Origin of the sequence: Falsiroseomonas sp., from assembly GCF_051860665.1 — a bacterium.
Lineage (GTDB): Bacteria > Pseudomonadota > Alphaproteobacteria > Acetobacterales > Acetobacteraceae > Falsiroseomonas.
The window spans coordinates 108569-223911 of the sequence record NZ_JBHYDM010000005.1 but is presented as its reverse complement, the minus strand read 5'-3'; the positions used below and the strand labels follow the sequence as shown (position 1 = coordinate 223911).

Genomic DNA, 115343 nt, shown 5'->3' with positions numbered 1-115343 from the left:
GCGGGAGATGACCGTCAGGCCATCCCTTACATGAGTCTTCAACGCCTCGCCGGTCTCGACCTGCTTGCCTGCGACGGTGATATGCATGCGAGCTTCGCTCCTTCCTCCGCTATGGGGAAGGCCGCGCCCGGATGGATTGGCGGCGAAGAAACCGCGCCGCGGATCAGGCCGGGACGGCCTTCTCCCGCTTGCGTTGCACCGATGATGGAATGCGCAACGCCTCGCGGTATTTGGCCACCGTTCTGCGTGCGATGTCCACTCCCTCCTTGCGCAAACGCTCGACGATCGCATCGTCCGAAAGGACATCCTCCATCGTCTCGGCGCCGATCATCTCGCGGATGCGGAAGCGCACCGCCTCGGCCGAATGGCTCTCCCCGCCAAGTGTTCCCGCGATGGCAGTGGTGAAGAAATACTTTAGCTCGAAGGTCCCGCGCGGCGTCGCGATGTATTTGTTGGCGGTGACGCGGCTCACGGTGCTTTCATGCATGGCGACATATTCGGCAACGTCGCGCAGGATCAGCGGCCGCAGATGCGCCACGCCATGGCGGAAGAAGCCGTCCTGCCGGCGCACGATCTCGGCGGCCACCTTCAGGATGGTATTGGCGCGCTGCTCCAGCGATTTCACCAGCCAGGTGGCGGATTGCAGCCGGTCCGCGATGAAGGCCTTGTCGTCGCGGGATTTCGCACCGACCACCGCGCGGGCGTGAAAACCGCGGTTCACGAGCACGCGGGGCAGCGTCTCGGGGTTCAGCTCCACCGCCCAGCCGCCATCGGGCAGCCGCTTCATCAGCACATCCGGCACCACGGCCATGGCCGGCGGCGCGTCGAAGCTGGCACCCGGCTTGGGGTCGAGGCGCTTCACCTCGGCGATCATGTCCGCGAGGTCTTCCGAATCGCACTCGCAGACCCGCATCAGCCCACGCAGGTCGCGCCGCGCCAGCATCTCCAGATTGTCCAGCAGGCGTTCCATGCAGGGGTCCAGCCGGTTGCGGTCGGCCAGTTGCACGGCCAGGCATTCGCGCAGGTCGCGGCAGAACATGCCGACGGGGTCCAGCCGCTGCAGCCGCGCCCGCACCCCGGCCACCTGCGCCACCGGGCAGCCCATGGCATTGGCGATCTGCCAGTCCTCGATGGTCATGCGCCCGGCCGGGTCGACCAGGGCCAGCATCTGCGCCGCGATCAGCCTTTCCTGCGGATCGCCGAAGGTTAGCCGGACCTGTTCGCCCAGATGCTCGCGCAGCGACTTCCGGCCATCCGCCAGGTCCTCGATATCGGAGAGGTTGTCGTCGAAATCGGCGCGCCCACCCCGGCCGCCAGACTCGGAAAAACCGCCGCCGGCGCCATCGCTGTCGTAGACATTGCCCCAATCGGCATCGAGCGGCGCGGCCGAATCGGACGGCATCTCGCCGGAGGTGGCGGCGGCATGGGTATCGGCGGGTTCGGCGGCGGGGGCTTCCGGCGCGCGCTCATCGGCCCGCGTCGCGGGTTCGGGGCGGTCGTCGCGCTCCAGCAGCGGGTTGCGCTCCAGCTCCTCCTCGACGAAGGCGGTGACTTCCACATTGCTGGACTGCAGCAGCTTGATGGCCTGCCGCAGCTGCGGCGTCATCACCAGGGACTGGGACTGCCGCAGGTCCAGGCGCGGTCCGAGTGCCACGACCCTCAGCCCCCGACCCGGCGATGCGCAGCCCTGTTCATGCCGCCAGCCTAGAGCGAAAATCTTTCGCCGAGATAGACACGCCGCACACCCTCATGCGCGACGATGTCGCGCGGGTTGCCCTCCATCAGCACCTGGCCGTCGTGCAGGATGTAGGCGCGGTCGATGATCTCCAGCGTTTCGCGCACATTGTGGTCGGTGATCAGCACGCCGATCCCGCGATCCTTCAGATGCTTGACCAGGTCCCGGATCTCGCCGACCGCGATCGGGTCGATGCCGGCCAGCGGCTCGTCGAGCAGGATATAGCTGGGCTGGGTGGCCAGGGCGCGGGCGATCTCGCAGCGCCGCCGCTCGCCGCCCGAGAGCGCCAGCGCCGGGGCGCGGCGCAGATGGGCGATGCCGAATTCCGCCAGAAGCGAATCCAGCATCTGCTCGCGGCGGTCGCGCACCGGCTCCACCACCTCCAGCGCGGCGCGGATATTGTCCTCGACCGAGAGGCCCCGGAAGATCGAGGCCTCCTGCGGCAGGTAGCCGAGGCCGAGGCGGGCGCGGCGGTACATCGGCAGGCGGGTGACGTCATGGCCATCCATGGTCACCGTGCCCTCATCGGGCTGCACCAGGCCGGTGATCATGTAGAAGGTGGTCGTCTTGCCGGCGCCATTGGGGCCGAGCAGGCCCACCGCCTCCCCCCGCCGCAGGTTGATCGAGACGTTCCGCACCACGGGCCGCTTCTTGTAGCGCTTGCCAAGGCCGGTCGCGACGAGGCCGGCATTCTCGGCGGCCAGGCGAATGGGCGGGGCGGGGCGGGGATCGCCCGGACGGTCCGTGCTGCTCATCGGGCCGGCGGCTGGCTCGGCTGGCGGGCCGGCGGCGGCGCGGGGGTGCGCGGCGCGGGACGCTGGGCCGGGGGGACGTTGGCCTGGCTCGGCTGCTGCTGCCCGGGCACGACCAGGCCCTGCACGCGCGTGCCGGGGGCCGAGATCAGGCGCGAGACGCCGGTCTGCAGGTTCACGATCGCTTCCTGGCCGTTCAACTGGTTCTCCCCACGGGTGATGCGGACGCCGCCGACCAGCCGGGCAAGGCCGGTCTGCGGGCTGTACATGCCGCGCTCGCCGCGCACGACTTCCTCGGCGGAGCGGATCTCGACGCCGCCATAGGCCTCGACGCGTTCGATGCGGCTGCTCTCATTCGCCGCCGGCAGCCCGCCGATGGGCGGGGTCGCGGGGCGGGCGGGCGCCGGGGTGGCGGCGGGCGCCCCCTCGGCCGGCGCATCCAGGAAATAGGCGACCAGCGTATCGGCGGCGATGCGGCGGCCATCGGTGCTGACCACCACGGCGGCGCCGCGCGCCACCGCCATGCGGCGCTGCGGCCAATACTCCAGGCTGTCGCGGGCCGTGATGCGCTGGTCCGGCGTGGTCAGGGATAGGCCGCGGCCGGACAGCACCATCACCGCCTGGTCCATGTCATAGACCGCGCGTTCGCCTTCCGCGCGTTCGGTGGCGGAGGTGACGCGGACGCTGCCCTCGGCCTCCAGCCGCCAGATCTCGCCGCCCGAGAGCGGGCTCTCGCCCGGCTGGGCCGGGGCCGCCTGGGCGCCGCCGCGCGGCCGGTAGCGGGCGATCAGCCGGTCCGCATCCACCGCCACGCCGTCGCGCACCGCGCGGGCCTGGCCACGGGCAATCACCACCTGGTCCTGCTGGCGCCATTCGATGCCGTCATTGGCGGTGATTTCCACCGGCCCGCCCTGGTTCAGGTCCAGGTTCTGCGCCCGCGCCGGCAGCGCCAGCAACAGCAGGGCCAGCGGAAGGGAAAGGCGTCCGATGCGGGTCACTGGCCACCTTCCAGCACGGTGCGGGCCTGGCCCGTGAAGACCACCACCTGGCCACGGTCGAAGAGGCGAAAGCCCTGCGCGGTCAGCGTGCCGAAGGGGCCTTGCGCGGCCACCGGCGCATCGCCGGAGGCGGCGCCGGCCTTCAGGTCGATCGCCGCGCGATCGGTCACGAACTGGCTGCCATCGTCATGATGCACGGTCACCTGGCCGGCGAGGTCGAGCTGGTTGGTCGGGCGATTGAAGCGCCCCTCCCGCGATTCGAGGTAGACCCAGCTGCCGTCGCCCATCAGCAGGTCGGCGCGCGGCGCTTCCAGCACCACCACCTCCTCATTCCCGCCCTGGGTCGCGACGCTTGCGGTGACGGTATAGGGGCGGTTCTGCTCGTCCACGCCCTGGTAGCGCGGATCGACGATGCGCAGCGCATCCGGCGCGGCCTGCAGCACGCGGCGGAAGGCGACACGGCCGCGATCCGCGGCGCTGTCGATCTCGGGCCAGAGGGCGATGGCGGCCAGCAGCGCCACGGCGGCCAGCGGCAGGACGCGCTTGGCAACGCTGACCAGGATCCGGTGCCGCAGCAATTGCCCGGCACTCGGCGCCCGGCGTTCCCGGGAGGGAGCCAGCAGGCGGCGCGCGGGTGCGCTTCTGGCCGCGCCCGATGTGGCGTTGGGCCGAGCGGAGAGGGGCGGCGGCAATCTCACGTGTTTTGTATGAGCCTCGCGGGGCAGGGGGTCAACGCGGAGATGACCTTGCGAGGCCGGCGGGACAAAAAACGTGCCAAGACTGCCGCTCCTGCCCTGCCGCGGTTTACGCGCGGGTCACTTTCCTGGCAGGCCGGTGCAGGTCTTGCCTCGGGCGGGGGTGCCCGGCCGGCCCTTCAATGCGCGAAGATATCCGGGTCTTCGTAGCCCAGCAGGTCCAGGCGGCCCCGCATGGGCAGGAAGTGGTAGCAGGCCTGCGCGATGTCCAGACGCCCCTCGCGTTCCAGCAGCGCCTTCAGCCGGGCCCAGAGGGCATGCAGGTGCAGCACGTCGGAGGCCGCATAGGTCAGCTGCTCCGGCGTCAGCTCCGCCTGCCCCCAGTCGCTGGACTGCTGCTGCTTGGAGAGATCGACGCCCAGCAGGTCGCGGCAGAGGTCCTTCAGCCCGTGCCGGTCCGTATAGGTGCGCACCAGCTTGGAGGCGATCTTGGTGCAGACCACCGGCGCCACCACCACGCCGAGCGCGTTGTAGAGCGCCGCGACATCGAAGCGGGCGAAGTGGAAGATCTTCAGCACTGCGGGATCGGCCAGCAGGCGCTTCAGGTTCGGGCAATCCGCGCCGCGGCCGCCGAGGCGCTCGGGCAGGATCTGCACGCAATGGGCGGTGCCATCGCCCGCGGAAAGCTGCACCAGGCAGAGCCGGTCGCGCCGCGGGTCGAGGCCCATGGTCTCGGTATCGATGGCGACGGAAGAGCCGAAGCTCACATCGTCCGGCAGGTCATGCCGATGCAGTCGGATCACGGCGGCCTTGGTGAAAAGGGTGGAACCCACCGCCGTTGTGACCCCACCATGGTAACCCCGAGGGGAGTGGTGCCCAGGAAAGGACTCGAACCTTCACGACCTTGCGGTCACTGGCACCTGAAGCCAGCGCGTCTACCAATTCCGCCACCTGGGCAAGGGGCGTCTTCCGACGTGCGGCGGGGTTTACGGGCGGCCCCCGGACCCGTCAAGCGGGGGGTGTGCGGAATTCTTTCAGGAAGGCTGCAATGCTGTGGACATCGCTTGGCGCGGGCCGGCGCGGCCCATATGGTCCGGCAGCGCGAGGCCAGCGGATATGGCCCATGGATATGGAGCACGGGTGATGCAGGTGGGGCGGGATCGCAGGGTGGCGACGGTGTTCGGCGGCGCCGGCTTCATCGGACGCTATGTGGTGCAGCGGCTGGCGGCGCAGGGGTATGTGGTGCGGGTGGCGACGCGCGATCCGGCCGGCACGCGCTTCCTGACCACCCAGGGCCGGGTCGGCCAGATCGTGCCGCTGCAGGTCGCAGTCACCGACCACGCCGCGCTGGCCCGCGCCGTGCAGGGCGCGGATGTCGTCATCAACCTGGTGGGCATCCTGCATGAGCGCCGTCCCGGCGACTTCGCGCGGGTGCAGGGGGAGGCGCCGGGGCTGATCGCCCAGGCCGCCACCGCGGCCGGGGTGCGGCGGATGGTGCATGTCTCGGCGATCGGCGCCGATGCGGCCAGCGACAGCCTCTATGCCCGCAGCAAGGCGCAGGGGGAGGCGGGGGTGCGCGCGGCCTTCCCCACGGCCACCATCCTGCGCCCCTCCGTCGTCTTCGGGCCCGAGGACCAGTTCTTCAACCGCTTCGCCGGCATGGCGCAGCTGCTGCCCTTCATGCCGGTGGTCTCCGGCGCCAGCCGCTTCCAGCCGGTCTTCGTGGGCGACGTGGCGGATGCGGTGATGGCGGCGCTGGAACAGGAGGCCGCGCTGGGCACGACCTATGAGCTCGGCGGGCCGCGGGTGATGACGATGCGCGAGGTGCTGCGCTTCATCCTGGAGACCATCCGCCGGCGCCGGCGGATGGTGGAGATGCCGATGGGCTTCATGCGCTTCCAGGCGGGGCTGCTGGAGAAGCTGCCGAATCCGGCATTGACGCGGGACCAGCTGCTGCTGCTGGGCCGGGACAATGTCGCGGCGGCGGGCGTGCCGGGGCTGTCCGCGCTCGGCATCACGCCGAAGACGGTGGAGGCGGTGGTGCCGGCCTATCTGCGCCGCTACCGGGTTGGTGGCGGCCGGCGGGATCTGGCCACGGCCTGAGGCCGCTTCGGACCTAATCCGCGAGGCCCCTCCGAGGCGGGTTTGGGTCTCGGTAAGAAATCGTCGAGTTTAGGACAGTATGGGTGTCCTTTCGGTGCAAAACGGACTCGCATCCGTTGCGCTGCTGATGTAGGAGGCTCTCCCGCGCCGCCGCCGGATGGTCGTGCGCGAGTGAGGAGCCTCGCCGCCATGGCCGATCGGATGCTGCAATTCGTGCGCCTCGACCAGCACCAGCCGGACAAGCGCCCGGCCACGCTGCGTCGCGAGGATTTCGGCGAGATCTACCAGGACTTCGCGCCCGAGGCGGCGAAGGCGCAATCCAGCCGCTGCAGCCAGTGCGGCGTGCCCTTCTGCCAGGTGCATTGCCCGCTCAACAACAACATCCCGGACTGGCTGAAGCTGACCGCGGAAGGCCGGCTGGAGGAGGCCTATGAGGTCTCCTCCGCCACCAACACCTTTCCGGAAATCTGCGGCCGCATCTGCCCGCAGGATCGCCTCTGCGAGGGCAACTGCGTCATCGAGAAGGATTTTGGCAGCGTCACCATCGGGTCGGTGGAGAAGTACATCACCGACACGGCCTGGGAGATGGGCTGGGTGAAGCCGCCGAAGCCGCGGCGGGAGCTGGCGCAATCGGTCGGCATCATCGGCGCCGGCCCCGGCGGCCTGGCGGCGGCCGAGCGGCTGCGCATGCGCGGCTACCAGGTGCATGTCTATGACCGCTACGATCGCGTCGGCGGCCTGATGATCTACGGCATCCCCAACTTCAAGCTGGAGAAGGAGGTGGTGCTGCGCCGCTGGAAGCAGTTCGAGGAAGGCGGCATTCAGTTCCACCTGAACGTCGCGGTCGGCAAGGACATCACGCTCGACGAGCTGCGCGCGAGGCACGACGCCGTGCTGATCGCGACCGGCGTCTACAAGGCGCGCGACATGAAGGCGCCCGGCATCGGCCTGCCCGGCATCGTGCCGGCGCTGGAATATCTGACCGCCTCGAACCGCGCCGGCCTCGGTGAGAATGTGCCAGGCATGGCCAGTGGCGCCATGAACGCCGCCGGCAAGCGCGTGGTCGTCATCGGCGGCGGCGATACGGCGATGGACTGCGTCCGCACCGCGGTGCGCCAGGGCGCCACCTCCGTCACCTGCCTCTATCGCCGTGACAAGGCGAATATGCCGGGCTCGATGCGGGAGGTGTACAACGCCGAGGAGGAGGGCGTGACCTTCGAGTGGCTCGGCGCGCCGGAAGCCTTCCTGGGCGAGGGCAGCGTCACTGCCGTGCGCGCACACCGCATGCATCTTGGTCTGCCGGATGCGACGGGCCGCCAGCAGGTGGAGCCGATTCCGGGCAGCAGCTTCGACCTGCCGGCCGATCTCGTCATCATGGCGCTGGGCTTCGATCCGGAGGACCTGCCCACGGCCTTCAACGAGCCGGGCCTGCCGGTGACGAAGTGGGGCACGCTGAAGGTGGACCATCGCACGATGATGACGGCGCTGCCGGGCGTGTTTGCCGCCGGCGACATCGTGCGCGGCGCCAGCCTGGTGGTCTGGGCGATCCGCGACGGGCGTGACGCGGCCGAGACCATGCACAGCTACATCGAGCAGAAGACCGCGGCGCTGGCCGTGGCGGCGGAGTGACCACCATGGCCGATTACGTCCAGGACTACCGCACCCAGCACGCGCTGCTCTCCTCCGAGGGCCAGATCGACCTGACCGAGCATGACGCCTGCGGCGTCGGCCTCGTCGCCTCGCTGGATGGTCAGGCGCATCGCAAGGTGGTGCAGGCCGGCATCGATGCGCTGAAGGCCGTGTGGCATCGCGGCGCCGTGGATGCGGATGGCAAGACCGGTGACGGCGCCGGCATCCATATCGAGATCCCGCAGGACTTCTTCGCGGAAGTCGTGGAGCGCGGTGGCGACCGCCTGCGCCCGGGCCGCATCGCGGTGGGCATGGTCTTCCTGCCGAAGACCGACCTCGGCGCGCAGGAACGCTGCCGGCAGATCGTCGAGACCGAGATCCTCGCCGCCGGCTACAACATCTATTCCTGGCGCCAGGTGCCGATCGACGTCGCCTGCATCGGCGAGAAGGCCAATGCGACGCGGCCCGAGATCGAGCAGATCCTGATCTGGAATCCGCGCGGCACGGATGAGGACACCTACGAGCGCGACCTCTTCGTGATCCGCCGGCGGATCGAGAAGCAGGCGATCGCGGCGCAGATTCCGGAACTGTACCTCTGCTCGCTCTCCTGCCGGTCCATCGTCTACAAGGGCATGTTCCTGGCCGAAAGCCTGACGGAATTCTACCCCGACCTGCTGGATGCGCGCTTCGTCTCGCGCTTCGCCATCTACCACCAGCGCTATTCGACCAATACCTTCCCGACCTGGCGGCTCGCCCAGCCCTTCCGCATGCTGGCGCATAACGGCGAGATCAACACCGTCCACGGCAATATCAACTGGATGAAGTCGCACGAGACGCGGCTGGCGCATCCGCTGCTCGATCCCTTCATGGACGACATCAAGCCGGTGGTGCAGGCCGGCGGGTCGGATACCGCGACGCTCGACAATGTCTTCGAGCTGCTGGTGCGCGGCGGGCGCGACGCGCCGATGGCCAAGTCCATGCTGATCCCCGAGAGCCTGGGCAGCAACGCCACCATGCCGGCGGCGCATCGGGAGATGTTCCTCTACTGCAATGCGGTGATGGAGCCCTGGGACGGCCCGGCGGCCATTGCCGCGACGGATGGCAAGTGGGTGATCGGCGGGCTGGACCGCAACGGGCTGCGGCCGATGCGCTACAGCGTCACCACGGACGGCATCCTGGTCATCGGCTCCGAGACCGGCATGGTGAAGATCGCGGAGGATCGCATCCTGGCCAAGGGCCGCGTCGGGCCGGGGCAGTGCGTTGGCGTGGAGCTCAGCACGGGGCGCTTCTATGGCGACACGGAGCTGAAGGATGCGCTCTCCGCCCGCGCGCCCTTCGGCGAATGGACCAGCCGCACCACGCGCATCGACGGCATCGTGAAGGCCGGCGCCGATGAGCATGCCGAGCTGACCGGGGAGGCGCTGCGCCGCCGCCAGCTCGCCGTCGGCTATACGCTGGAGGAGCTGGAGACCATCCTGCACCCGATGGTGGAGGAGGCGGCCGAGGCGATCGGCAGCATGGGCGACGACACGCCCATCGCCGTGCTCTCCAGCCAGTATCGCGGCCTGCACCACTATTTCCGACAGAGCTTCAGCCAGGTCACCAACCCGCCGATCGATTCACTCCGCGAGACGCGGGTGATGTCGCTGAAGACCCGCCTCGGCAATCTGGGCAATATCCTCGATGAGGATCCGACCCAGTGCGACATGCTGATGCTGGACAGCCCCGTGCTGTCCAACGCGGAATTCGCCGCCATGCGCGCCTATATGGGCGACACCGCCTGCGTGGTGGACTGCACCTTCCCGGTGGCGGAGGGCGAGGCCGGCCTGCGCCAGGCCATCGAGCGGATCCGCCGCGAGGCGGAGGAAGGCGTGCGCAGCGGCTGCGCGCATGTGATCCTGACCGATGAGGGGCAGGGGCCGGAGCGTGCCGCCATCCCGATGATCCTCGCCGTCGGCGGCGTGCACACGCATCTGGTCAAGAACTCGCTGCGCACCTTCACCAGCCTGAACCTGCGCTGCGCCGAATCCATCGACGTGCACTATATCGCCGTGCTGATCGGCGCCGGCGCGACCACGGTGAACGCCTATCTGGCGCAGGAGAGCATCGCGGACCGGCACCGCCGTGGGCTGTTCGGCGATCTCTCGCTGAAGGATTGCGTCGCGCGCTACAAGAAGGCGGTCGACAAGGGGCTGCTGAAGGTGATGTCCAAGATGGGCATCTCCGTCATCTCCTCCTATCGCGGCGGCATGAATTTCGAGGCCATCGGCCTGTCCCGCGCGCTCGTCGCCGAATTCTTCCCGGGCGTCGCCAGCCGCATCTCCGGCATCGGCCTCTCCGGCATCGCGCGCCGCGTGCTGGCGCTGCATGCCAAGGCCTGGGATGCGGATGCGGTGACGCTGCCGGTCGGCGGTCTCTACAAGCTGCGCAAGCGCGGCGAGAACCACGCCTTCGACGGGTCTTTGATCCACACGCTGCAGAAGGCGGTGGAGACGGACAGCTACCAGACCTTCAAGCGCTACTCGGAAGGCGTGCGCAAGCTGCCGCCCGTGGCGCTGCGCGACCTGCTGGATTTCCGCGCCGAGGGCCGCGCGCCCGTTTCGCTCGAGGAAGTCGAGAGCATCACCGAGATCCGCAAGCGCCTTGTCGCGCCCGGCATCTCGCTCGGTGCCCTGAGCCCGGAGGCGCATGAGACGCTGTCCATTGCCATGAACCGCATCGGCGCACGCTCCGACAGCGGCGAGGGTGGCGAGGACCCGGCGCGGGCGCGGCCGCGGCGCAATGGCGACAATGCGAACTCCGCCATCAAGCAGATCGCCTCGGGCCGCTTCGGCGTCACCGCCGAATACCTGAACAACTGCAAGGAGATCGAGATCAAGGTCGCGCAGGGCGCCAAGCCCGGCGAAGGCGGGCAGCTGCCCGGCTTCAAGGTGACGGAGCTGATCGCCAAGCTGCGGCATTCCACGCCGGGCGTCATGCTGATCAGCCCGCCGCCGCACCACGACATCTACTCGATCGAGGATCTGGCGCAGCTCATCTACGACCTGAAGCAGATCAACCCCGAGGCCACCGTCTGCGTGAAGCTGGTGGCACGCTCCGGCATCGGCACCATCGCGGCGGGCGTCGCCAAGGCGAAGGCGGATGCCATCCTGGTCTCCGGTCATTCCGGTGGCACGGGTGCCTCGCCCGTCTCCTCCATCAAGCATGCCGGCCTGCCCTGGGAGATGGGGCTGTCCGAGACGCATCAGGTGCTGATGCTGAACCGCCTGCGGCATCGCGTGAAGCTGCGCACCGATGGCGGCCTGAAGACGGGGCGGGACGTCGTGATCGCCGCCATGCTGGGTGCCGAGGAATTCGGCATCGGCACGGCGTCGCTCGTCGCCATGGGCTGCATCATGGTGCGCCAGTGCCATTCCAACACCTGCCCCGTCGGCGTCTGCACGCAGGATGATGCCCTGCGCCAGAAGTTTGCCGGCACGCCGGAGAAGGTCATCAACCTGTTCAGCTTCGTGGCGGAGGAGGTGCGGGAAATCCTCGCCGGCCTCGGCTTCCGCAAGCTGACCGATGTGATCGGCCGCACCGACCTGCTGCGCCAGGTCAGCCGCGGCGCGGAGGATCTGGACGACCTCGACCTGAACCCGCTGCTGGTGAAGGCCGATTCCGGCAGCCATGCCGCCTATTGCACGCTGGAAGGCCGCAACGAGGTGCCGGAGACGCTGGACGCCGACATGATCCGCGACGCCGCGGCGCTGTTCGAACGCGGCGAGAAGATGCAGCTCGCCTACAACATCCGGAACACGCATCGCGCCATCGGCACGAAGATCTCCTCCAAGATCGTGCGCAAGTTCGGGATGGAGGGGCTGCAGCGCGGCCATCTGACGGTCCGCCTGCGCGGCTCCGCCGGCCAGTCGCTCGGCGCCTTCGCGGTGCGCGGCCTGAAGCTGGAAGTTTTTGGCGACGCCAATGACTATGTCGGCAAGGGCCTGTCCGGCGGCACCATCGTGGTGCGTCCGGCGCCGTCCTCGGGCCTCGTCTGGCGCGACAATACCATCGTCGGCAATACCTGCCTCTATGGCGCGACGGGCGGTGCGCTGTTTGCCGCGGGCCAGGCGGGCGAACGCTTCGCCGTGCGCAATTCCGGCGCGCTGGCGGTGGTGGAAGGCGTCGGCGCCAATGGCTGCGAATACATGACCGGCGGCACGGTCGTCTGCCTCGGCGCGGTCGGCGACAACTTCGGCGCCGGCTTCACCGGCGGCATGGCCTTCCTCTACGACACCGACGGCGCCTTCGAGCAGCGCGTGAACCCCGAGACGCTGCGCTGGCAACGCCTCGGCGCCTCCGCCCATTGGGACGAGGTGCTGCGCGAACATGTCGCGCGGCATGTGGAGGAGACGGGCAGCCCCTTCGCCGCCCGCCTGCTGAACGACTGGGCGCAGGAACGGCTGAACTTCTGGCACGTCGTGCCGAAGGATTTTGTCCGCTACCTGCCGCAGCCGATGGAGGATGCGCTCTCCGTCGCCGCCGAGTGACCCGGGCGGCGACCCGCCGGGCGCTGCTGGCGCTGGCGCTGCCCGGCTGTGCTTCGGCGCAGCCGGTCGCGGCGCCGGCGGCGGCAGGGGGCCTACAGGCGCGGGCCGCCGCCAAGGGGCTCGCCTTCGGCGCCGCGCTGAGCACGCGGCAGATGGCCGAGCCCGACCTGGTGGCCGCCTTCCGGGAGGAATGCGGCCTGCTCGTCGCCGAGTATGAGATGAAGTGGTCGCAGCTGGAGCCCACGGCCGGCAACCGCGACTATCGCCGCGCGGAACAACTGATGGCCTTCGCGCGCCGCCATCGCATGGCCGTGCGCGGCCACACCCTGGTCTGGCACGAAAGCGAGCCACGCTGGCTCAGCGACCTCTCCGCCCGCGGCACGGCGGCCGCCATGGCGCGGCATGTGGATGAGACGGTGCTGCGCTGGCGCGGCCAGGTCGCCACCTGGGATGTGGTGAATGAGGCGGTGGCGCCGGAGGATGGGCGCGGCGATTTCCTGCGCCGCACCTGGCTGCTGAACCGCATGGGGCCCGATTATATCCCGCAGGCCTTTCACCTCGCCCATGCGGCCGACCCAACCGCGCGCCTCGCCTATAATGACTTCGGCATCGAGCATGCCACGCTCTGGTCCCGCCGCCGGCGGCTCGGCGTGCTCGGCCTGCTGCGGGCGCTGCGCCAGGCCGGCGCGCCGGTGCAGGTGCTCGGCGTGCAGGCGCATCTGCAGGCCGGCCAGCCCTTCGAGGCGGGCGAATGGCGCGCCTTCCTGGCGGAGGTCGTGGCGCTGGGCCTGACCGTCGAGGTGACGGAGCTGGATGTGAATTGCGCCGCCCTGCCGGCCGCCGCCGGCCCGCGCGATGCGGCGGCGGCGGATCTCGTGCGCCGCTTCCTGGATGCGACGCTGGCCGAGCCCGCGGTGCGCAGCGTGGTCACCTGGGGCCTGACCGACCGCCATTCCTGGATCCGCCGCGGCCTGCTGCCGGAACACCGCCGCCGCGACACGGCGCAGCCGCGCCCGCTGCCCTTCGATGACGGCATGCGCCGCAAGCCGATGTGGCAGGCCATCGCCGCCGCGCTCGACGCAGCCCCCCCGCGCGGTTGAGCCCCGGCCTGCGGGTTGGCCCGCCGGGCGGCGCGTGCAATATTCCCCGCCGTCTCAAATATCGGCACGCATGCGGATCCTTTTTCACCTTCCCCTCTCCCCCTTCGCCCGCAAGGTCCGGCTCGCCCTGGCCGAGAAGCGCCTGCCCTTCGACCTGCGCATCGAAAGGGTCTGGGAACGGCGGGAGGAATTCCTCTCGGTGAATCCGGCCGGCACGGTGCCCGTGCTGCAGGAAGCCAACGGCCTGTTCATCGCGGATTCCTATGCCATCTGCGAGTATCTGGACGAGGCCTATCCGGACATGCCGCTGCTCGGCCGCACGCTGGGCGAGCGGGCGGAGGTGCGGCGGCTGGTCGCCTGGTTCGACCAGAAGTTCTACGCCGAGGTCACCCGCAACCTGGTCTTCGAGAAGCAGATGAAGCGGGTGCTTGGCCGCGGCAATCCGGATGCCACGGCGATCCGTGCCGGCTATGCGAATCTGAAGCCGCATCTCGAATATATCGGCTGGCTGGCGGAAACGCGGGCCTGGCTGGCCGGGCCGCAGATGGGCCTGGCGGACCTGGCGGCGGCGGCGCAGCTGTCTTCCCTCGATTACATCGGCGATGTGGACTGGAGCATCTCGGATGCGGCGAAGGACTGGTATGCGCGGGTGAAGTCCCGCCCCAGCTTCCGCCCGCTGCTGGGCGACCGCGTGACCGGCGTGGTGCCGCCGCCGCATTACGACGACCTGGATTTCTGATCGGTCACTTGAGCGGAGTCCGGAACGGTCCGTATATTTAATCGGATCGTGCTTCGGAGGCTGCCATGCGTCGCCTGTCTCTCCTGCCCCTGCTCGCGCTGTGGATGGCGCTGGGGCTGCCTGCGCCGCAGGCGGTGGCGCAGGTGGTGGAAGGGTCCTTCACCCTGGCCGGCAAGGTGATCGCGCTGCCGCCCGGGCCCTGGCGCGTGATCTTCCAGGGCACGGAGACCGGACGGAACCGGGACATGACCACCCCCACTTCCCTGCACCGCGCTGTCCTGGTGCAGGAGGTCGGCGGGCGCGCGGCCGGCGTGGTCCTGGCCAGCGCGGCGACCGAGGTCGGGCAGGTCTGGCCACCGCATGGCATCTGCACCCGCACCGATGCCCTGCGCCGGCAGGTCGAGGCCGCGGTGCGCGGCAACCTGGATTGCCGTGGCTTGGTGAACCAGGGGGCCGGCGCCGGGCCGGGCACGCCGGAATGGGTCCGCAGCCTCTATGCGCTGGGCGAGGATCGCCCCGGCTTCATCCCGCCGCGCTGGATCGTCGGCCATGTGCTGGTCTCGGAGGGCATGCACCTGCTGCAGGTGGACTATCGCTTCGCCCCCGCCAGCTTCGCGACCGGTCAGGCCCGCCATGCCGGCAACTGGTCCGATGGCATGCGCAGCGCCGAGCAGAACGGCTTCCTCGACCGCGTGGATGCCTTCACCCTGGCGGCGCGCGCCGAACTGCGCCGGGGTCTCTACGGCCGCAGCCCGGCCGCGCCGCTGACCTTCTGAGGCGCCTCTCAGCGCCGCGCCGGCCCGGCCTCGTTCAGCGCCAGGTTCTGGGCGGCGAGATCGGCGGCGGCGGAATTCGGCGCCAGGGCGATGGCGCGTTCCCAATCCGCCCGCGCCCCGGCACCATCGCCGCGCAGCTGGCGGATGATGCCGCGCTCCAGCAGCGCCTCCGGGTTCATCGGGTCGATGGCAAGCGCCCGGTCGATGTCGCGGGCGGACAGCTCCACCCGGTCCAGGTGGCGCTGCGCGGCGGCGCGGAAGACCAGCGCCTCCGCCCGGGCCGGGTCCAGCACCAGGGCGCGGTCCAGATCCTCGATCGCCTCCAGGTAGCGGGACAGGCCGCCGAGGGCGACGGCGCGGTCCACCAGCAGGTCCACATCCTCGGGCGAGAGGGTCAGCGCCAGGGTGGCGGCGCCATAGGCGCGGTTGGCCTCCCCGGCCATCAGCCAGGCCTGGGTCGCCTGGGCATAGACGGCGGCGCGGGCCGGGTTGCTGGCCTGGGACCGGCTGGCGAGCGTTTCCAGCCGCTGCGCGGCGGAGGCCGGCTCGCCCAGAGCCAGCAGCGCCAGCGCCTGGCAATGCCGCGCACCCTCGCCGCCGCCGCGCGCATCCCATTCGGTGGCGAAGGCGCGGGCGGCCTCCGGGTCGCTGCGCAGCAGGGCGATGCAGCGTTCGAAATCCGGCCCCTCCGCCAGGCGCGGCGGTTCGGGCGGCGTCGGCAGGCTGTCCTCGGCGGTCTGCGCCGGGGTTGGGGTGAAGGTGACCCAGGCGACCGCGCCCAGCGCCGTGATCGCGGCGGCGGCGAAGGCGCCGAGGAGAACGGTGCGTGTCTGGCGTCGCATGGCGGCTGATCCTACCCATGGCCCCGGCGCGGCGCCAGTTACGGCATCGGGAGGAAGTGTCGGGATGCATATGGTTGTGACGGGGCTCGGCTATTCCGGGGCGGCCATTGCGGCGGAGGCGCGGCAGGCCGGCTTCGCGGTGACCGGCACCGCGCGCGAACCGCGCCCCGGCGCGGCGCCCGAGGGCGTGGCGCTGGTCCGATTCGCGGAGGCCGGGGCGGCGATCGCCGCCGCGACCCATCTGGTGGTGACCGCGGCGCCGGAGGCCGAGGGCTGCCCGGTGCTGGCCGCCCATGCCGAGGCCATCGCCGCGGCGCCCGGGCTGCGCTGGGTGGGCTATCTCTCCACCACCGGCGTCTATGGCGACCGCGGCGGCGCCGAGGTGGATGAGGCGACACCGCCCGCGCCGGGCCAGGCGCGCTCCGCGCTGCGGCTGCGGGCGGAGGAGGCCTGGCGGGCGCTGGCGGCGGCGCGCGGCCTGGCGCTGGACCTGTTCCGGGTGGGCGGCATCTACGGCCCCGGCCGCAGCCCGCTGGAGGATCTGCGGCGCGGCACGGCGCGGCGCGTGGTGAAGCCCGGCCATGCCTTCAGCCGCATCCACCGCGATGACATCGCCCTGGCCGTGGTGACAGCCGCGCGCCAGGGCGCGAAAGGGGTTCGCGTGCTGCACCTGGTGGATGACGAGCCGGCGCCGAATGCGGCGGTGATCGCCGAGGCCGCCCGGCTGCTCGGCCTGCCGCCGCCGCCCGCCATCCCCTTCGAGGAAGCTGCGCGCAGCATGTCGCCCATGGCGCTGTCCTTCTGGGCGGAAAATCGCCGCGTCGCCAATCGCGCGACCAAGGCGGCGCTCGGCCTGGCCTGGCGCTGCCCGACCTATCGGGAGGGGCTGGCGCGGATCCTCGCGGCGGGCTGAGGCGCGGCCTCAGTCCCGGTCCGGCGCGCCCAGCGGGAAGTAGTGGCGGAACGGGCGCCCGCCCTCCACGGCGCGGGCGACGGAGGGATGCGCCAGCAGCCGGGCGCGATAGGCGCGCAGGAGGGGGAAGCGGTCCGCGATTGCCTGCGTCCAGTCGGCGTAGAACAGCGCGGGGGCGGCGGCGCAATCCGCCAGGCTGAAGCTCTCGCCCGCGGCCCAGCGGCGTCCGGCCAGGGTGCCTTCCAGCCAGGCATAGGCGCGGTCCAGCCGCTCGGCGGCGATGGCGCGGCCCGCCTCGGGGTCCATCGGCAGCTTGCCGAGCTTCGCATCCACCGCGACCTGCATGGCATCCATCACATGCAGGTCGAAGAAGCGGTCGAGGAAGCGCACCTCCAAGGCCTGCATCGGATCCGCCGGCAGCAGCCGAGTCGTGCCGGGATGCGCGATCTGCAGGTATTCGATGATGATGCTGGTCTCCACCACCGCCCGGTCGCCATCCAGCAGCAGCGGGAACTTGCGCAGCGGCCAGCGGCGCAGCCATTCCTCCCGATGCGCGGCGGGCTCCTGCGGATCCAGGCTGCGGAAGTCGAATGGCGTCCCCGTCTCCCAGAGCGCGATGAGCACCTTCTGCGTATAGGAGGAGAAGGGGTGGCCGTAGAGCGTCAGGGACATGGGTGGCTTCCTCCTAGGCCAGCAGGGCTTCGAGCGTCTCCGTCAGCAGCCGCAGATCCTCGGGGCGGGACAGGCGGTGGTCGCCATCCTTGATCAGGTGCAGCCGCACATCGCCGCCGGTCAGCGCCTGCACCAGTCGCAGCGCATGCTGCCAGGGCACGTCGGGGTCGGCCATGCCCTGCAGGATGCGGACGGGGCAGGGCAGGTCGAGCGGGCCCGGGAGCACGGACCGGGTGCGGCCATCCTCGATGAGCGCGCGCGTCACCGGCGTGGGCTCGCCGTATTGGCTCGGCAGGTGGATGACGCCGCGCTGCATCACCTCCGCCCGCTGCGCTTCGGAGAAGGCCGGCCACATCAGCGTTTCGGTGAAATCGGGCGCGGGGGCGAGGCCGATGAAGCCGGCCAGGCGCGCCGCGCGCTGCCGCGCCAGCAGCAGCCCGATCCAGCCGCCCATGGAGGAGCCGACCAGCACCTGCGGCCCCGTGGTCAAGGCATCGAAGAGGGCGAGCGCATCGGCGGCCCATTGCCCGATGGTGCCGTCCTCGAACCGGCCTGCCGATGCGCCATGCCCGGAATAGTCCAGCCGCAGGAAGGCACGGCCCGTGGCGGCGCAATGGTCGCGCAGCGCCAGGGCCTTGGACCCCTGCATGTCGCTCCGAAACCCCGGCAGGAAGACCACGCCGGGGCCACGCCCGGGCAGCCGCGCCCAGGCGAGGCGGCCGTCCAGGCGGCCGGTTTCCTCCGTCATGCCGGGAAACCGCGCTTGGCCAGGCTGGCCATCAGCGCGCCGATGCCGAAGCGCCAGGGCGGGCAGGAATCGGTGCGGTCCACCTCATTCTCCAGCGCGCCGAGGCGCGGCGTCGCGATGCGCACCACATCGCCGGGGTGATGCGTGAAGCCCATGCCCGCCGCGCCGCGATCCTTGGAGGGCGAGAAGGGCGTGCCGAGGAACAGCACCGCGCCATCCGGATACTGGTGATGCGCGCCGATCATCTGGCCCACCACCTCCGTCGGGTCGCGGGAGATGGCGCCGATGCGGCCCGTCTCCTCCAGTGCGAAGCCGTCGCGGCCGGTGATGGTCAGGGTGAGTTCGCCCTGGCGGATATCCTCCAGCGTGAAGCCCTCGTCGAAGAGGCGGATCAGCGGGCCGAGCGCGCAGGCCGCGTTGTTGTCCTTGGCGCGGCCGAGCAGCAGCGCGCTGCGCCCCTCCACGTCGCGCAGGTTCACGTCGTTGCCGAGCGTGGCGCCGAGGATCGTGCCGCGCGCATTCACCACCATCACCGCCTCCGGCTCCGGATTCGACCACTGGCTGACCGGATGCACGCCAACCTTGGCGCCGGGGCCGACGGCGGAAAGCACGGGCGCCTTGGTAAAAATCTCCGCATCCGGGCCGATGCCGACTTCCAGGTACTGGCTCCACCATCCCTTGGCGACGAGCGCCGCCTTCACCCGCGCCGCTTCCGGGCTGCCGGGCACCAGGTTCGCCAGGTCGTCGCCGATCATGCCGCGCACCTCGGCGCGGATCGCCTCCGCCTGGCTGGCATCGCCGCGGCAGCGCTCCTCGATCACGCGTTCCAGCATGGAGCGCACATAGGTGACGCCGGCGGCCTTGATGACCTGCAGGTCGATCGGCGCCAGCAGCCAGGGCTTTTGCGGGTCGCGCGCCGCGTGATGCGCATTGGCGAGCGCGGCCGGCAGGTCCAGCGCGGCCTTCACGCCGCGCGCGGCGATGGCGGCGATGGGGTCCTCGCTGTTCAGCCAGGCGCTGGCGGTGCCGAAGGCGGGGGTCATGTCGAAGGCCTGGCCGTGCCGCAGCGCGAAGACGCAGGGGCCCTCCGGCGTCATCAGGCGCAGCGCGAAGCTGCCGGTCTCGAGGTCCTGCGGCAGGGCGGAAGGCTGGGTCATGGCGGGCTGGCTTTCCCTTCTTGGACCGGCCCAGCCTAGAGCAATATCCGTCGATTCAAAGGCTTCTTGAGCGCAGGATGCGCCTGGGCGCTGACCAGCCCAGGCCGCCCGCGACACAGGAGATGCAGGCGAAACCGATTTCCCCCGCGCCCCGCAATCGGGATGAAACGCAAAGCCGCGACATACCGCGCCCCCCGCAAGGGACTGCCGCGGGGTCTGCGCCGGATCTGCCGGCCCGCCCCTGGCGGCGCCAACCCATCCCGAGTGAGTTCGAAGACATGACGATCACCGATCGCTACGGCAATACGCTGTCCACCGCCAACCGGTCCGCCGTGGAGCGGCTCGACCAGGGAGTGGAGGCGATCCTCGGCTTCCGCGCCGATCCGCTGGCGGAGGCCGATGCCGCCATCGCGGCCCAGCCCGACTTCGCCATGGCGCATGCCTTCCGCGCCAATCTGATGGTGATGTCCGGCGAGGCCGCGGCCGCCGCGGAGGGGCTGCGCAGCGTGGCGGCGGGCGAGGCGCTCCGCCATGCGAATGCGCGGGAGCTGGCGCATCTGGCCGCCGCGCGCGCCTGGTGCGAGGGCGACTTGGCGCTGGCCCAGGCCCGCTACGGCGCCCTCAGCGCGGCGCATCCGCGCGACCTCTGCGCGCTGCAGCTGGCGCATGCCGTCGACTTCTTCCTGGGCCATGCCACGGGCCTGCGCGACCGGCCTTCGGAGGCGATGCGCGACTGGCGGGAGGGCGAGGACGGCTTCTCCTGGCTGCTCGGCATGCAGGCCTTCGGGCTGGAGGAATGCGGCGCCTATGACGCGGCGGAGCGCGCAGGCCGCATGGCGCTGGCGCTGAACCGGCGCGATGCCTGGGCCACCCATGCGGTGGCGCATGTGATGGAGATGCAGGGCCGGGAGGCGGAGGGCATGGCCTTCCTGGCCGCAAGCGAGGCGGATTGGAGCGCCGCCGGCCTGCTCGCCGTGCACAACTGGTGGCACCTGGCGCTGTATCACCTGGAGCAGGGCGCGCAGGAGGCGGTGCTGGCGATCTACGACCGCGCCATCGCGCCGCATGCTGGCAGCGTCGCGCTGGAGCTGGTGGATGCCTCCGCCATGCTCTGGCGGCTGATGCTGCGCGGCATCGAGACCGGCGGGCGCTTCGCCGCCGTCTCCGCGGCCTGGGAAAGGACCGGCGGCGCCGGCTTCTCTGCCTTCAACGACCTGCATGCGGTGATGGCGCATCTGGGCGCGGATCGGGCGGAGCCGGCCGGGCAGGTGCTGGACGCGATGCGCCAGGCGGCGGCGGGGCAGGGCACCAATGCGCGGATCACCCGCAGCATCGGCCTGCCGCTGGCCGAGGGCTTCGCCGCGTTTCACCGCGGTGCCCATGCGGCGGCGGTGGCGCGGCTGGCGCCGGTGGCGGGGCTGGCGATCGGCTTCGGCGGGTCCCATGCGCAGCGCGACGTGATCTGGCTGACCCTGCTGGAGGCGGCGCTGCGGGCGGATGAGCGCGGCATGGCGCGCGACCTGGCGGGGCGGCGGCTGGCGGCGAAGCCGGAGAGCCCTTTCGCGCGGGCGCAGATGGCGCGGGTCCAGGCCCGCGCGGCCTGAGCGGAAACAATCAACCATTCGGTTGACAGTCGCCGGGTGACGGGGCATATTCAACTGCATGGTTGAATTCTCCCCGCCCCAGCTCGATACCGTCTTCCACGCCCTCGGCGATGCCACGCGGCGGCGCATGCTGCGCCACCTCGCCGAGGGCGAGCGCACGGTCGGCGACCTGGCGAAACCCTTCGCCATGTCGCTGGCCGCGGCCTCCAAGCACATCAAGGCGCTGGAGGCGGCGGGGCTGATCCACCGCGAGGTGCGCGGCCGCACCCATCTGTGCCGCCTCGCACCCGGGCCGCTGGCCAGCGCGCATCGCTGGCTCGGCTTCTACGAGCGCTTCTGGACCGAGAGGCTGGATGGGCTCGAGCGCCTCCTCCGCGAGGAGGATGCGCGCCGCACCCCCGAAGGAGACAAGCGATGAACGACCTCGCGACCCTCGATGCCTATGGCGTGCTGACCGAGCCCACCACGCTCACCATCCAGCGCCTGCTGCCCGGCCCGATCGAGCGCATCTGGGCCTATCTGACGGAAAGCGAGCTGCGCCGCCGCTGGCTGGCGGCCGGCGAGATGGAGCTGCGGCTCGGTGCCACCACGGAGCTGGTCTGGCGCAACGAGCAGCTGAACGACCCGCCGACGCGCCGCCCCGAAGGCTTTGGCGAGGAGCACCGGATGCAGGTGGAGATCACGGAGCTCGATCCGCCGCATCGGCTCGGCATCAGCTGGGGCGGCACCGGCGGCGTGACCTTCGTGCTGGAGCCGCAGGGCCGCGAGGTGCTGCTGACCGTGATCCATCGCCGGGTGGAGGATCGCGCGACGCTGCTGAATGTCAGCGCCGGCTGGCATGCGCATCTCGACATGCTGGTGGCGGATGCGACGGGCGGGGTGAAGCCGCGCCACTGGGACCATTGGACGCGGCTGCGGGCGGAGTATGACCGGCGCCTGCCGGCCTGACGCCGCGGCTTCACGCGGGGCCGGTTCCGCGTGCAGCATGGCGGCAGCCGAGGGAGCTCCGCCATGCCTGACACCGTCCCCATCATCGACGTGGCCGGGCTGCGCGAGGCGGACTCCAGCGCGCGCCGTGCGGTCGCGGCCGAGCTTGGCGCCGCCTGCCGCGGCGCCGGCTTCTTCCTGGTCACCGGCCATGGCATTCCGGAGGCGGTGACGCAGGGGCTGTTCGGCGCGGCGCGCGCCCTCTTCGCCCTGCCGGATGCGGCCAAGCAGGCCGTCTCCATCCGCCGCTCGCCGCACAATCGCGGCTATGTCGGCCTGTCCGAGGAGCAGCTGGACCCCACGAAACCCGCGGACCGGAAGGAAGCCTTCAATGTTGGCCTGGATCTGGCGCCGGATGACCCGGAGGTGCTGGCCGGGATGCCTTTCCGCGGCGTGAACCTGTGGCCGGAGGGGGCGCCGGAGTTGCGCGCCGCCATCCTGGCGCATTTCGACGCGGCCTGGGCCCTGGGCCGGCTGCTGCATCGCGGCTTCGCGCTGGACCTGGGAACTGCGGAAGATTTCTTCGAGGACAAGCTGGACCGTCCGCTCGCGACGCTGCGGCTGCTGCACTACCCGGCCGGCCAGGCCGGCGATGCGACGCTCGGCGCGGGCGAGCACACCGACTACGGCAATGTCACCGTGCTCGCGACCGATGGCGTGGCGGGGCTGGAGGTGAAGCACCGCAGCGGTGGGTGGGAGGAGGTGCCACAGGTGCCGGGCGCCTTCGTCTGCAATATCGGCGACTGCCTGATGCGCTGGACCAACGACGTCTATGTCTCGACCCCGCATCGGGTCCGGGCGCCGGCCGCGGAGCGCTATTCCGCCGCCTTCTTCCTCGATCCCAATCCGGACACGCTGGTGGCCGTGCTGCCCGGCTGCACCGGGCCCGGAAACCCCGCGCGCTATCCGCCGGTGACCGGCGCCGATTACCTGCGTCAGAAGCTGGACGCGACCTATGCCCACAGGCGCAAGCCCGCTGGCTGATGGACGCCCCGCATCGGCGGGGGTAGGAACGGCGCGCCATGACCCTGCCCCCTGCCGTGCTCCAGGTGCTGCCCGCTCTGGCCTCCGGCGGGGTGGAGCGCGGCACCATCGAAATCGCCGAGGCGATCCGCGATGCGGGGCTGCGCCCGATCGTCGCCTCCGCCGGCGGCGCGCTGGTGGCGGATCTGGCGGCGCTCGGCGTGCCGCATGTGACGCTGCCGCTGGCGACGAAATCGCCGCTCGCCATCTGGCGCAATGCGGCGGCGCTGGCGGCGCTGGCGCGCGGGCAGGGCGTGCGCATCATCCATGCGCGGTCGCGCGCACCCGCCTGGTCCGCGCTGCTGGCGGCACGGCGCACGGGCGCGGCCTTCGTCACCACCTATCACGGCGCCTATAACGAGAACCTGCCCGGCAAGCGCCTGTACAATTCCGTCATGGCCCGCGGCGACCGCGTGATCGCCATCAGCCGCTTCATCGCGGAGCTGATCGAGGCGCGGCACGGCGTGCCCGCCGCCCGCATCCGCCTGATCCCGCGCGGCGTCGATCCGCGCCGCTTCGACCCCGCCGCCGTGCCGGCCGAGGCCATCGCCGCGCAGCGCGCGGCCTGGGGCGCGGCGCCAGGCGAGGCCGTGATCCTGCTGCCGGGGCGGCTGACGCGCTGGAAGGGCCAGGCGGTGCTGGTGCAGGCGCTGGCGCATCTGCCCAGCCATACCCGCGTCGTGCTCGCCGGCGGCGGGCGCGAGGGCTTTCGCGATGAGCTGCTGGCCCTGGCGGCGCGGCTCGGCCTGGGCGACCGCCTGCGCATCGCCGGCCATGTGCCGGAGCTGGCGCTGGCATTGGCCGCCGCCGATATCGTGGTGCATGCCAGCACCGATCCCGAAGCCTTCGGCCGCACCGTCATCGAGGCCCAGGCCATGGCAAGGCCGGTGATCGCCGCCGATCTCGGCGGGCCGCGGGAGACGGTGGAACACGGCGTCACCGGCTGGCGCGTGCCACCCGGCGATCCGGCTGCGCTCGCCGCGCTGCTGGCGCAGGTCCTGGCGATGCCGGAAGCCGCGCGCCAGGCGGTGGGCGACGCCGCGCGGCAATCCGTGCTGCGTCACTACAGCACGGGCGCGATGCAGGCCGCGACCCTCGACGTCTATCGGGAGCTTCTGGGATGACCGAACCCGCCATCCTGGTGATCCGCCTGGGCGCGCTGGGCGATTTCGTGCAGTCCTTCGGCCCCTTCGCCGCGATCCGCGCGCATCACCCCGGCGCGCGCATCGTGCTGCTGACCACGCCGCCCTTCGCGGAGCTGGCCCGGCGCAGCCCCTGGTTCGACGAGGTCTGGTCCGAAGGCCGGCCCGCCTGGCACGACCCCCGCGCCGTGCTCGGCCTGCGCCGGCGGCTGCGCCAGGCGCGCTTCGGACGGGTCTATGACCTGCAGACCTCCGGCCGCTCCTCCCGCTACCGGTGGCTGGTGGGGCTGGGCGTGGAGTGGTCCGGCGTGGCGCGCGGCGCCTCCCACCCGCATGACAATCCGGACCGCAACAGGCTGCACACCATCGAGCGGCAGCGGGAACAGCTGCAGGCGGCCGGCATCACGCGCTTCCCGGCGCCGGATCTCGGCTGGCTGGCGGCCGACCTCTCGGCCTTCGACCTGCCGGAACGCTTTGCCTTGCTGGTGCCGGGCGCCTCGCCGCAGCGGCCGGGCAAGCGGTGGCCGGAGGGGCGCTTCGCCGCCTTCGCGGCCGAGAGCCCCGTGCCCTGCCTGGTGCTGGGTGGCAAGGCGGAGGCGGAGATGGCGGCGCGCATCGTCGCCGCGGTGCCCGGGGCGGTGAACCTCGCCGGCCGCACCGGCTTCGCCGAGATCGCCGCCCTGGCCCGGCGCGCCAGATTCGCGCTGGGCAATGACACGGGGCCGACGCATCTCATCGCCGCCGCCGGCTGCCCGACGCTGGCGCTGTTCGGCGGCGACAGCGACCCGGCGCTCTGTGCCCCGCGCGGCCCCAGCGTGGCGGTGCTGCGGCATGTGCCGCTGGCGGGGCTGGGGTTGGAGGCGGTGCGCGCCGCCCTGGCGGGGCTTTCGGCGCCCGCCTGATCCTCACCCGAGCCCGGACTGGGTCCAGGCGCGCAGGGCCTCGGTCTCCGCCTCGCTCAGCTTCTCGCCCAGCGCGCGCAGCGTATTGACCAGCGTGGCGAAGAGCACCCGGGCCAGGCGGCCCGCGCCTTCCGGCGTCGCCGGCTCGTGCAGCTTGACGTAGCCCCGCATCAGCCAGCGCAGCAGGGCCGTCACCTCCCGCGCCGAGACGCAATGGCCCTGCGCGGCGGCGGCCTCCGCCAGTTCGGCCGCGGCCGTGGCGGGGTCCAGCGGCAGGGCGGCCGAGATGGCATGCAGCAGGAAGCCGAGCTCGGCCGGGCTGAAGGTGGGCAGGTCGTGCGGCAGTCCCTTGGGGTCGCGCGAGCCCCAGAGCAGGTCGCGCAGCAGCTGCGCGACCTGGGCCATGGCAATCTCCGGGCTGAGCGCGGGGGGCGGCGCTTCGGCCGGGGGATCCGCGGCCGGCTCCGGGGCGGGCTGCGCTTCGGCCCTGGCCGTCTCCGGCTCCGCCTCCTCCTCGGGCGCCGAATCGCCCGGCGCCGCGCCGCGCTCCGCATCAAATACCCAGCGCCGGGTGGGCGGGCCGGAGAGGGAAAGGCGGCGGTCGCGCGCCTCCTCGATCAGCGCGCCGAGCGAGCCCGCCCCGGCATAGTCGGTGTTGCGCAGCGCGGGGAAGGCGCGGGGCAGGGCCTGGCCGAGATCGGTCAGGCGCAGGGCGCCGTTCGGGCTGCGCGCCACCGCCTCCCGCACCCAGTCCAGCGCCTGGGCGCGGAGCGTGGCGAGGTCCGGGCGCGGCTCCGCGGCGCGGGGCGGGGCGGGCTGCGGCGTGGGGGGCGCCCCGGGCGGAACCACGGGCGGCACCACGGGCGGCACCATGGGGGGCGCGTGTGCGGAGAATTGCGCGATGGGCAGGTTGCCCATGCCGGCATGGGCGAATTCATCCAGCCCCACCACCATGTCCGCCGCCGCCAGATAGGCGGCCTTGGCGGTATCCTGCGCCAGCACGGTCACCCGCCGGTCATGCGCGCGCAGCCGGGCCAGGGCCGGCAGGAAGTCGCTGTCGCCCGAGAGCAGCACGAATTCGTCGAAATGCGTCCGGTGATCCAGCGCCTCCCGGATATCGAGCGCCATCTTCATATCGGCGCTGTTCTTCAGCCAGGCGATGGGCGGGCAATCCACCACGTCGAAGCCGGCCTGGACGAAGGCGGCGCGGAATTCGGAATAATAGGTGCGGTTGCGCAGGTCCCGCGCGGCCCGGTAGCGGGCCACCGGCCGGCCGAGCTGGAAATCGTGGAATCCGCCCGGGTTCAGGTAGCAGCGGCGCACCAGGGTGCGGCGGGTGGCGGGCCGGCTGCCGTCCTCCCGCCCCTCCAGCCAGGCGAGCCAGGCATCCGGCCGTTCCCCGAAGGCATAGGCCGCCCGCTCGTCCCAGCGCAGCAGAGCCATGAAGACATTGTCGAAATCGACGTAAAGGGCCGCGCGCGGCGGCGGGGCTTGATCGGTCATCGGGGCACCCAGGCAAAAAAACGATGAGTCATGAAGGTCATGCGGCACCAGCCATGCCATGCCGCGCCTTGACGGCGGGGCAACAGGCTGGCCATGGTCCGCGCCCCTTATCGCACAGCCCAGGAGCCTTGTATTCCAATGCCCGCGATCACCCTGCCTGACGGTTCCGTCCGCGATTTCGCCGGGCCCGTCACGGGCACGACGGTCGCGGCCAGCATCGGCCCCGGCCTGGCCAAGGCCGCGCTTGCCATGCAGGTGGACGGGAAGCTGCGCGACCTGTCGGACGAGATCGCGCAGGATGCCAGCCTGCGCTTCATCACCCGCCGCGACCCCGAGGCGCTGGAGATGATCCGGCACGATGCCGCCCATGTGCTGGCGGAGGCGGTGCAGGACCTGTTCCCCGGCACCCAGGTGACCATCGGCCCGACCATCGAGAACGGCTTCTACTACGATTTTTTTCGCAACCAGCCCTTCAGCGTCGAGGACTTTGCCGCGATCGAGGCGCGGATGCGCGAGATCGTCGCCCGCAACGCGGCGTTCCAGCGCAGCGTGGTGTCCCGCGCCGAGGCCACCGCGCTGTTCGAGAAGAAGGGCGAGGCCTTCAAGGTTGAACTCATTCGCGACCTGCCGGAGGGCGTGGAGATCAGCCTCTACAGCCAGGGCGACTGGATCGACCTCTGCCGCGGGCCGCATATGCGCTCCACCGGCGATGTCGGCACCGCCTTCAAGCTGACGAAGGTCGCCGGCGCCTATTGGCGCGGCAAGCCGGAGAACCCGGTGCTGTCGCGCATCTACGGCACCGCCTGGCGCGACCAGAAGGAGCTGGATGCCTATCTCCTCCAGGTCGAGGAGGCCGAGAAGCGCGACCACCGCCGCATCGGCAAGGAAATGGGCCTGTTCCACCTGCAGGAGGAAGCCACCGGCAGCGTCTTCTGGCACCCCAAGGGCTGGAAGCTGTACCGGACGGTCGAGGACTATATGCGCCGCCGCCTGGACCAGGCCGACTACCAGGAGGTGAAGACCCCCCAGCTGGTGGATCGCCGCCTCTGGGAGGAATCGGGGCATTGGGAGAAGTTCCGCCACGCCATGTTCCTCGCCAAGGTCGAGGACAAGGACGAGGCGGACCGCACCTATGCGCTGAAGCCGATGAACTGCCCCTGCCATGTGCAGATCTTCAACCAGGGCGTCCGCAGCTATCGCGAGCTGCCGCTGCGCATGGCCGAATTCGGCGCCTGCCACCGCTTCGAGCCTTCGGGCGCGCTGCACGGCATCATGCGCGTGCGCGCCTTCACCCAGGACGACGCCCATATCTTCTGCGAGGAGCACCAGATCGCGGATGAGACGGTGCGCTTCGTGGCGCTGCTGTCCGGCATCTATCGCGACCTCGGCTTCACCGAGTTCCGCGTCAAATTCTCCGACCGGCCGGCGGTGCGGGCGGGGGATGACGCGACCTGGGACCGCGCGGAAGGCGCGCTGAAGGATGCCTGCGCGATCGCCGGCGTGGAGTATGAGCTGAATCCGGGGGAGGGCGCCTTCTACGGCCCGAAGCTGGAATTCGTCCTGCGCGACGCCATCGGCCGGGACTGGCAATGCGGCACCCTGCAGGTGGACTTCGTGCTGCCGGAGCGGCTGGACGCCGTCTATGCGGCGGAGGACGGCACCCGCAAGCGGCCGGTCATGCTGCACCGGGCGATCCTCGGCTCCTTCGAACGTTTTCTCGGGATCCTGATCGAGCAGCATGCGGGCCGCTTCCCGCTGTGGCTGGCGCCGGTGCAGGTCGTGGTGGCGACCATCGTCTCGGATGCCGATGACTATGCCCGGCAGGCCGCGGCGGCCCTGGCCAAGGCCGGACTGCGGGTGGAACTCGACCTGCGGAACGAGAAGATCAACCGCAAGGTGCCCGACCATATCGCCCAGCGCGTGCCGGTGCTGGCCGTGGTCGGGCGGCGGGAGGCGGAGGAGGGCATGCTGGTGCTGCGCCGCCTGCCGGGGCGGGAGCAGGAGAGCCTGCCGCTTTCGGAGGCAGTCGCCCGCGTGGTGACCGAAGCCACGCCGCCGGACCTCACCGCCGCCGCCGTTTCGGCGCCTATCGCGGCGCAATAATGCCATATTTTGCGGAGTCGCGCGCCAGGGGCGCGCGGCTCCCGCTTGCTTCGGCGGGGTCGCATCGCCATAACAAGCCCGAATTTGCCTTGAACCACGACAGGAGAGCGCTATAGCCCGAGGTCCGATGCCCGCCCAGTTGCCGACGCGCGACGGCCCGCGGGTCAATGAAGACATCCGTGTCCCCCAGGTCCGCCTGATCGATCAGGATGGTGAGATGATCGGGGTGATGTCGGCGCGCGAGGCTTTGCTACGGGCCTATGAGGTCGGACTCGACCTGCTCGAGATCAGCCCCAACGCCGTGCCGCCGGTCTGCAAGATCACGGATTACGGCAAGTACAAGTACGAGCAGCAGAAGAAGGCCAATGAGGCGCGCAAGCGCCAGAAGGTCGTTGAGCTGAAGGAAATCAAGGTCCGTCCGAATATCGACGACCACGATTACGAAGTGAAGATGCGCCAGATGAAGGAATTCATCGGCGAGGGCGACAAGGTGAAGGTCACGCTCCGCTTCCGTGGCCGCGAGATGGCGCACCAGGACCTTGGCTTGAAGGTGCTGGACCGGATCCGGACGGAGCTGGCGGAGGCCACCAAGGTGGAATCCATGCCGCGCCTGGAAAACCGCCAGATGATCATGGTGCTCGCGCCCAAGTAAGGTTGCGGGAATGGCCGGCCGGGGATGCTCCCCGGCCGAGCCCCGAATGCCACCGCGGCTTGACCGCGGGCGGGGCGGGGCGGTAGGAGACGCTTTATCAGGCACCCCCTGATGTCTTGGTCGCCCCGTCCAGAACGGGTCGGCTCCGTCGCTCCGCGAAGACTCGCGCAGCGGCGCGATTTCGTTTGGGGGCGTCGCAAGGGTATGAAGGGGTAGATCCGCCACGATGTTCGAGGCGCTGGGCAACAGGCTGACAGGGGTTTTCGACAAGCTGCGCCGTCGCGGTGCGCTGTCGGATGCCGATGTCGCGGAGGCGCTGCGGGAAGTCCGCGTGGCGCTGCTGGAAGCCGATGTCGCCCTGCCGGTGGTGAAGGACCTGGTGAACCGCGTGCGCGATCGCGCCGTGGGCCAGGAGGTCATCCGCAGCGTCTCCCCCGCCCAGCAGGTTATTAAAATCGTCAACGACGCGCTGGTCGAAGCGCTGGGTGGCGGCGAAGGTGACGACGGCAAGCGCGGCATCGACCTGAACGCGCCGTCCCCGCTGCCGATCCTGATGGTCGGTCTGCAGGGCTCGGGCAAGACCACGACATCAGGAAAAATCGCGCTGCGGCTGCGGACGCGGGATCGCAAGAAGGTCCTGCTCGCCTCGCTCGACGTGCATCGCCCGGCGGCGCAGTTGCAGCTGCAGCAGCTGGCGGATCGCGCCGAGGTCACCTGCCTGCCGATCATCGCCGGCCAGAAGCCGCTGGAGATCGCGGCGCGCGCGCTGGACGTGGCGCGCCGCGAGCTCTTCGACGTCGTCATCCTCGACACTGCCGGTCGCCTGTCCATCGACGCCGAGCTGATGGCCGAAGTCGCGGCGGTGAAGGCCTTCGCAAAGCCGCACGAGACGCTGCTGGTGGTCGATGCCATGACCGGCCAGGACGCGGTGCAGACGGCGCGCGCCTTCAACGAACAGGTGGGCGTCACCGGCATCGTCATGACGCGCGTCGATGGCGATGCGCGCGGTGGCGCGGCGCTGTCCATGCGGGCCGTCACCGGCGCGCCGATCAAGCTGCTCGGCGCCGGCGAGAAGCTGGATGCGCTGGAGGATTTTCACCCCGACCGCATCGCCAACCGCATCCTCGGCATGGGAGACATCGTCTCCCTGGTCGAGCGTGCGGCGGAGACCATCGACCAGGCCGAGGCCGAAAAGCTCGCCCGGAAGATGCAGAAGGGGTCCTTCGACCTCGAGGACTACGCCCAGCAGATCAAGCAGATCGGCAAGATGGGCTCACTCTCCGGCATCCTCGGCATGCTGCCCGGCATCGGCAAGATGAAGGCGCAGATCGAGAACGCGAATCTCGATCAGTCCATGCTGAAGCGCCAGGCCGCGATCATCTCCTCGATGACGGTGAAGGAACGGCGGAAGCCGGAGCTCATCAAGGCCTCGCGCAAGAAGCGCATCGCGGCCGGCTCCGGCACCACGGTTCAGGAAGTCAATCGCCTGCTGAAGCAGTTCGACGACATGTCGGACATGATGAAGCGGATGAACAAGATGGGCCAGAAGGGAATGATGCGCGGCGGTCTCGCCTCGCTCATGCCCGGCCTCGGCAACAAACGACCTTTCTAGGAGCAAGAGTACAGATGGGCCTCAAGATCCGCCTCGCCCGCGCTGGCGCCAAGAAGCGTCCCTACTACCACATCGTGGTGGCCGACAGCCGCAGCCCGCGCGACGGCCGCTTCATCGAGAAGCTGGGCAGCTACAACCCGATGCTGCCGGCCGACCATGCCGATCGCGTGCGCCTCTTCGCCGAGCGCATCGTCTACTGGAAGTCCGTCGGCGCCCTGCCGACCGAGCGCGTGGCGAAGTTCCTGGGCCATGCCGGCCTGGCGCCGATGCCGGTCTATCCGGAGCAGCCGAAGCAGTCCGCGCCGAAGAAGAAGGCGCAGGAGCGCGCCGCCGCCGCCGCCGCCGCGGGCTGAACTGAGGAGCCGGATCGGTGACGCGGGTGCAGCGGGTGATCGTGGGCGAGATCGGCAGGCCGCATGGCGTGCGCGGCCTCGTGCGCCTGCGCGCCTTCACCGCCGACCCGGCCGCCATCGCCAGCTATGGCCCGCTGACCGATGAGGCCGGCACCCGCCGCTTCGCCGTGACGCCGCTGCCGGATGGCATCGCGCGCATCGAGGGCGTGTCGGACCGTGACCAGGCCGCGCGGCTGACGGGTGTGAAGCTCTACGCCGATCGCGACCGCCTGCCGCCTCCCGAGGATCCGGAGGAGTTTTTCCTCTGCGATCTCGAGGGCCTTGCCGCCCATGGTGAGGACGGTTCCGTACTTGGGGTGGTGCGCGCGGTGGAGGATCACGGCGCGGGTCCCTTCCTGGTGGTGGATGGCAAGGCGGGGGAACTGCTGCTGCCCTTCACCAAGGCCGTGGTGCCGGTGGTGGACGTCGCCGCCGGCCGCCTCACCGTCGTGCCGCCGGCCGAGATCGTCGTCGCTCCCCAGCCCGGGGAAGACGCGGCATGACCTGGCAGGCGACCATCCTGACCCTGTTTCCGGAAATGTTTCCGGGGCCGCTCGGCCTGTCCCTGGCGGGCAAGGCGCTGCGCGAGGGGCGCTGGGCGATGGAGGCCATGGATATCCGGGGCTTTGCCACCGATCGGCACCGCAGCGTGGACGACACGCCCTTCGGTGGCGGGGCGGGGATGGTGATGCGGCCGGATGTGCTGGACGCGGCCTGCGAAGCCGCCACCGCCGCCAATCCCGGCGCGCCGCTGGTCTATCTGACGCCGCGTGGGCGTCTGCTGGACCAGGCCCTCGTCCGTGACCTGTCGGCCGGCCCCGGCGTGGTGCTGCTCTGCGGCCGCTACGAGGGGGTGGACCAGCGGGTGATCGAAGCCCGGGGCATGGTCGAGGTCTCCGCCGGGGATTTCGTGCTGTCGGGTGGTGAGCCCGCGGCGCTGCTGCTGCTCGATGCCTGCATCCGGCTGCTGCCGGGCGTGATGGGCGGAGCGGCCAGCGCGGCGGAGGAAAGCCACGGCACGGACGGCCTGCTGGAATATCCGCACTATACCCGCCCCGCCGAATGGCAGGGCCGCCGCGTGCCCGATGTGCTGCTCTCCGGCCACCATGCCGAAGTGGCCCGCTGGCGCCGCGCCGAGGCGGAGGCCGCGACCCGCGCGCGGCGGCCGGACCTCTGGGACCAATTCACCCGCCGCAAGGCGGACCAACCGAACACGGCCAAGGCGGGGCGGCTGGACGGCCACCCGGCCGCCGCCTAGATGCATCAATTGGAAGGAACCACCCGATGAACCTGCTCCAGCAGTTCGAGGCCGCCCAGCAGGCGCGCCTCTCCGAGAACCGCCCGACGCCGGCCTTCGATGCGGGCGATACGCTCCGCGTCATGGTGAAGGTCGTCGAAGGCGAGCGCACCCGCGTGCAGGCCTATGAAGGCGTCTGCATCGCGCGCAGCAACCGCGGCCTGAACAGCAACTTCACGGTGCGCAAGCTGTCCTACGGCGAGGGCGTGGAGCGCATCTTCCCGCTCTACTCCCCGAACGTGGCGGAGATCGTGGTGGTCCGCCGCGGCAAGGTGCGGCGCGCCAAGCTGTATTACCTGCGTGGCCGGACCGGCAAGTCCGCGCGCATCGAGGAGCGGGCGCGCGACAAGCGCGAGACCGCGGCAGCCTGATCCGGCTTCGGCCCCGCCAGTACGGGCGGGGCCAATGGCTGGGGAGGGCAAGAAGGCAAGAGGGGAAAGCGATGGCCAAGCCACGCACGCTGTTCGACAAGATCTGGGATGCGCATGTCGTGGAGACGCTGCCGGATGGCACCGCCGTTCTCTACATCGACAAGCACCTCACCCACGAAGTCACCAGCCCCCAGGCCTTCGAGGGACTTCGCATGGCCGGCCGCAAGGTGCGCCGGCCGGATGCGACCATCGCGGTGGTCGACCACAACATCGCCACCGATGCCTCCCGCTACGGCCGCATCGAGGATCCCGAGAGCCGCCAGCAGGTCGAGACGCTGGAGCGCAACGTCGTCGAATTCGGCGTGCCCTATATTCCGCTGACCGACATCCGCCAGGGCATCGTGCATGTCATCGGGCCGGAGCTGGGCCTGTCCCTGCCGGGCATGACGCTGGTCTGCGGCGACAGCCATACCTCCACCCATGGCGCGCTGGGCGCGCTGGCCTTCGGCATCGGCACGTCGGAGGTGGAGCATGTGATGGCCACCCAGACGCTGCTGCAGAAGCCGGCCAGGAACATGCGGGTGACGGTGAACGGCAAGCTGCCGGCCGGCTGCACGGCCAAGGACATCGTGCTGGCCATCATCGGCAAGATCGGCACCGGCGGCGGCACCGGCCATGTCATCGAATATGCCGGCGAGGCGATCCGCGCGCTGGACATGGCCGGGCGCATGACGCTCTGCAACATGACCATCGAGGCCGGCGCCCGCGCCGGCATGGTGGCGCCGGACCAGGTGACCTTCGACTACGTCAAGGGCCGCCCCTTCGCGCCGAAGGGCGCGGATTTCGACCGCGCCGTCGCCTGGTGGAAGACGCTGCCCTCCGACGAAGGCGCGCATTTCGACAAGGAAGTGGTGCTGGACGCCGCCGAGATCGCGCCGCAGGTTACCTGGGGCACGAACCCCGAGGCGGTGCTGCCGATCACCGGCCAGGTGCCGGACCCGGCGCTGGTCGAGGATGAGGACCGCCGCGCGCAGATGCAGCGCATGCTGCAATACATGGACCTGCAGCCGGGCCAGAAGCTGGAAGGGCTGAAGATCGACGTCGCCTTCATCGGCTCCTGCACCAATTCGCGCATCGAGGATATCCGCGCCGCCGCCGCCATTGCCCGCGGCAAGAAGGTGGCAGAAGGCGTGCGCGCCCTGGTGGTGCCGGGCTCCGGCCTGGTGAAGAAGCAGGCGGAGGATGAGGGGCTCGACATCGTCCTGAAGGAGGCCGGCTTCGAGTGGCGCGAGGCGGGCTGCTCCATGTGCCTCGGCATGAACCCGGACAAGCTGAAGCCGGGCCAGCGCAGCGCCAGCACCTCCAACCGCAACTTCGAGGGCCGCCAGGGCCCGGGCGGGCGCACGCATCTCGTCTCCCCCGCCATGGCGGCGGCGGCGGCGATCCACGGCCAACTGGTCGATGTGCGCAAGCTTGAGGAGGGGGTGTGAGATGAAGGCCTTCACCACGCTGACCGGCATCGCGGCGCCGATGCCCGCCGCCAATATCGACACCGACAAGATCATCCCGGCGCGCTTCCTGAAGACCATCGCCCGCACCGGCCTCGGCAAGTCGCTGTTCGCGAATATGCGCTACAACGAGGACGGGTCGGAGAACCCGGACTTCGTGCTGAACCAGGAGCCCTATCGGCACGCCGAGATCCTGATCGCCTTCGACAATTTCGGCTGCGGCTCGTCGCGCGAACATGCGCCCTGGGCGCTGCTGGATTTCGGCATCCGCTGCGTCATCGCGCCGGATTTCGCCGACATCTTCCACTCCAACAGCTTCAAGAACGGCGTGCTGCCGGTGGCGCTGCCGCGCGAGGTGTGTGAGCAGCTGATGGAGGATGCACGGATGGGCGGCAATGCGCGCCTGACCGTGGATCTGGAGCGCCAGGTGGTGGTGCGGCCGAACGGGGAGGAGATTCCCTTCAAGGTCGATCCCTTCCGCCGCCACCTGCTGCTGAACGGGCTGGACGATATCGGCCAGACGATGCAGCACGCGCCGGCGATCGATGGCTTCGAGGCCAAGCAGCGCGCTTCCCAGCCCTGGTTGTACGCCGAGACCTGAGTGGCTTTGGGGGCCGTCCTGGCCCCCACCCCGACCCTCCCCCGCGAGGCGGGGGAGGGAGAGCTTTCCCCGACAGGACACCCCCATGCCCGCGAACAAGAAACTTCTCATCCTGCCCGGTGACGGCATCGGGCCGGAGGTGATGCGCGAGGTCCGTCGCCTCATCGACTGGATGGACCGCCGCCGCAGCGTCACCTTCGAGATCACCGAGGGCCTGGTCGGTGGCGCCGCGCTGGACGCCACCGGCTCGCCCTGCCCGGATGAGACGGTGGCCGCGGCCGCCGCCGCCGATGCCGTGCTCTTCGGCTCCGTTGGCGGCCCCAAGTGGGACAGCCTGCCCTTCGACAAGCGGCCGGAGCTCGGCATCCTGCGGCTGCGCAAGGACCTGGGCCTCTTCGCCAACCTCCGCCCCGCCGTGGTGCTGGATGCGCTGATCGATGCCTCCGCCCTGCGGCCGGAGCTGGTGCGCGGCCTCGACATCATGATCGTGCGCGAGACCACCGGCGGCATCTATTTCGGTGAGCCGCGCGGCATCCATGTGAACGAGCAGGGCAAGCGCATCGGCATCGACACGGAGATCTATTCCGAGGACGAGATCGCCCGCGTCGCCCGCGTCGCCTTCGACCTGGCCCGCAAGCGCCGCAACAAGGTGACCAGCGTCGAGAAGGCCAATGTCATGCAGTCCGGCCGCCTCTGGCGCGCCGTGGTCGGCGAGGTGGGCAAGGCCGAGTATCCGGACGTCGAGCTGGAACACATGTATGCCGACAACTGCGCCATGCAGCTGGCGAGCCGTCCCAAGCAGTTCGACGTGGTGCTCGGCGGCAATCTCTTCGGCGATGTGCTGTCGGACCTTGCGGCGGCGCTGACGGGCTCGCTCGGCATGCTGCCCTCCGCCACCATCGGCGCGCTGCAGCCGGATGGCCGCCGCAATGCGCTGTATGAGCCCATCCACGGCTCGGCGCCCGATATCGCCGGCAAGGGCATCGCCAATCCCAGCGCCCAGATCCTGTCCTTCGCCATGCTGCTGCGCCTGTCCTTCGGCATGGACGAGGATGCGGCGCTGATCGAGCAGGCGGTGGAGAAGGTGCTCGGCGGCGGGCTGCGCACGGCCGATATCATGGGACCCGGCATGGCCCGCGTGGGCACCACGGTGATGGGCGAGGCCGTGCTGCGGGAGCTTGAAAAACTCTCTGCATGAAATTCCGATAGCGGGGTTGCGCGATCCCAGCTCCCCCGCTATCTAGCGCCTCCCGTGCGGACCCGTAGCTCAATTGGATAGAGCACCAGACTACGGATCTGGGGGTTAGGAGTTCGAATCTCTTCGGGTCCGCCACGGGTTCTTTCACTGCCAGCGCCAGGACTTGCGCTGCTGATGTAGAAAAGGCCGGATCCTTGGATCCGGCCTTTCTGCGTTTCGGGCGGATGGCGTCCCGGCCTGGAAAGGCGGCGCCCCGGGTGGGGGCGCCGTCGGCCGTCAGCTTCCCGCATAGGCGGGGCGGATCATCATCCCGCCATGCCGGTTGGCGATGTGCTGGAACAGCAGCCGGTCCTCCCGCGTCAGCTCCAGCAGCTGCTCGCAGGTCTCGCTGGTCAGGGTCACCTTGCCCTGCCCATCCGTCACATTCTCCCGCCCCGGGGTCTGCGGGTCGAGGCCCAGCCACCGGTGCAGCGTGATGGAGACATCCGGCACCCGGGCCGTGGTGCCGACCAGGGCATAGGACTGCTCCAGCACCGGGATGGCCTCCGCCGCCGTGGTACGGCCGGTCAGCTGACGGCAGGCCTCGGCGGCCAGCTCCTGGCCGGAATCGGCGATGAACTCGGCGAAGCCGCGGTCGCGGAAGATGTCGTGCAGCGGGTGCTCCACCCAGGTAGACATGTAGTTGAAGGCGGAGAGAAGGCGGGAGACGGGGTCGCGCAGCAGCGTCGCGAAACGCGCGCCCGGCGCCGCCACCGCCTGGGCCTCCTCGAAGGTGAAATGGCCGCTCACCATGCTGTAGCGCGCCACCTCCTCCGGCGGCATGACCCGGAAGGCCTCCTGCGCCGCGCTGTCGCCGATGCGCAGCACGCTGCCCTCCGGCAGGCCGCGCTCCAGCGCCGCATGCAGGGCGAAGCCGCCGGTCTTCGGCAGATGGACGAAAATCAGCTGCGGCGGCCGCGCCGGCTGCCCATGGTCGTTCGGCATTGACTCCAAGCACTCCTCCAACCACCCGGCTGGCCAGGCCAGCTTCGATGCGCTGGTGTAGCAGCGTGGACGACCCGGCGGGCAGTCCTCCGCCACGGCTTTCGTGGCGTCCGGCCTGGCCGGATGGTTTTCACGGGGAAGTGATATCGGCCGGCGGGCGGGCGCGGCGGGGGCGGAGGAAGGCGTAGAGCACCAGCAGGAAGCCAGCCAGCCAGACCGAGCCGACGATGGCGCTGCGCCAGGGGCGCAGGCTGGCCAGCCAGGCGCCGGCGGCGGCGAGCGACAGGCCCTCCGGCGGCTGCGCCTCGGGATAGGCGATGCGGAGCTGCGGCGCCGGTCCGCTCGACCAGGCCAGCGCCACGCCCTGGCCATCGAGCAGCGCGATATCGCCGCGGTCCAGGCGTGGCGCCACGGGCGGCAGCAGCGGCGCCGGCCCCACCTGGCGCAGCCAGAGGCCCGGATGGCCGGCCGCCGTGACCAGCTGCGCCGCGATCAGCCGGTTCAGCCCGCCCAGCTCCGCCACCGGTCGGCCCTCCCGGTTCGAGAGCCGGATGCGGCCGGCATCGAAGCGCAGCATCGGGTCGCTGCCCGCCGGCGGCTCGATGGTGGCCGCGACGAAGGGGCCGGTCGGATCGGCGGGGGTGCCCGGCTCGGCCAGTGTCACCCGCAGCGGTGCCGCCGGGGGCACCAGGGCGCGCAGCACCCAGAGCAGGGGGTTCAGCCCCTCCGCCACCAGCACCCGGCCGGGGGCATCCACCAGCACCTCCAGCCCCGCGCCGAAGGCCGCCGGCAGGTCCAGGAAGTCCCGCGGCGGGCCCGCGGGCGCCAGGCGCAGCAGGCTGCTGGGCAGCAGCTGCGCCGGCCCGCTGGCCGAGGCCCGGTTCAGCACGACCGAGAGGCGGTTCTCCGCCAGCAGGGCGCCGGGCGGCACCGGCAGCAGCAGCCGGGCGTTGCCTTCGGCGGAGAGGGTGGCGGCGCCCAGGATCTCGCCATTCAGCAGCACGGTGCCGACGGCGCGCGCCCCGCCCGGATCCGGCGCCGCACGCAGCGCCACCTCCAGCGCCTCCAGCCGCATGCCCGGGGGCAGGTCGCGGGGGGAGAAGGAGAGGTCCCATTCGGCGCGGGTGGCCTCCTGCGGCGCCGTGCTGCCGCGCAGCGCGGCGAAGGGCAATGTGGTGGGGGGCCGGGTGGTGGCCGGGCCCTCCGCGCCGCCGGAGACGGCGCCCATCAGCGCGGCCTCCCGCAGCGGACTGTCGAGCAGCCGGGCCAGGCCTTCGGGCGCCGCGCCGCCCAGGGTCAGCACCGGCAGTCCCTCCAGCATCCGCACCGCCGCGGCCTCGGGCCCCAGCCCGACCAGCACGGTGCCGGTGGTCCAGAGGCGGGTGCCGCCCGGGCCGGGCAGGGCGCGGCCCGGCGGGGCGCTGGCGATCGTCACCTCCCGCCCCGTGGCGGCCAGGGCCAGGCCGATCTGCAGGGCGGCGGCGGCCTCGGATGGGCTGATCGGGCCGGGTCGCAGCAGCACCTGCGTCACCTGCGGCAGCAGGCGGAACAGCGCTGCGACGGAAAGCTCGGCCGGATCGGGCAGCAGCAGGGTCACTTGGCTTTCCGGCCGCAGCGTGGCGCGGGCCGGATCGGCATCGCCCACCAGGCGCAGCGCGATCTGCAGCCTGCCCTCCGGCCGCGCCAGCAGGTCGGCGGGCAGCGGCAGTTCGAGGAGCAGCGGGCCGGGCGCCTCGGTGAAGGCGCGGCTGTCCAGCAGCCGTCCCTCCACGCGCAGCTCCACCGCATGCCGGCCGCCGAAGGGTGCCGCCAGGTCGATGGCCAGCGCCAGCCGGCCGGCGAGCCCCGGCTGGTTGCGCGGCAAGGGCAGGTCCAGGGTGAGGCCCTGCATATCGAAGGACAGGCTGGCCGCGGGGCCGAGTTCCGCCAGGCCGATGCGCCGCTGCAGCGGCGGCCCGCTGCGCGCGGGCTCGGGGGAAGCGAGGCCGGGCAGCGCCGGCTGTGACCCTGCGGGCAGGAGGGGCGCCGGCGGTGGCGGCAGGGGCAGCGGCTCCGCGGCGGCGGGCCGGGGGCGGTTCTGGGCCTGGGCCACGGGCAGGCCGGCCGGCAGCAGGGCCAAGGCGAACAGGGTCGCGGCGGTGCGGCGAAGGAAAGGGCGTTCGGCTCGCACGGGTCCTCGGTCAGTCGATGCGCCGCGGAAGACCGGTCCGGCACCTTGGCACGGTGCCGGGTCGGGGATTCGCGCGGCGGGCCAGATGGTGGGCGGCGGAGTATTCCACCCGCCGGACCGGCGCGGCAAGTGACGGCTCAGTAGCGATCCGGCTCCGCCAGCAGGGGGAAGGCGGAATGCACATGCGGCGGCACGACGGGATCGACGCGCTTCAGCATGCCCGGCTCCACGGCCGCGAAACTGGTGGCGCCGAGCAGGCCGAGGCAGGTCTGCACCTCATCCTCCAGCAGTTCCAGCACGCGCCGAACGCCGTCCTGCCCGGCGGCGGCCAGGCCGTAGCAATAGAGCCGGCCGAGCCCCACCACCTCCGCCCCCAGCGCCACGGCCTTCACCAGATCCGTACCGCGGCTAATGCCGCCATCCATCCAGACCCGGGCGCGGCCGGCCACGGCCTCCACCACCTCCGGCAGCACGGCCAGCGAGCCGCGGCCGTGGTCCAGCTGCCGGCCGCCATGGTTCGAGACATAGACCACCTCGATCCCATGCTCGACCGCCATCGCCGCATCCTCGCCGGTGCCGATGCCCTTCAGGATCAGCGTCACATTGGGATGCTGCGCCCGCACGCGGGCGATATCGGCCCAGGAGAGCGCAGCCTGGTAGTTCATGCCCGAGGAGCGCGCGCGCCAGTGCTTGACGAATCGCTTGGCGATGTCGCGTTCGCGGCGGCTGTAATGGGCGGTGTCGACCGTGATGGCGAAGGCGTCGTAGCCCGCATCCATGGCGCGGCGGATGTGTTCGTCGATGAACTCCGGCCCGCCGCGGACGTAGAGTTGAAAGACCTTGGCGCCGTCCGGATTGGCCTGGGCGGAGCCCTCCAGCCCCGGCTCCGTCACGCTGCTGACGATGATCGGCACGCCGAACTCCGCCGCCGCGCGGCCGGCCGTGGCCGCGCCGCCGGGATCGAAGGAATCGAGCGAGCCGACCGGGGCCAGCGCCACCGGCAGGCGGATCCGGCGCTTCCCCAGGAAATCGCCACTGCTGTCCACCTTGGACACATCGCGCAGCACGCGCGGGCGGAAGGCCCAGGCATCCAGCGACGCGCGATTGCGCAGCAGGGTGGTCTCGGTCTCCGTCGCGCCGACCAGGTAGTCCCAGATATTGGCGTTGAGCCTGAGCTTCGCGGCCTTCACCAGCTCATGCAGCGTCTGGAATTTCTGCTGTCCCTCGGCCGACATTCCACGTTCCCCTTGATCCCTGACGCCATCCTGCAACGGGGATCGGGCGCGGCCTACCCCCGCAGGCCACGCAAGGCCGCAAGGATCGCCTGCGCGCGTGGCAGGGCGGCGAGGCCCGAGACCGGCACCGGCAGCCGCCTGCGCCAGTTCGGGCGTTCGCGGTCGGTGCCGGGCAGGTTCACCGCCTGGGTCTCGCCCGCCAGATCCTCCGCCTGCACCAGCAGCAGGGCGGAGGGGGTGAGGGCGACGAGCGCGTGGATGGCAGCCGCCAGCGCATCGTCCATCGGGCCATCGGCCGCAGCGCCTTCCGGCAGCAGGCCCTGCCCCTCCAGCGCCGCCAGCAGCGCCGCGCGGTCCGCCGCGCGCTCCGCCTGCGCTGCCACCACATCCGGCAGCAGGCCGAGCGACGCGCGCTCCGCGAGATCGGCGCCCTCCCAGAAGCCCTGCAGCGTGGCGAGGTCGTGGGTGGAGACGCAGGCGGCGGCGCGGGCGGGCCAGGTCTCGGGCGGGGTGAAGCGGCTGCCCTGCCGCTCGAACCACAGCACGCGGTAGGAGAGGATATTGGTGGATTGCAGGGCATGGCCGATGCCCTCCGGCACCGTGCCCAGATCCTCCCCCACCACCAGGCACGCGGCCCGCGTGCTCTCCAGCGCCAATTGACCCAGCAGATCCGAAAAAGGCTGGGCGAGGTAGGTGCCCTCGGAGCCCTTCGCACCCTCCGGCACCAGGAACAGGCGCTTCAGCCCCAGCACATGATCCACCCGCAGCGCCGCGGCGTGGCGCATATTGGCGCGGATCAGACGCGCAAAGGGGGCGTGGCCCAGCGCCTCCCCATGCCGCGGATCGGGCGGCGGCAGGCCCCAGACCTGGCCGTCCAGCGCGAAGGGATCGGGCGGCGCGCCCACCGAGAAGCCGGGCAGGAAGCGGCTGTCGCCGGACCAGATCTCGGCGCCATCCGGCGCCGCGCCCACGGCAAGGTCGCGGTATAGCCCGGCGCCCGCGCGACCGGCCTCCGCCAGTTGCGCATCCGCGACCCATTGCTGGAAGGCGGCGAAGCCGATGGCGTCGGCATGTTCGGCGCGGAAGGCGGCGAGGCCGGAATCGGCGCCATGCCGCAGCCCGGCAGGCCAGGCGCGGGAATCGCTGTGGCCGATGCGGTCGGCGATGGCGACGAAGGTGCAGAAGTGTTCGAGCGCCGCGCCGCCCTCCCGCCGGAAGGCCGCGAGGCCCTCCGGCTCGGTCTTCAGGCGGCGCCAGGCGGCGAGCAGCACGGCGCGCTTGGCGGCCCAGACAGCGGCATGGTCCACGGACTCGCCCGCCGCGAGCGCCGCGAAGATCGGCGCCGCCTGCGCCATCTCGGGCAGCGCCCCGACATCCGGCAGCGCCGTGACATCCACAAAGATCGGGTCGAGGAAGCGGCGGTCGGAGGGGTGGTAGGGGCTGGCGCGGCTGCGATCGGTGGGAAATAGGGCATGCGGCGGGCTGATGCCCACCATGGCCGCGCCCTGCTGCTGCGCCATGGCGGCGAATTCCGCCAGCGCGGAGAAATCGCCGATGCCCTGGTCGCGCGCGCCGCGCAGCCCGTAGATCTGCGCCGAGAGGCCGAAGCGGCGGCCGCCGGCGTCGAGGTCGCCCGGCAGGTGGCAGCGCGCCGGCGCCACCGTCAGCAGGCAGGCGCGCTCCGGCGCCGCCTCGTCGCGCAGCAGATGCCGGCCCGGCGGCAGCGGCGGCAGGCTGACCAGCCGCTGCGCCGCGGCGCGACCATTGGGCAGCACCAGGCGCTGCGTCTCCCCGGCCTCGGGCGGCACCGGGATGCGCTGCGTGCTGCCATCCTCCGCCGTCAGCAGCAGCATGCGCGGCCGGTCCGACAGCGGCAGCGCCAGCCGCGCGGGCGTCGCGCCGCGATGGGTGAGGGAGGCGGGCAAGGCGGGCAGGGCGGAGAGGCTCTCCAGGCTGTGCCGGATCGCTGCCGCATTGCCGGCCGGCAGGCCGAGTGCGTCGAGCAGGGCGCGCAGCGTGCTGGGCGGCACCACCACCTCCGGCCCCGAAATCGGATACCAGCTGGTATCGATGCCGGCGGCCTGGGCGAGGCGGGCCAGCGGCGCCGCATCATCGGTCGCGACCGCGGCGCGCGGCGTTTCGGCCAGCAGCAGCGCGGCGCGGGCGGGCAGCGTGGCGGGCAGGGCGGTGGCCTTGGGGTCCGCACTATCGGCCAGCAGGCGCCAGGCCTGGCCGGGGCGCGGCGGGGGAAGGGTGAGGGGCAGCGCCTCCTCCCCCGCATTCAGCGCCAGCAGGCAGCGATCCCCGGCCTTGTACAGCAGCGCGAGCAGCGCCCGCCGCTCCGCGTCCTGCCAATCCGGCTGCTCCAGGGCGGCGCCATCGGGCCGCAGCCAGGCCACATCCGGCAGGCCATCGGCCTGCGCGACGCCGGTCAGCGGCGCCGCATCATGCAGCGCCGGATGCGCCAGGCGGGCTGCGACCAGCCGGGCGGTGAAGGCGCAGAGGTCCTGGTCCATCGCCGTCCAGTTGAACCAGCTCAGCGCATTGTCCTGCGCATAGGCATTGTTGTTGCCGCCCTGGCTGCGCCCGGCCTCGTCGCCCATGCACAGCATGGGCGTGCCGCGCGCCAGCAGCAGCGTGGCCAGCAGCGCGCGCTGGTCGCGCCGGCGGCGGGCGGTGACCGCCGCATCGTCGCTGCGTCCCTCGACGCCGCAGTTCCAGGAGAGGTTGTCGCTGGTCCCGTCCCGGTTCTGCTCGCCATTCGCCTCGTTGCGCTTTTCCGAGTGGCTGACGAGGTCGGCGAGGGTGAAACCGTCATGCGCCGTGACGTAGTTCACGCTGTCCGTCAGCGGGCGGCCGCCAAAGATATCGGCGGAACCGGCGAGGCGGGTGGCCAATGCGCCGACACCGCCCGCATCGCCGCGCCAGAAGCGGCGGATGTCATCGCGGAAGCGGTCGTTCCACTCGCCCCAGCCGGACGGGAAGCGGCCGAGCTGGTAGCCGTCGCGGCCGATGTCCCAGGGCTCCGCGATGATGCGCAGCCGGCGCAGCACCGGGTCCTGCCGCATGGCCTGGATCAGGGGTGCATCGGCATCGAAGCCACCCTCGCGCCGCGCCAGGGTGGTGGCGAGGTCCAGGCGAAAGCCATCGAGGCCGGCCTGTTCCGCCCAATGGCGGAAGGCGTCCATGGCCAGGCGCAGCGGCCAGGGGCGGTCCAGCGCCAGGGTATTGCCGGTGCCGGCATCGTTCGCGTAGCGGCGGCCATCCTCCGGCAGCAGCCGGTGGAAGGCGGCATTGCCCAGCCCCTTCAGCGAGAGGGTGGGGCCGAGCTCGTCGCATTCGCCGGTGTGGTTGAAGACCACGTCCTGAATGACCGCGATGCCGGCCGCCTGCAGCGCCGCGACTGCCGCCCGCACCTCCGCTATGCCGCCCGGCGCCAGGCGCGGATCGGGCGCCAGCAGCGCCACGGGGTTGTAGCCCCAGTAATTGGCCAGGCCGAGCGGCGGCAGGTGGCGTTCGTCGATCCAGGCGGCGGCCGGCAGCAGCTCCACCATGGTCACGCCGAGGCGTCTGAGATGCGCGATGCTGGCTTCGTGGCCAAGGCCGGCGAAGGTGCCGCGCAGCCTTTCGGGGACCGCCGGGTTGGTCTGCGAAAACCCCTTCACATGCAGCTCGTAGATTATCTGCGGGCCGCTGGGCGCGCTGCGCGTCAGTGGCGGCAGCGGCGCGGCCAGGATCGCCTTCGGCAGGAAGGGCGCGCTGTCGGTCTCATCGGGCATCTCGCCCGTGTCGGACAGCGCAGGGTGCAGCGCAAAGGGGCGGTCGAGCTGCGCCGCCCAGGGATCGACCAGCAGTTTTTGCGGGTTGAAGCGATGGCCGCGCTGCGGCTGCCAGGGCCCGGCAACCCGCAGCCCGTAGCGCGTGCCGGTGGCAAGGCCCGCGACATGGCCGTGATGCACATCCCCGCTGCGGCCTGGCAGGCGGATGCGTGCCACCTCCCGGTCCTGCCCATCGAAGATGCAGAGGAAGACGGCGGTGGCATCCGGCGCGGGCCAGGCGAAATTCGCGCCGGTGGCGTCGAGCGTCGCGCCGAGCGGCTCGGCCAGGCCCGGGCTGGCCTCAGCCTGCATGCGTGACCGCGTCCCGATAGAGCGTGGCATAGCGCGCGGCCGAGCGGGTCCAGGAGACATCGCAACGCAGCGCATTGGCCTGCAGCTTGCGGAAGGCCGGCTGGTCGCGCCACAGCGCCGCCATGCGCAGCACGGCGGCCTCCAGCATCTCCCGGTTCACAGGGGAGAAATGCACACCCGTGCCCTGGCCCTCGGCGAGGGCCATTTCATTCGCGTCGATCACGCTGTCCGACAGGCCACCGACATGGGCGACCAGCGGCAGCGCGCCGTAGCGCAGCGCGCAGAGCTGGGCGAGGCCGCAGGGCTCGAAGCGGCTCGGCACCAGCACCACGTCGGAGCCCGCATAGATCTGCCGGGCCAGCGCCTCGTCATAGCCGATCTCGTGCCCGACGCGGCCGGGATTGGACCAGGCGGCGGCGCGGGTCGCCGCCTCCAGCTCCGCATCGCCGGTGCCGAGGATGGCAAGCTGCGCGCCCTGGCTGAGCAGGGTGCCGAGCGCGCCGAGGATGAGGTCCACGCCCTTCTGCCAGGTCAGCCGGCCGACGAAGCCGAACAGCAGCGCCTCCGGATCCTCCTCCAGCCCCAGCCGCCGTTGCAGCGCCGCCTTGTTGGCGGCGCGCGGCGCGACATCCGCGGCGCTGAAATTCGCCGGCAGCAGCTTGTCCCTCGCCGGGTCCCACGAGACTTCGTCGATGCCGTTCAGGATGCCGGAGACGATGCCGGCGCGGCCGCGCAGCAGCCCATCCAGGCCCATGCCCATCTCCGGCGTGCGGATCTCCGCGGCATAGGTGGGGGAGACGGTGGTGATGCGGTCCGCATACCAGAGCCCGGCCTTGAGGAAGCCGGTGGTGCCGAAATACTCCAGCCCCTCCACCGACAGGGCCTGCGGCGGCAGGCCCAGCAGCGGAAACAGCGCCAGCGGGAATTTTCCCTGGAAGGCCAGGTTGTGCACGGTGAAGACGGACGGCACGCGCTTGCCCGCATAGCGCAGATAGGCGGGGGCCAGGCCGGCCTGCCAGTCATGCGCATGCACCAGGTCGAAGCCCAGGTTGCGGATGCCCCCCGTGCCGACCAGCGCGGCCATGGCGCCCAGCGCCGCGAAGCGCACGCCATTATCCGCCCATTCGCCGCCCTGCGGCGAGAGATAGGGGTTGCCGGGACGGGCGAAGAGATGCGGCGCGTCGATGGCGATGATGTCCATCCCCGCCACCTCCCCGCGCTGCAAGCGCGCCGGCCCGCCGAAAAGGTCATCGATGCGCCGCAGCGCCCTGCCGCCGCCCATCGCGGCCATGACGGCGGGATAGCCCGGCAGCAGGGTGGTGACGCGGATGCCCTGCGCCGCCAGCGCCGAAGGCAGCGCGCCCACCACATCCGCCAGCCCGCCGGTCTTCACCAGCGGCACGCATTCGGAGGCGACGGAGAGGACGCGCAGGCTCATGCGGTGAGCTTGTCCAGCATGGCCTGCGTCACCAGGCAGATGCCCTTCTCGGTGCGTCGGAAGCGGCGCGCATCCTCGATCGGATCCTCGCCGATCACCATGCCCTCCGGGATCCGCACGCCGCGATCGACCACCACATTGGTCAGCCGCGCGCCACGCGCCACATCGACATAGGGCAGCAGCACGCCGCCCTCCACCTTGGTGTAGGAATGCAGGTGCACGCCGGTGCAGAGCAGCGAGCGACGCGCGCTGCCGCCGGAGACGATGCAGCCGCCGGAGACGAGGGAGGAGATCGCCTCGCCCCGCCGGCCTTCCGCGTCGTGCACGAACTTGGCCGGCGGCACCACCTCGGCATAGGTCCAGATCGGCCAGTCGCGGTCGAAGAGGTCGAGCTCCGGCACCACATCCGTCAGGTCGATATTCGCTTCCCAATAGGCGTCGATGGTGCCGGCATCGCGCCAATAGGGCGTCGCCTCGGCGGAGGAGCGGACGCAGCTGCGCTCGAAGCGATGCGCCACCGCCTTCCCGTGCTTCACCAGGTAGGGGATGATGTTGTGGCCGAAGTCGCGCTGGCTTTCGGGATCCGCCGCATCGCGCCGCAGCTGGTCGAACAGGAACTTGGTTTCGAAGACGTAGATGCCCATGGAGGCCAGCGCCAGGTCCTCGCGGCCCGGGATGCCGGGCGGGTCCTTCGGCTTCTCCAGGAAGGCCACGATGCGGGCATCGCGGTCCACATGCATCACGCCGAAGGCCGTCGCCTCCATGCGCGGCACGGCGATGCAGCCCACGGTCACGTCCGCGCCGGATTCGACATGCTGCTGCAGCATGTACTCGTAATCCTGCTTGTAGACGTGGTCGCCGGCGAGGATGACCATGTGGCGCGGCGCCAGGTCCTCGATGATGTCGATGTTCTGGTAGACGGCGTCGGCGGTGCCGAGATACCAGTTCTGGCCATCGCCGCGCTGGCTGGCGGGCAGGATGTCGAAGCTCTCGTTCCGCTCCGGCCGCATGAAGTTCCAGCCGCGCTGCAGGTGGCGGATCAGGCTATGCGCCTTGTACTGGGTGGCCACGCCGATGCGGCGGATGCCGGAATTGATGGCATTCGACAGCGCGAAATCGATGATGCGCGACTTGCCGCCGAAGAACACCGCCGGCTTGGCGCGGCGATCGGTCAGCTCCATCAGGCGCGAGCCGCGGCCGCCCGCCAGGACGAAGGCCATGGCGGTGCGGGCCAGTGGCGCGGAGGCCTGGCTACGGCTGGTCGGCATGGTCTTCTCCCTCTCCGTCATCCACACTCTCCGGCATCAGGTAGATGGTGGCCAGAGGCGGCAGCACCACGATGGCGGAAGCGGGCATTCCATGCGCCGGCAGCGCCTCCGCCACCACGCGCCCCAGATTGCCCAGGCCCGAGCCACCGAAGCCAGTGGCATCGGTGTTCAGGACTTCCCGCCACACACCCGCCTGCGGCAGGCCGAAGCGGAGATGAAACCGCGGAACGGGCGTCAGGTTGCACAGCACCGCAACCGGGGGTCCGCCTTCGCCATCCATGCGCAGCCAGCTGAAGGTGGAATGCTCGGCATCATCCGCGTCGATCCAGCGGAAGCCCTCGTAATCCGCATCCCGCGCGTGCAGCGCGGGGATGGTGCGGTAGAGATGGTTGAGCTCGCGCACCAGGGTCTGCACGCCCTGGTGGGGCGGGAATTGCAGCAGCCACCAGTCCAGCTCCCGCGCCTCGGACCATTCGCGCCATTGCGCGAATTCGCCGCCCATGAAGAGCAGCTTCTTGCCCGGATGGCCGTACATGAAGCCGTAATAGGCGCGCAGCGTGGCGAAGCGCTGCCAGTCATCGCCCGGCAGCCGGCCGAGCAGCGATCCCTTGCCATGCACCACCTCGTCATGGCTCAGCGGCAGCACGAATTTTTCCGAGAAGGCGTAGACCATGCCGAAGGTGACCAGGTTGTGGTGCCAGCGGCGATGCAGCGGATCCAGCGCGATGTAGCGCAGCGTGTCGTTCATCCAGCCCATATTCCACTTGAACTGGAAGCCGAGCCCGCCATCCTCCGGCGCATGGGTGACCCCGGGCCAGGAGGTCGCTTCCTCCGCGAAGACCGCGGCCCCAGGCGCCTCCTCCGCCACCAGCGCATTCACCTGGCGCAGGAAGGCGACGGCCTCGTGATTCTCCGTGCCGCCTTCCTCATTCGGGGTCCAGTCGCCGGGGGCACGGCCGTGGTCGAGATGCACCATGGTCGAGACGGCATCGACGCGCAGCCCGTCCGCATGGAATTCCTGCGTCCAGTACAGCGCATTGGAGGCGAGGAAGGCCGCCACCTCGCGCCGGCCGAAATCGAAGGTCGCGGTGCCCCAGCCCTTGTGGAAGCCGCGCTTCGGGTCCGGATGCTCATAGAGCGTATGGCCGTCGAAGCGGATCAGCCCGTGCCTGTCCTGCGGGAAATGCGCCGGCACCCAATCCAGGATCACGCCGAGGCCCTGGGCATGGCAGGCCTGGATGAAGCGCTTGAGCCCCGCGGCATCGCCCATGCGCGCGGTGGGCGCATGCAAGCCGATCGGCTGGTAGCCCCAGCTCTCGTCCAGCGGATGCTCCATCACCGGCATCAGCTCGATATGCGAGAAACCCATCCAGGCGACATAGGGCACCAGGGCGGTGACCAGCTCATCCCAGCTGTAGAAGCGGCCATCCGGATGGCGGCGCCAGGAGGGTGCATGCAGCTCATAGATCGCGATCGGCGCGCGGGCCGAATTCGCCACATCGCGCCGCGCCAGGAAGTCCGCATCGTCCCAGGGAAAATCCGCCTCCGCCTCGACGAGCGAGGCGGTCGCCGGCCGAAGCTGCGCCGCGCGACCGAAGGGGTCCGCCTTCAGCGGCTGGACCTGTCCATCCGCGCCCAGGATCTCGTACTTGTAGGCCGCCCCGGCGCCGAGGCGGGGCACAAAGATCTCCCACAGCCCGCTGTCGAGGCGCTTGCGCATCGGGTGGCGGCGGCCGTCCCAGGCATTGAAATCGCCGACCACGGAAACCCGCTTCGCATTCGGCGCCCAGACGGCGAAGCGCGTGCCCTCCATGCCCTCATGCACCACCAGATGCGCGCCCAGGCGTTCATGCAGGCGGCGATGCGTGCCTTCCACCAGCAGATGGTCGTCGAGCGGGCCCAGCGTCTCGCCGAAGCGATAGGCATCCTCCAGCTCCCAGACCCCGCCGGCATTCTCGGCCCTCAGGCGATAGCCGAAAGGCATCCGGCGTTTCGGCAGCAGATCCTCGAAGATGCCGGCGGCATCGCGCTGCGTGAGCGCGATGGGGGCGCCGCCATCGGCGGGCAGCACGAAAAGCCGCTCCGCATCCGGCACGAAGGCGCGCAGGACCAGCCCCTCCGCCACCTCATGCGGCCCAAGCCAGGCGAAGGGATCGCCATGGCGGGCATTCCGCAGCGCCTCAAGCTCAGCCATTGGCATGCGCCAGGCTTCCATCATGGGCGCTTCACCTTCATCGGTTGTCGGGGCTTCGTTTGATCGGCACGTTCCAGATCTCCTCCGCATATTCCGCGATCGTGCGGTCGGAGGAGAACCAGCCCATATTCGCCGTGTTCAGCACGGCGGATTGCCACCAGGCGGCGGGATTGCGCCAGCGTTCGTCGACGCGGCGCTGCGCATCGAAGTAGCTGTCGAAATCCGCGGTCACCAGGAAGTAGTCGGAGGCGCGCAGCGAGGCGACCAGGTCGCGGTAGCGGGTGGGATCGTCCGGCGAGAAGACGCCGGCCTCGATCTGCTCCAGCGCCTCCTTCAACCGGCGGGAACGCGCGATGGCGGCCGCGCCCTGGATGCCGGCGGCGCGGTGCTTGGCCACCTCCTCGGTGGTCAGGCCGAAGATGAAGATATTCTCGTCGCCGACATGTTCCTTGATCTCCACATTGGCGCCGTCGAGCGTGCCGATGGTGAGCGCGCCGTTCAGCGCCAGCTTCATGTTGCCGGTGCCCGATGCCTCCATCCCCGCGGTGCTGATCTGCTCGGACAGATCGGCGGCGGGGACGATGATCTCGGCGAGCGACACGTTGTAGTTCGGCAGGAACACCACCTTCAGCAGATTGCGCACGGTGGGGTCGCTGTTCACCACGCGCGCCACGTCATGCGCCAGCTTGATGATGAGCTTCGCCCGGTGGTAGCTGCTGGCCGCCTTGCCGGCGAAGATCTTGACCCGCGGCGTCCAGTTCTTGGTCGGCTGGCTGCGGATCTCGTCATACAACGCGACCGCCTCGATGACGTTCAGCAGCTGGCGCTTGTATTCGTGGATGCGCTTGATCTGCACGTCGAACAGCGCGTCGGGGTCCAGCTTCAGCTGGTACTGGTCGCGCACCAGCGCCGCCAGCGCCTGCTTGTTGGCGCGCTTCACGGCGGCGAACTTTTGCTGGAAGCCGCTGTCGGTCGCCAAGGGGCGCAGCCGTTCCAGCGCCTCGGGATTGTCCAGCACCTCCGCGCCGCAGGCCTCCACCAGCAGGCCTGTCAGGCCCGGATTGCACTGCTGCAGCCAGCGGCGGAAGGTGATGCCATTGGTCTTGTTGGTCAGCCGCCCCGGGAAAAGATGGTGGAAGTCGGCGAAGACGGTCTGCTTCAGCAGGTCCGAATGCAAGGCCGAGACGCCATTGACCTTGTGCGAGCCGACCACCGCCAGATGGCCCATGCGCACGCGCCGGCCATGCCCTTCCTCGATCAGCGAGACGGAGGAGAGCAGCCGCCCATCATCCGGATTGCGGCCCCGCACCTCATCCAGGTGGAAGGCGTTGATCAGGTAGATCAGCTGCATGTGGCGCGGCAGGAGCCGCTCCATCAGGGGAACGGGCCAGCTTTCCAGCGCCTCGGGCAGCAGCGTGTGGTTGGTGTAGCTGATCGTGCGGCGCGTGATGTCCCAGGCCTCGTCCCATGCGATGTCATGCAGATCGACCAGGATGCGCAAAAGTTCCGCCACGACGATGGCCGGATGCGTATCGTTCAGCTGGATCGCGACGCGATCGGGCAGCGACCAGATGTCGCCGTAGACGCGCATGTGCCGCCGCACCAGGTCCTGCAGCGCGGCGGAGGAGAAGAAGTATTCCTGCCGCAGCCGCAATTCCTGCCCCGCCGGACTTTCATCCGAGGGGTAGAGCAGCTTCGAGATGCTCTCCGCGCGCACCTTCTCGCTCAACGCGCCGACATGGTCGCCGGAGTTGAAGGCCTCGAGCTTCAGCGCATCCGTCGCGCGCGCCGACCACAGGCGCAGCGTGTTCACATGCGCGCCGCGCCAGCCGACGATCGGCGTGTCATAGGCCACGGCCTGCACCGTCTCGCCCGGCTTCCAGACATGCTTCACCCGGGCCTCGGAGACGGTGACCGCCTCCACCACCCCGCCGAAGCCGATGGTGTGGGAGATTTCGGGACGTGCGAATTCCCAGGGATTGCCGAAGTTCAGCCAGTCCTCAGGGAATTCATGCTGCCAGCCGTCGCGGATGATCTGGCGGAACAGCCCGTGATCGTAGCGGATGCCATAGCCGAAGGCGGGAATGCCGAGGCTGGCCATGCTTTCCATGAAGCAGGCGGCAAGGCGCCCCAGGCCGCCATTGCCCAGTGCCGCATCGGGTTCGGCGATGCGCAGCTTTTCCGGATCCACGCCGAGCGGCTCCAGCGCCTCCCGGATCGCGCCGACCAGGCCCAGGTTGCAGACATTGTCGCGCAGCAGCCGGCCGATCAGGAATTCCAGGCTCAGGTAATAGACCTGCTTCGCGCCGGACTGGTAGGTGGCCCGCGTCAGGTCGATCCAGCGATCGACGATGCGGTCCCGCACCGCCAGCGCCGTGGCGATGAACCAGTCGCGGTCGCGCGCGCCGAGGCGGCTTTTCCCCAGGTCGTAGGTCAGCTTGTGCAGGATCGTCGCGCGCAGCGCCGCGGCATCCTCCGCCGGCGCGCCGGGGGCAGGGTGGTCCAGGCGCGGCGGGTTCGGCGTGTCCATGGGCGTGTGGCTCCTCGGGGCGACGGGCGCAGGCGCGCAGCGCGGCCTCGCGCTGCTTTGCAGCAATTTGTATGGGGTGCCAAATGAAATACAAGCTTGCGAGGCAGGCGGCCGCCGCCGCCGCCAGGCTTCAACCGGCGGCCTGCCGCGCCAGGGCGGCGAGACCCACGAAGGCCGGCGCCGGATGCGTCACCGCCGCCAGCGGAACATCCGCCATCCAGTGCCGCATCGGCGGCTTGGCCTCGAACTGGGCGCGGAAGCGCACGGCATCCAGCCGCGGCAGCAGGCGCGGCAGGATGCCGCCGGCGATGAAGACGCCGCCACGCGCCCCCCAGGCCAGCGCCATGTCCCCCGCATAGCCGGCCAGGAAGGCCAGGAAATGCGCCAGCGCCTCATCCGCCACCGGGCAGGTGCCGGCGGCGGCGACGATGGCTGCGGCATCGCGCTGCGGCGCGGCCACGCCCTGCAGCTCGGCCGCGATGGCATGCAGGTTCACCAGGCCGCGGCCCGAAAGCGCTTCCTCTGCCCCGGCGCGGCCGCAGCGGGCGCGAAGGGCTGCGATCACCGCATCCTCCCGCGCCGTCTCCGCCGCCAGGCCGATATGCCCGCCCTCCGTCGGAACCGCGACCGGGTCGCCCCCGGTCGGCACCAGCCCCGCCGCGCCGAGCCCCGTGCCGGGCCCGACCACCAGCATGGGGGCGGTGGCCACCGCCGTGCCGCCGCCGATCCGGTGCAGATCGCCCTCCGCCAGATGCGGCAGCGAATGGGCGAGTGCCAGAAAATCGTTCACCAGCCACACGCGCTGCATGCCGAATCTTTGCGCAATGGCGGCGCTTTGCAGCGACCAGGGCGCATTGGTCAGCCGCACCGGCTCCGCCAGCACGGGCCCGGCCAGCGCCAGCACGGCGCGGTCCGGTGGCTGGGGCGGCGCAAGGCGCCGCAAAGCCTCCTCCATCGCCGCCTCGGCGGTGGGAAAACCCGCCACCGGCAGGATGACGGGCGCGCCGATGCGCCCGTCCTGCAGCAGCGCGAAGCGGGCATTGGTGCCGCCGATATCCGCCAGCAGCGCCCTCAATAGGTGGCGCGCCCGCCGGAGATGTCGAAGATCGCGCCGGTGGAGAAGGAGCAGTCGGGCGAGGCCAGCCAGCAGATCATGCCGGCGATCTCCTCCACCTCGACGAAGCGCCCCATGGGAATCTTGGACAGCATGAAGGCGATATGGGCCTCCGTCATCTGGTTGAAAATATCGGTCTTGGCCGCCGCGGGCGTCACGCAGTTCACGAGGACGTTCTTCGTCGCCAGCTCCTTCGCCAGCGACTTGGTCAGGCCGATCAGCCCGGCCTTGCTGGCGGAATAGTGCGCGGCATTCGGGTTGCCCTCCTTGCCGGCGACGGAGGCGACATTCACCACGCGCCCCCAGCCATTGGCGACCAGGTGCGGCACCAGCGCCTGGCTGACCAGGAAGGGCGCGGTCAGGTTCACCTCCACCACGCGGCGCCACTGCGCGGGCGGGATTTCCGCCACCGGCATATTGCCGCCGGTGATGCCGGCATTGTTGACCAGGATATCCACCTTGCCGTGGGTCGCCAGCGTCTTCGCCGTCGCCTCGGCCACCGCGAGCTCATCCGCCAGGTCCAGCACCTGGGCGGAGACACTGCCATCGGCGGCCAGCGCGGCGCGGCTTTCCTCCGCCTTGGCGGGGTCCGCATCCCAGATCGAGACGGCGGCGCCGGACTGGATCATGCGCCGCGCCACGGCCAGGCCGATGCCGCGCGCGCCGCCGGTGACGACGGCGACGCGGCCCTGCAGGTCGAGCTTGTTCATGAGATCCGGCTCCTCATCCACGACCGACGAAGGGCATCTTGCTGGCCATGATGGTCATGGTCAGCACATTGGTCTCCAGCGGCCAGGCGGCCATCTGCGCGACGGCGCGGCCGACATGGTCCACCTTCATCAGCGGCTCCGCCTTGATGGACCAGTCGGCCTGCGGCACGCCCTTGGCCATGCGCTCCGCCATCGGGGTCGCGGCATTGCCGATATCGATCTGCCCGACCGCGATATCGAAGCGTCGGCCGTCGAGGTTCATGGACTTGGTGAGGCCGGTGACGGCGTGCTTGGTCGCCGTATAGGGCGCGCTGCCCGGCCGCGGCGCATGGGCGCTGATCGAGCCGTTGTTGATGATGCGCCCGCCCATCGGGTCCTGCTTCGCCATCATGCGGAAGGCCGCATGCGCCACCAGGAACACGCCGTTAAGGTTGACGTTCACCACCTTGAACCACTGTTCCGCCGTCAGCTCCTCGAAGGGCGTGCCGGGCACGTTGTTGCCGGCATTGTTGAACAGCAGGTCCAGCCGGCCGAACTCTTTTGCCAATGTGGCGAAGGCGGCGTCGATCTGGGCGGGGTCGGTGACATCGGCCGGAACCACCAGGGTGCCGCCGCCCTGGCACAGGCCGGCGGTCTCCTCCAGCGCGTCCTTGCGGCGGCCGAGCAGGGCCACGGTCCAGCCTTCCGCCGCCAGCGCGATCGAGGCGGCGCGGCCGACGCCGGAGCCGGCGCCCGTCACCAGTGCATATTTTTGAGCCATTCCCGTTCCCCCAAAGGCCATTGCGGCGGCAGGGTGGAGCGCCCGGCCCCATCCTGTCCACCCAGGCGGCGCCCGGCGCGCATGGGCGGCCTTGCGGCGGTCACCATTCCAATGGGATAGCGAAAGGTGAAAATCCGGCCGGGACAGACCCCACCCCATGAGCATCCACGCCGCGCTCACCCATCGCACCAGCTACCGCTATGACAGGCTGGTCGGCATGTCGCCGCAGCTCATCCGCCTGCGCCCGGCGCCGCATTGCCGCACGCCGATCCTGTCCTATTCGCTGGATATCTCGCCCAAGCCGCATTTCCTGAACTGGGTGCAGGACCCGCAGGGCAATTTCATCGCCCGCGTGGTCTTCCCGGAGCGCGTCCGGGAATTCGTCGTCACGGTGGACCTGCTGGCCGACATGGCCACCATCAACCCCTTCGACTTCTTCGTGGAGCCGGAGGCGGAGAGCTTCCCCTTCACCTACGACCCCGTCCTGGCGCAGGAACTGGCGCCCTTCCGCCGCGTGAGCGCCCCCGGCCCGCTGCTCGACGCCTATCTCAAGGGCATCCCGCGCGAGGCGCCGAGCACCGTCAACTACCTGGTCGACCTCAACCAGAAGCTCTCCACCGAGATCGACTATATCGTGCGCATGGAGCCCGGCGTCTGGACGCCGGAGGAAGTGCTGGCCAACCGCAAGGGGTCCTGCCGCGACTCGGGGTGGCTGCTGGTGCAGATCCTGCGCCACCTCGGCTTCGCCGCGCGCTTCGTCTCCGGCTACCTGATCCAGCTGGTGCCGGATGTGAAATCCGTCACCGGCCCGGTCGGCACCTCGGTCGACTTCACCGACCTGCATGCCTGGTGCGAGGTCTATGTGCCCGGCGCCGGCTGGATCGGCCTCGATGTCACCTCCGGCCTGCTGGCCGGCGAGGGCCATATCCCGCTGGCCGCGACACCGGAGCCGGCCTCCGCGGCCGCCATCACCGGTGGCGTGGACAAGGCGGAGACCGAATTCGGCTTCCACATGAAAGTCCGCCGCGTCGCGCAATCGCCGCGCGTGACCAAGCCCTATGCGGAGGCGGACTGGGCGCGGATCATGGCGCTCGGCACGCAGGTGGACGAGGTGCTGGCGCAGCGCGACGTGCGCCTGACGGTGGGCGGCGAGCCCACCTTCGTGGCGGAGGGCGATCGCGACGCCGCCGAGTGGAACACCGATGCGCTGGGCCCGACCAAGCGCAAGCTGGCCGGCCGGCTGCTGCGCCGGCTGCAGCCGCTCTGGGCGCCGGGTGCGGCGCTGAGTTATGCGCAGGGCAAGTGGTATCCGGGCGAGCCGCTGCCGCGCTGGGGCCTGCATTGCCACTGGCGCGCCGATGGCGAGCCGGTCTGGACCGACCCCGCGCTGCTCGCCAGCGACGACGATACGGATGACGCCACGCCGCAGGACGCCGCGGCCTTCGCTGCGTCGCTCGCCACGCGCCTGGGCCTCGATCCCGCGCTGCGGATGCCGGCGCGGGAGGATGTGCACTACTACCTGTGGAAGGAGCAGCGCCTGCCGGCCAATGTCGTGGCCGAGGATGCGAAGCTGAAGGACCCGCTGGAACGCGCGCGCCTCGCCCGCCTCTTTGGCCAGGGACTGGCCGCCGAGGTCGGCAGCGTGCTGCCGCTCCGCCGCGCGGGCGTGGGCGCCGACCGTGCCTGGGAGTCAGGAAAGTGGTCGTTCCGGGAGGGCGAGCTCTTCCTGATCCCCGGCGACAGCCCCATGGGCTTTCGGCTGCCGCTGGACAGCCTGCCCTGGGCCGCGGCGGAGTCCATCGAGGCCGAGCCGGAGCCCGACCCCTTCGCCCGTCGCGAACCTTTGGCGCCGCATCGCGAGGGCCCTGCGCGCGCCCGCATCGTCGAGCAGCCGGTGCCGGAGCCGGGGAAGGAGGAGCCGGGCGTGGTCCGCACCGCGCTCTGCGTCGAGCCGCGCAACGGCCTGCTCCACATCTTCCTGCCGCCGCTGGCCCTGGCCCAGGACTGGCTGGACCTGGTTGCCGCCATCGAGGCGACCGCGCGCGAGGCCCAGCGCAAAATCTTCCTGGAAGGCTACCCGCCGCCGCACGACCCGCGCCTGCCCAGCTTCTCCATCACCCCCGATCCGGGCGTGATCGAGGTGAACGTCCACCCCTCCGCCAGCTGGCCGGACCTCGCCGCGCGCACCGAGACGCTCTACGAGGAAGCGCGCCAGATCGGCCTGGCCGCGGAAAAGTTCATGCTGGATGGCCGCCATGTCGGCACCGGCGGCGGCAACCACATGGTGATGGGCGCGGCGACGCCGGCGGACAGCCCCTTCCTGCGCCGGCCGGACCTGCTGAAGTCGCTGGTCGGCTTCTGGCACAACCATCCCTCGCTTTCGTATCTGTTCAGCGGCTTGTTCATCGGCCCGACCAGCCAGCATCCCCGCGTCGACGAGGCGCGCAGCGATGCGGTGCATGAGCTGGAGACGGCGCTCGCCGAGGTGCCTCCCCCCGGCACGCAGGTCTCGCCCTGGCTGGTCGACCGCATCTTCCGGAACCTGCTGGTCGACATGACCGGCAATACCCACCGGACCGAGTTCTGCATCGACAAGATGTATGATCCGGGCCGGGCAGGGGGGCGCCTCGGCCTGGTGGAGTTCCGCGGCTTCGAGATGCAGCCGCATTGGCGCATGTCGCTCGCCCAGCAGCTCCTGCTGCGCAGCCTGGTCGCCGGCTTCTGGGAACGCCCCTATGAGCGCCGCCTGATCAAATGGGGCACGCGGCTGCATGACGACTTCATGCTGCACCACCACGCCCGCCAGGATTTTGCGGAAGTGATCGAGGAGGTCCGCGCCCTCGGCTTCCCGGTGGAGGCCGATTGGTTCGAGCCGCATTTCGAGTTCCGCTTCCCGAAGGTCGGCCATATCGCCGTCCGCGGCATGGAGCTGGAACTGCGCAATGCGCTGGAGCCCTGGCATGTGCTGGGCGAGGAAACCACCTCCGGCGGCACCACGCGGTATGTCGACAGCAGCGTGGAACGGCTGCAGGCGCGCGTCACCGGCTGGGTGGAGGAACGCTTCACCCTCGCCTGCAACGGCGCCGCCGTGCCGCTGACGCCCACGGGGACGGAGGGCGAATACGTCGCCGGCATCCGCTTCAAGGCCTGGGACCCGCCCAGCGCCCTGCATCCCACGGTGCGCGCCCAGGCGCCGCTGACCTTCGATATCTGGGATAGCTGGACCGGCCGCAGCCTCGGCGGCTGCCAGCACCACGTTGCGCATCCGGGCGGCCGCAACTACCAGACCTTCCCGGTCAATGCGAACGAGGCCGAGGCCCGCCGCCGCGCGCTGTTCTTCGCCTTCGGCCATACGCCGGGCGCCATGCCGGCGCCGCGCGTGCTACAGTCCCGCGCCACCCCCCGTACCCTGGATCTGAGGCGCCACACCTGACCGACGCCCAACTGGCCGACCCCCTGCCGGCCCAAGCCGCGGCCCAAGGGGGCCAGGCCCCGCCGCAACTGGATGAGATGGTGGACGGCCGCGGCCAGGTGCGGCCGCACTGGCGCGGACTGCTCGGCGCCTTCTCCTCGCTCGGCTACCCGGCGGTCGCCGAACGCGGCCGCCGCCTCGATCGCGCCTTCGAGGAGGAGGGCGTGGCGACGGTGCTGGCCGATTCGCCCGGCCGCACCCGCCGCCCCTGGCGCTGCGACCCGGTGCCGCTGATGCTCTCGGCCGCCGAATTCGCGCGGCTGGAGGCCGGGCTGGCGCAGCGCGCGCGGCTGCTCTCGGCCATGCTGGACGACCTCTATGGCCCGCAGAGCCTGCTGGCGGAGGGCGTGCTGCCGGCCACGCTGGTCTTCGGCAATCCGCATTTCCTGCGCCCCTGCCGCGCCCCCGCCGCCGTGCCCTTTCCGCGCCTGACCTTCTACGGCGCCGATCTGCTGCGCGGGCCGGATGGGCAGTGGCGGGTGCTGGCGGATCGCGCCGGCGGCGCCAATGGCGTGGGCTTCGCGGCCGAGAACCGCAACCTGCTGGCCCGCGCCCTGCCGGAGGCCTTCCGGGCCGTGCAGGTGCGCGCGCTGCGGCCCTTCTTCGATACCTGGATCGACGCGCTGCAGGCCCTCGCCCCCTCCGGCGTCGACAATCCGCGCCTCGCCTTGCTGACGCCCGGCGCGAAGCAGGAGACCTGGCTGGAGCATCTTTTCCTGTCGCGCGAGCTCGGCCTGGAACTGGTGGAGACCGGCGACCTGACGGTGCGCGACGGCCAGGTGATGCTGAAGACGCTGCGCGGGCTGAAGCGCGTCGATGTCATCCTGCGACGGATCAAGGGCGAGGCCACCGACCCGCTGGAATTCGATGCCGGCACCGGCGTGCCCGGGCTGATGCAGACGCTGCGCGACGGCGCCGTGCGGCTGGTGAATGCGCCCGGCTCCATGCTGGCCGAGGCCCCCGGCGCCGCGCCCTACCTGCCCGCCTGCGCCCGCGCTTTGCTGCATGAGGAGCTGCTGCTGCCGGGGCTGGAGACGCTGTGGATGGGCGATCCGGCGGCGCACGCCATTGTCCAGGCCGAACCCGAGGCCTGGCGCCTGCGCTCCGCCTTCGACCCCGGCGAGGCGGCGCCGCTCGGGGCGCTGGAGGTCTTCTCCGAGGCCGGCAGCGCCGCCCCCTGGATGTTCGCCGCGACCCGGCCCATGCCGCCCTCCGCCGCACCGCAACTGGTGGGGGAGGCGCTGGAGCCTGCGCCTGTGGTGCTGCGCATGTTCCTGGCGCGCGATGCCATGGGCAATTGGCAGGCCATGCCGGGCGGCCTGGCGCATCTTCTGGAAGGCAGCGGCGCCATCGCCGGCCCGCCGGCCCGCCGCGGCGCGGCCAAGGACGTCTGGGTGATCGCGGAGGATGCGGAGGACATCGTGGGTCCCGCCGCGCCGCGCGCCGCAGCACTCGCCATCCGCCGCGCCTCCGGCGACCTGCCGAGCCGCGTGGCGGACGACCTCTACTGGCTCGGCCGCTATGTGGAGCGGCTGGATGCGGCGGCGCGGCTGCTGCGCGCGCTGCTGTCGCGGCTGCTGCGCGGCGCCGCCCTGCCGCGCGAGATCGCGGAGGTGCGCGCGCTGGCCCGCTGCCTGCACGCCGCCGGGCTGATCGAGGCCGAGGCCGCGGCCAGCCCCGCCGATGGCACCGCCCTGCCGCGCGCGCTCCGCGCCGCCGCCGGGCCGGGCGGCGCGCTGCTCGGGCTGCTGGAGGCGGTGGAGCGGCCGCAGGTCGCGGTGCGCGACCGGCTGACGCATGACATGTGGGCCGCCTTCGCGCATCTGATCCAGGAAGGCCGCGCGCGGCTGCTGCTGGGCACCGGCGGCGTCGATGCCCTGTCCCAGGCGGCCACCGCCATCATCCGCTTCTGCGCCACGCTCTCCGGCATCGCGGCGGAGAACATGGTGCGTGGCGGTGCCTGGATGTTCCTGGACCTCGGCCGGCGCATCGAACGCGCCACCGCCACGGCGCGCAACCTGGCGCATGCGCTGGACCAGCCGCCGCAGCGGCTGGAGGCGGGGCTGCGGCTCGCGCTCGAGATCTGCGACAGCGCGCTGACCTATCGCGCCCGCTATCTGGCGGCGGTGCAGGCCGCGCCGGTGCTGGACCTGGTGCTGGCCGATCCCGGCAATCCGCGCGCGCTGGGCTTCCAGCTTTCCGCCGTCTCCGACCGGCTGGCCGAGATCGGCGGGGCGGAGGATGGGCTGGCGGCCACCGCCGCTTCGCTGGCCGCGCGGCCGCAGGCGCTGGTCGATTCGGTGCTGCTGGCCACGGACCGGGACGCGGCGACGGCCGCGCTGCCGGCCGCCCTGCATGCGCTGGAGACGGAGACGGCGGCACTCTCGGATGCCGTGGCGCGGCGCTATGTCAGCCATGTCCGCACCCATGCGCTGGGCGAGACCGAGAGCGGGACGCCCGATTAGATGACGCGCTACAGCCTGTCGCACCGCACCGCCTATCGCTACGGCCGGTCCGTCGACCTCGCCTCCCACCTGCTGCACCTGTCGCCGCGGGAACTGCCGGGGCAGGTGGTGCGGCGGACGGCGATCGAGGTGCTGCCGCAGGGCGGGCGGCGGCGGGATGGCCGGGACCATTTCGGCAATGGCGTCACCTGGCTCTTCATCGGCAGCACGCATGACGCCTTCGAGGTGACGCTGGAGGCGAGCGTGGAGGTGGATTTCGCCCCGCCGCCGCCGGCCGGGGACACCCTGCCCTGGGAAGCGGTGCGGGAGGCGGCGCGCAGCCCGGAAGGCTGGGAGGTGGCGGAATTCACCCTGCCGAGCCATCACGCGCCGGCGGAACGCGCGGCCGGGCTCTATGCCGCGGAGAGCTTCCCGCCGGGCCGCCCGATCATGGCCGGGGTGCGGGACCTCTGCGCCCGCATCCGGCGTGACTTCGCCTTCCGGGCGGGCGTCACCACCATCTCCACCCCCGTCTCCCGCGTGCTGGAGCTGCGTGCCGGCGTCTGCCAGGATTTCGCCCATCTGATGATCGCGGGGCTGCGGGCGCTCGGCCTGCCGGCGCGCTACTGCTCCGGCTATGTCCGCACCCGGCCGCCGCCCGGGCAGGCGCGGCGCCAGGGGGCGGATCAGAGCCATGCCTGGGTCGGCTGCTGGCTGGGGCCGCTTCATGGCTGGGTGGACCTCGACCCGACCAATGACCTGGTGGTCTCCGACGAGCATCTGCTGCTGGCCTGGGGGCGCGATTTTTCAGATGTCAGCCCGGTGACGGGCATCCTGCTCGGCGGCGGGCGGCAGAAGCTGACGGTGGGGGTCGACCTGATCGCGGAATAGCGTCTGTCATGGTTCCGACCCTCGACGCTTCGCCGGGGGGCGCGGCACTCTGCGCGCCCTGACCGCGAGGACGCCGCCGTGACCATCCGCTTCGCCAGCTACAATATCCAATACGGCAAGGGCCAGGACGGGCTCTATGACCTGGAGCGCATCGCGCGGGAGGTCGAGCAGGCCGATGTGATCGCGATGCAGGAGGTCACCTCCGGCTTCGCCCGCAGCGGCTTTGTGGACCAGGCCGCCTGGTTCGCCGAAAGGCTGGACCGCTACATGGTCTTCGGTGCCACCTATGACGTGGATGCCAGCTATCGCGACGACAGCGGCCGCCTGGTGAACCGGCGGCGGCGCTTCGGCAATGCGGTGTTCTCGCGCTTCCCGATCCGCTCCACCCGCACCCTGCCGCTGCCCTTCCTGCCGCCGGCGGATGAGCAGGATATCCAGCGCTGCGCGGTGGAGGCGGTGATCGACCTGCCCAGCGGGCCGCTCCGCGTCTATTCCATCCACCTCTCGCATCTGACGCCGGGCACGCGCATGCCGCAGATCGCCGCGCTGAAGGCCATGGTGGCCAGCGCCCCGCGCGACGGCATGGCTTGGGCGAATGGCCGCGACGCCGACTGGACCGAGGGCTGGGCCGAGCCCGCCCCGCCCGAGAACTGCATCCTCTTCGGCGACTTCAACCTGCGCCCGGCCGACCCCGAATACCCGATGCTGGTCGGCGACCCCACCCGCCGCCGCGGCCGCGTCGCCGTGCGCGGCCAGTTCGCGGATTCCTGGGTGCTGGCCGGCAACGAAGAACAATCCGGCTATACCCTGGCCGAATGGGCCGGCGAGGAGGGCGCGCGGATCGACTATGCCTTCCTGCACCCCGCCCTGGTCCCCGCCTTCCGCGCCGCCCGCATCGACACGGGCGCCAAGGGCAGCGACCACCTGCCGATCTTCCTGGAGATGGACTTCGGCTGACCCTTCTCCCTCCCCCGTGAAACGGGGGTTTGCGGCACTGCCGCAACGCCGAAGGCTGGCCGGGGTGGGGGCCGGCGGCGCCCTTCACTCGATCCGAATATTCGCCCGCCGCGGCACCGCCGACCACCGCTCCACCTCCGCCAGGTAGAAGCGCGCCCATTCCTCCCGCGCCATCGGCGCCGGGATCAGCCCCAGCGTGCCGAGCCGCGCCTGCACCTCCGGCACCGCCGCCACCTGCGTGAAGGCGCCATGCAGCCGGTCGAGCGCCGAGGGCGGCGTCGCGCGCGGCGCCAGGAAGCCGAACCAGCTATCCGATTGCAGCGCGGGCACGCCGAGCTCGGCAAAGGTCGGCACCTCCGGCAGCATCGGGCTGCGCGTCGGGCTGGTGACGGCGAGTGCGCGCAGCCGGCCGGCGCGGACATGCTCCGCCACCTCCAGCACATTGCTCACCATGAAGTCGAGACGGCCCGCGATCAGGTCCGTCTGGCCCTGCGGGCCGCTGCGATAGGGCACGTGTTCCAGCGTCAGCCCATAGGCTTCCTTCATGATCTGATGCGCGGGCTGCCAGCCGGCCAGCGCGGCGCTGCCGGTCTGCAGCGGCGTGGCGCTGGCCTTGCCGCGGGCGACCAGCGCCGCCAGGTCGCGATCCGGGGATCCCGCGGGCACCACCAGCGCATTCGCCGAATGGCCGGCGAAGAAGACGGCGGAGAAATCGCCGGCGGTGTCGTAGGGCAGCCGCGCATAAAGCCCCGGCGCCACCGCATGGGCATTGGCGATCAGCATGATCGTGGTGCCGTCCGGTGCCGCCTTGGCGACGCGGTCGGAGGCGATGGTGCCGCCGGCGCCGGGCTGGTTCTGCACCACCATCGGCTGGCCGAGCAGCGGCGCCATGCGCTCGGCTAAAGTTCGGGCAATGATGTCCGTGGCCCCGCCGGCGCCGTAGCCCACCACCAGGGTCACGGGGCGGTCGGGATAGGTGCCCTGCGCCTGCGCTGCAAAGGGCAGCGCCAGGCTGGCGCCCAACAGGCTGCGACGCTGCATCCGCGTCACTCCACCACGATGTTCTGGGCGCGGGCGAGGTCGCGGAAGGTGGCGAGCTCCCGGCCCATGAAGGCGCTGAATTCAGCCGGCGTGGTGTGCTGCGGCATGTCGAGCGAGAGCTGCGTGTAGCGCTGCGCCGTCTCCGGGCTGCGCAGGAAGGTCTGGGTCTCGCTCGCCAGCCTCGCCAGGATCGGCGCCGGCGTGCCGGCCGGTGCGGCGAGGCCGTGCCAGGAAGCGAGCTCCGCACCCGGATAGGTCTCATTCAGCGCGGGCAGGTCCGGATAGATCGGCATGCGAACGGGCGCCGTGGTGGCGAGCGCGCGGATCTGGCCGCTGCGGATAAGCTCCGTGGTCGTGGCGGCGACGTCGAGCGAGGCATCGATGGTGCCCGCCAGCAGCGCCTGCAGCAGCGGCCCGCCGCCGGCGAAGGGCACATGCGTCATGCGGATGCCCGCCTTGGCCATGAACAGCTCCATGCCGAGATGCAGCGATGAGCCGACGCCGGAGGAGCCGAAGTTGATCGCCTCCGGCCGTGCCTTCGCGGCTGCGACGAGGTCCGCCACCGTGCGCACATCCGGCAGCTTGCGCGGGTTCACCAGCAGCAGCGCCGGCGTCACGGCAAGGTTCGAAATTGGAGAAAAATCCTCGATGGGGCGGTAGGGCAGGGGCACCTTGCGCACCGCGGGCAGGATGGCGTTGGCGGCGATATTGATCATGCCGATCGCGCTGCCATCCGCCGGCGCCTTGGCCAGCGCATCCACGCCGATGGCGCTGCCGGCGCCGCCGCGGTTCTCCACGACAAAGCCCTGGCCGAAGGCGGTTTGGAAATGCGCCGCCAGCATGCGCCCCACCAGATCGGCGGCGCCGCCGGGCGGGAAGGGGATGATGAAGCGCACCGGGCGGCTCGGCCAGGCGGGCTGCGCCCGGGCAAGGCTGGGCGGGGTGAGGGCGGCAAGGCTCAGGGCGGCGAGCTGGCGGCGGCGCATGGGGGACGTCCTCCTGTTCCATTGGCGTCTTGCGTGACTTGGAACTTGGTTCCACGATATGGACACGAGGCAACCCGGTCAATCCAGGAGCAGCATGGCGCGCCAGAGGCCTATTGAGACCGAGGAGGAAGCCGCCGCGGTGCCCGGCACCCAGGCGCTGACCCGCGGCATCGCGCTGCTTGGCCTCGTGGCCGATGCCCCCGCGCCGCTGCGCTTCGCCGAGATCGCCGACCGCGCCGGCCTCGCCCGCCCCACCGCGCATCGCATCCTGGCCGCGCTGGTGGAGGCCCGCCTGCTGCGGCACGAGGCCGCCACCCAGACCTACGCCCTCGGTGCCCGCTTTCTCGAAATGGCGCATCGAGTCTGGGACGGGTTCGACCTGCGCGCCACCGCCGCCCCCGAGTTGGAGCGCCTCGCCCGGCTGGCGGGGGAGACGGCGCGGCTGGCGGTGCTCGATGCCGACGGCGTGCTCTATGTCGACCAGCGCGACGCCGAGCAGGAAGCGGTGCGCCTGGTGAACCGCGTCGGCGCCCGCGCCCTGCCGCATGCCAGCGCCTGCGGCAAGGCGATGCTGGCGCAACTGCCCGCCGCGGAACGCCGCCTGCTGCTGGAACGCCTGATGCCGCTCGCCGCGCCCGGCCCGCGCAGCATCACGGATCTTTCGGCGCTGGAGCGCGAATTGGCGCTGGTCGCGGCGCGCGGCTATGCGCTGTCGCTGGAGGAAGCGGCCGCCGGGGTGAATGCCGTGGCCGCCGCTGTGCTGGACCGCCGCGCCAGGCCGCTCGGCACCATCTGCCTCGTCGGCCCCGCCTTCCGCCTGGGCGAGGCGCGGCTGCATGCGCTGGGGCGGGAGGTGATGGAGGCCGCCCGCCGCATCTCCGGCAATGCCGCGCAATCCGCCATGACGCTGACCGTCGCCCCGCGCCCCGCAACCGTCTCCGAGGGCGTGTCGCTCGCCGTGCGGGCGGAGGCGCTGCTGGGCGAGGGGCCGCTCTGGCACGAGGGCCGCCTGCACTGGGTCGATATCCTGGGGCCCGCCGTGCATGTCAGCGACCCCACGACCGGCGAAGACGCCGTGATCCCGGTGGAGGAACTGGTGGCGGCGCTGGCGCCCCGCCGCGATGGCGGGCTGGTGGCCGCGGCCCGCTCCGGCCTGCGCCTGCTGGATGCGGCGGGGCTCGGAAGGGTGGTGGCGGAGCCGATTGCCGAAGGCGCGCCGCTGCGGCTGAACGATGGCAAATGCGATCGTGCGGGACGCTTCTGGGTGGGCTCGCTGGCGCTGGATTCCACGCCGGATGCCGGCGCGCTGCACCGCATCGATCCCGCCGGCCAGGTGCGGGTGATGCAGGCCGGGCTGCATGTGGCGAACGGCATCGGCTTCAGCCCGGATGATTCGCGGCTGTACCTGGCCGACAGCGGGCGACGCCGCATCGATGTCTTCGACTTCGACCTCGCCAGCGGCACCCTCGCCAACCGCCGCCCCTTCGTCAGCTTCGCGGAAGGGGAGGGCGTGCCGGATGGGCTGACCGTCGATGCCGAAGGCGGCGTCTGGGTCGCGCTCTGGGATGGCTGGCGCGTCGCGCGCTACCGGCCGGACGGTACGCTGGACCGTGCCGTGAACCTGCCGGTGCCACGGCCCACCAGCTGCGCCTTCGGCGGCCCGGACCTCGCCACCCTCTTCGTCACCAGCGCCCGCGTGCGGCTTTCCGCCGCCGAACTGGCGGAGGCGCCGCTCTCCGGCTCCGTCTTCGCCATCGAGACCGGCGGCCCCCACGGCCTGCCCGAACCCCCCTTCCACGGCTAAGGATTTTTGCCCGTCATGACCAAGCTGTCCGGCGTGTTTCCGGTGCTGCCGACGCCCTTCACCGCGGACAACGCCGTCGATGAGCCCGCCTTCCGGCGGCTGATCGATTTTGCGGTGGAAGCGCGCGTCGATGGCGTGGTCTTCCCCGGCATGGCGAGCGAGGTGGAGACGCTGAGCGCGGCGGAGCGCGGGCAGATGGTGGCGGTGCTCGGCGCGCATCTCGCGGGCCGGCTGCCCCTCATCGTCGGGGCCTCGCATGCCGATCCCGCCGAGAGCGCGGCGCGCGCCCGCGAAGGCATGGCGGTCGGTGCCGTCTGCGCCATGATCATGGCACCGCCCCAGGCCGGCCAGGACGTGGCGAAGCAGGTCGCCTTCTTCAGCGCCGTCGCCGAGGCCGCGCCCGGCCTCGTCATCATGCTGCAGAACGCGCCCGCCCCGAACGGCGCCGCGCTGTCGCCGGAAGCCGTCGCCGCCGTCGCCGAAGCGGTGCCGGCGATCCGCTACGTGAAGGAGGAAACGCTGCCCTGCGGCCAGCACGTGTCGCGAATCCTCGCCGCCGCGCAGGGCCGGCTGGAGGGCGTGATGGGCGGCGCCGGCGCGCGCTTCGTGCTGGATGAATTCGCCCGCGGCGCCAATGGCACCATGCCGGCGCTGGAACTCGCCGATGCGCATGCGGCGCTGTGGAAGGCCTGGCAGTCCGGCGACATGGCGCAGGCGCGGCGCATCTATACCGAGACGCTGCCGCTGCTGCTCTTCCAGATGAATTTCCGCGTGCGCGCGACGAAGGAAGTGCTGCGGCGGCGTGGCCTGTTGGAGCATGTCGGCGCCCGCGCCGCGGGGCCGCGCTTCGATGCCGGCGACCTGGAGGAAATTGGCGCGCTGATCGCCACAGCCGCGCCCATGATGACGATGTATCCCCCGCGATGACCCGCACCGACCGCATCGCCCGTGTCACGGCTCACGTCGTCAGCATCCCGCGCGAGGTGCCCTATCTCGGGCCGCTGCGCGAGGGAGAATTCGTCAATCGCGCCGGCTATATCGTGCGCGCCGGCAACCGCACGCTGTATCCCACGCAGGACCGCAGCATCGTGCTGCGCATCGACACGGAACAGGGCCTGACCGGCTGGGGCGAGACCTATGGCATCGTCGCGCCGGAAGCGGTGCGGGCCATCGTGGACGATGTGCTGGCGCCGGTGCTGGAAGGCCGCGATCCCTCCGCCCCCGCGGTGATCCACGAGGACCTCTACGACCTGATGCGCGTGCGCGGCTTCTTCGGCGGCTTTTTTGTCGATGCGCTGGCCGCGGTGGACATCGCGCTCTGGGACCTGCTGGGGCGGCGGCTTGGCGTCCCGGTCTCCACCCTGCTGGGCGGCCGGCGCCACGACCGCATCCCCGCCTATGTCTCCGGCCTGCCGCGTGCCACGCTGCCCGAACGCGTCGATTTTGCCCGCGACTGGCAGGCGCGCGGTTTCAGCGGGTTCAAATTCGCCGCGGTCGTCGCCGACGATGGCGCGGAGGCGGAGATCGCGGCGCTGCGCGAGGGGCTGGGCCCCAAGGCCAGCATCATGGCCGACCTGCACTGGAAGAACAGCGCGGCGGAGGCCATCCGCCTGATCCGCCGCCTGGAACCGCACGGCCTCGCCTTCGCCGAGGCGCCCTGCGCGCCGGAGGATATCATGGGCGTCGCGGAGGTCGCGCGCGGCGTCGGCGTGCCGATTGCGCTGGGGGAGGAGCTGCGCACCGTCTTCGAATGGCTGCCCCGCCTGCAGCATCGCTGCATGGCCATCGGCCAGCCCGAGATGGGCCATACCGGCATCACGGAGTTCCTCCGCATTGGCGCGCTGTGCCAGGCGCATCACGTGGCCATCATGCCGCATGCCGCGATCGGCGTCGGCCTGTTCATGGCCGCCAGCCTGCAGGCCGCCAGCGCGCTGCAGAACCTGCCCTGGCACGAATACCAGCATAGCATCTTCGATCCGAACCTGCGCCTGACCCAGCCCACCGGCCGCACCCACATGCAGTGCGAGACCGGCTTCTACACCCTGCCGGACGGGCCCGGCCTGGGGGTGGAGCCTTCCGCGGCACTGCTGGCCGAAATGGGAGCGTAACCAGGCGGCTGGCCGTTTCGAAGCTGGCGGTATCCTTCCAAAAGGCCGCCCGCCATGACGACCGACCGCGTGCTGAAGCTGCTGGCCTGGCCGGCCGCAATCTGGATCGCCTATGAACTGACCTGGTACCAGCAGTTCAAGCTGACCGGCAACGAAGGCTCCGTCCATCTCTTCACCATCCTCTCCGACTGGCTCGGCACGCCGGGCGGCGAGAAGCCCTTCCGCCTCTTTGTCGCGATCCTGGAGATCTTCTGCGCCGTCTTCGTGCTGATCCCGCGCACGCGGATGATCGGCGCGGCGCTCTCGCTCGGCACCATGTCGGGCGCCATCTTCTTCCACACCGTCAGCCCGCTCGGCATCGATCCCTATGGCGATGGCGGGCAGCTGTTCAAGGAAGCGGTCTTCACCTGGTTCATGGCGGCCTTCGTGCTGTTCGCGCATCGCGCCGAGGCCTTTGCCCTGCTCGCCCAGTTGCGCGCCCGCTTCCTGCCGCGGGCGGCCTGAGCCATGGCCGGCGTCGCGCTGCAGCGCCCGCCGCGTGACCTGCGGCTGGATATCCTGCGCGGCTGGATGCAGGTCTCGATCTTCATCAGCCATGCCTTCGGCGCGATCTTCGTCTGGGGCATCCATGCCAGCTGGGGCCTGTCCGACAGTTCGGAGCAATTCGTCCTGCTCTCGGGCCTCGCGCTCGGTTCCGTCTTCACGCTGAAACGGGCGCGGGATGGGTTCGGCGCGGCGCTGCGCGACCTCGCCATCCGCATCCGCCGGCTCTACCTGACGCATCTCGTGGTCTTCGTACTCTTCGCCGCCATGATCTTCTGGGCGCAGATGCGCCTGAACCTGCCCGGCCTGGTGTCCCAGATGGGGTGGTCCTGGCTGGCAGAGGACCCGCTGCGCGCCATCCCGGCGGTGCTGGCGCTGCTCTACCTGCCGCGCTTCATGGATATCCTGCCGCTCTTCCTGCTCTGCATGCTGCTGCTGGCGCCCTTCCTCTGGCTGCAGGAACGGATCGGCGATCGTGCGCTGCTGGCACCTCTCGGGCTCTACGCGCTGACACAGGTCTCGGGCATCACGCTGCCCGGCCTCGGCGGCACGCAGTCCGGCTTCGATCCCTTTGCCTGGCAGGTGCTGTTCCTGCTCGGCGCCTGGCTGGGCCGGCGGGCGCTGCTGGGGCAGCCGCCGCTGCCGAGGCATCCGGCGCTGCTGGCCGCCGCCTTGGCGGTGGTTGCCCTCGGCCTCTGGGTGAAGGCGGGGCATCACGGCTGGCTGCCGGAGGCCGGGGCGGAGGTGGAGCGGTGGGCGGAGAAGGCGACGCTCGGTCCGCTGCGCCTCGCCCATGCGCTCGCGCTGGCCTGGCTGGTGGCGGTGCTGGTGCCGCGCGAGGCCGCCTGGATGCATGGCCTGCTGCCCCGGTGGCTGGCGCTGATCGGGCAGCACAGCCTGCATGTCTTCTGCCTGGGCCTGTTCCTGTCCTGGGCCTGCGCCATCACCTTCGTCCTGCAGCCGGCGCGCGCCTGGTGGCTGGAACTGGTGATGGTGCCCGCGGGGGTGGTGCTGCTGGCGGCCTTCGCGGCGCTGCTCGACCGCCGGCGCCTGCCGGCCCGGCGCCTGGCCAGGGCGGGATGCGGCTGAAGCTGCCGGCTACCGTAGGAAATTGTCACGGAACGTCAGCGGTGACGATGAAGAGCCCCTGGTCGGGGTGTCGAAAAACATGACTTGTGCGCCGGCCCGGGAATTCATTCTCGTGGGCCGGCCTGTCTGGCCTCGCCCCTGGAGAAGCGAGGCCCGGCCCGATAGGTCGCGTCGGCAGCTTTCCCTTTGAATCCGGCCATTTGAGGTCCACCGCGGCTGCGGGCCTGGCCGCAGCCGATGCCGCATGTGTTGCAACCAGCCGATGGCTGGGCACCGGGGCGAGGGGATCCAGCCTACATAACTCGACAGCCAGGACCGGCCGTCTGCGGCACAAATGGGCCATCAAGGGCGCTGACCCGGCACTCCCGCCCCCATCGTCGCAGGTTCGTTTTGCAGAGAGCCTATCGCCGCCATCGCTGCGCCGAGCCTGGGCACCATGGTCGACTCGGACAGGGTGGTCGCGGGTGGTGTGCCCTGCGGCGGAGCCAGTGGGGCCCGCCGGGACCGTGATGGTCGCATCGCCCCACCGAGCCGCGGCCTTCCCCGGTGCCCGCGCCCATCCATGAAGCCTTGCGGAGAACGACGCCATGGCCACCGAGATCAACGGCAATGATGAGGACAACCTTCTCGATGGCGACGCGGCCGGCGAATCGAAGGACCTGATCCAGGGATTTGGCGGCAACGACACGTTGAATGGCCTCTTGAGCAAGGACACCCTGCGAGGCGGAGCGGGCGACGACGTCCTGAACGGCGGCCAGGGCGACGACCTGCTCGAGGGCGAGGACGGCAACGACACGCTGAATGGCAATGAAGCGGCCGATACGCTGTGGGGTGGTGCCGGCAATGACAGCCTCCGGGGCGAAGGCACCGCGGATGTCCTGAGCGGCGACGAGGGGGACGACGACCTCCATGGCGGCAGCGGCAATGATTCCATGTCGGGCGGCGACGGTGCCGACACCCTGGTCGGTGGGGCGGGCCTGGACACCATGTCCGGCGGACTCGGCGATGACAGCCTGTTTGGCGGCGTGGGCGCGGACAGCCTGGACGGCGGCGACGGGACCGATACGGTCGACTATGGCGAATCCGAATCCGGCGTCACCGTCAGCCTCGCGACGGGCCTTGGCCAGGGCGGTGATGCGGAAGGCGATACGCTGATCGATATCGAGGCCCTGAACGGAAGCGACCACGCCGACTCCCTCGTCGGCGGCACGGCCGACGACACGCTGCGGGGCGAGGCCGGCGATGACAGCCTGGCCGGCGCGGATGGCAACGACCTGCTGGTCGGCGGCGTCGGCAACGATCTGCTGGAAGGCGGAAGCGGCAGCGATACCGCCAGCTATGCCGGGTCCGGCGCGGCCGTGAATATCGACCTCGGCAACGAGATCTATGCCGGCGGCGATGCGGAAGGCGACACGCTCTACGGCATCGAGAACCTGATCGGCTCGGCCCATGACGACACGCTCTACGGCGGCATGACCGCCGGCCTGCTGCAGGGCGGCGACGGCAATGACGAGATGGCGGCGGTGCTCGGCAACAATACGCTGGAAGGCGGCGCCGGCGACGACACCATGACCGGCGGCATCGCCAGCGACACGCTGATCGGCGGTGCCGGAGCGGACAATCTCGATGGTGACCTCGGCAGCGATACCGCCGACTACAGCGGCTCCCTCGCCGCCGTCGTCGTGAACCTGACCACGGGCCTCGGCCAGGGCGGCGATGCGGAGGGCGATACGCTGACCGGCTTCGAGCGGGTGATCGGCACGGCGGGCGCCGATAGCCTGACCGGCGCCAACCGTGCCGAGGAACTGTCCGGCGGCGAGGGGAACGACCTGCTCTCCGGCGCGGCGGGGGCGGATACGCTGCTGGGCGGCGCCGGCGACGATACGCTGACAGGCGGAGCGGATGCCGACTACCTGATCGGCGGCGATGGCAATGACACCGCCGACTACAGCGGCTCCAACACCCTCGTCATCGTCACGCTTGGCGGCGGCATGGTGATTGGTGGGCATGCGGCCGGCGATTCGCTGAACGGCATCGAGAACCTCCTCGGCTCCGGCTATGGCGATACCCTGGTCGGTTCGAGCGCCGCAAACATGCTGGGCGGCGGCGCCGGCAATGACACGCTGATGGGGAATGGCGGCAGCGACACCCTGGCAGGCGGCATCGGCGCGGATTCGCTGATCGGCGGCACGGAGCTGGATTTCGCCGACTACACCGGCTCCCTCGCCGCCGTCAGTATCGACCTCGCCGCCGCCACCGCGGCAGGTGGCGATGCCGCGGGCGATATCCTGGTCGGCATCGAAGGGCTGATCGGCTCAGGCCTCGCGGATGTGCTGACCGGTGATGGGGCCGACAATGTGCTGCTGGGCGGCGAGGGCGCGGATACGCTGCGCGGCGGCCAGGGCAATGACCGGCTGGATGGCGGTGCCGGCAACGACGACTGGGCGGATTACAGCGACGCCGGCAGCGGCGTCATGCTCGACCTGGCCAGCGGCAGCGCCGAGGGCGATACGCTGCTCGGCATCGAGCATGCGCTGGGCAGCGCGCTGGCCGATACCATCGACGGTTCGGCCGATGCCAATTGGCTGCTCGGCGCGGCCGGCGACGATCGGCTCGCCGGCCTCGGCGGCGCGGATACGCTGGAAGGCGGCGCGGGCGATGATACGCTGGCCGGCGGCGATGACGACGATCTGCTGATCGGCGGCGAAGGCGCGGATAGCCTGGCGGGCGGGGGGGGATTCGATACCGTCACCTACGCCGCCTCCGGCGCCGCGGTGCAGGTCGACCTTTCCGCCGGCACCGGCGCGGGCGGCGATGCGGGGGGCGACAGCCTGTCCGGCATCGAGCGGCTGATCGGCTCCGGCCATGCCGACAGGCTGGGTGCGGGCCTGTCCGGCACCACGCTGATCGGCGGCGCCGGGGCCGACACGCTGCAGGGCGCGGCAGGCACCGACACGGCGGATTACAGCGGCTCCGCGGCCGCGGTCACGGTCGACCTCGCGACGGGCGAGGGCCATGGCGGCGATGCCGAGGGCGACCGCCTCAGCGACATCGAGGTGGTGATCGGCAGCGATGAGGATGATGCGCTGACCGGCGGCAGCGGTGCGGAAACGCTGGTCGGCGGCGCGGGCAGCGACACCCTGCGCGGCGGTGCGGGTGCCGACGAGCTGGACGGCGGCGAGGGCGCCGACTGGATCAGCTATGCGGGTTCCAGCTCCGGCGTCACCGTCAACCTGGCGGCCAGCACGGCCTCCGGCAGCGAGGCCGAGGGCGATGTGCTGCGCGGCATCGAGAACTTCGAAGGATCCGAGGGCGACGACGCAGCGACCGGAACCGACCAGTCCGGCGTGCTGCTGGGCCGCGGCGGGGACGATACGCTGACCGGCGGCGCGGCGGCGGATACGCTGGAGGGTGGCGCGGGTGCGGACCAGCTGGCGGGCGGTCTCGGCAGCGACACGGCCAGCTATGCCAGCTCCCAGAGCGGCGTCGCGGTGAATCTCACCACCGGTCTCGGCCTGTCGGGCGATGCGGAGGGCGACCAGCTGTCCGGCATCGAAACCCTCATCGGCTCGGACGCCGCGGATACGCTGACCGGTTCGGCCGAGGGCAATCTGCTGCAGGGCGGCGAGGGCGACGACGTGCTGGCGGGCCTTGCGGGGGCCGATACGCTGGATGGCGGGGAAGGCAATGACCGGGCGAGCTATGCCGCATCGGAGTCCGGCATCGTCCTGCTGCGCGAAGACAGCGTCGCCCAGGGCGATGTCGCGGATGACGAGCTGATCAGCATCGAGATGATCGAGGGGACCGGCCATGGCGACGTGATGGCCGGCTTCGACGCGCTGTCCGAGACGCTGGTCGGCGGCGGCGGGGCCGATACGCTGTTCTCCGGCGCGGCGCCGGATGTGCTGGCAGGCGGCCTCGGCGACGACCTGTTCATTGTCGATCACGCGGACAATCTGGTGCAGGAAGCGGCCGGCGAGGGCACCGACCTGGTGCGCACGACGCTGGCTTCCTACACCCTGGCCGAGCATGTCGAGAATCTCGGCGGCCTCGGGACGGCGCAACTGCTGATCGGCAATGCTGGCGACAACCTGATCGAAGCGGGTGGCGGCGGATCCACCCTGCAGGGCGCCGCGGGGGACGACACCCTGGTCGGCGGCGGGCCTTCGAACCATTTCGATGGCGGCGCCGACTTCGACATCATCGACTACAGCGGCGATTCCGCGGGCATCGTCGCCGACCTGCGCCAGGGTTTCGTGGACCGTGGTGGAAGTTCCCAGGACACGCTGGTGGCCATCGAGGGGATCATCGGCACCGGGCAGGGCGACAGCCTCTCCGGCACGGAAGCCGCCAATCTGCTGGTGGGCGGCGAGGGCAATGACAGTTTCGCGGGCTCCCTGGGCGCCGATACGCTGGATGGCGGCGAGGGTCTGGATGCCATCGACTTCAGCGTGCTGGATCAGGACGGCATCGTCATCTCGCTCGACGGCAGCATGCAGGGCGGGATGGGTGCGGCGGGGCAGGTGCTCATCAGCATCGAGAATGTCATCGGCACGGAGGCGGATGACTGGATCGCGGCCGATGTGGCGGGCAACGACGCGCCGGTCGACAACATGCTGGCGGGACTCGGCGGCGATGACATCCTGGATGGCGGATACGGTGACGATACGCTGCGGGGCGGTGCCGGCGCCGACCTGCTGATCGGCGGCAGCGGCCAGGACACGGCCGACTTCAGCGACCTCGATCAGGCCGTGACGGTGCGGCTGGACCAGGGCACGGCAACGAGCGCCGGAGCGGTCGACGATCTCGTCTCCATCGAGCATGCGGTGGGCACCGGCCAGGACGACCTGCTGGTCGGCGATGCCGGCGGCAATATCCTGGACGGTGGGGAGGGTGACGACAGGCTGGCCGGCGGCGCCGGCGCGGACCAGCTCCTCGGCGGCAGCGGGCGCGATACGGCGAGCTACGCGAATGCCAGCGCCGGCGTCACCGCCGTGCTGGTCAATCAGCCGGCATGCGACATCGACCCGGACGATGCCGGCGATTCCAATACCGGCGATGCGCGCGACGACATCTATGTCGGCATCGAGAATCTGGAGGGCTCGGCCTATGCCGACGCGCTCTACGGCGACGGGCAGGACAATCTGCTGCGCGGCCTGGCTGGTGCGGATGCACTCTATGGCGGAGCCGGCAATGACACGCTGGAGGGCGGTGCCGGCGCGGATGCGATGCATGGCGGCGATGGCTTCGACATCGCGACCTATGAGAATGCATCCGTCGCCGTGCGGGCCTCCCTCGCCGGCTCCCGCAATCCGCTCGATGGCGGCGCTTCCGACGAGGCGCGGCGCGATGCCTTCGTCTCGGTCGAGGGCCTGCGCGGCTCCACCCATGCCGATGTGCTGGCCGGCAATGCGGAGGCCAATCTGCTGCAGGGCCTGGCGGGCGACGACACGCTTTCGGGGGCCGCCGGCAACGATACGCTGGAGGGTGCCGGCGGCGCCGACAGCCTCGCGGGCGGCGAGGGCTTCGACCTCGCCTCCTATGCGGCCTCCGCGGCCGCGGTGCGGATCGACCTCACCGCCGGCACAGGCAGCGGCGGCGATGCGGAGGGCGACAGCCTGCAGGGCATCGAGGCGGTGCTCGGCTCCGCTTATGCCGACAGCCTTGCGGGCGATGCGGCCGCCAATCTGCTGACCGGCGGTGCGGGCAACGATACGCTGTCCGGCCAGGCCGGGGCGGATACGCTGGATGGCGGCGCGGGTCTGGACCTGGCCAGCTACGCAAGCTCCACCAACGGCATCCTCCTCGACATGATGGACCCGGGCGCCGGCGCGGGCGATGCGTCGGGCGACCTGCTCATCAGCATCGAGCATGTCCTGGGCGGCAGCGGCAACGACACGCTGCTCGGCGACGACATGGGCAATGTGCTCGATGGCGGCGATGGCGACGACCTGATCAGCGGGCGGGGCACGTCCGGCGACGACGATGCCAGCGGCGAGCTGCTGATCGGCGGCGCCGGCATCGACATGGTCAGCTACGAATGGTCCGACAGCGCGGTCGAGATCGACCTCGAGGCCGGCTATGCCGTGCATGGCCTGGACGGGGACGTGCTGCAGGGCTTTGAGAATGCGACCGGCGGCAGCGGGAACGATACGATCGGCGGCGCGGCGGGCGACAACCAGCTGCTGGGCCTGGCGGGACATGATTCCCTGGCCGGAGGGGCCGGCGCGGATACGCTGAGCGGTGGCGAGGGCGCGGATAGCTTGAATGGCGGCACCGGCAATGACGAGCTGGTCGGCGGCACCGGCATCGATACTGCCGTGTTCCAGGGCGATCTGGCGGACTACCTCGTCACCGGCACCACCGTGGCGGATGCGGGCGCGGCGGTGAGCGGCACGGATGCGTTGCAGGGTGTCGAACGGCTGGCCTTCGCGGACGGCACGCATTGGCTGGTCGGCGGCACCAGCGACATCACGCAGATCGCGCAGCTCTTCGATGGCAATGCCGAGAATGGCGAGGCGCAGGAGGGCGATTCCATCCTGGTCGCGGATGGCACCTACAGCGCCTTCACGGTGAATGTCAGCGGCGTCACCATCGCGTCGCTGGGCGACGGGGCGGTGATCGAGGGCGACTTCCGGACGCTGAATGACATCGAGGATGACGAGACGGTCGCCGAATACCTGCAGACGGCGCCGGCCTATACTGCCGGCAATGGCGTGGTGATCGACGCCGACGACGTGACCATGTCCGGCCTGACGATCCGCTACTTCCGCCAGGGCCTGACCTTCACGGCGGGCACGCATGACAATACCAAGCTGGTCGACATGGTCTTCGACCAGAATGTCATCGGCCTGCAGACCAGCGCGACGTCCGAGACCACGCTGAACGGGCTGACCGTGACGGGTGGCGCCTTCAGCAATGGCGCGATGGGCCTGCTGATCAATACCGGCTCCGCGACCCCGACCACCATGGTCGGGTTGACGGTGGATGGCACCAGCTTCAGCAACCTGAACGAGAAGGGCATCTACCTCGAATCGGCGCAGGGCCAGACGCTGATCACCGGCGTGACCATGGAGAATGTCGGCGCCTTCGGCCGCGGCCCCGCCTTCGGCGGCACGCTGGGCCAGACCGGCAGCGGCATCGAGCTGAACCTGAAATACGACACCTTCCTGGGCACGGTGACGATCGAGGATTTCGACTTCACCAATGTCGGCACCTCGACCGGCGGCGATGCGACGGGTCACGCGGGCGGCGCCGCCATCTCCATCAAGGGGCGCGACGATGCGCCTTCCTACAGCGGCGATCCGGCGGATGTCGCGGGCCTGACCGTGCTGGTGCAGAACGGCAGCATCGACGGCACCTCCACCGGCATCCGTGTCGGCGAGGTAGGCAAGAATGTCGCCGGGCCGGCGGTGACGGTGACCAATGTCGAGATCACCGGCGAGATCGAGAACGACAAGCACGACGACTACGACAATGTCTCGGGCTCGCTGCTCACCATCAATGCGCCGGCGACCGGGGCCAATGACCAGGCCCTGGACGGCGCCTATTCCACCGGGCCCATCCTGTTCAACGGCGCCGTGGCGGCGGATGTCTTCACCGCCGGCGGCGGCGCGGACACGGTGCTGGGCGAGGCGGGCAATGACCTGATCTCGGGTGGTGGCGGAAACGACCTGGTCGACGGCGGCGAGGGGGCGGATACGCTCCTGGGTGGTGCCGGTTCCGATCTTCTGGTCGGCGGCGCGGGCCTCGATATCCTCGACTATCGCGCGGCGGTCGACAGCCGCATCATCTTCACCACCCTGATGCAGGAGGTGGACCGCTTCGAGGCCGGCGGCTGCTTCGTCGGCCGCGATACGCTGGAGGGTATCGAGACGCTGATCGGCCTGGCCGGGCTGGAGGATCTCATCGACGGCTCGGTCGAGACGCTGCGCCGGCTGGAGATCGACCTCGGCGCGGAGACGCTGCGCGTCATCGGCGAGGACAGCCTGTCGATGACCGTGCAGGGCTTCGAGCATGCGACGGGCGGCAGGCTGGACGACCTGCTGATCGGCTCCGCGGCAGCCAATCGGCTGGCCGGCGACGATGGCGACGATACGCTGCAGGGCGGCGCGGGCGCCGATACGCTGGCGGGCGGCGTCGGCATCGACGTCGCGGACTATTCGGGCGGCGCGGCGGCGGTCGCGGTGAACCTGGCGACGGGTCTTGGCGCGGGTGGCGAGGCCGAGGGCGACAATCTGATCGGGATCGAGAATCTCATCGGCACGGCGCTGGACGATACACTGACCGGCGATCCCGGTGACAATCTGCTCGCGGGCGGCGAGGGTGAGGATCGGCTGACCGGCGGTGCCGGCGCGGATACGCTGCTCGGCGGCGCCGGCAACGACATCTTCGTGATTGCCGCTGCCACCGACCATGGGGTGGGCGAGGCGATCAGCGGTGGCGAAGGGCTGGACGTGGTCTTCTTCACCAGCGCGACGACTTCCACGCTGGTCCTGACGGAGCAGGTCACGGGCATCGAGGCGGTCGGCACCACGGATGCGGATGGATCCTCCAACGGCACGGTGGCGCTGAACATCGACGCGACCGCGCTGGCCGCCGGCGAGCAGATCATCCTGTTCGGCAATGACGGGTCGAACCAGCTGACCGGCAACGACAATGGCAGCAACCGGCTCCATGGCCTCGGGGGCGCGGATACGCTGGTCGGCGGCGACCTGGCCGATACGCTGGAGGGTGGCGCGGGTGCCGACCGTCTGGTCGGTGGCGGCGGCAGCGACTGGGCCGACTATTCGCAGAGCCTGCTGGGCATCTCGGTCAATCTGAAGGACCAGGTGCAGGCGCTCGGCGATGCGCAGGGCGATACGCTGGAGGGGATCGAGAATGTCATCGGTTCCGCCGAGGCCGACTTCATCCGCGGTGGCGCCGCAGCCAATCGTCTCGTCGGCGGTGCGGGCGAGGATTCGCTGCAGGGCTTCGAGGGTGATGACACGCTGGAGGGTGGCGCGGGGGGCGATGAGCTGATCGGCGGCACCGGCCTCGACACGGCCAGCTACAGCAGCGCCGCCGCGGGCGTGGTGGTGGACCTGACGATGGCCCTGGAGGGAACCGGCGATGCCGCTGGCGACAGCTTCCTGGGTATCGAGAACCTGGAGGGTTCGGCCCATGCCGACGTGCTGCGCGGCGACAACCTGGCCAATGCGCTGCGCGGCGGCGACGGCGCCGACAGCCTGGCCGGCGGCGGCGGCAATGACACGCTGCATGGCGGCACCGGCGATGACACGCTGATCGGCGGCGCGGGCAAGGACCTGCTCTGCGGCGGCGAGGGCGCCGACCGCTTCGTCTTCGCAGCCGCCGCCGACTCCCTGGCGACGACGGCGGGACGCGACGTCATCAAGGATTGGGGCATCGGCGACACGATCGATCTCGGCAGCTTCGATGCGAATACGCTGCTGGCCGGGAAGCAGAGCTTCGTCTTCCGCGGCACGACCACCAGCTTCAACGATGCCGCGGCGGGCGAGGTCTGGGTCTATACCTACGGTGGCAATACCTATGTCATCGGCGGCGTGGACGGCGACAATCTGCGCGACTTCCAGATCCAGATCGACGGCGCCTTCACGCTGAATGGCGATGCCTTCACCGGGGTGCGTTCCTCCCTCATCGGCACGGCGGGCAGCGATACGCTGACCGGCGGCACATTGGGCGATACGCTGAACGGCGCGGCGGGCGAGGATGTGCTGACCGGTGGCGGCGGGCGCGACCTGCTGACCGGCGGTTCGGGCGCGGATCGCTTCGTCTGGACCAGCCTCGGCGACAGCGGCAATACCTCCAGCACGCGCGACACGGTGACGGACTTCGCGGCGGGCGACCTGCTCGATCTCTCCGCGCTGCTGGCCGATGGGAGCTTCACCTTCCTCGGCCAGGTCAGCACCGCGGCTGGTGCCGCGATCGGCGCGGGGCAGGTCAGCACCCACCAGTTCAATGGCAATACCTACGTCAATATCGGCCTGGATGCGGATGGGGTGCGCGACATGACGATCGAGCTCATCGGGTTGAAGACGCTGACCGCCAGCGACTTCGTGCTGTGAGGGAAGGGGGCCGGGACCGTGCGGGCGGTCCCGGCCTTGGCCTCACGCGAGGATCGCCAGCGGCTCGGCCGGGTCGAAAACCTCGCCGGTACCGCCATCGGTCAGGCCGAGGTCGGTCAGATGCGGCCCGGCATTGCAGGCCAGCGAAATGCCGGTGATGCCGCGGAAGATGCGATAGGGCGGCTGCCAGTCGCAGACGCGGTCCGCGGCCGCGCGCAGCGCCGCGAAATTGCGGGCCGTGACGGCGGGCGGGGTTTCGGCCAGCAGCCCGGCGATGGGCAGCGGCAGCACGGCGGTCGCCACGCCGGCTTCCGCCACCGCCATGCCGCCGCCGGCCGCGATCACGGCATTGGCCGCGGCGGCCATGTTTTCGGCGGTGTTGCCGAGCACGAGCAGGTTGTGGCTGTCATGCGCGATGGTCGTCGCGATGGCGCCGCGCATCGCGCCCCAGCCATCCGTCATGCAGGTTTTCGGCAGCGCCGGCGCGCGGCCGTGGCGGTGGATGATGGTGAGCAGGGCGTGGCCGGCGGGCAGTTCGCCGACGCCACCGGTCACGGCGACCTCGGCCTCGCCCCATGCGGTGAAGCGGGAGCCGAGAATGCGGCGCAGCCTGGCCGTGCCGTGCCGCAGGCCCTTCACATGCAGGCGGAAAGCATCGGGCGATTGCGGCGGCAGCTTCATCGTATCGGTGGGCGCATCCACGCGCCGCGCCGGCGGCGCGACCAGCGCGCCATCGCGCGCGACAACCACGCCATCGACCAGCACGCGATCCACTGCGACGCCGGCGAGGTCGGACAGCACGACGATATCGGCACGCCGCCCCGGCGCGACCAGCCCGAGATCGTCGCGCTTCAGGCGCATCGCCGCGTGCAGGGTGGCAAGCCGGATGGCGGAAATCGGCGACAATCCGCGCGCGATGACCCGGGCGATGGTGTCGCGCAGTCCGCCCTTGGCCACCAGCTCATCCGGGAAGATGTCGTCGGTGGCCAGCACGAGATTGACCGGAAGCAGCGGCAGCGTGGCCAGCGCGGCGACGGCGCCGGGCAGCACCTGGTCGTGGCTGCCGCGCAGCTCCACCGTCAGGCCGGCGCGCAGTTTCTGCAGGAAATCCTCGGCGGCGGTGATCTCGTGGTCGGAGGTGACGCCGGCCGTGGCATAGGCCTGGAGGTCCGCATCCAGCAGCCCGCGCGCATGGCCATTGACGTTCTTGCCCGCGGCCAGGCCGGCGCCGACGATGCCCGTCATGTGCTGCGTGCCGCGCAGCACGCCGGGCATGTCCATCACCTCCGCCACGCCGACCACTTCCGGCCAGGACAGCATTTCGGCCATCTCGGCCGCGCCGATCTCGGCGCCGGCCAGTTCGAGGCCGGGCGCGGAGGGCACGCAGGAGGGGGCGGCGACCAGCGTGCGCAGCGGCAGGTTGCGGGAGGCCTCGACGGCCCAGCGCACGCCCGGCACCCCCAAAACATTGGCCAGCTCATGTGGGTCCCAGACGCAGCTGGTGGTGCCGGCGGGGACGACGACGGCGGCGTAGTCCGCCGGCGCCATGCAGCTGCTTTCGTAATGCAGGTGGCTGTCGATGAAGCCCGGCGCCAGGAAGCGCCCCGCCACATCCTCGATGCGCGCCGCATCCTCCCGCGTTCCGGGCGTATGAACGGAGGCGATCAGCGGCCCGACCAGGCCCACATCCGCCGCGCGCAGCTCGCCGGTTGCCACGTCCACCACCGTGCCGCCCACCAGCAGCAGGTCGAAGGCCGCGGCGCCGCGTGCGGCCTGGACGGCGCGGGCGCGGGTTGCGGGATCCACGGCCTCGCTCACCGCGGCGAGCGCCCGGCGCTGAAGGCGAGCGTCATCTCGTCGGTGCGGCCCTCATAGGTGAAGCCGCGGCGCATCGCCCAGGTATTCACCTGGAAGTACAGCGGGATCAGCGCCGTCTGGTCCACCAGCGCCATCCGCGTCGCCTGCTGCGTCAGCGCGCGGCGCCGGTCGTCGTCGATGGTGGTGCGCGCCTGCTGGATGATGGCGTCGATCTCGGCATTGGAGAAGCGGCCCCGATTGGCGGTGCCGAGGCCGAGCGTGGTGTTCCAGCTATGCACCTGTGTCTCCAGCATCCCCAGCAGTTCGGGGTTGGGGGAGAAGCCGGCGAGGTTCACGGAATAGCGCAGCTGCGCCGCCTCGCTCAGCCACATGGAGCGCGTCTTGGTCTCCACCGTGGGGGCCAGGCCGAGCCGGGTCCACATCTGCGCGATGGCCTGCACCACCTGCTCGTCATTGGTGTAGCGGTCGTTCGGCCCGTTGATCTGCACGGCAAAACCGTTGGGGTAGCCCGCCTCCGCCAGCAGGCGCCGCGCCTCCGCCAGGTCGAAGGGCGGCGGCGTCATGTCGGGCGAGGTGCCGAAGTAGCCCGGCGGGCCGAGATCGCCGGCCGCCAGCGCCTGGCCCTGCATGATGCGGGTGACGATGGCCTCGCGATTGATGGCGAGCGACAGGGCGCGCCGCACGCGGGCATCGCGCAGCGGATTGTCGATGCGCGCGCCGTCGCGGCCGCGGATGAAGGGGCTGTCCACGCGGTCGCTGTCCAGCGTCAGGAAGATCAGCCGATTGGAGGGGCTTTCCGCCGTGGCGAAGCGCGCCGCCTCCGCCTTGAAGCGCGCGAAATGGTCGGGCGGCACGATCTCGATCAGGTCCACATCGCCCGCCTGCAGCGCGGCGACGCGGGCGCCGGCATTGGCGATGGGGCGGAATTCCACGCGCTGGAAGGCGGGCGCGGTGCCGCCGAAGGCCGGGTTGCGCTCCATCACCACCGGGCTGCCTGGCTGCCAGGAGACGTGGCGGAAGGGACCGGTGCCCACCATGGCGCGGCCGGAATTGTAGTCCGCCGTGCCGGCACCCTCCCCATGCCGCTTGGAGACGATCATCACCAGCGCCAGGAAGTTCGGCAGAAGCGGCGTCGGCTGGCTGGTGCGGATGCGCAGCGTGGTGGCGTCCACCGCCTCCACCCCCGTGATCGGCCGCGTGGCATAGCGGAAGGAGGAGGGGGAGTTCGGCACGTCCCCGGCGCGGCTGATGGTGAAGGCGATGTCGTCGGCCGTCACCGGCGCGCCGTCATGGAAGCGGGCGGCGGGGTTGAGCTTCACCTCCCAGGTCAGCTCGTCGATCGGGCGCATCGATTCCGCGATGGCGGGGCGAAGGTCCTGCCTGGCGTCCTGTTCCATCAGCGGCTGGAAGATGTGGCGGCTGAAGGCGATGTTGGTGATCAGGCTGGCGAAATGCGGATCGAGGCTCGTGGGCCCGGCCTCCACGCCGATGCGGATATTGTCCTGGGCCAAGGCGGGGGTGGCGAGAAGCGCGGTGCCCAGCAGGGCGGCGCGAAGCGAGCGGATCATGCGGCGTGGTCCTTGGCGGAGGAATGCAGGCACATCTTGTGCGGGGCGGTCCCCTCCTCCGGCAGCCAGCCGGCGGGGGAGGGCCGAAAGATCGGCGTGGCGAAGGCGCCACGGACCGGGATGGCGGCGGGCCATTCCGCCTGCCAGCGATGGCCCTGGATCATGGCGACCAGCAGCCCCACGGGGGTGACGCCGGCCGCGGCCAGCAGCGCCAGCCCGGCCAGGGCCGAAGTGCCGGTGGAGATCACGTCATCCACCAGCAGCACGCGGCGCCCCGCCAGCCGGTCCAGGATGCGCGGGTCCAGCCACAGCCGGCGCGGGGTGGGGGAGGTGATGGAATGGACGGGGACGGAGAGCCGCTCCTCGTACCAGCGTTTCCGGGACCAGCCGGGCGCGACCCAGTTCGCATGGCCGAGCGATTCCGCCACCAGCGGCGCGAAGACCTGGCCGAGGCTGGGCAGGCCCACCACCACCTCCGCGCCCAGCGGCCTCGCAACCTCCGTCATCCAGCCAGCAAGACGACGGATGACCGAAAAACTGGCCTGGTTGGCGATCAGCCCGGCCACGGCGAAGTCGGAAAAATCGCGCAGCGGCAGGTCCAGCAGCGCGCCATCCGGCATCGCGGCCGGGTAGCTTTCCCGAAAGGGCGCGCGCGCGGCCGGCGGCGCGCCAAAATGCTGCCAATACGCCATCCGGGTTCCACTGGGTGTGCGGCCGGCAAAATGCCATGCTCGGCCCTTCACCCGCAACCGGCGGAGCCCGGCCGCATGACGCCCGACCTGTTCCACGCCCAGGCCGCGAACAATGCCTGGTCCAACCACCGCCTGCTGAAGGCCTGCGCGGCGCTGACGCCGGAGGAGCTGGCGGCGCCCCGCAGCGGCTTCTTTCCCAGCCTGGTCGCCACGCTGAATCACATCCTCATCGTCGACTGGTTCTATGTGGATGCGCTGGAGGGCGGCTGGCTCGGCCCCGCCGCCTGGGCCAATCGCGTGCCGCATCCGGACCTGCCCGGCCTGCACGCCGCCCAGGCCGCGGTGGACCGGCGGCTGCTGGCGCATTGCGCGGGGCTGGACGCGGCAAGGCTGGCCGAGGTGGTGCGGGTGAACCGCGCCACGAGGGTGCAGGAGGAACGGCGGGACCGGCTGCTGCTGCACCTGTTCCAGCACCAGATCCACCACCGCGGCCAGGCGCATGCCATGCTGTCCTCCACGCCGGTGAAGCCGCCGCAGCTGGATGAATTCTACCCGGCGGAGGAGGCGCCGCTGCGCGCGGCGGAATTCGCGGAGCTGGGCTTCTCGGAGGAGGCGATCTGGGGCGCCGCCCATGCTATCCCGCCGGCCCGCACCGCCTGAGGCCAAGCCCTTGCCCCGCCCCGACGATTTCGCCCCGCGCCTGGCCGAGATGACCGCCTGGCGCCAGGACTTCCACCGCCATCCGGAACTCGGTTTCGCGGAACACCGCACCGCCGCGCGGGTGGCCGAGCTGCTGCGCGGCTGGGGCATCCCTGTCACCGAGGGGCTGGCCGGCACCGGCGTGGTCGGCACCATCCAGGGCCGTAAGAATGGCCCCCTGGGAAACCGCGCCATCGCCCTGCGCGCCGATATGGACGCGCTGGCGATGAGCGAGGCGACGGGCCTGCCCTATGCCAGCGCGACACCCGGCCGGATGCATGCCTGCGGCCATGACGGCCATACGGCGATGCTGCTCGGCGCCGCCGAATGGCTGGCCGCGCATCGGGACCGTTTTGCCGGCACGGTGCAGCTGGTCTTCCAGCCGGCCGAGGAATCGCTCGGTGGGGCGCGCGCGATGGCGGAGGAGGGGCTGTTCGAGCGCTTTCCGGTGGACGCCATCTACGGCCTGCACAACCTGCCGGGCCTGCCGATGGGCACCATCGCCGTGCCGAAGGGCGCCGTGCTGGCCAGCTCCGATACCTGGGAGGTCACCTTCACCGGCATCGGCACGCATGGCGCCAAGCCGCATCTCGGCCGTGACGCCACGCTGGCAGCGGCCGCCTTCATCCTCGGCCTGCAGGCGATCGCGGCGCGGGAGGTGGACCCGCTTGGCACCGCCGTGGTCAGTGTCGGCCATATGGCGGCGGGCGATGCGGCCGCCCCCAATGTCATCCCCGGCAGCGTCTTCCTGCGCGGCACGGCCCGCGCCCTGGACGAGGCGGTGCGCACGCATCTGGAGACCCGCATCGGCGAGATCGCCCAGGCCGTCGCACTGCAGCACCGGGTGCAGGCAGCGCCGCGCTACATCCGCCGCCTCGGCCCCACCGTGAACCACCCGGCGCAGGCCGCGATCATGGTGGCGGCCGCGACCGGTACCGCCGCCGCGGTGCGGGACGACCATCCGCCGATCACCGCCGGCGAGGATTTTTCCGAATTTTTGGGCCACATCCCCGGCGCCTATGCCTGGCTCGGCACCGGCGACCCCGCGCATCCCGAGGGCTTCCATCACAACCCGCATTTCGACTTCCCGGACGCCGCCCTGCCGCATGGCGTCGCCTTCTGGTGCAACCTGGTGGAGCGCGAACTGGCATGAGCCGCACGACCATCATCGATTGCGATCCGGGCACGGATGACGCCATCGCGCTCTGGCTGGCGCTGGCTTCGCCGGAGCTGGATGTGCGGCTGGTGACGGTGGCCGGCGGCAATGTCGGCCTCGCCGCCACCACCGCCAATGCGCGCGCCGTGGTGGGGCTGACCGGTCGCGCCATTCCGGTGGTCGCCGGGGCCGAGCGGTCGCTGATGGCGCCCTTCCGGTTCGAGACGGCGGTGCATGGCCAGGATGGGCTGGGCGGCGTGCTGCTGCCGGAGGGGCCGCCATTGGCGCCCGGCATCGCCGCGGATGCCATCCGCGATCTGCTGCGCGGCGCGTCGCCCGCCTCCGTCACCCTCATCGGCCTCGGCCCCGTCACCAACCTGGCGCTGGCCTTCGCGACGGAGCCGGCGCTGGTGGATCGGGTGGCGGAGATCGTGCTGATGTCCGGCGCCTGGTCCGAGGGCAACATCACCCCCGCCGCCGAATTCAACGCCTGGAACGACCCGGAGGCGCTGTCCATCCTGCTCGGCCTCGGCTGTCCGCTGACCATGGCGACCCTGGACCTGACGGCACAGGCCTTCGTGACGCCCGAGGTGGTGGCGGCGATGGAGGGGCGGCCGGGCGGCGCCTGCTGGCGCGCCGCCCTGGCCATCCTGCGGGCGCTGCCCCCGTCCCGCCGCATGAGTTTCCGGGGCTATCCGCTGCACGACCCCTGCGCGGTGGCCTGGCTGCTCGCCCCGAGGCTGTTCAAGGGGCGGGAGGCGCAGGCGGAGGTGGATTGCGGCCCGGGCCCCGGGCGCGGCCGCACCGTGATCGACCGCTGGCAGCGCCTCGGCCGGCCGCCGAACCTGAAGCTGCTGGAGCGGCTGGACGCGCCGGGCTTTTTCGAGTTGCTGGCGGAGCGGATCGCGGCGCTGCCCTGACTGGCTGCGGAAAATCAGCGAAAAGCCCTCTGCCCGCTGCGGGTGGAGAGGGCCTTTTTCGCAGCCTGCTAAAGCGCGCCTCGGCGCGTTCAGCCCGGCCTGACTTGCGCCTGCGCGTGAGGACGGACGGCGCTCAGTCCCCCACGCCTTGCGCCAGCCGCACCGCGCGCGGCTGCGGGGCCGCGTCGCTCTGCGCGCCCCGTTCCAGCGGCGCCTCGATCAGCGGCAGGGTGGCGGCGGCGCTTTCCAGCACCAGGCGCAGGCTTTCCGTCGGGCTCCGCTCCGCATGCAGATCCTTCTGCAGCGCCTCCGTCACCGCGCCCAGCCGCCGGGCGCCCAGGGTGCGGGCGGCGCCCAGCATGCGATGCGCGGCGTGGCGCAGGCGGGGGATGTCCTCGGCGATGCCGGGGGCGGAGAGCGTCTCGTAGCCGAAGCGCACCTCGGCGACGAATTCCGCGATCACCACATCCGCCGTGGGGCCCAGATCCGCCGCCAGGTTGCGCAGCGCCGCCTCATCCAGCAGCGGCTGCTGCGCATCGGCGGAAGGAGAGGCGGCGCCGCCCGGCAGCGGGTCGCCGGCGGCCAGGCGGGCCACGGCGGCGATCAGCGATTCGCGGTCGATCGGCTTGGCCAGGTGGCCATCCATGCCGGCGGCGCGGCAGGCGGCGACCTGTTCCGGCAGGGCGGAGGCGGTGACGGCCAGCACCGGCACGCGGCGCCGGGCGGTATCCAGCGCCCGGATCCGGCGGGTGGCCTCCAGCCCGTCCATCACCGGCATCTGCACATCCATCAGCACCACGTCATAGGCATCGCGTTCCACCGCGGCCAGCGCCTCCGCCCCATCCGCGGCGCTGTCCACCCGGTGCCCGGCGCCCACCAGCATGGCGCGCGCCACCATGCGATTGGCCGCCACATCGTCCGCCACCAGGATCCGCAGGCTCCGGCCGGGGGCGGCCAGCGCCGCTTCGCTCGGCGCGGCGGTGGCCGCGGCGGCAATGGCGGGCAGCGGCACTTCCTTCAGCGGCAGTTCCACCCAGAAGCGGGCGCCCTGGCCTGCCTCGCTGTCGCAGCCGATGCGTCCGCCCATCGCTGCCGCCAGCCGGGCCGAGATGGCGAGGCCCAGCCCGGTGCCGGCGCCTTCCTGGCCCGCCACGGGGAAGAGCTGGGAGAAATCCTCGAACAGCAGGTGGCGCTTTTCCGGCGGCACGCCGGGGCCGGTATCCTCCACCTCGATCCGCAGGCCGGGGCGTCCTTCCGGCAGGGGCATGGCGCGCAGATGCACATGGCCGCCTGGCGGGGTGAACTTCACCGCATTGGAGAGAAGGTTCAGCAGCATCTGCCGCACCCGCGTGGCATCGGCCTCCACGGCCTCCGGCGTGCCCGGGGCGATGTCCAGCGTCAGGGTCATGCCCTTGCGGTCCACCTCCGGCGCCAGCAGCCCGGCGCAGGCCTCCAGCAGCGGGCGCACGGCGACGTCGCGCAGATGCAGGTCGAGCTTGCCGGCCTCGATCTTGGACAGGTCGAGCAGGCTGTTCACCAGTTCCAGCAGGTGGCGCCCGGCCTCGTGCAGGGTCAGCACCTGGTCGCGCTGCTCCTCGGTCAGGGCCGGGTCGCGCAGCAGCACCTGGGCGAAGCCGAGCACACCGTTGAGCGGCGTGCGCAGCTCGTGCGACATGCGGGCCAGGAACTGGCTCTTCGCCTCGCCGGCGGCGCGGGCATTGTCGCGCGCCTGGGCCAGGTCCTCCATGGCGCGCTTCAGCGGCGTGATGTCCGTGCGGATGCCCACCGTGCCGCCATCCGGCGTGCTGCGTTCCGTGATCAGCACCCAGCGACCATCCGGCAGCAGCCGCTCGATCGGCGGGTTGTTGGCATGTCGCCACTGGTCCATCTCGTCCACGAAGGCCTCGATATCCCCCACCGCCTGGGGATACTGCCCGCGCTTGGCACCTTCGCGCATGATGTCCCGGAAGGCCGCGCCGGCTTTGATGAAGGGCGCGGAGATGGCGTAGAATTCCTTGTAGCGCTGGTTGCAGGCAATCAGCCGGTCGTCCGGGCCGAACATGACGAAGCCGTCCGACATGCTCTCCAGCGCATTCTCCAGCGTGGAGCGCCAGCGGGCGCGTTCCGCCTCCACCTTCTCCCGCTGCCGGAGGCCGAGCAGCAGGGCTGCGGCCAGCGCCAGCACCAGGGCGGCGAAGGCGGCGGAGACCACCAGCCCGCGCTCCCGGTCCGTGCTCCAGCCCCTGAGCGCCGCCTGCAGCTCCACCGTCGTGACGATGGACAGCGAGGGGTAGAGGCTGGGCCGCACCGAGACCAGCACCGCCTCGTCATTGAAGCGGCTGCGGGACAGGGTGGCATTGCCGAGCGCCGAGGAAGGCACCGCCAGCCGTCGGCCGATCCGCGTCTCGTCATGCGGCAGGGAGGCGAGCAGCGTGCCGTCGTCCCGCTCCAGCGTGATGCGCAGCTCCGGCGCGCTGCCGCCGACGCCGAGCAGGCTGCCCACCACCGGCACCGGCACCTCCGCCACCGCCGTCACCAGCCCCAGCACGGGCATGACCACGGGGCGGGCGAAGAACAGGGCCCATTCGCCGGTGGCCGGATTCTGCACCGGCCCGCCGATCATCAGGCTGCCGGTATTCGGCGTGGCATCGGTGAAGGCGGCGCCCAGCGGCAGCGGCAGCGGGCGGCGGCGGGAGACGGCGAGCGAGGTGGTGATGGGCATGCCATCCTCGCGCACCAGCAGGATGTCCCGGAAGGTGAAGTTCTGGTTGTTCAGCTCCCGCATCACCCGGCCGGCGGCATTGGCATCGAAGCGGCCGTCGCGGGCATAGGGGCTGAGGATGGCGGGCAGGCCCGCGAGCATCGCATCCACCTGCACGAAGCTGCGGTTGATGGAGCTTTCCACTGCCCGGCTGACCCGGTCCGCGGTATCCGCCGCGGCCTTCAGCGCCGCCTCGCGCGACCGCTCGAGCAGCATGGCCGTCGCCACCGCCTGCGCCAGCAGCAGCAGGACGACGGCCGCAAGGACGGCGAGCCGGAGGCGGCGGGCGGTCTGCATCTATTCAGGCCGGGCCCTGATGCCCAGGGTCGGGGCGAGGTAGTCGTTCCAGGCATCCACGCAATCGGGCCCGCAGCGGTTGACCCAGCGCGGCAGCACCACCTCCGTCAGCAGGCGGCGGCGGCGCTCATTGTCGCCCTCGCTCACCGGCACCACCGTCATGCTGCCGCGGCGCCCGGCGGTGCAGGTCGGCAGGCCGGCATTGCAGGCCAGGCCCTCGCCGGTCTCGCGGTCCGCCGCGGCCCAGATCTGCTGCTCCAGGTCCGTGATCCCGTTGCGGATCACCTCCTGCAGCTCGGTCGGCACGCCCGCCCAGGCTGTCGCATTGGCGCCGAAGATGGAAATGCCCCAGGCCAGCGCCATGGCATGCACATGGGTGGTGATCTCGTGCAGCCCGATGGCATTGCCGGAGAGCGTGCCGGTGATGGCGCATTCCACCACGCCGCCGCGGATGGCCTGCACCACCTCCGCGAAGGGAATCACCACGGGCGTGGCGCCCAGCGCCTGCAGCATCTCGGACTGCCCGACGGAGGAGGAGCGGATGCGCCGCCCGGCGAGATCCGCGAGCCCGGCGAAGGGCCGGGTGCAGAAGACCACCTGCGCGGGGTAGGTGTAGATGCCCAGCAGCTCGATCTGGTAGCGCTCCCGCAGCACCTGCTCGATATGCGGGCGGAAGGCGGTCACGGTCTGGCGCAGGCTGGCCATGTCCGGCGCCAGGGCCGGCAGGTCCACCGCGTTGAATTCCGGCTCCTCGGTGGCGACGATGGCGAGCAGCGCCGTGCCGAAGGGCACCACGCCCAGGCGCATCAGCTGCAGCATCTCCTGCCCGCGGATTCCGCTGCGGTCGAAGGGCGCGATCTCCGCCTGCACCCGGCCGCCGGTCAGCTCCGCGATCCGGCTGCGCCAGAAGGGCTCCTCATACCGCACATACTGGCTGACATCGGCCAGGCCCCCCACGATCTTCAGGCGAATCGGCGAGGATTCGGCACGGACCGCGGAGACCTGGGCGAAACAGGCGAGCAGGAAGGCGAGAAGGAGGGAAATGCGGCGACGTGCCGGCAGCATGCGTGGCTCCCTGTTGCGAGGGGCCCGAGGATAGGAAAACGGGCCGCGGCGGTGCGAAGGCCCCGCGCGCATGGACTTATAGCAAGGTCATTAACAGTTGCGGCAACCCTAACGCGAGTGCGGCCTAAGGCAATCGCGTAATTTCATCCCGTGCGCCGGTTTTTGAGGCTGCTGGACGCTCGTTTCATCCCTCAGGCCAGCACATCCCGCAACCAGCCCTCGGCCTCCATCGGCAGGTCGGACCAGGCGGCCCGCGGCCCCACGCTGGTGACCAGGAGAAGCCCTGTCTGATCGAAGCCGCGCCGGGCCAGGGCGCGGCGGAAGTGACTCAGCATATAATCCGGCGAGAGGTCGGTGGAGACCAGCATGGCATCGCTGCCCATGGTCCAGTGCGCATCCGCAATCTCCCAGACCGCATCCCGCACCGCCAGGCGCATCGCCTCGGCCTCCGTCGGGGCAGGGTCGCCGGCGGAGCTGTTTTCCGGCCGGTGGATGACGATGGACAGGGTCATGAAGCCCTCCGCACGGCAGCTGCTGACCACGAGACCGGCCGTGCCCCTTATGCGCCAAAGGCAACCTTCCATGCAATCTGGCGCAGCGGGCCCGGCCGGGCGCACGGGGGCTGGATTTGCCGGGCGGGGCCAGCGAGACTGCCCGCCGATGCAGCCGAAAACCCTGATCGCCAGTCACCGCGGTGGCCTGTTCCTCTGGCCCGAGAACAGCGCCACCGCCTTCCGCAACACCGCCCGCCTGGCGCTGGAGCAGGCGGAATGCGACGTGCACCTGACCGCGGATGGGGAGGTGGTGGTGATGCACGACGCCCTGCTGGACCGCACCACGGATGCGCGCGGCCCCGTGGCGGCGCGCACGGCTGCGGAATTCGCCGCGATCCGCGTGCGCGGCACGGCGGGGGAGGCGCCGCCGACGCTGGCCGAATATCTCGGCATCCTGGCCGGCACGCCGGTCGCGCCGCGCGTCGAGATCAAATCCGATGCCAGCGGCCGCCCCTATCCCGGCATCGTCCCCGCCACCCTGGCAGGGCTGGATGCCGCCGGCGAACGGGGCCGCAGCTGGATCATCGGCTTCCATGCCGGCACCATGGCGGAGGCGCAGCAGGCCGGCGGCCTGGCGGGCGTCGCCTGGCTGCTGGAACTGGCGACGCTGCGCGATATCGGCCTGACCGGGCTGGTGGCGACCGCCAAGGCCTATGGCTTTCCGGAAGTGGGCATGGCCGAGAGCGCCATTGATGCGGAGCTGGTATCCCGGCTGCGTGCGGAAGGCATCGGCATCGGCACCTGGGGCGCCAACCATGCGCCCAGCATCCGGCGCATGCTGGGCCTCGGCGTCGATATCTTCGCCACCGACGACCCACCCCTGGCGATCGCGCTGCGCGAAGGCTGAGGCTTCCCAAAACACGGCGTTGCGGCGGGCTGCAAAGCCGTCCTAGGCTCCCCTCAACAAGATAGGCGTTCAGGGGAGCGCGTCCATTTGAGTGAAGACACGCCGATTCCGGCGCCGATCCTGGCTGCCGATCGTGTCAGCCTGCGCTTCGGCGGGGTCAGGGCATTGACCGACGTGTCCTTCGCCGTGCGGGCCGGTGAGATCTTCTCGATCATCGGCCCGAACGGGGCCGGCAAGACCTCCATGGTCAATTGCATCTCCGGCCGCTACCGGCCGACCGAGGGGCGGATCACCTTCGACGGGGCCGATATCACCCGTCTCGGCCCCAATCGCCGCGCCGCGCTCGGCATCGGTCGCACCTTCCAGAACTTGGCGCTGTTCGGGCATATGTCCGTGCTCGACAATATCATGGTCGGCCGCCACCACCTGCTGAAGGCGGGCTTTTTGCGCGGCATGCTCTACTGGATCGGTGGTGCCCAGACCGAAGAACTGGCGCATCGGCGCGAGGTCGAGGAGATCATCGATTTTCTCGAGATCCAGCCGGTGCGCAAGGCGATGGCGGGCACGCTGCCCTATGGGCTGCGCAAGCGCGTCGAGTTGGCGCGCGCGGTGGCGCTGAAGCCGAAGCTCATTCTTCTCGACGAACCCATGGCGGGCATGAACCTCGAGGAGAAGGAGGACATGGCCCGCTTCATCACCGACCTGAACGCCGAATGGGGCATGACCGTGCTGATGATCGAGCACGACATGGGCGTGGTGATGGATATCTCCCACCGCGTCATGGTGCTGGATTTCGGCCGCAAGATCGCGGAGGGCGAGCCCGATGCGGTGCTGGCGCATCCCGAGGTGCGCCGCGCCTATCTCGGCGAGGATGTCGCGGAGCCGGTGGAGGCATGAGGGCGCCGACGCTGGATACCCTGCCAAAGCTGCTGGCGCAGAATGCGCGGGACCATGGCGCGGAGGTGGCGCTGCGGGAGAAGCAGTTCGGCATCTGGCGGTCCATCACCTGGGCCGAATACCACGACCGCACCGGCGCCATGGCGCTCGGCCTGCGCGGCCTCGGCCTCGGCGCCGGCGACGTGGTGGGGCTGATCGGGGACAACCGGCCCGACTGGGTGATGGGCGAGATCGCCGCCCATGCGGTGGGCGCGCGCAGCCTGGGTCTCTATCGCGACGCGCTGGATGACGAGGTGGCCTATCTGCTGGCGCATGCCGGCGCGAAGCTGGTCTTCGCGGAGGATGAGGAGCAGGTCGACAAGCTGCTCAACATCTTTGACAGCGTTCCCACCCTGCGACATGTGATCTATGCGGATCCGCGCGGCATGCGGAAGCATGAGGATCCGCGGCTGATGTCGCTGGAGGCGCTGATGGCCGCGGGCCGTGCGCTGGAGGCGGAGCAGTCCGGGCTTTACGAGGCTCTGGTCGCGGCGACGGATGGCGAGAACATCGCCGTGCTCTGCACCACCTCCGGCACCACGGCACGGCCGAAGCTGGCGATGCTGACGGCCGGCGCGCTGATCCGCCATTGCCGCGCCTATCTCAAGGCGGATCCGAAGGGACCGCAGGACGAATATGTCTCCGTCCTGCCGCTGCCCTGGATCATGGAGCAGATCTACGTCCTCGGCTGGGGCCTCATCGCCCGGATGAAGGTGAACTTCGTCGAGGAGCCGGAGACGATGATGGCCGATTTCCGCGAGATCGGCCCGACCTTCGTGCTGTTCGCGCCACGCGTCTGGGAACAGCTGGCGGCGGAGGTGCGGGCGCGGGTGATGGATGCCTCGGCCCTGAAGCGGCGCATGTTCGACCTCGGCGTGCAGATCGCCGATGGCAAGCGATCACCGATGGCGGACCTGCTGCTGTTCCGCGCGCTGCGCGACCGGCTGGGCTTTTCCAACCTGCGCTCCGCCGCCACGGGTGGTGCCGCGCTCGGGCCCGAGACCTTTCGGTTCTTCCAGGCCATGGGCGTGCCGATGCGGCAGCTCTACGGCCAGACCGAACTGCTCGGCGCCTATACGCTGCACCGGACGGGGGAGGTGGATTTCGAGACGGTCGGCGTCGGCTTCGATGAGAGCATCGAGATCCGCATCGACGCACCCGATTCGAATGGCGTCGGTGAGATCGTCACGCGGCATCCCAACATGTTCTCCGGCTACCTGGGCACGGAAGCGCCGGCCGATATGCGGGACGGCTGGCTGCATACCGGCGACGCGGGATTTTTCGACAAGGCCGGCCAGCTCGTCGTCATCGACCGCATCAAGGACATCGCGGAGACGCAAGGCGGCGATCGCTTCAGCCCGCAATATATCGAGAACAAGCTGAAATTCTCGCCCTTCGTGGCCGAGGCGGTGGTGCTGGGGGCAGGGCGGTCGCACCTGGCGGCGATGATCTGCATCCGCTTCCCCATCGTCAGCAAATGGGCCGAGCGCAACCGCATCGCCTTCACCACCTATTCCGACCTGGCGGCGCGGCCGCAGGTGCTGGACCTGTTGCGGGCGGAGGTGGCGAAGGTGAATGCGAAACTGCCGCCGGCGCAGCGGCTGCGCGAATTCGTGCTGCTCTACAAGGAACTGGATGCGGATGACGGGGAGCTGACGCGCACGCGGAAGGTCCGACGCGGCGTGATCGCGCAGAAATACGGCGAGATCATCGATGCGATCTATGGCGGGGCGGAGAGCATTCCCGTGGACACCACCATCGCCTTCCAGGACGGCACGACGCAGCGCATCCGCACCACGCTCGCCGTGATCCGCACCAGTCCCAGCCTGGCCGCGGCCTAGGAGAACCCGGATGGACATGGCCCTGCTGTTGCAACTGACGCTGAACGGGCTGATCGTCGGCGCGCTTTATGGCGTGGTCGCGATGAGCTTCGTGCTGATCTACAAGGCGTCCCAGGTGGTGAATTTCGCGCAGGGCGAATTTCTGCTCGTCGGCGCCTGGGTGTGCTGGTGGTTCCTGACGGAGTGGCAGCTGCCCTTCTATGCCGGATTTCTTTTCACCCTGGTCTTCATGATGCTGTTTGGCCTGGTGCTGCAGGTTGTCGTACTGCGGCCGCTGATCGGGGAGCCGGTGATCAGCGTGATCATGGCGACCATCGGCCTCGGCATCTTCTTCCAGGCGCTGATGAAGTGGATCTTTGGCGTGTTTGCCAAACCCTTCCCGCCGATCTTCGCGATGGAGCAGGTGCGGGTGCTGGGGCTGGAGGTGCAGACGGTGTATCTCGCCAGCCTCGGCGTCTCGCTGCTGATTATGGCGGGCTTCGGCTGGTTCTTCAAAGCCTCGAAGCACGGGCTGGCGATGCGGGCGACGGCCTTCGACCAGCAGGTGGCGCAATCGCTCGGCGTTTCCGTGCCGAAGGTCTTTGCGATGTCCTGGGCGATCTCGGCGGTTGTCTCGGCCGTCGCGGGCGTCGTGGTGGGCGTGGTGAACGGCGTGTCCAGCGCATTGTCCTTCTACGGGATAAAAGTTTTCCCGGCGGTGATCCTGGGCGGGCTGGATTCCATCCTCGGCGCGGTGCTGGGCGGAGTCATCGTGGGCCTGCTGGAGAACTGGGCGCATTACATCGACAGCCAGTGGCTGAACTGGGGCAATATGTTCCAGATCGCGCCCTTCTACGGGCTGGTGCTGATCCTGCTGATCAAGCCCTACGGCCTGTTCGGCACCCGCAATATCGAGCGCGTCTGAGATGACCGCTCTCACCCCCTGCGGCGACTGGCGCGCCAGCTACCGCGCAGACACCACCATCTTCCCCACCCGCAACAGCCGCATCGCGCTGCTGCTGGGAATTGCCATCCTGTGCTGCGCGCCCCTGGTCTTCGGCCGCTACGAGCTTTCGCTGCTGATCAATATCGGCTTCCTCGGCATCGCCGCCCTGGGCCTGAACATCCTCGTCGGCTTCACCGGGCAGATCAGCATCGGCCACGCGGCCTTCTTCGGCCTCGGCGCCTTCGTCTCGGCCTGGCTGCATGAGCGCTACCATGTGCCGGTGCTGCTCTGCATCCCGCTGGCGGGCCTCATCACGGCTTTCATCGGCCTCATCTTCGGCGCGCCGGCGGCGCGGCTGAAGGGGCTCTATCTCGCGATCGCGACGCTGGCGGCGCAATTCATCCTGGAGGATTTTTTCGCCCGCGCGCAGTGGTTCACCGGGGGCGTGGCGGGACGGATGACGGAGAGCCCCGTGCTCTTCGGCTTCGCCTTCGACCGGGACGAGAGCTATTTCTACCTGACCCTGGTGTGGGTCATCATCATGTTCCTGGGCGCCGCGAACCTCATGCGGTCCCGCGACGGCCGCGCGCTGGTGGCGGTGCGGGACCATTATTTGTCCGCGGAGATGATGGGCATCAACCTGGCCTATTACCGCACGCTCAGCTTCGGCATCGCCTCGCTCTATGCCGGCATCGGCGGTGCGCTCTATGCGCACTATCTGCTCTTCGTCTCGGTCGAGGCCTTCAACATCCTCTTCTCCATCCAGTTCCTCGGCATGGTCATCATCGGTGGCTTGGGCAGCGTGATGGGCAGCCTGATGGGCGCGGCCTTCATGGTGATGCTGCCGGAGGTGACGCAGTGGGGCGCGGATCTGCTCGCCGGCAGCAGCATCGATCGCGCGCTCAAACTCGGCGCCAGCATCTCCTTCCTGCGGGAGATGGTGGTGGGGGCCGCGATCATCCTGTTCCTGATCTTCGAGCCCGACGGGCTCGCAAGGCGTTGGCGCCTGATCAAGGCGTACTGGAAACTCTACCCGTATTCGCACTGAACCAAGGGGAGGAACGAAGACATGAAAATGCAGATCCTGGCCGGCGCCGCGACACTCGCCTTCGCGCTGCCGCTGGCCGCACAGCCGATTCCGGTCGGCCATCTGATGGACAATTCGGGTGCGACCAGCGATGTCGGCCAACCCTATGGCCAGGGCGTTGCCGATGCGCTGGCCTGGGTGAATGCGCGCCGCAATGGCGTGGCAGGCCGCCAGCTCAATGTCTCCGGCTTCGACTATGGCTATGCCGCGCCGCGCGCCGTCAGCCAGTACCAGTCCTGGACCGGGCGCACGCGCGTCGTCGCCATCCAGGGCTGGGGCACGGCGGATACCGAGGCGCTGGTGCGCTTCGTCACCCGTGACCGCATTCCCTATATCAGCGCCTCCTATTCCGCCGCGCTGACCGATCCCTCCGGCCAGTCCGGTCGGCAGGGCGTGGAGGCCGCGCCCTTCAACTTCTTCTATGGCCCGTCCTACTCGGATGGGCTGCGCGCCATGCTGCAATGGGCGGCGCAGGATTGGCGCGCGCGCGGCCAGCAGGGGCGGCCGAAATACGTGCATATGGGCGCCAACCACCCCTATCCGAATTCGCCCAAGGCGGCGGGCGAGGCGCTGGCCGCGGAGCTCGGCTTCGACGTGCTGCCCGCCATCCAGTTCGCGCTGACGCCCGGCGACTATACCGCGCAATGCCTGACGCTGCGCAATGCCGGTGCCAACTACGCCTATCTCGGCAATACCGCGGGCTCCAATATCTCCGTGCTGCGCGCCTGCCAGACCGCCGGCGTGCAGGTGCAGTTCCTGGGCAATGTCTGGGGCATGGATGAGAATGCGATGAAGGCCGCCGGCACCGCGGCGAATGGCGTGGTCTTCCCGGTCCGCACCGGCGCCGTCTGGGGCGGGGATGCGCCGGGCATGGCGCAGGTGCGGGAGATCAGCCGGGTGTCTGACAGCGCCGGCACTGCCTATCGCCCCGTGCACTATATCTCCGGCATCTGCTCCGCCATGCTGATGGTCGAGGCCATGGAGACGGCGGCGGAAGGCGGCGGCCAGGTGACCGGGGAACGCATCCGGGATGGCTTCTATGCGCGCCAGAACTGGGTGCCGCGTGGCTTCGAGGGTGTCTGCAACCCCTCCACCTTCACCGCCCAGGATCATCGCGGCACGCTGCGCGTGGCGCTCTATCGCGCCAGTGTCAGCGGCGACACCACCCAGGGCAGTGTCACCGACTTGATGCAGGCGGGCACGATGAAGATCGAGAATATCGCGACGATCGACCTCGAGCGTCGCCGCGACTGGCTCGGCTGGTGAGCCAGGTTCTTGCAGATCCTCCGCCGGCAATCGCACCGGCGGGGGACCTGTTGCTCGAAGTGAACAATATCGAGGTCGTCTACAGCGACGTCATCCTGGTGCTGCGCGGCCTGTCGCTGGCCGTGCCGCGCGGGAAGATCGTGGCGCTGCTGGGGGCGAATGGTGCCGGCAAGTCCACGACCCTGAAAGCCATCTCCGGCCTACTGAAGTCGGAGGATGGCGAGATCACGCGCGGCGATATCCGCTTCGCCGGCGAACGCCTGAACGGCGTGGAGGCGCATCAGATCGTCCGGCGTGGCATCTTCCAGGTGATGGAGGGGCGACGGATCATCAGCGACATGACCTGCCTGGAGAATCTGCGCCTCGGCGCCTTCACGCGCAGCGACACGGCGGAGATCCGCCGCGATATCGAGATGGTCTATGCCTACTTCCCGAGGTTGAAGGAACGCACGGGGCTCGCCGGCTATCTCTCGGGCGGCGAACAGCAGATGCTGGCGATCGGGCGCGCGCTGATGGCGCGGCCGAAGCTGATCCTGATGGACGAACCCTCCATGGGCCTTTCGCCGCTGCTGGTGAAGGAGGTCTTCGGCATCATCCGCCAGCTCAACGCCGATCTCGGCATCACCATCCTGCTGGTGGAGCAGAATGCGCGCATGGCGCTCTCCGTCGCCAGCCATGGCTATGTGATGGAGCAGGGCAAGGTGGTGCTGGATGGCAGCGCGGAGGATCTGGCGAACAACGAGGACGTGAAGGAATTCTACCTCGGCGGCCACGGGGCGGACCGCAAGTCCTTCCGCAACCTGAAATCCTACAAGCGACGGAAGCGCTGGCTGTGACGGATTTTTACGACGACCGCGAGACCCGAAGTGCCGATCAGCGCACGGCGGAGACTGCGCGGCGGCTGCCCGCGCAGGTGGCGCATGCGAAGCGCGCGGCGCCGGCCTATGCGGCGCTGTTGGCGGATCTTGATCCGCACGAGGCGAGCCTGGCGGCGCTGCCCGTGACACGCAAATCGGACCTGATCGCGGCGCAGGCGGAGGCACCGCCCTTCGGCGGCTTTACCGCGCTGGGGCTTGCCGATGTGCCGCGCGTCTTCGCCTCGCCGGGCCCGATCCACGAACCACAGGGTGCGGGTCCGGACCCCTGGCGCTATGCGCGCGCATTGCACGCCACCGGCCTGCGTCGCGGCATGCTGCTGCACAACTGCTTCGCCTATCACTTCACGCCCGCCGGCATGATGCTGGAGGAAGGCGCGCGGGCGCTGGGCTGCCCGGTCTTTCCCGCAGGTCCCGGCAGTACCGAAAGCCAGGCCCGCGCCGCCGCGCATCTGCGGCCTTCCTGCTACAGCGGCACGCCCGATTTTCTCAAGACCATCCTGGAGGCTGGCGATGCGCTGGGCCTCGACCTGTCCTGCCTGAAGCTCGGCCATGTCACCGGCGGCGCCTATCTGCCGGCGCTGCGCAGCTTCTATGCCGCGCGTGGCCTGACCGTGCGGCAGAGCTACGGCACCGCCGATCTCGGCCTCATCGCCTATGAATCCGAAGCCGGCGAGGGGCTGATCTGCGACGAGGATGTGCTGGTCGAGATCGTCCGCCCCGGCACGGGCGAGGCGCTGCCGGAAGGCGAGGTGGGGGAGGTGCTGGTCACCACCTTCTCCACCACCTACCCGCTGCTGCGTTTCGCCACGGGCGATCTCTCCGCCGTGCTGCCCGGCGCCTCCCCCTGCGGCCGCACCAATACCCGCATCAGGGGCTGGATGGGGCGTGCGGACCAGGCGGCGAAGGTGCGCGGCCTATTCGTGCGGCCCGAACAGGTGGCGGAGGTGATGCGCGCGCATCCCGGCCTCGGCCGCGCCCGCCTCGTCATCGGCCTGGACGAGACGCGCGACACCATGCTGCTGCGCGTCGAGACGTCGGTGCGCGATGCCGCGCTGGTCCAAAGCCTCGCCGCCACGCTGCAATCCGTCATGCGCCTGCGCGGCACGGTCGAGCTGCTGGAACCCGGCGCCCTGCCGAACGACGGCAAGGTGATCGACGACACGCGCCCGGCATGAGCTTCGCCTGGAACATCCCCGCCCGCTGCAACATCGCGCAGGAAGCCTGCGACCGTTGGGCCGATGGCAGCGGCCGCCTGGCGCTGCTGCACCTGGATGGCGACACGGTCGAGCGCATCAGCTTCGACGAACTGCACCGCCGCTGCTGCCGTCTGGCCAATGCCTTCCTTGCCCATGGCATCCGCCGCGGCGACCGCATCGGCGTGCTGCTGCCGCAGGGGCCGGAGGCAGCGGTGGCGCATCTCGCCGCCTATCGCATCGGCGCCATCGCCGTGCCGCTGTTTCTGCTGTTCGGCGAGGAAGCCCTGCGCTTTCGGCTGGCCGATTGCGGCGCCGCGGCGCTGGTCACCGACCAGGATGGATTGGCGAAGCTCGACAGCATCCACGCCACGCTGCCGGAATTGACGAAAGTCTTTGCCATCGGCGGTGGCCCGGGCGCGCTGGATCTCGCCGTGGAGATGGCGCGCGCGCGGGATCATCACGAATGCCTCGCCACCGGCCCGGATGATCCCGCCCTCATCATCTATACCAGCGGCACCACTGGCAGTCCGAAGGGCGCGCTGCATGCGCATCGCGTGCTGCGCGGCCATCTGCCCGGCGTGGAATGGCCGCATGACGGTTTTCCTCAATCGGGCGACCTGTTCTGGACGCTGGCCGACTGGGCCTGGATCGGCGGGCTGCTGGATGTGCTGCTGCCGAGCCTGTTCCATGGCGTGCCGGTGCTCGCGCATCGCATGCCGAAATTCGATCCGGAGTTCTGCTTCCAGCTGATGGCGCGGCATGGCGTGCGCAACGCCTTCCTGCCGCCCACCGCGCTGCGCATGCTGCGCGGTGTCCCAAGCCCCGCGCGCTTCGGACATGCACTGCGCAGCCTCGGCTCGGGTGGCGAGACGCTGGGCGCCGAGATGCTGGAATGGGGCCGCGGCGCCTTTGGCCTGACGATCAACGAATTCTACGGCCAGACCGAATGCAACCTGATCGTCGCGAATTCGGCAAAACTGTTCCCGGTGCGCCCGGGCAGCATGGGCCGCGCCGTGCCGGGGCATGACCTCGCCATTCTCGATGCCGAGGGCCGGCCCGTGCCGGATGGCGTGCAGGGCGTGCTCGCCGTGCGCAGGCCAGACCCTGTCATGTTCCTGCGCTACTGGAACAATCCCGCGGCCACGGCCGAAAAATTCCACGGCGACTGGCTGCTGACCGGAGACCAGGCGGTGCGGGATGGCGAGGGCCTCTTCACCTTCATCGGGCGCGACGATGATGTCATCACCTCCGCCGGCTATCGCATCGGCCCCGGGGAGGTGGAGGATTTCCTCCTCACCCTGCCCGCCATCGCCCAGGCCGCCGTCATCGGCCTGCCGGATGCGCTGCGTACGGAACGTGTCACCGCCGTCATCGTCCTGAAGCCGGGCGTGCAGCCAAGTGCCGCGCTGGCGGCGGAAATCCAGGCGCAGGTGCGCCAGCGCCTGGCCGCGCATCTCTATCCGCGGCAGGTGGAATTCGTGGAGGCACTTCCGCAGACGGCAACCGGCAAGATCATGCGCGGCGCGCTGCGCGCGCGCTTCGCGCTGGCGGCGGCATCGTGAGCAGGCGGGGCGCGCGGGCCATGCCAGGATCGGGGCTCACCGATCCGGAGCCGCTTCATGCGTCGTCTGCTGCTCGTCTTCCTGCTGGCCTCGCCCGCCGCCCTCGCGGAGTCCTTCGGCGGCCTGGACATCGCATTGCCCGCAGGCTGGCAGAGGCAGGAACAGGCGGCGGGGCTGCTCTTCACGCGCGACTTGCCCGCCGAGTCCGGACGGCGGAATGCGCGCCCTGGCCGCGCGATGATCGCCATCGCCCGCAGCGATGTGGCGCGCGGGGACTTCGACACGGCCTTCACCGCCTGGTTGCGCACGCCGGAACAACTCGCCGAGGACCGCCGGCCCCGGCGGCGGGAGGGCGAGACGGCGCAGGGCGGCCGCTTCCGCATCGAGGAGCGAAGCGGCGGCAACCCCACGATGCGGGCCGTGCATATCGGGCTGGAGCGCGAGGGCCGGCCGGTGCTGCTGCTCCTCCTCCTGGTCAATCCACCGCGGGAGGCGGGGCGCGCGGCGCGGGCGGATTTCGCGGCCCTGGTCCGCTCGCTTCACCTGGGCCCGGATGGCACCGGCCTGGTGCCCCAGCCACCGGCCGAGCCGCTGGAGGGGCACTTCACCCGGATGGCGACCAGCCTGGTGCCGAATGCCTTCGGCGGCACGGACTACCGCGCCGATATGCGCAGCCTCACCTTCGCGCCCGATGGCCGCTTCGCCAGCGAGCCACCGCCGCCGGAGGGCCTCGCCGCGCATTGCGCGACCGTGCCCCGGGATTGCGGCAGCTACGCGCTGGCCGGCGGCACGATCACGCTGCGGGAGGTGGAGGACGAATTCGGCCGCTTCTCCCGCCGCACCCTGCCGCTGCGGCGGGAGGCTGCGGGCCTTTCGCTGGATGGCGAATCCTGGCGCCGCGTCGAGCCCTTCGCCGCCGGCACACGCCTGGAAGGGGTCTGGCGCTACAGCTTCGCCAGCAGCGGCAGCACGGCCTTCTCCAGCGGTTCCGTCGCCGTGGAGCGCAGCCTGGCGCTGTCACGCGACGGCAGCTGGCGCCGCACCGGCTGGGCGGGGGCCAGCAGCACCTCGGAGGTCGGCGGCCGCCGCAGCGGTGTCACCACCAGCGCCCCGCGACCGGACAGCAGCGGTCGCTATGAGTTGGCCGGCCATGTGCTGCTGCTGCGCGACAGCGAGGGCCGGGAGGAGCGGCTTTCGATCTTCCGCGGCGATCCCGATTCGGAGAACCTGCTGGTGATCAACGGCCAGAACTACCTGCGACGCGAAGGGGGCAAGGCGCCATGATCTCCAACCGGATGCCGATGCTGGATTTCGACCTGGGCGAGGAGATCGACGCGCTGCGCCACAGCGTGCGCGGCTTCGCCGAGGACCGCGTGGCGCCGATCGCCGCCGAGATCGACCGCACCGATGAATTCCCGCGCTATCTCTGGCCGGAAATGGGCGCCCTCGGCCTGCATGGTATCACGGTGGAGGAGGAGCATGGCGGCGCCGGCATGGGCTATCTGGCGCATTGCGTGGCGATGGAGGAGATCTCGCGCGCCAGCGCCAGCGTCGGGCTGAGCTACGGCGCGCATTCCAACCTCTGCGTCAACCAGATCCGCCGCAATGGCACGGAGGAGCAGAAGCGCCGCTACCTGCCCAAGCTGATCTCGGGCGAGCATCTCGGCGCGCTGGCGATGAGCGAGCCCTCGGCGGGCTCCGACGTGGTCTCGATGAAGCTGCGCGCCGAAAAGCGCGGTGACCGCTGGGTGCTGAACGGCACCAAGCTGTGGATCACCAATGCGCATTACGCCGAGACGCTGGTGGTCTATGCCAAGACCGACCCTGCCGCCGGGCCGAAGGGCATCACCGCCTTCCTGATCGAGCGCGATTTCAAGGGATTCCGGCCCGCCCAGAAGCTGGACAAGCTGGGCATGCGCGGCAGCCCGACCAGCGAACTGGTCTTCGAGGATTGCGAGGTGCCGGAGGAGAATGTGCTGGGCGCCGTCGGCGGTGGCGTGCGCGTGCTGATGTCCGGCCTGGATTATGAACGCGCGGTGCTGGCCGCTGGCCCCATCGGCATCCTGCAGGCCTGCCTGGACCTGGTGCTGCCCTATATCCACGAGCGCCGGCAGTTCGGGCAGCCGATCGGGGAATTCCAGTTCATCCAGGGCAAGGTGGCGGATATGTACACGGCGCTGAACGCCACCCGCGCCTATACCTATGCCGTGGCCCGGGCCTGCGACCGCGGCCATGCCAGCCGCAAGGATGCCGCCGGCGCGATCCTTTTCGCCGCGGAGGCCGCCACCAAGGCGGCGCTGGATGCCATCCAGATCCTCGGCGGCAATGGCTATATCAACGACTACCCGGCCGGGCGGCTGCTGCGCGACGCCAAGCTCTACGAGATCGGCGCCGGCACCAGCGAGATCCGCCGCCTGCTGATCGGGCGGGAGATCTTCCGCGAAACGGCCTGAGAAAGGTTAAAGGCGGAAGTAGCCGGCCAGCGCCATCAGGGTGAAGACGGTGAGCGCGGCCGTCGCGATGATCCAGGGCAGGTCCTGCTTGAAGGCCTCGCCCTTGGAGTCGACGATCTTCCGACCCATGTGGTCGTGCGTGTCTTGCGTCTCGGACATGATTCGATCTTCCCCTCATCAGGCCGCGCATGGCAGGGCACGGCGCCCCATGGTTGTCCCGCAGCCGGCCAGACCCCATCCTCCCAGCTAGCAAACTGACGGAGAGGAAGCCATGCCCGGTGTTCCCGATGTAACCCCCCGCGCTGCCTACCAGGCCCTGGCCGAGGATCCCGACGCCATGCTGGTGGATGTGCGCACCGACGCCGAATGGAACTTCGTCGGACTACCGGACCTGAACGAGGTCGGCAAGCAGGTCACGCTGATCCCCTGGCAGGTCTATCCCAGCATGCAGGTGAACGGGGCCTTCGTGGAACAGCTGCACCGCGCCGGCGCCACGCCGCTGTCCAAACTCTATTTCATCTGCCGTTCAGGCGCCCGCAGCCTGGCGGCCGGCCAGGCCGCGCAGCAGCACGGCTTCCCGCATGCCTTCAACGTGGCCGATGGCTTCGAGGGCCCGGTGGATGCCGAAGGGCATCGCGGCGGCATGGCCGGCTGGAAAGCCGATGGCCTGCCCTGGCGGCAGCGCTGAGCCATGGCCATCGAACGGATGCCGTTGAATACGGATTTCCTCTTCCGCATGGAACTGACGGTGGAGGCGCCGCAGGTGATCGGTGCCGGCCCGATCGGTGAGCGGCGGGTGGCGCAGATCACCGGCGGGCGGTTCTTCGGACCGGGCCTCGCGGGCAAGGTGCTGCCAGGGGGGCAGGACTGGCTGGTGACGCAATCGGATGGCGGCACGCGACTCGATGTGCGCGTGGTGCTCGCCGCGGATGACGGGCAGATCATCGGCGCCACCTACCAGGGCATCCGCCACGCCCCGCCGGAGATCGCCGCCCGCCTCGCCGCCGGGGAGGATCTGCCACCCGGCAGCTACTATATGCGCGTCGCCATGCGCTTCGAGACTGGGCCGGGGCCGCATGAATGGCTGAACCGGGTGCTGGCGGTGGGCGTCGGCCACCGACCCGCCAGCGGGCCGGTCTACGACGTCTACGCGGTGCTCTGAGCCCCAAGGGGCTCAGCCCTCGAAGAAGAGCGTCTCCGTCGCCGCATCGAAGCGCAGCAGCAGCGGGCGCGATCCCGGCATGGGTGACGGGGGTGCGGGTTGTTGCCAGGGGGCTTTGCCCCCCGGCGCCCCCCCACCAAAGGGACAGTGGTCCCTTTGGAATCCCATCAAGGGGTGGGAGAGAGGAGGGGCGTGGCGGGAGCGCGAGGGGGGCAAAGCCCCTCTCGCATCACCCGCGCCGCCCATCATTCCGTCCGGATCCCCGCCTTCTGCACCACCTCGCGCCACTGCGGCACTTCGGCCTGGAGGCGGGTGGCGAGGCGGGTGGGGCCATCGAGGAGCAGGGTGGTGCCGCTTTCGGCCATGCGGGTGGCGAGGGTGGTGCCGCTGGCGAGGGGAGCGATCTCCTGGGCCAGGCGGGTGACGATGTCGGGCGGTGTGTTGCGCGGGCCGAACAGGGCGTACCAGATGGTCATGTCGTAGTTCGGCACGGCTTCGGCGATGGCGGGGGTTTCGGGCAGGACCGGGCTGCGGGTGGCGCTGGTGACGGCGATGGCTTTCAGGCGGCCGTCCCGGATATGCGTCAGGGCTTCCAGGGTACCGATCACCAGCAGATCCGTATCGCCGGCGTAGAGGGCGTTGATGGCCTGTCCGGCGCCGCGATAGGGCACGTGGAGCAGGTCGATTCCGGCGCGCACGCCCAGCAGGGCGCCGCCGAGATGGGTGGTCGCGCCGACGCCGGAGCTGGCGTAGCTGATGCGGCCGGGCCGGGCCCTGGCGCGGGCCAGCAGGTCCGCCAGGTCCTGGATCGGGTGGTCCGGCTTGGCGAGGAAGACCATGGGCGCTTCGCTGACCATGCTGATCGGCACCAGGTCGCGGAAAGGGTCGTAGCCCGGGTTCGACATCAGCGCCGGGACGATGGCGACGGAGGAGGTGGTGAAGAGCAGGGTGTGCGGGTCGTTCGCCTGCACCACGGCCTGCACGCCGAGCGCACCGCCGGCACCGGGCCGGGTTTCCACCACCACGGGCTGGCCGAGTTTCGGGCCGAGGGCCTCGGCGATGAAGCGGGCGGGAATTTCCACCGGGCCGCCGGCAGCGAAGGGCACGATGAAGCGCAGCGGTCGGTTGGGCCAGGCGGGCTGTGCCTGGGCGGCTGAGCGTCCGAGCGTGGCCAGGCCCAACCCGGACAGGCCCAGCCCTGCCAGGCCTTGCCGTCGGGTGATGCGCATTTTCGTCTCCATCCCTTACCGTTGACAGCATCAACCATCTGCGGCCAGAAGCGCAAGGGTGCAGGAGGTGACGATGGGAGAGAATGCGGAGATGGGCCTGCCCTCGCGGCTGCCGGCGCTGCTCGGCATCCGCCACCCGATCGTCCAGGCGGGGATGAGCTGGGCTTCTTCCTCCCCGGCGCTGGCGCTGGCGGTGGCCCGTGCCGGAGGGCTCGGCACCATTGCGGCCGGGCCGATGCGGCCGGAGGATCTGGTGGCCGCCATTCGCGCGGTGCGGGCCGGCACCGATGCGCCCTTCGCGGTGAATGTGCCGCTCTACAACAAGCGGGCGGCGGCATTCCTGGATATCGCGGCGGCGGAGCGGGTGCCGGTGCTGATCGGCAGCCAGGGCGGGCCGCGCGGGCATGTCGAGCGCTTCCACGCGCTGGGCGCGAAGTGGCTGCATGTGGTGGCGGCGCCCGAGCATGCGGTGAAGGCGGAGGCGGCGGGCGTGGATGCGCTGGTCGTCGTTGGCGCCGAGGCCGGCGGGCATCCGCCGCCGAACGAGGTCTCCACCCTGGTGCTGGTGCGGGCCGTGGTGCGGGCGGTGACGATTCCGGTGATCGCCGCGGGTGGCATCGCCGATGGCGCGGGCATCTGCGCCGCCTTCGCGCTGGGGGCGGAGGGGGCGCAGCTCGGCACGCGCTTCCTGATGACGAAGGAGGCTTCGGTGCATGAGGCCTACAAGCAGGCGGTGCTGGCGGCGGGGGTGGGCGACACCACGCTGGTCGGCCGCGGCGCCCTGCCGATCCGCCAGATCCGCAATGCCTTCTCGGCGGAGGTGGAGGCGGCGGAACGCGCGGGCATGGCGCGGGAGGACTGGCTGGCGCTGATCGCCTCCCGCAGCCTGAAGGATGCGGCGCTGTCGGGCGATGTGGCGCAGGGCAAGGTCGAGGCCGGGCAGAGCTGCGGGCTGGTGCAGGACATCCTGCCGGCGGCCGAGGTGATGGCGCGGCTGGTCGCGGAGACGGTCGCGGCGCGACGGAGGCTCGTGGCATGAAGCCCTTGGCAGGACTGAAGATTCTCGATCTGTCGCGGGTGCTGGCCTGCCCCTTCGCGACCATGCTGCTGTCGGAGCTGGGGGCCACCGTCATCAAGGTGGAGCAGCCGGGCGCGGGGGATGAGACGCGCGGCTTCGAGCCCTTCTTCGATTTCGGCGTCAGCGGCTATTTCCTCGCCTGCAACCGCGGCAAGCGCAGCATCACGGTCGATATGCGCAAGCCCGGCGGGCGGCAGCTGATCCGCGACCTGGCGGCGCAGGCCGATGCGCTGGTGGAGAACTTCCCGACCGGCGCGCTGGCGCGGCGGAAGCTGGATTATGCCTCGCTGCGCGAGGTGAATCCGCGGCTCGTCTACCTGTCCTGCACCGGCTTCGGCCAGACCGGGCCCTATGCGCATCGCAAGGGCTACGACACGGTCTTCCAGGCCATGGGCGGGCTGATGGGCCTGACCGGGGAGAAGGGTGGCGGGCCGGTGAAGCCGGGCTTGCCGGTGGCGGACCTCACGAGCGGGCTGTGGGTGGCGATCGCGCTGCTGGCGGCGCTGCGCGGGCGGGATGCGGCGGGCCCAGGGGGGGGGCAGGGGGCGCATGTCGATTTCAGCATGCTGGACGGGCAGGTGGCGCTGCTGACCATCGCCGCGGCGCGGCTGTTCGCGCTGGGCGAGGTGCCGCCGCGGCTCGGCACGGAACATCCCGGGCGCGTGCCGACGGCGAGTTTCCGGTGCCGCGACGACCGCTTCCTGCATATCACGGCCAGCGACCAGCACTGGGCGCCGCTGTGTTCGGCGCTGGGCCTGGAGGAACTGGCCGGGCTCACGACCAATGCCGAGCGGCTGGAACAGCGCGAGCGCATCATGGCGGCGATGTGCGCCGCCCTCGGCCGCATGACGCGGGCGGAGGCGGTGGCGGTGCTTGATGCCGTGGATGTGCCGAATGGCCCGGTGCTGGCGCTGGATGAGGTGGTGGCGGACCCACACGTGCAGGCGCGCGGCAGCGTGGCGCAGGTGGCGCATGGCGCGGCCACGCATCCCGCGCTGCGCCTGCCCTTCCGCTTCGACGGCTTTGCCGACCCGGCGCCGCTGCCGGCACCGGCCCTGGGCGCGGATACCGACGCGGTCCTGGCAGAGCTGGGCTACGATTCGGAAAAGATCGCCGCATTGCGGGAGGAAGGCGCGATATGACGGAGCCGCTGCTCTATGCCGAGGCCGAGGGCCTGGTGACGCTGACGCTGAACCGGCCGGAGGCGCGCAATGCGCTGAACCTGGCCCTCGCCGAGGCGCTCGCGGCCGCCTGCCGCCGCGCGGTGGAGGATCGGGCGAAATGCGTGGTGATCCGCGCCAATGGCCCGGTCTTCTGCGCCGGCGCGGACCTCAAGGAACGCCAGGGCATGGACGACAATGCCGTGCGCGCCCGCCGCGTGAAGGGTTTCTGGGCGTATGAGTCCATCGAACGCCTCCCCATGCCTTCCATCGCCGTGGTGGAGGGTCCCGCCGTGGGATCGGGCGTGGAAATCGCCGCCGCCTGCGACATGATCCTCGCCACGCCCGCGGCCAGCTTCAAGACGCCGGAGGCGCTCTGGGGCACGGTGGGCGCAACGCAGCGCCTGCCGCGCATCCTGGGCAAGCGGCTGGCCAAGGACATGATGTTCACGGGCCGCGTGCTGGGTGCGGAGGAAGCGCTGGCCGCCGGCCTCGTGGCGCGGCTTGTGGCAGCCGAGGAGGTGCAGGCCACGCTGGATGCCATGACCGCCACCATCCTGAAGGCACCGGCCTCCGCGATGGCCCTGGCGAAACGCTGCATCGACGAAGGGCTGGAACGCGACCCGCGCGGCGCGCTGGCCACCGAGCTCATGGCGATCGAGGACAGCCTCGCCGCTGCCGAATGGCGCAAGACCATGGCCGGATTCGGCCGATGAGCTGGACGCAGCGCCTCGCCGATTTTCTCGACGCCAATGCGCGCGATCGCGGCGCGGAGGAAGCCTTGGTCGCCGAGGGCGCGCGGCTGACACATGCCGGGCTGCGCGAGCAGGCGCGTGGCGTGGCGCGCAGCCTTCTGGCACTCGGCATCCGCCGCGGCGACTTCGTCGGCCTGCTGATGGGCAACGACGCCAATTGGGTCGCCAGCTTCTATGGCGCGGCGCTGATCGGCGCGGTGACGGTGCCGGTCAATACCCGCTTCAAGCCACCGGAGATCGCCTTCGCCCTGTCCCGCGCGCGCTGCAAGGCGGTGCTGCTGGCGGATCGTTTTCTCAACATCGATTTTGCGGCGGCCGTCGCGGAGGTGCGCGGCGACCTGCCGGAACTGCAGCACGTGGTGGTGGCCGGCACGCCGTCCTGGGATGCCTTTCGCGCGCAGGCGGTGGGGGAGGAGGCGCTGGAGGCCGCCATGGCGGCCGTGACGGCCGAGGATGTGCTGCTGGTGCAATACACCTCCGGCACGACGGCGCATCCCAAGGGCGTGCTGCTGACGCACCACAATATGCTGCGCAACGCCACGGCCTGCGCCGCGAAGCTGGGCGTGCGGCCCGGCGACCGCTACCTGAATTGCCGGCCCTTCTTCCATGTCGCGGGCTCCACCCTTTCGCTGCTGGTCTGCCTGGTGACCGGCGCGGTGATGGTGACGCCCAAGACTTTCGAGGCGGGTGCGGCGCTGGATCTGCTGGAGCGCGAGCGCTGCACCCTGACCTCGGGCAATGACGCGATCTTCCAGCTGATGATGGCGCATCCGCGCTTCGACCGCGCGCGGTTGCATCTGCGCGGCGGCTGGGCGGCGGCGGGGCCGGAGACGATGCGCCGCATCGTCGAGGAGATGGGCGTGACGGACCTCTGCTGGGCCTATGGCCTCAGCGAGGCCTCGCCCAATGTCGCGCTCTCCGATCACCGGGAGCCGGTGGCCGCCCGCATCGCCGGCGGCGCCGTGCCACATGCAGGGCTCTCGGTGCGCATCGCCGATCCCGCGACGCATGCCGCGTTGCCCGAAGGCCAGGCCGGCGAGATCCAGGTGAAGGGCTGGTCCGTCATGCGCGGCTACCTGAACGACCCGGAGAACTCGCAAAAGGCCTTCACGCCGGATGGCTTCCTGCGCACCGGCGACCTCGGCACGCAGGATGCGGAAGGCCGGCTGCGCCTGGTCGGCCGCATCAAGGACGTGATCCGCGTCGGCGGCGAGAATGTCGCGCCGGCCGAGGTGGAGGAGGTGCTCTCCGCCCATCCCGCCATCGCCCTGGCCCAGGTGGTGGGCGTGCCGGATGCGCGGCTCGGCGAGGTTGTCGCCGCCTTCGTGCAACTGCGCGAGGGTGCTGCGATCACGGAAGCGGAGCTGCTCGCCTGGCTGAAGCCGCAGGTGGCGAATTTCCGCCTGCCGCGGCATCTGCGAATCGTGGAGGGTTTCGAAAGCATCGGCATGACCGCCAGCGGCAAGGTGCAGAAGGTGAAGCTGCGCGCCCATGCTGTGGCCCTTCTGGGCCTGTGACTCCTCCATGACATTGCAAGTCATCCAGGTGAAATCTGATGGCGGCTTCATAAGGCCTTCACAATCGGCGCCGGATTCTCCATCTCGTCACGATGCGATTTCGCCGCATGACGGGAAGGATTCGAAGACCGATGCTGGAAGGCGGGGTGGTGAGTGCTGTGCGCAAGCCGGGCGATCTGCGCCGGCAATGCGCCGCCCTGCCGCTGACCGGCACGGGCGCCGCGCTGCGCGTGGTGCTGGTGACCAGCCGTGAGACCCGGCGCTGGGTGATCCCCAAGGGCTGGATCGAGCCCGGCGAGCTGCCGCATCGCAGCGCGGCGCGGGAGGCCTTCGAGGAGGCCGGCATCCTGGGGGAGGCCGATCCCGACCCCATCGGCCGCTTCGGCTACCAGAAGCGCAAGCCCGGCGGCGTGCTGCTGCCCTGCGAGGTGCTGGTCTATCGCCTGCGCGTCGCCCGCCTGCTGCAGGATTGGCCGGAGCGGCGGGAGCGGGAGCGCCGCCTGGTCACCCCCGCCACCGCCGCGGGGCTGGTGGCGGAGCCGGAGCTGGCGGCGCTGCTGCGGACGCTGTAGCTCAGCGCCGGTCGGCCGCCGTATTGGCGTAGGCGCGGCCGTAGCGCTTCTCCAGCTGGCGCTGCACCAGGTCCCAGACCGTGGTCATCACCAGGTACCAGAAGGCCGCGGCCAGGAACAATTCCAGCACCAGGAACTTCTCCTGGATCAGGATCTGCGTCCGCCGCAGCAGCTCCTCCATGGAGATCACGCTGGCGACCGAGGTGGTCTTCAGCAGCCCGTTCACCGAATTGCCCAGCGGCGGAATGATGATCCGGAAGGCCTGCGGCCAGATGATGGTGCGGAAGACCTGGATCTTCTTCAGCCCCAGCGCCAGCCCGGCCTCCCGCTGCCCGGGGCCGACGGCGGAGATGCCGGACCGCACGATCTCGCTGAGATAGGCGGCCTCGTTCAGCGCCAGGCCGAGCAATGCGGCCTGCGTCACGCTGAAGCGCACGCCGAAAAGCGGCAGGCCCGTATAGATGATCAGCAGCTGCACCAGCAGCGGCGTGCCGCGGAAGATCCAGCAATAGAAGCTGGCGATCGCCGCCAGCCACTTGTTGCCCGACAGCCGCAGCAGCGCCACCACCACGCCCAGGATCAGGCCGAAGAACAGGGAGGCCGCGGTCAGCCACAGCGTGGTGACCGCGCCCTGCAGCAGGAAGGGGTTGAACAGGTAGTCGAAGAACCCCTGCCAGGACCAGATATGCATGATTCAGGCTTTCAAACGTCGCGCAGCTCGGCCCGCGCCGTCAGCGCGGGCCGCCAGAAGATGCGCACTTACTGCGGGCCCACAACCTCGAAGCCCGCCTCGTACTTGCTCACGCCGTAGCGGTCGAACAGCCGGTCGTAGCTGCCATCCGCCTTCATCTCGGTCAGCACCTTGGCGACTTCCTGCGCCAGTGTGCGCGACCGCATGGCGAGGCTGGCCGGCGTCGGGAAGAGGCCGTGCAGCACGCGGGGGAAATCGCCGCGCTGGTCGTATTCGGCGGCCACCGCATCCACGCTCGTCACCGCCTGCACCTGGCCGGCGCGCAGCGCCTGGAACGCGATGGCGAAGTTGTCGAAGGTGCGGATCGTGATGGCGGGCAGGCCGCGTGCCACCAGGTCGGCGCTTAGCGCGCGGGTGCGGGATTCCTCGAAGCCGCCGAGCTCCACGCCCACCACCTTGCCGGCCAGGTCATCGACGCTGCGGATGTTCAGCGGATTGCCGCGCGCGGCGGAGAAGGCGACGGCCGCATTCTCATAGCGCAGCATCTGCATGATCTCGGCGCGCGCCGGGGTGAAGAAGGTGCCGCTGTTGATCACGTCCCAGCGCCGCGCCGCGAGGCCCGGGATCATCGCGCTGAATTCGATCCGCACCCATTCCGGCGTCAAGCACAGGCGGCGCGCGATCTCCACGCCGAGATCCACGCGCAGCCCCTGCAGCTGCCCCTGCGCATTGACGAATTGCAGCGGCGGCAGCGTCGGGTTGATCGACATGATCAGCGTGCCCGGCTTCACCAGTTCCGAGTTGGCGACGCGCGGCGTGCAGCCGGCGGGCGCCTGTGCCGAAGCGATGGGCGCGAAGGCCGGCGAGGCGAAGGCCGCGAGTGCCGCGGCCAGGATGAGACGACGCATGTTTTGAAGATCCCTGTCTGATGTGTGGAAGACGTCAGGCGGCCTGGCGCGCACCCTCGGCGAGCAGGCCCAGATGCTGCAGCACCGCGCTGAGCTGTGCGGTATCGGCGCCCGGCAAGGGCAGCCGCGGCGGCCGCGGATCGCCCATCGGCATGCCCATGAGTCGGAAACCCGCCTTGGTGCCGGAGACATAGCGCGGCCCGCCGACGAAGGGCAGCAGCGGCATCAGCTTCCGGTACAGCGGCAGGGCCTTGTCCATGTCCTTGTCGAAGGCCGCCGCGTGGAACATCTCCGTCGACAGTTTTGGCGCGAGGTTCGAGCAGACCGCGACCCAGCCGATGGCGCCGAGCCAGGCGCTCTCGTAACCCAGCACGCCCGCAAAGACCTCCATGCGGTCGCCGCAGAGATCGACGATGTCGCGCACGCGCGTCACCTCCAGCGTGCTCTCCTTCACGTAGAGGCAGCTCTCGATGGTCGCGAGCCGCGCCAGGATCCTGGGCGTCAGGTCCACATTCGCCGTGGCGGGATTGTTGTAGACCATGATCGGGATGCCGATGGCATCCGCCACCTTCTTGTAGTGGACATAGAGCTCGTCCTCGGTCGGCACGGAATAGAAGGGCGGGATGATCATCACGCCATCGGCGCCGAGCGCCTCCGCCTCCTTCGAGGTGCGCACCACCTCGCGCGTATCCTCCGCGCCGGTGCCGATCAGCACGGGCACGCGGCCGGCGGCGGTCTTCACCACAGTCTCGACGATGGCGGTGCGTTCCTCCGGCGAGACCGACAGGAACTCGCCGGTGGAGCCCAGCGGGATGAGTCCGCGTATACCTTCGCGGATCTGGAATTCCACAAGCCGCTCCAGCGCCTTCAGGTCGACGGCCTCGCCACCCTCGGTGAAAGGCGTGATCAGGACCGTGTAGCAGCCGCGGAATTTCTTGACGGCCATTGGGTTGCTCCCACTTCGCGAAAGGGCGACATCCATGCGCCTTTCCGTGAAAGCATCAAGCCCATCCCATGCGCCTCACCCATGCCGCCATCACGCCTTCTGCCGAAGCGGTGGGCATCACCTTCGAGGGGCGCCCGATTCCCGCGCTCTATGGAGAGACGGTGGCGGCCGCGCTGTCCGCCGCGGGTGAGCTGACGCTGCGGTATACGCAGTCCGGCGCGCCGCGCGGGCTGCATTGCGGCATGGGCGCCTGCTTCGATTGCCTCGTCACCATCGATGGCCGCGCGAATCAGCGCGCCTGCCTGGCGAAGGTGACGCCAGGCATGGTGGTGCAGCGCGCCACGCCCGCGCAGCCCGCGCCGCTGGCGCCCGCCCCACATGCGCAGGCCGAGGCCATCGGCTGCGACCTGCTGGTGGTGGGCGCCGGCCCCGCCGGCCTCTCGGCCGCCATCGCGGCGGCGGAGGCGGGCTGCCATGTGGTGGCGCTGGATGAGCGCGATGCACCTGGCGGCCAGTACCTCAAGCCGCTCGCCGCCAGCCATGCCCATGCGGCGCCGGACCGGCAGTT

The 115343-nt window shown here is 70.5% G+C and carries 90 protein-coding genes and 2 tRNA genes (2 of these 92 running past the window's edge); 56 read left to right on the top strand and 36 right to left on the bottom strand.

Annotation, left to right across the window (positions count from 1 at the left end; genetic code table 11):
• The 7 genes from hpf to ACTIF1_RS07695 form a co-directional block, all read right to left on the bottom strand.
• Positions 1–87, bottom strand: partial view of a ribosome hibernation-promoting factor, HPF/YfiA family gene (gene hpf / locus ACTIF1_RS07725; RefSeq protein ID WP_439595810.1) — the start only. Its footprint begins 516 nt before the window's first position; the window shows 87 of its 603 coding nt (coding positions 1–87); its start codon is at positions 85–87; the stop codon falls past the left edge of the window.
• A 76-nt stretch (positions 88–163) separates the two neighbouring features.
• A complete protein-coding gene (gene rpoN / locus ACTIF1_RS07720) occupies positions 164–1654 on the bottom strand; it encodes an RNA polymerase factor sigma-54 (RefSeq protein WP_439595809.1) in 1491 nt (496 codons plus the stop codon).
• A gap of 50 nt (positions 1655–1704) precedes the next feature.
• A complete protein-coding gene (gene lptB / locus ACTIF1_RS07715; protein ID WP_439595808.1) occupies positions 1705–2490 on the bottom strand; it encodes an LPS export ABC transporter ATP-binding protein in 786 nt (261 codons plus the stop codon).
• The gene (locus tag ACTIF1_RS07710) at positions 2487–3485 is read right to left on the bottom strand and encodes an LptA/OstA family protein (RefSeq protein WP_439595807.1); all 999 of its coding nucleotides are present in this window, start codon (positions 3483–3485) and stop codon (positions 2487–2489) included. The genes lptB and ACTIF1_RS07710 overlap by 4 nt, the downstream gene beginning before the upstream one ends.
• Complete coding sequence (gene lptC / locus ACTIF1_RS07705; RefSeq protein WP_439595806.1) at positions 3482–4063, bottom strand: LPS export ABC transporter periplasmic protein LptC; 582 nt, start codon at positions 4061–4063, stop codon at positions 3482–3484. The genes ACTIF1_RS07710 and lptC overlap by 4 nt, the downstream gene beginning before the upstream one ends.
• 296 nt (positions 4064–4359) lie before the next feature.
• The gene (locus ACTIF1_RS07700) at positions 4360–5013 is read right to left on the bottom strand and encodes a ribonuclease D (RefSeq protein WP_439595805.1); all 654 of its coding nucleotides are present in this window, start codon (positions 5011–5013) and stop codon (positions 4360–4362) included.
• Positions 5014–5050: 37 nt separating this feature from the next.
• A tRNA-Leu gene (locus tag ACTIF1_RS07695) sits at positions 5051–5137 on the bottom strand.
• A gap of 210 nt (positions 5138–5347) precedes the next feature.
• On the opposite strand from ACTIF1_RS07695, the gene ACTIF1_RS07690 reads away from it, so the two are divergent.
• The 6 genes from ACTIF1_RS07690 to ACTIF1_RS07665 all read left to right on the top strand — a co-directional run bounded on the left by ACTIF1_RS07690 (position 5348) and on the right by ACTIF1_RS07665 (position 15056).
• The gene (locus ACTIF1_RS07690) at positions 5348–6283 is read left to right on the top strand and encodes a complex I NDUFA9 subunit family protein (RefSeq protein ID WP_439595804.1); all 936 of its coding nucleotides are present in this window, start codon (positions 5348–5350) and stop codon (positions 6281–6283) included.
• 189 nt (positions 6284–6472) lie between these two features.
• Positions 6473–7912, top strand: a complete 1440-nt coding sequence (locus ACTIF1_RS07685) for an NAD(P)-dependent oxidoreductase (RefSeq protein ID WP_439595803.1) — start codon at positions 6473–6475, stop codon at positions 7910–7912.
• A gap of 5 nt (positions 7913–7917) precedes the next feature.
• The gene (gene gltB / locus ACTIF1_RS07680; protein WP_439595802.1) at positions 7918–12441 is read left to right on the top strand and encodes a glutamate synthase large subunit; all 4524 of its coding nucleotides are present in this window, start codon (positions 7918–7920) and stop codon (positions 12439–12441) included.
• A complete protein-coding gene (locus tag ACTIF1_RS07675; protein WP_439595801.1) occupies positions 12438–13541 on the top strand; it encodes an endo-1,4-beta-xylanase in 1104 nt (367 codons plus the stop codon). The genes gltB and ACTIF1_RS07675 overlap by 4 nt, the downstream gene beginning before the upstream one ends.
• 70 nt (positions 13542–13611) lie before the next feature.
• Positions 13612–14280 carry an FtsZ-binding protein FzlA gene (gene fzlA, locus ACTIF1_RS07670; protein ID WP_439595800.1) on the top strand — a complete coding sequence of 223 codons (669 nt, stop codon included), beginning with the start codon at positions 13612–13614 and terminating at the stop codon, positions 14278–14280.
• Positions 14281–14345: 65 nt separating this feature from the next.
• Positions 14346–15056 (top strand): hypothetical protein, encoded by a 711-nt coding sequence (locus ACTIF1_RS07665; protein ID WP_439595799.1) that lies wholly within the window; start codon positions 14346–14348, stop codon positions 15054–15056.
• 8 nt (positions 15057–15064) lie between these two features.
• Here the strand turns inward: ACTIF1_RS07665 and ACTIF1_RS07660 are convergent, their stop codons facing one another.
• The gene (locus ACTIF1_RS07660; RefSeq protein WP_439595798.1) at positions 15065–15898 is read right to left on the bottom strand and encodes a tetratricopeptide repeat protein; all 834 of its coding nucleotides are present in this window, start codon (positions 15896–15898) and stop codon (positions 15065–15067) included.
• A 64-nt stretch (positions 15899–15962) separates the two neighbouring features.
• Here ACTIF1_RS07660 and ACTIF1_RS07655 point away from each other — a divergent pair, with 64 nt between their 5' ends.
• Positions 15963–16811, top strand: coding sequence for an SDR family NAD(P)-dependent oxidoreductase (locus tag ACTIF1_RS07655; protein WP_439595797.1), 849 nt, complete (start codon positions 15963–15965; stop codon positions 16809–16811).
• Positions 16812–16820: 9 nt separating this feature from the next.
• On the opposite strand, the gene ACTIF1_RS07650 is transcribed toward ACTIF1_RS07655, so the two are convergent.
• Genes ACTIF1_RS07650 through ACTIF1_RS07640 form a run of 3 tightly spaced genes read right to left on the bottom strand, consistent with a single transcriptional unit; the run spans position 16821 to position 19388 of the window.
• Complete coding sequence (locus tag ACTIF1_RS07650) at positions 16821–17483, bottom strand: glutathione S-transferase family protein (RefSeq protein WP_439595796.1); 663 nt, start codon at positions 17481–17483, stop codon at positions 16821–16823.
• 13 nt (positions 17484–17496) lie between these two features.
• Entirely contained in the window at positions 17497–18231 is a 735-nt protein-coding gene (locus tag ACTIF1_RS07645; protein ID WP_439595795.1) for an alpha/beta hydrolase, read from the bottom strand.
• Complete coding sequence (locus tag ACTIF1_RS07640) at positions 18228–19388, bottom strand: fumarylacetoacetate hydrolase family protein (protein ID WP_439595794.1); 1161 nt, start codon at positions 19386–19388, stop codon at positions 18228–18230. The genes ACTIF1_RS07645 and ACTIF1_RS07640 overlap by 4 nt, the downstream gene beginning before the upstream one ends.
• 278 nt (positions 19389–19666) lie before the next feature.
• Between ACTIF1_RS07640 and ACTIF1_RS07635 the strand changes: the two genes are divergently transcribed.
• The 6 genes from ACTIF1_RS07635 (at position 19667) to ACTIF1_RS07610 (ending at position 25046) form a co-directional block, all read left to right on the top strand.
• A complete protein-coding gene (locus ACTIF1_RS07635) occupies positions 19667–20992 on the top strand; it encodes a tetratricopeptide repeat protein (RefSeq protein ID WP_439595793.1) in 1326 nt (441 codons plus the stop codon).
• A 58-nt stretch (positions 20993–21050) separates the two neighbouring features.
• Entirely contained in the window at positions 21051–21410 is a 360-nt protein-coding gene (locus tag ACTIF1_RS07630; RefSeq protein ID WP_439595792.1) for an ArsR/SmtB family transcription factor, read from the top strand.
• On the top strand, positions 21407–21940 hold the full coding sequence (locus tag ACTIF1_RS07625) for an SRPBCC family protein (RefSeq protein WP_439595791.1): 534 nt from the start codon (positions 21407–21409) through the stop codon (positions 21938–21940). The genes ACTIF1_RS07630 and ACTIF1_RS07625 overlap by 4 nt, the downstream gene beginning before the upstream one ends.
• A gap of 63 nt (positions 21941–22003) precedes the next feature.
• The gene (locus tag ACTIF1_RS07620; protein WP_439595790.1) at positions 22004–22963 is read left to right on the top strand and encodes an isopenicillin N synthase family dioxygenase; all 960 of its coding nucleotides are present in this window, start codon (positions 22004–22006) and stop codon (positions 22961–22963) included.
• Between the two features lie 38 nt (positions 22964–23001).
• Positions 23002–24126, top strand: a complete 1125-nt coding sequence (locus ACTIF1_RS07615; protein ID WP_439595789.1) for a glycosyltransferase family 4 protein — start codon at positions 23002–23004, stop codon at positions 24124–24126.
• Positions 24123–25046, top strand: coding sequence for a glycosyltransferase family 9 protein (locus tag ACTIF1_RS07610; protein ID WP_439595788.1), 924 nt, complete (start codon positions 24123–24125; stop codon positions 25044–25046). Before ACTIF1_RS07615 ends, ACTIF1_RS07610 begins: the two co-directional genes overlap by 4 nt.
• Before the next feature lie 3 nt (positions 25047–25049).
• On the opposite strand, the gene ACTIF1_RS07605 is transcribed toward ACTIF1_RS07610, so the two are convergent.
• Complete coding sequence (locus ACTIF1_RS07605) at positions 25050–26549, bottom strand: NYN domain-containing protein (protein WP_439595787.1); 1500 nt, start codon at positions 26547–26549, stop codon at positions 25050–25052.
• 138 nt (positions 26550–26687) lie between these two features.
• Between ACTIF1_RS07605 and thrS the strand changes: the two genes are divergently transcribed.
• The 11 genes from thrS to ACTIF1_RS07550 all read left to right on the top strand — a co-directional run bounded on the left by thrS (position 26688) and on the right by ACTIF1_RS07550 (position 36418).
• A complete protein-coding gene (thrS, locus tag ACTIF1_RS07600) occupies positions 26688–28652 on the top strand; it encodes a threonine--tRNA ligase (protein ID WP_439595786.1) in 1965 nt (654 codons plus the stop codon).
• Between the two features lie 127 nt (positions 28653–28779).
• Positions 28780–29304, top strand: a complete 525-nt coding sequence (gene infC / locus ACTIF1_RS07595) for a translation initiation factor IF-3 (RefSeq protein ID WP_439595785.1) — start codon at positions 28780–28782, stop codon at positions 29302–29304.
• Between the two features lie 226 nt (positions 29305–29530).
• On the top strand, positions 29531–30916 hold the full coding sequence (gene ffh / locus ACTIF1_RS07590) for a signal recognition particle protein (protein ID WP_439595784.1): 1386 nt from the start codon (positions 29531–29533) through the stop codon (positions 30914–30916).
• A 14-nt stretch (positions 30917–30930) separates the two neighbouring features.
• On the top strand, positions 30931–31269 hold the full coding sequence (rpsP, locus tag ACTIF1_RS07585; RefSeq protein WP_439595783.1) for a 30S ribosomal protein S16: 339 nt from the start codon (positions 30931–30933) through the stop codon (positions 31267–31269).
• Positions 31270–31295: 26 nt separating this feature from the next.
• Positions 31296–31811, top strand: a complete 516-nt coding sequence (gene rimM / locus ACTIF1_RS07580) for a ribosome maturation factor RimM (RefSeq protein WP_439595890.1) — start codon at positions 31296–31298, stop codon at positions 31809–31811.
• The gene (gene trmD, locus ACTIF1_RS07575) at positions 31808–32566 is read left to right on the top strand and encodes a tRNA (guanosine(37)-N1)-methyltransferase TrmD (protein ID WP_439595782.1); all 759 of its coding nucleotides are present in this window, start codon (positions 31808–31810) and stop codon (positions 32564–32566) included. The genes rimM and trmD overlap by 4 nt, the downstream gene beginning before the upstream one ends.
• A 26-nt stretch (positions 32567–32592) precedes the next feature.
• The gene (gene rplS, locus ACTIF1_RS07570) at positions 32593–32976 is read left to right on the top strand and encodes a 50S ribosomal protein L19 (protein ID WP_216835628.1); all 384 of its coding nucleotides are present in this window, start codon (positions 32593–32595) and stop codon (positions 32974–32976) included.
• A 71-nt stretch (positions 32977–33047) separates the two neighbouring features.
• Positions 33048–34466, top strand: a complete 1419-nt coding sequence (leuC, locus tag ACTIF1_RS07565) for a 3-isopropylmalate dehydratase large subunit (protein WP_439595781.1) — start codon at positions 33048–33050, stop codon at positions 34464–34466.
• Position 34467: 1 nt separating this feature from the next.
• On the top strand, positions 34468–35085 hold the full coding sequence (gene leuD, locus ACTIF1_RS07560; protein WP_439595780.1) for a 3-isopropylmalate dehydratase small subunit: 618 nt from the start codon (positions 34468–34470) through the stop codon (positions 35083–35085).
• An 85-nt stretch (positions 35086–35170) separates the two neighbouring features.
• Positions 35171–36283 (top strand): 3-isopropylmalate dehydrogenase, encoded by a 1113-nt coding sequence (leuB, locus tag ACTIF1_RS07555; RefSeq protein ID WP_439595779.1) that lies wholly within the window; start codon positions 35171–35173, stop codon positions 36281–36283.
• A 58-nt stretch (positions 36284–36341) separates the two neighbouring features.
• Positions 36342–36418 (top strand) — tRNA-Arg (locus ACTIF1_RS07550).
• A 141-nt stretch (positions 36419–36559) separates the two neighbouring features.
• Here ACTIF1_RS07550 and ACTIF1_RS07545 read toward each other — a convergent pair.
• From ACTIF1_RS07545 to ACTIF1_RS07495, 11 genes are all read right to left on the bottom strand, one after another.
• On the bottom strand, positions 36560–37267 hold the full coding sequence (locus ACTIF1_RS07545; RefSeq protein ID WP_439595778.1) for a hypothetical protein: 708 nt from the start codon (positions 37265–37267) through the stop codon (positions 36560–36562).
• A 130-nt stretch (positions 37268–37397) separates the two neighbouring features.
• Positions 37398–39437, bottom strand: coding sequence for a hypothetical protein (locus ACTIF1_RS07540; RefSeq protein WP_439595777.1), 2040 nt, complete (start codon positions 39435–39437; stop codon positions 37398–37400).
• A 137-nt stretch (positions 39438–39574) separates the two neighbouring features.
• Positions 39575–40672: an alpha-hydroxy acid oxidase gene (locus ACTIF1_RS07535; RefSeq protein WP_439595776.1), complete on the bottom strand. Its 1098-nt coding sequence runs from the start codon at positions 40670–40672 to the stop codon at positions 39575–39577.
• Between the two features lie 53 nt (positions 40673–40725).
• Positions 40726–44802, bottom strand: coding sequence for a glycogen debranching protein GlgX (gene glgX, locus ACTIF1_RS07530; protein WP_439595775.1), 4077 nt, complete (start codon positions 44800–44802; stop codon positions 40726–40728).
• Complete coding sequence (gene glgA / locus ACTIF1_RS07525) at positions 44792–46234, bottom strand: glycogen synthase GlgA (protein WP_439595889.1); 1443 nt, start codon at positions 46232–46234, stop codon at positions 44792–44794. Before glgA ends, glgX begins: the two co-directional genes overlap by 11 nt.
• Before the next feature lie 2 nt (positions 46235–46236).
• Positions 46237–47508: a glucose-1-phosphate adenylyltransferase gene (glgC, locus tag ACTIF1_RS07520; RefSeq protein ID WP_439595774.1), complete on the bottom strand. Its 1272-nt coding sequence runs from the start codon at positions 47506–47508 to the stop codon at positions 46237–46239.
• Positions 47492–49702, bottom strand: coding sequence for a 1,4-alpha-glucan branching protein GlgB (glgB, locus tag ACTIF1_RS07515; protein WP_439595773.1), 2211 nt, complete (start codon positions 49700–49702; stop codon positions 47492–47494). Before glgB ends, glgC begins: the two co-directional genes overlap by 17 nt.
• Positions 49703–49739: 37 nt before the next feature.
• Positions 49740–52232, bottom strand: coding sequence for a glycogen/starch/alpha-glucan phosphorylase (locus ACTIF1_RS07510; protein WP_439595772.1), 2493 nt, complete (start codon positions 52230–52232; stop codon positions 49740–49742).
• 130 nt (positions 52233–52362) lie between these two features.
• The gene (locus ACTIF1_RS07505) at positions 52363–53307 is read right to left on the bottom strand and encodes a glucokinase (RefSeq protein WP_439595771.1); all 945 of its coding nucleotides are present in this window, start codon (positions 53305–53307) and stop codon (positions 52363–52365) included.
• Positions 53304–54056 carry an SDR family NAD(P)-dependent oxidoreductase gene (locus ACTIF1_RS07500; RefSeq protein ID WP_439595770.1) on the bottom strand — a complete coding sequence of 251 codons (753 nt, stop codon included), beginning with the start codon at positions 54054–54056 and terminating at the stop codon, positions 53304–53306. The genes ACTIF1_RS07505 and ACTIF1_RS07500 overlap by 4 nt, the downstream gene beginning before the upstream one ends.
• Before the next feature lie 13 nt (positions 54057–54069).
• On the bottom strand, positions 54070–54816 hold the full coding sequence (locus ACTIF1_RS07495; protein ID WP_439595769.1) for an SDR family oxidoreductase: 747 nt from the start codon (positions 54814–54816) through the stop codon (positions 54070–54072).
• 157 nt (positions 54817–54973) lie between these two features.
• On the opposite strand from ACTIF1_RS07495, the gene ACTIF1_RS07490 reads away from it, so the two are divergent.
• The 4 genes from ACTIF1_RS07490 (at position 54974) to ACTIF1_RS07475 (ending at position 62580) form a co-directional block, all read left to right on the top strand.
• Positions 54974–58249 (top strand): DUF2126 domain-containing protein, encoded by a 3276-nt coding sequence (locus ACTIF1_RS07490; RefSeq protein ID WP_439595768.1) that lies wholly within the window; start codon positions 54974–54976, stop codon positions 58247–58249.
• Between the two features lie 77 nt (positions 58250–58326).
• A complete protein-coding gene (locus ACTIF1_RS07485; RefSeq protein WP_439595767.1) occupies positions 58327–60753 on the top strand; it encodes a circularly permuted type 2 ATP-grasp protein in 2427 nt (808 codons plus the stop codon).
• Positions 60754–61623 (top strand): transglutaminase family protein, encoded by an 870-nt coding sequence (locus ACTIF1_RS07480; RefSeq protein ID WP_439595766.1) that lies wholly within the window; start codon positions 60754–60756, stop codon positions 61621–61623.
• Between the two features lie 78 nt (positions 61624–61701).
• Positions 61702–62580 carry an endonuclease/exonuclease/phosphatase family protein gene (locus ACTIF1_RS07475; RefSeq protein WP_439595765.1) on the top strand — a complete coding sequence of 293 codons (879 nt, stop codon included), beginning with the start codon at positions 61702–61704 and terminating at the stop codon, positions 62578–62580.
• An 84-nt stretch (positions 62581–62664) separates the two neighbouring features.
• Here ACTIF1_RS07475 and ACTIF1_RS07470 read toward each other — a convergent pair whose 3' ends face one another.
• Both ACTIF1_RS07470 and ACTIF1_RS07465 read right to left on the bottom strand, forming a co-directional pair.
• A complete protein-coding gene (locus tag ACTIF1_RS07470) occupies positions 62665–63621 on the bottom strand; it encodes a Bug family tripartite tricarboxylate transporter substrate binding protein (RefSeq protein ID WP_439595764.1) in 957 nt (318 codons plus the stop codon).
• A 5-nt stretch (positions 63622–63626) separates the two neighbouring features.
• Positions 63627–64607: a Bug family tripartite tricarboxylate transporter substrate binding protein gene (locus ACTIF1_RS07465; protein ID WP_439595763.1), complete on the bottom strand. Its 981-nt coding sequence runs from the start codon at positions 64605–64607 to the stop codon at positions 63627–63629.
• 94 nt (positions 64608–64701) lie between these two features.
• On the opposite strand from ACTIF1_RS07465, the gene ACTIF1_RS07460 reads away from it, so the two are divergent.
• The 6 genes from ACTIF1_RS07460 (at position 64702) to ACTIF1_RS07435 (ending at position 80236) form a co-directional block, all read left to right on the top strand.
• Positions 64702–66411, top strand: a complete 1710-nt coding sequence (locus ACTIF1_RS07460) for an SMP-30/gluconolactonase/LRE family protein (RefSeq protein ID WP_439595762.1) — start codon at positions 64702–64704, stop codon at positions 66409–66411.
• Between the two features lie 15 nt (positions 66412–66426).
• The gene (locus ACTIF1_RS07455) at positions 66427–67338 is read left to right on the top strand and encodes a dihydrodipicolinate synthase family protein (RefSeq protein WP_439595761.1); all 912 of its coding nucleotides are present in this window, start codon (positions 66427–66429) and stop codon (positions 67336–67338) included.
• Positions 67335–68519: a mandelate racemase/muconate lactonizing enzyme family protein gene (locus tag ACTIF1_RS07450; protein ID WP_439595760.1), complete on the top strand. Its 1185-nt coding sequence runs from the start codon at positions 67335–67337 to the stop codon at positions 68517–68519. The genes ACTIF1_RS07455 and ACTIF1_RS07450 overlap by 4 nt, the downstream gene beginning before the upstream one ends.
• A 54-nt stretch (positions 68520–68573) precedes the next feature.
• Complete coding sequence (locus ACTIF1_RS07445; RefSeq protein WP_439595759.1) at positions 68574–69023, top strand: hypothetical protein; 450 nt, start codon at positions 68574–68576, stop codon at positions 69021–69023.
• A gap of 3 nt (positions 69024–69026) precedes the next feature.
• A complete protein-coding gene (opgC, locus tag ACTIF1_RS07440; protein ID WP_439595758.1) occupies positions 69027–70151 on the top strand; it encodes an OpgC domain-containing protein in 1125 nt (374 codons plus the stop codon).
• Between the two features lie 587 nt (positions 70152–70738).
• Complete coding sequence (locus tag ACTIF1_RS07435; protein ID WP_439595757.1) at positions 70739–80236, top strand: hypothetical protein; 9498 nt, start codon at positions 70739–70741, stop codon at positions 80234–80236.
• A 42-nt stretch (positions 80237–80278) separates the two neighbouring features.
• On the opposite strand, the gene ACTIF1_RS07430 is transcribed toward ACTIF1_RS07435, so the two are convergent.
• From ACTIF1_RS07430 to ACTIF1_RS07420, 3 genes are read right to left on the bottom strand one after another with little or no spacing between them, the layout of a single operon-like run.
• Positions 80279–82054: an adenine deaminase gene (locus tag ACTIF1_RS07430; protein WP_439595756.1), complete on the bottom strand. Its 1776-nt coding sequence runs from the start codon at positions 82052–82054 to the stop codon at positions 80279–80281.
• On the bottom strand, positions 82051–83622 hold the full coding sequence (locus tag ACTIF1_RS07425) for an ABC transporter substrate-binding protein (protein WP_439595755.1): 1572 nt from the start codon (positions 83620–83622) through the stop codon (positions 82051–82053). The genes ACTIF1_RS07430 and ACTIF1_RS07425 overlap by 4 nt, the downstream gene beginning before the upstream one ends.
• On the bottom strand, positions 83619–84314 hold the full coding sequence (locus tag ACTIF1_RS07420; protein WP_439595754.1) for a phosphoribosyltransferase: 696 nt from the start codon (positions 84312–84314) through the stop codon (positions 83619–83621). Before ACTIF1_RS07420 ends, ACTIF1_RS07425 begins: the two co-directional genes overlap by 4 nt.
• A gap of 75 nt (positions 84315–84389) precedes the next feature.
• Between ACTIF1_RS07420 and ACTIF1_RS07415 the strand changes: the two genes are divergently transcribed.
• Genes ACTIF1_RS07415 through ACTIF1_RS07405 form a run of 3 tightly spaced genes read left to right on the top strand, consistent with a single transcriptional unit; the run spans position 84390 to position 87089 of the window.
• Positions 84390–84974 carry a DinB family protein gene (locus tag ACTIF1_RS07415; RefSeq protein ID WP_439595753.1) on the top strand — a complete coding sequence of 195 codons (585 nt, stop codon included), beginning with the start codon at positions 84390–84392 and terminating at the stop codon, positions 84972–84974.
• A 10-nt stretch (positions 84975–84984) separates the two neighbouring features.
• Positions 84985–86166 (top strand): amidohydrolase, encoded by a 1182-nt coding sequence (locus tag ACTIF1_RS07410; protein ID WP_439595752.1) that lies wholly within the window; start codon positions 84985–84987, stop codon positions 86164–86166.
• Positions 86163–87089, top strand: a complete 927-nt coding sequence (locus tag ACTIF1_RS07405; protein ID WP_439595751.1) for a nucleoside hydrolase — start codon at positions 86163–86165, stop codon at positions 87087–87089. Before ACTIF1_RS07410 ends, ACTIF1_RS07405 begins: the two co-directional genes overlap by 4 nt.
• Positions 87090–87222: 133 nt before the next feature.
• On the opposite strand, the gene ACTIF1_RS07400 is transcribed toward ACTIF1_RS07405, so the two are convergent.
• The 3 genes from ACTIF1_RS07400 to ACTIF1_RS07390 form a co-directional block, all read right to left on the bottom strand.
• Positions 87223–90147, bottom strand: coding sequence for an ATP-binding protein (locus tag ACTIF1_RS07400; RefSeq protein WP_439595750.1), 2925 nt, complete (start codon positions 90145–90147; stop codon positions 87223–87225).
• Complete coding sequence (locus ACTIF1_RS07395; protein WP_439595749.1) at positions 90148–91212, bottom strand: TRAP transporter substrate-binding protein; 1065 nt, start codon at positions 91210–91212, stop codon at positions 90148–90150.
• A gap of 191 nt (positions 91213–91403) precedes the next feature.
• Positions 91404–91724 (bottom strand): hypothetical protein, encoded by a 321-nt coding sequence (locus ACTIF1_RS07390; protein ID WP_439595748.1) that lies wholly within the window; start codon positions 91722–91724, stop codon positions 91404–91406.
• A gap of 148 nt (positions 91725–91872) precedes the next feature.
• On the opposite strand from ACTIF1_RS07390, the gene ACTIF1_RS07385 reads away from it, so the two are divergent.
• The 11 genes from ACTIF1_RS07385 to ACTIF1_RS07335 all read left to right on the top strand — a co-directional run bounded on the left by ACTIF1_RS07385 (position 91873) and on the right by ACTIF1_RS07335 (position 104757).
• The gene (locus tag ACTIF1_RS07385) at positions 91873–92613 is read left to right on the top strand and encodes a glycerophosphodiester phosphodiesterase family protein (protein ID WP_439595747.1); all 741 of its coding nucleotides are present in this window, start codon (positions 91873–91875) and stop codon (positions 92611–92613) included.
• Between the two features lie 87 nt (positions 92614–92700).
• On the top strand, positions 92701–93510 hold the full coding sequence (locus tag ACTIF1_RS07380; RefSeq protein WP_439595746.1) for an ABC transporter ATP-binding protein: 810 nt from the start codon (positions 92701–92703) through the stop codon (positions 93508–93510).
• Complete coding sequence (locus ACTIF1_RS07375) at positions 93507–95390, top strand: AMP-binding protein (RefSeq protein WP_439595745.1); 1884 nt, start codon at positions 93507–93509, stop codon at positions 95388–95390. The genes ACTIF1_RS07380 and ACTIF1_RS07375 overlap by 4 nt, the downstream gene beginning before the upstream one ends.
• Before the next feature lie 10 nt (positions 95391–95400).
• A complete protein-coding gene (locus ACTIF1_RS07370) occupies positions 95401–96294 on the top strand; it encodes a branched-chain amino acid ABC transporter permease (RefSeq protein ID WP_439595744.1) in 894 nt (297 codons plus the stop codon).
• A 1-nt stretch (position 96295) separates the two neighbouring features.
• Positions 96296–97363 (top strand): branched-chain amino acid ABC transporter permease, encoded by a 1068-nt coding sequence (locus ACTIF1_RS07365; protein ID WP_439595743.1) that lies wholly within the window; start codon positions 96296–96298, stop codon positions 97361–97363.
• 21 nt (positions 97364–97384) lie between these two features.
• A complete protein-coding gene (locus tag ACTIF1_RS07360; protein ID WP_439595742.1) occupies positions 97385–98668 on the top strand; it encodes an ABC transporter substrate-binding protein in 1284 nt (427 codons plus the stop codon).
• Between the two features lie 50 nt (positions 98669–98718).
• Positions 98719–99504, top strand: a complete 786-nt coding sequence (locus ACTIF1_RS07355) for an ABC transporter ATP-binding protein (protein ID WP_439595741.1) — start codon at positions 98719–98721, stop codon at positions 99502–99504.
• Complete coding sequence (locus ACTIF1_RS07350; protein WP_439595740.1) at positions 99501–100721, top strand: phenylacetate--CoA ligase family protein; 1221 nt, start codon at positions 99501–99503, stop codon at positions 100719–100721. The genes ACTIF1_RS07355 and ACTIF1_RS07350 overlap by 4 nt, the downstream gene beginning before the upstream one ends.
• On the top strand, positions 100718–102304 hold the full coding sequence (locus ACTIF1_RS07345) for an acyl-CoA synthetase (RefSeq protein ID WP_439595739.1): 1587 nt from the start codon (positions 100718–100720) through the stop codon (positions 102302–102304). Before ACTIF1_RS07350 ends, ACTIF1_RS07345 begins: the two co-directional genes overlap by 4 nt.
• 57 nt (positions 102305–102361) lie before the next feature.
• A complete protein-coding gene (locus ACTIF1_RS07340; RefSeq protein ID WP_439595738.1) occupies positions 102362–103588 on the top strand; it encodes a hypothetical protein in 1227 nt (408 codons plus the stop codon).
• Entirely contained in the window at positions 103585–104757 is a 1173-nt protein-coding gene (locus ACTIF1_RS07335; protein WP_439595737.1) for an isovaleryl-CoA dehydrogenase, read from the top strand. Before ACTIF1_RS07340 ends, ACTIF1_RS07335 begins: the two co-directional genes overlap by 4 nt.
• Before the next feature lie 6 nt (positions 104758–104763).
• Here ACTIF1_RS07335 and ACTIF1_RS07330 read toward each other — a convergent pair whose 3' ends face one another.
• Entirely contained in the window at positions 104764–104916 is a 153-nt protein-coding gene (locus ACTIF1_RS07330; protein ID WP_439595736.1) for a hypothetical protein, read from the bottom strand.
• 112 nt (positions 104917–105028) lie between these two features.
• On the opposite strand from ACTIF1_RS07330, the gene ACTIF1_RS07325 reads away from it, so the two are divergent.
• Positions 105029–105445, top strand: a complete 417-nt coding sequence (locus ACTIF1_RS07325) for a rhodanese-like domain-containing protein (RefSeq protein ID WP_439595735.1) — start codon at positions 105029–105031, stop codon at positions 105443–105445.
• Positions 105446–105448: 3 nt separating this feature from the next.
• The gene (locus ACTIF1_RS07320; RefSeq protein WP_439595734.1) at positions 105449–105919 is read left to right on the top strand and encodes a DUF3237 domain-containing protein; all 471 of its coding nucleotides are present in this window, start codon (positions 105449–105451) and stop codon (positions 105917–105919) included.
• Between the two features lie 245 nt (positions 105920–106164).
• On the opposite strand, the gene ACTIF1_RS07315 is transcribed toward ACTIF1_RS07320, so the two are convergent.
• Entirely contained in the window at positions 106165–107148 is a 984-nt protein-coding gene (locus ACTIF1_RS07315) for a Bug family tripartite tricarboxylate transporter substrate binding protein (protein ID WP_439595733.1), read from the bottom strand.
• A 58-nt stretch (positions 107149–107206) separates the two neighbouring features.
• Between ACTIF1_RS07315 and ACTIF1_RS07310 the strand changes: the two genes are divergently transcribed.
• The 5 genes from ACTIF1_RS07310 (at position 107207) to ACTIF1_RS07290 (ending at position 112230) form a co-directional block, all read left to right on the top strand.
• Entirely contained in the window at positions 107207–108187 is a 981-nt protein-coding gene (locus ACTIF1_RS07310; protein WP_439595732.1) for an NAD(P)H-dependent flavin oxidoreductase, read from the top strand.
• Positions 108184–109368, top strand: coding sequence for a CaiB/BaiF CoA transferase family protein (locus ACTIF1_RS07305; RefSeq protein WP_439595731.1), 1185 nt, complete (start codon positions 108184–108186; stop codon positions 109366–109368). Before ACTIF1_RS07310 ends, ACTIF1_RS07305 begins: the two co-directional genes overlap by 4 nt.
• Positions 109365–110102: an enoyl-CoA hydratase/isomerase family protein gene (locus ACTIF1_RS07300; protein WP_439595730.1), complete on the top strand. Its 738-nt coding sequence runs from the start codon at positions 109365–109367 to the stop codon at positions 110100–110102. Before ACTIF1_RS07305 ends, ACTIF1_RS07300 begins: the two co-directional genes overlap by 4 nt.
• Positions 110099–111658, top strand: coding sequence for an AMP-binding protein (locus tag ACTIF1_RS07295; protein WP_439595729.1), 1560 nt, complete (start codon positions 110099–110101; stop codon positions 111656–111658). The genes ACTIF1_RS07300 and ACTIF1_RS07295 overlap by 4 nt, the downstream gene beginning before the upstream one ends.
• Before the next feature lie 131 nt (positions 111659–111789).
• The gene (locus ACTIF1_RS07290; protein ID WP_439595728.1) at positions 111790–112230 is read left to right on the top strand and encodes an NUDIX hydrolase; all 441 of its coding nucleotides are present in this window, start codon (positions 111790–111792) and stop codon (positions 112228–112230) included.
• Between the two features lies 1 nt (position 112231).
• Here the strand turns inward: ACTIF1_RS07290 and ACTIF1_RS07285 are convergent, their stop codons facing one another.
• From ACTIF1_RS07285 to ACTIF1_RS07275, 3 genes are all read right to left on the bottom strand, one after another.
• The gene (locus ACTIF1_RS07285; protein ID WP_439595727.1) at positions 112232–112921 is read right to left on the bottom strand and encodes an amino acid ABC transporter permease; all 690 of its coding nucleotides are present in this window, start codon (positions 112919–112921) and stop codon (positions 112232–112234) included.
• Positions 112922–112989: 68 nt separating this feature from the next.
• Complete coding sequence (locus ACTIF1_RS07280; RefSeq protein ID WP_439595726.1) at positions 112990–113829, bottom strand: ABC transporter substrate-binding protein; 840 nt, start codon at positions 113827–113829, stop codon at positions 112990–112992.
• 34 nt (positions 113830–113863) lie between these two features.
• Positions 113864–114775 carry a dihydrodipicolinate synthase family protein gene (locus ACTIF1_RS07275; protein WP_439595725.1) on the bottom strand — a complete coding sequence of 304 codons (912 nt, stop codon included), beginning with the start codon at positions 114773–114775 and terminating at the stop codon, positions 113864–113866.
• A gap of 68 nt (positions 114776–114843) precedes the next feature.
• Between ACTIF1_RS07275 and ACTIF1_RS07270 the strand changes: the two genes are divergently transcribed.
• On the top strand, positions 114844–115343 hold the 5' portion of the coding sequence (locus ACTIF1_RS07270) for an FAD-dependent oxidoreductase (protein ID WP_439595724.1). Its footprint extends 2368 nt past the window's final position; only the first 500 of its 2868 coding nucleotides appear in the window; its start codon is at positions 114844–114846; the stop codon falls past the right edge of the window.

Excerpts from the sequence above, each read along its gene's own strand:
- lptB (WP_439595808.1), bottom strand. The coding sequence starts at position 2,490 with ATGAGCAGCACGGACCGTCCGGGCGATCCCCGCCCCGCCCCGCCCATT.
- ACTIF1_RS07685 (WP_439595803.1), top strand. The coding sequence starts at position 6,473 with ATGGCCGATCGGATGCTGCAATTCGTGCGCCTCGACCAGCACCAGCCG.
- gltB (WP_439595802.1), top strand. The coding sequence starts at position 7,918 with ATGGCCGATTACGTCCAGGACTACCGCACCCAGCACGCGCTGCTCTCC.
- fzlA (WP_439595800.1), top strand. The coding sequence starts at position 13,612 with ATGCGGATCCTTTTTCACCTTCCCCTCTCCCCCTTCGCCCGCAAGGTC.
- ACTIF1_RS07665 (WP_439595799.1), top strand. The coding sequence starts at position 14,346 with ATGCGTCGCCTGTCTCTCCTGCCCCTGCTCGCGCTGTGGATGGCGCTG.
- ACTIF1_RS07660 (WP_439595798.1), bottom strand. The coding sequence starts at position 15,898 with ATGCGACGCCAGACACGCACCGTTCTCCTCGGCGCCTTCGCCGCCGCC.
- ACTIF1_RS07655 (WP_439595797.1), top strand. The coding sequence starts at position 15,963 with ATGCATATGGTTGTGACGGGGCTCGGCTATTCCGGGGCGGCCATTGCG.
- ACTIF1_RS07650 (WP_439595796.1), bottom strand. The coding sequence starts at position 17,483 with ATGTCCCTGACGCTCTACGGCCACCCCTTCTCCTCCTATACGCAGAAG.
- ACTIF1_RS07645 (WP_439595795.1), bottom strand. The coding sequence starts at position 18,231 with ATGACGGAGGAAACCGGCCGCCTGGACGGCCGCCTCGCCTGGGCGCGG.
- ACTIF1_RS07640 (WP_439595794.1), bottom strand. The coding sequence starts at position 19,388 with ATGACCCAGCCTTCCGCCCTGCCGCAGGACCTCGAGACCGGCAGCTTC.
- ACTIF1_RS07635 (WP_439595793.1), top strand. The coding sequence starts at position 19,667 with ATGACGATCACCGATCGCTACGGCAATACGCTGTCCACCGCCAACCGG.
- ACTIF1_RS07630 (WP_439595792.1), top strand. The coding sequence starts at position 21,051 with ATGGTTGAATTCTCCCCGCCCCAGCTCGATACCGTCTTCCACGCCCTC.
- ACTIF1_RS07625 (WP_439595791.1), top strand. The coding sequence starts at position 21,407 with ATGAACGACCTCGCGACCCTCGATGCCTATGGCGTGCTGACCGAGCCC.
- ACTIF1_RS07620 (WP_439595790.1), top strand. The coding sequence starts at position 22,004 with ATGCCTGACACCGTCCCCATCATCGACGTGGCCGGGCTGCGCGAGGCG.
- ACTIF1_RS07615 (WP_439595789.1), top strand. The coding sequence starts at position 23,002 with ATGACCCTGCCCCCTGCCGTGCTCCAGGTGCTGCCCGCTCTGGCCTCC.
- ACTIF1_RS07610 (WP_439595788.1), top strand. The coding sequence starts at position 24,123 with ATGACCGAACCCGCCATCCTGGTGATCCGCCTGGGCGCGCTGGGCGAT.
- ACTIF1_RS07605 (WP_439595787.1), bottom strand. The coding sequence starts at position 26,549 with ATGACCGATCAAGCCCCGCCGCCGCGCGCGGCCCTTTACGTCGATTTC.
- thrS (WP_439595786.1), top strand. The coding sequence starts at position 26,688 with ATGCCCGCGATCACCCTGCCTGACGGTTCCGTCCGCGATTTCGCCGGG.
- infC (WP_439595785.1), top strand. The coding sequence starts at position 28,780 with ATGCCCGCCCAGTTGCCGACGCGCGACGGCCCGCGGGTCAATGAAGAC.
- ffh (WP_439595784.1), top strand. The coding sequence starts at position 29,531 with ATGTTCGAGGCGCTGGGCAACAGGCTGACAGGGGTTTTCGACAAGCTG.
- rpsP (WP_439595783.1), top strand. The coding sequence starts at position 30,931 with ATGGGCCTCAAGATCCGCCTCGCCCGCGCTGGCGCCAAGAAGCGTCCC.
- trmD (WP_439595782.1), top strand. The coding sequence starts at position 31,808 with ATGACCTGGCAGGCGACCATCCTGACCCTGTTTCCGGAAATGTTTCCG.
- rplS (WP_216835628.1), top strand. The coding sequence starts at position 32,593 with ATGAACCTGCTCCAGCAGTTCGAGGCCGCCCAGCAGGCGCGCCTCTCC.
- leuC (WP_439595781.1), top strand. The coding sequence starts at position 33,048 with ATGGCCAAGCCACGCACGCTGTTCGACAAGATCTGGGATGCGCATGTC.
- leuD (WP_439595780.1), top strand. The coding sequence starts at position 34,468 with ATGAAGGCCTTCACCACGCTGACCGGCATCGCGGCGCCGATGCCCGCC.
- leuB (WP_439595779.1), top strand. The coding sequence starts at position 35,171 with ATGCCCGCGAACAAGAAACTTCTCATCCTGCCCGGTGACGGCATCGGG.
- ACTIF1_RS07545 (WP_439595778.1), bottom strand. The coding sequence starts at position 37,267 with ATGCCGAACGACCATGGGCAGCCGGCGCGGCCGCCGCAGCTGATTTTC.
- ACTIF1_RS07535 (WP_439595776.1), bottom strand. The coding sequence starts at position 40,672 with ATGTCGGCCGAGGGACAGCAGAAATTCCAGACGCTGCATGAGCTGGTG.
- glgX (WP_439595775.1), bottom strand. The coding sequence starts at position 44,802 with ATGCAGGCTGAGGCCAGCCCGGGCCTGGCCGAGCCGCTCGGCGCGACG.
- glgC (WP_439595774.1), bottom strand. The coding sequence starts at position 47,508 with ATGCCGACCAGCCGTAGCCAGGCCTCCGCGCCACTGGCCCGCACCGCC.
- glgB (WP_439595773.1), bottom strand. The coding sequence starts at position 49,702 with ATGGCTGAGCTTGAGGCGCTGCGGAATGCCCGCCATGGCGATCCCTTC.
- ACTIF1_RS07510 (WP_439595772.1), bottom strand. The coding sequence starts at position 52,232 with ATGGACACGCCGAACCCGCCGCGCCTGGACCACCCTGCCCCCGGCGCG.
- ACTIF1_RS07500 (WP_439595770.1), bottom strand. The coding sequence starts at position 54,056 with ATGAACAAGCTCGACCTGCAGGGCCGCGTCGCCGTCGTCACCGGCGGC.
- ACTIF1_RS07495 (WP_439595769.1), bottom strand. The coding sequence starts at position 54,816 with ATGGCTCAAAAATATGCACTGGTGACGGGCGCCGGCTCCGGCGTCGGC.
- ACTIF1_RS07490 (WP_439595768.1), top strand. The coding sequence starts at position 54,974 with ATGAGCATCCACGCCGCGCTCACCCATCGCACCAGCTACCGCTATGAC.
- ACTIF1_RS07485 (WP_439595767.1), top strand. The coding sequence starts at position 58,327 with ATGGTGGACGGCCGCGGCCAGGTGCGGCCGCACTGGCGCGGACTGCTC.
- ACTIF1_RS07480 (WP_439595766.1), top strand. The coding sequence starts at position 60,754 with ATGACGCGCTACAGCCTGTCGCACCGCACCGCCTATCGCTACGGCCGG.
- ACTIF1_RS07470 (WP_439595764.1), bottom strand. The coding sequence starts at position 63,621 with ATGCAGCGTCGCAGCCTGTTGGGCGCCAGCCTGGCGCTGCCCTTTGCA.
- ACTIF1_RS07465 (WP_439595763.1), bottom strand. The coding sequence starts at position 64,607 with ATGCGCCGCCGCCAGCTCGCCGCCCTGAGCCTTGCCGCCCTCACCCCG.
- ACTIF1_RS07460 (WP_439595762.1), top strand. The coding sequence starts at position 64,702 with ATGGCGCGCCAGAGGCCTATTGAGACCGAGGAGGAAGCCGCCGCGGTG.
- ACTIF1_RS07455 (WP_439595761.1), top strand. The coding sequence starts at position 66,427 with ATGACCAAGCTGTCCGGCGTGTTTCCGGTGCTGCCGACGCCCTTCACC.
- ACTIF1_RS07450 (WP_439595760.1), top strand. The coding sequence starts at position 67,335 with ATGACCCGCACCGACCGCATCGCCCGTGTCACGGCTCACGTCGTCAGC.
- ACTIF1_RS07445 (WP_439595759.1), top strand. The coding sequence starts at position 68,574 with ATGACGACCGACCGCGTGCTGAAGCTGCTGGCCTGGCCGGCCGCAATC.
- opgC (WP_439595758.1), top strand. The coding sequence starts at position 69,027 with ATGGCCGGCGTCGCGCTGCAGCGCCCGCCGCGTGACCTGCGGCTGGAT.
- ACTIF1_RS07435 (WP_439595757.1), top strand. The coding sequence starts at position 70,739 with ATGGCCACCGAGATCAACGGCAATGATGAGGACAACCTTCTCGATGGC.
- ACTIF1_RS07425 (WP_439595755.1), bottom strand. The coding sequence starts at position 83,622 with ATGATCCGCTCGCTTCGCGCCGCCCTGCTGGGCACCGCGCTTCTCGCC.
- ACTIF1_RS07420 (WP_439595754.1), bottom strand. The coding sequence starts at position 84,314 with ATGGCGTATTGGCAGCATTTTGGCGCGCCGCCGGCCGCGCGCGCGCCC.
- ACTIF1_RS07415 (WP_439595753.1), top strand. The coding sequence starts at position 84,390 with ATGACGCCCGACCTGTTCCACGCCCAGGCCGCGAACAATGCCTGGTCC.
- ACTIF1_RS07405 (WP_439595751.1), top strand. The coding sequence starts at position 86,163 with ATGAGCCGCACGACCATCATCGATTGCGATCCGGGCACGGATGACGCC.
- ACTIF1_RS07400 (WP_439595750.1), bottom strand. The coding sequence starts at position 90,147 with ATGCAGACCGCCCGCCGCCTCCGGCTCGCCGTCCTTGCGGCCGTCGTC.
- ACTIF1_RS07395 (WP_439595749.1), bottom strand. The coding sequence starts at position 91,212 with ATGCTGCCGGCACGTCGCCGCATTTCCCTCCTTCTCGCCTTCCTGCTC.
- ACTIF1_RS07390 (WP_439595748.1), bottom strand. The coding sequence starts at position 91,724 with ATGACCCTGTCCATCGTCATCCACCGGCCGGAAAACAGCTCCGCCGGC.
- ACTIF1_RS07385 (WP_439595747.1), top strand. The coding sequence starts at position 91,873 with ATGCAGCCGAAAACCCTGATCGCCAGTCACCGCGGTGGCCTGTTCCTC.
- ACTIF1_RS07375 (WP_439595745.1), top strand. The coding sequence starts at position 93,507 with ATGAGGGCGCCGACGCTGGATACCCTGCCAAAGCTGCTGGCGCAGAAT.
- ACTIF1_RS07370 (WP_439595744.1), top strand. The coding sequence starts at position 95,401 with ATGGACATGGCCCTGCTGTTGCAACTGACGCTGAACGGGCTGATCGTC.
- ACTIF1_RS07365 (WP_439595743.1), top strand. The coding sequence starts at position 96,296 with ATGACCGCTCTCACCCCCTGCGGCGACTGGCGCGCCAGCTACCGCGCA.
- ACTIF1_RS07360 (WP_439595742.1), top strand. The coding sequence starts at position 97,385 with ATGAAAATGCAGATCCTGGCCGGCGCCGCGACACTCGCCTTCGCGCTG.
- ACTIF1_RS07345 (WP_439595739.1), top strand. The coding sequence starts at position 100,718 with ATGAGCTTCGCCTGGAACATCCCCGCCCGCTGCAACATCGCGCAGGAA.
- ACTIF1_RS07340 (WP_439595738.1), top strand. The coding sequence starts at position 102,362 with ATGCGTCGTCTGCTGCTCGTCTTCCTGCTGGCCTCGCCCGCCGCCCTC.
- ACTIF1_RS07335 (WP_439595737.1), top strand. The coding sequence starts at position 103,585 with ATGATCTCCAACCGGATGCCGATGCTGGATTTCGACCTGGGCGAGGAG.
- ACTIF1_RS07330 (WP_439595736.1), bottom strand. The coding sequence starts at position 104,916 with ATGTCCGAGACGCAAGACACGCACGACCACATGGGTCGGAAGATCGTC.
- ACTIF1_RS07325 (WP_439595735.1), top strand. The coding sequence starts at position 105,029 with ATGCCCGGTGTTCCCGATGTAACCCCCCGCGCTGCCTACCAGGCCCTG.
- ACTIF1_RS07320 (WP_439595734.1), top strand. The coding sequence starts at position 105,449 with ATGGCCATCGAACGGATGCCGTTGAATACGGATTTCCTCTTCCGCATG.
- ACTIF1_RS07315 (WP_439595733.1), bottom strand. The coding sequence starts at position 107,148 with ATGCGCATCACCCGACGGCAAGGCCTGGCAGGGCTGGGCCTGTCCGGG.
- ACTIF1_RS07305 (WP_439595731.1), top strand. The coding sequence starts at position 108,184 with ATGAAGCCCTTGGCAGGACTGAAGATTCTCGATCTGTCGCGGGTGCTG.
- ACTIF1_RS07300 (WP_439595730.1), top strand. The coding sequence starts at position 109,365 with ATGACGGAGCCGCTGCTCTATGCCGAGGCCGAGGGCCTGGTGACGCTG.
- ACTIF1_RS07295 (WP_439595729.1), top strand. The coding sequence starts at position 110,099 with ATGAGCTGGACGCAGCGCCTCGCCGATTTTCTCGACGCCAATGCGCGC.
- ACTIF1_RS07290 (WP_439595728.1), top strand. The coding sequence starts at position 111,790 with ATGCTGGAAGGCGGGGTGGTGAGTGCTGTGCGCAAGCCGGGCGATCTG.
- ACTIF1_RS07285 (WP_439595727.1), bottom strand. The coding sequence starts at position 112,921 with ATGCATATCTGGTCCTGGCAGGGGTTCTTCGACTACCTGTTCAACCCC.
- ACTIF1_RS07280 (WP_439595726.1), bottom strand. The coding sequence starts at position 113,829 with ATGCGTCGTCTCATCCTGGCCGCGGCACTCGCGGCCTTCGCCTCGCCG.
- ACTIF1_RS07275 (WP_439595725.1), bottom strand. The coding sequence starts at position 114,775 with ATGGCCGTCAAGAAATTCCGCGGCTGCTACACGGTCCTGATCACGCCT.